This is a genomic window from Enterobacter cloacae complex sp. HYC074_NIDB, from assembly GCF_056673345.1.
In genome coordinates, this window is sequence record NZ_CP114214.1 from 3,663,433 (window position 1) to 3,776,265 (window position 112,833).

111 protein-coding genes, 6 tRNA genes and 1 pseudogene (2 of these 118 cut by a window edge) are annotated in these 112,833 nt (G+C 57.3%); 49 read left to right on the forward strand and 69 right to left on the reverse strand.

Annotated elements, in window-relative coordinates; all coding sequences use genetic code 11:
- The 4 genes from O1724_RS17805 to O1724_RS17820 all read right to left on the reverse strand — a co-directional run.
- Positions 1–242: the start of a xanthine permease gene (locus tag O1724_RS17805; RefSeq protein ID WP_126296918.1), read on the reverse strand. 1,339 nt of this gene lie to the left of the window's left edge; 242 of the gene's 1,581 nt are visible here — the first part of the coding sequence; the start codon lies at positions 240–242; its stop codon lies beyond the left edge, outside the window.
- 11 nt (positions 243–253) lie between these two features.
- Positions 254–1,669, reverse strand: a complete 1,416-nt coding sequence (locus tag O1724_RS17810; protein WP_059370869.1) for a YlbE family protein — start codon at positions 1,667–1,669, stop codon at positions 254–256.
- Positions 1,669–3,210: an acyl-CoA synthetase FdrA gene (gene fdrA, locus O1724_RS17815; protein WP_126296919.1), complete on the reverse strand. Its 1,542-nt coding sequence runs from the start codon at positions 3,208–3,210 to the stop codon at positions 1,669–1,671. The genes O1724_RS17810 and fdrA overlap by 1 nt, the downstream gene beginning before the upstream one ends.
- Before the next feature lie 108 nt (positions 3,211–3,318).
- Positions 3,319–3,924 (reverse strand): ankyrin repeat domain-containing protein, encoded by a 606-nt coding sequence (locus tag O1724_RS17820; protein ID WP_022651715.1) that lies wholly within the window; start codon positions 3,922–3,924, stop codon positions 3,319–3,321.
- Positions 3,925–4,244: 320 nt separating this feature from the next.
- On the opposite strand from O1724_RS17820, the gene O1724_RS17825 reads away from it, so the two are divergent.
- Complete coding sequence (locus O1724_RS17825) at positions 4,245–5,174, forward strand: LysR substrate-binding domain-containing protein (RefSeq protein WP_015571650.1); 930 nt, start codon at positions 4,245–4,247, stop codon at positions 5,172–5,174.
- Here the strand turns inward: O1724_RS17825 and O1724_RS17830 are convergent.
- Positions 5,171–5,329, reverse strand: a complete 159-nt coding sequence (locus O1724_RS17830) for a YqaE/Pmp3 family membrane protein (protein WP_003862203.1) — start codon at positions 5,327–5,329, stop codon at positions 5,171–5,173. The two genes, O1724_RS17825 and O1724_RS17830, sit on opposite strands and share 4 nt — an antisense overlap.
- Before the next feature lie 179 nt (positions 5,330–5,508).
- Between O1724_RS17830 and O1724_RS17835 the strand changes: the two genes are divergently transcribed.
- Together O1724_RS17835 and O1724_RS17840 are read left to right on the forward strand one after the other, a co-directional pair.
- The gene (locus O1724_RS17835; RefSeq protein WP_126296920.1) at positions 5,509–6,027 is read left to right on the forward strand and encodes a rhodanese family protein; all 519 of its coding nucleotides are present in this window, start codon (positions 5,509–5,511) and stop codon (positions 6,025–6,027) included.
- Between the two features lie 82 nt (positions 6,028–6,109).
- Positions 6,110–6,289, forward strand: a complete 180-nt coding sequence (locus O1724_RS17840) for a hypothetical protein (RefSeq protein WP_003862199.1) — start codon at positions 6,110–6,112, stop codon at positions 6,287–6,289.
- A gap of 37 nt (positions 6,290–6,326) precedes the next feature.
- Here the strand turns inward: O1724_RS17840 and stpA are convergent, their stop codons facing one another.
- On the reverse strand, positions 6,327–6,731 hold the full coding sequence (gene stpA, locus O1724_RS17845; RefSeq protein WP_022651717.1) for a DNA-binding protein StpA: 405 nt from the start codon (positions 6,729–6,731) through the stop codon (positions 6,327–6,329).
- Positions 6,732–7,227: 496 nt separating this feature from the next.
- Between stpA and alaE the strand changes: the two genes are divergently transcribed.
- Positions 7,228–7,677 (forward strand): L-alanine exporter AlaE, encoded by a 450-nt coding sequence (gene alaE, locus O1724_RS17850; RefSeq protein WP_022651718.1) that lies wholly within the window; start codon positions 7,228–7,230, stop codon positions 7,675–7,677.
- A 32-nt stretch (positions 7,678–7,709) separates the two neighbouring features.
- Here alaE and O1724_RS17855 read toward each other — a convergent pair whose 3' ends face one another.
- Entirely contained in the window at positions 7,710–8,054 is a 345-nt protein-coding gene (locus O1724_RS17855) for a DUF2002 family protein (protein ID WP_006811693.1), read from the reverse strand.
- A gap of 158 nt (positions 8,055–8,212) precedes the next feature.
- On the opposite strand from O1724_RS17855, the gene O1724_RS17860 reads away from it, so the two are divergent.
- The 13 genes from O1724_RS17860 (at position 8,213) to leuA (ending at position 23,020) form a co-directional block, all read left to right on the forward strand.
- The gene (locus O1724_RS17860; protein WP_017382769.1) at positions 8,213–8,539 is read left to right on the forward strand and encodes an ElaB/YgaM/YqjD family protein; all 327 of its coding nucleotides are present in this window, start codon (positions 8,213–8,215) and stop codon (positions 8,537–8,539) included.
- Between the two features lie 243 nt (positions 8,540–8,782).
- The gene (nrdH, locus tag O1724_RS17865) at positions 8,783–9,022 is read left to right on the forward strand and encodes a glutaredoxin-like protein NrdH (protein WP_017382770.1); all 240 of its coding nucleotides are present in this window, start codon (positions 8,783–8,785) and stop codon (positions 9,020–9,022) included.
- Positions 9,019–9,429 (forward strand): class Ib ribonucleoside-diphosphate reductase assembly flavoprotein NrdI, encoded by a 411-nt coding sequence (gene nrdI, locus O1724_RS17870; RefSeq protein WP_003862188.1) that lies wholly within the window; start codon positions 9,019–9,021, stop codon positions 9,427–9,429. Before nrdH ends, nrdI begins: the two co-directional genes overlap by 4 nt.
- The gene (nrdE, locus tag O1724_RS17875; protein WP_126296921.1) at positions 9,402–11,546 is read left to right on the forward strand and encodes a class 1b ribonucleoside-diphosphate reductase subunit alpha; all 2,145 of its coding nucleotides are present in this window, start codon (positions 9,402–9,404) and stop codon (positions 11,544–11,546) included. The genes nrdI and nrdE overlap by 28 nt, the downstream gene beginning before the upstream one ends.
- 9 nt (positions 11,547–11,555) lie before the next feature.
- Positions 11,556–12,515 (forward strand): class 1b ribonucleoside-diphosphate reductase subunit beta, encoded by a 960-nt coding sequence (nrdF, locus tag O1724_RS17880; protein ID WP_032660089.1) that lies wholly within the window; start codon positions 11,556–11,558, stop codon positions 12,513–12,515.
- Positions 12,516–12,848: 333 nt separating this feature from the next.
- Positions 12,849–14,051, forward strand: coding sequence for a glycine betaine/L-proline ABC transporter ATP-binding protein ProV (gene proV / locus O1724_RS17885; RefSeq protein WP_022651720.1), 1,203 nt, complete (start codon positions 12,849–12,851; stop codon positions 14,049–14,051).
- On the forward strand, positions 14,044–15,108 hold the full coding sequence (proW, locus tag O1724_RS17890; RefSeq protein WP_015571659.1) for a glycine betaine/L-proline ABC transporter permease ProW: 1,065 nt from the start codon (positions 14,044–14,046) through the stop codon (positions 15,106–15,108). The genes proV and proW overlap by 8 nt, the downstream gene beginning before the upstream one ends.
- A gap of 9 nt (positions 15,109–15,117) precedes the next feature.
- Entirely contained in the window at positions 15,118–16,113 is a 996-nt protein-coding gene (gene proX / locus O1724_RS17895; RefSeq protein WP_017382774.1) for a glycine betaine/L-proline ABC transporter substrate-binding protein ProX, read from the forward strand.
- 188 nt (positions 16,114–16,301) lie between these two features.
- Entirely contained in the window at positions 16,302–17,486 is a 1,185-nt protein-coding gene (locus tag O1724_RS17900; protein WP_126296922.1) for an MFS transporter, read from the forward strand.
- Positions 17,487–17,800: 314 nt separating this feature from the next.
- On the forward strand, positions 17,801–18,331 hold the full coding sequence (emrR, locus tag O1724_RS17905) for a multidrug efflux transporter EmrAB transcriptional repressor EmrR (protein ID WP_017694792.1): 531 nt from the start codon (positions 17,801–17,803) through the stop codon (positions 18,329–18,331).
- Positions 18,332–18,461: 130 nt separating this feature from the next.
- Positions 18,462–19,634 (forward strand): multidrug efflux MFS transporter periplasmic adaptor subunit EmrA, encoded by a 1,173-nt coding sequence (gene emrA / locus O1724_RS17910; protein ID WP_022651722.1) that lies wholly within the window; start codon positions 18,462–18,464, stop codon positions 19,632–19,634.
- Between the two features lie 16 nt (positions 19,635–19,650).
- Positions 19,651–21,198 (forward strand): multidrug efflux MFS transporter permease subunit EmrB, encoded by a 1,548-nt coding sequence (gene emrB, locus O1724_RS17915; protein ID WP_006811709.1) that lies wholly within the window; start codon positions 19,651–19,653, stop codon positions 21,196–21,198.
- Between the two features lie 166 nt (positions 21,199–21,364).
- Positions 21,365–23,020, forward strand: a complete 1,656-nt coding sequence (leuA, locus tag O1724_RS17920; protein ID WP_126296923.1) for a 2-isopropylmalate synthase — start codon at positions 21,365–21,367, stop codon at positions 23,018–23,020.
- On the opposite strand, the gene O1724_RS17925 is transcribed toward leuA, so the two are convergent.
- The 20 genes from O1724_RS17925 to mltB form a co-directional block, all read right to left on the reverse strand.
- Positions 23,007–23,771 (reverse strand): AraC family transcriptional regulator, encoded by a 765-nt coding sequence (locus O1724_RS17925; RefSeq protein ID WP_003862181.1) that lies wholly within the window; start codon positions 23,769–23,771, stop codon positions 23,007–23,009. The genes leuA and O1724_RS17925 overlap by 14 nt on opposite strands.
- 53 nt (positions 23,772–23,824) lie before the next feature.
- Positions 23,825–24,340, reverse strand: a complete 516-nt coding sequence (luxS, locus tag O1724_RS17930) for an S-ribosylhomocysteine lyase (protein WP_003862180.1) — start codon at positions 24,338–24,340, stop codon at positions 23,825–23,827.
- 152 nt (positions 24,341–24,492) lie between these two features.
- On the reverse strand, positions 24,493–26,037 hold the full coding sequence (gene gshA / locus O1724_RS17935) for a glutamate--cysteine ligase (RefSeq protein WP_126296924.1): 1,545 nt from the start codon (positions 26,035–26,037) through the stop codon (positions 24,493–24,495).
- 83 nt (positions 26,038–26,120) lie between these two features.
- On the reverse strand, positions 26,121–26,549 hold the full coding sequence (locus O1724_RS17940) for a YqaA family protein (protein ID WP_017692791.1): 429 nt from the start codon (positions 26,547–26,549) through the stop codon (positions 26,121–26,123).
- The gene (yqaB, locus tag O1724_RS17945) at positions 26,546–27,112 is read right to left on the reverse strand and encodes a fructose-1-phosphate/6-phosphogluconate phosphatase (protein WP_015571665.1); all 567 of its coding nucleotides are present in this window, start codon (positions 27,110–27,112) and stop codon (positions 26,546–26,548) included. Before yqaB ends, O1724_RS17940 begins: the two co-directional genes overlap by 4 nt.
- A gap of 126 nt (positions 27,113–27,238) precedes the next feature.
- A tRNA-Arg gene (locus O1724_RS17950) sits at positions 27,239–27,315 on the reverse strand.
- A gap of 29 nt (positions 27,316–27,344) precedes the next feature.
- Positions 27,345–27,421 (reverse strand) — tRNA-Arg (locus tag O1724_RS17955).
- A 29-nt stretch (positions 27,422–27,450) separates the two neighbouring features.
- Positions 27,451–27,527, reverse strand: a tRNA-Arg gene (locus O1724_RS17960).
- Positions 27,528–27,556: 29 nt separating this feature from the next.
- Positions 27,557–27,633 (reverse strand) — tRNA-Arg (locus O1724_RS17965).
- Positions 27,634–27,697: 64 nt separating this feature from the next.
- A tRNA-Arg gene (locus tag O1724_RS17970) sits at positions 27,698–27,774 on the reverse strand.
- A gap of 4 nt (positions 27,775–27,778) precedes the next feature.
- Positions 27,779–27,871 (reverse strand) — tRNA-Ser (locus O1724_RS17975).
- A gap of 342 nt (positions 27,872–28,213) precedes the next feature.
- Entirely contained in the window at positions 28,214–28,399 is a 186-nt protein-coding gene (gene csrA / locus O1724_RS17980) for a carbon storage regulator CsrA (RefSeq protein ID WP_000906486.1), read from the reverse strand.
- Positions 28,400–28,640: 241 nt separating this feature from the next.
- Entirely contained in the window at positions 28,641–31,268 is a 2,628-nt protein-coding gene (alaS, locus tag O1724_RS17985) for an alanine--tRNA ligase (protein WP_022651724.1), read from the reverse strand.
- 131 nt (positions 31,269–31,399) lie between these two features.
- Positions 31,400–31,900: a recombination regulator RecX gene (recX, locus tag O1724_RS17990; protein WP_017382782.1), complete on the reverse strand. Its 501-nt coding sequence runs from the start codon at positions 31,898–31,900 to the stop codon at positions 31,400–31,402.
- A gap of 68 nt (positions 31,901–31,968) precedes the next feature.
- Entirely contained in the window at positions 31,969–33,027 is a 1,059-nt protein-coding gene (gene recA, locus O1724_RS17995) for a recombinase RecA (RefSeq protein WP_015571667.1), read from the reverse strand.
- Positions 33,028–33,116: 89 nt separating this feature from the next.
- The gene (pncC, locus tag O1724_RS18000; RefSeq protein ID WP_003862172.1) at positions 33,117–33,614 is read right to left on the reverse strand and encodes a nicotinamide-nucleotide amidase; all 498 of its coding nucleotides are present in this window, start codon (positions 33,612–33,614) and stop codon (positions 33,117–33,119) included.
- A 130-nt stretch (positions 33,615–33,744) separates the two neighbouring features.
- On the reverse strand, positions 33,745–34,623 hold the full coding sequence (locus O1724_RS18005) for a metal ABC transporter substrate-binding protein (RefSeq protein ID WP_022649141.1): 879 nt from the start codon (positions 34,621–34,623) through the stop codon (positions 33,745–33,747).
- A gap of 14 nt (positions 34,624–34,637) precedes the next feature.
- Entirely contained in the window at positions 34,638–35,498 is an 861-nt protein-coding gene (locus O1724_RS18010; protein WP_058652605.1) for a metal ABC transporter permease, read from the reverse strand.
- Complete coding sequence (locus O1724_RS18015) at positions 35,495–36,148, reverse strand: metal ABC transporter ATP-binding protein (protein ID WP_023323655.1); 654 nt, start codon at positions 36,146–36,148, stop codon at positions 35,495–35,497. The genes O1724_RS18010 and O1724_RS18015 overlap by 4 nt, the downstream gene beginning before the upstream one ends.
- 266 nt (positions 36,149–36,414) lie before the next feature.
- Positions 36,415–37,515 (reverse strand): lytic murein transglycosylase B, encoded by a 1,101-nt coding sequence (gene mltB, locus O1724_RS18020; protein ID WP_176691008.1) that lies wholly within the window; start codon positions 37,513–37,515, stop codon positions 36,415–36,417.
- 251 nt (positions 37,516–37,766) lie between these two features.
- Between mltB and srlA the strand changes: the two genes are divergently transcribed.
- The 7 genes from srlA to gutQ all read left to right on the forward strand — a co-directional run bounded on the left by srlA (position 37,767) and on the right by gutQ (position 42,677).
- Positions 37,767–38,330 (forward strand): PTS glucitol/sorbitol transporter subunit IIC, encoded by a 564-nt coding sequence (gene srlA, locus O1724_RS18025; protein WP_003862164.1) that lies wholly within the window; start codon positions 37,767–37,769, stop codon positions 38,328–38,330.
- Positions 38,327–39,286, forward strand: a complete 960-nt coding sequence (srlE, locus tag O1724_RS18030) for a PTS glucitol/sorbitol transporter subunit IIB (protein WP_045331261.1) — start codon at positions 38,327–38,329, stop codon at positions 39,284–39,286. Before srlA ends, srlE begins: the two co-directional genes overlap by 4 nt.
- 12 nt (positions 39,287–39,298) lie before the next feature.
- Positions 39,299–39,661 carry a PTS glucitol/sorbitol transporter subunit IIA gene (gene srlB, locus O1724_RS18035; protein WP_126296926.1) on the forward strand — a complete coding sequence of 121 codons (363 nt, stop codon included), beginning with the start codon at positions 39,299–39,301 and terminating at the stop codon, positions 39,659–39,661.
- 14 nt (positions 39,662–39,675) lie between these two features.
- Positions 39,676–40,455: a sorbitol-6-phosphate dehydrogenase gene (gene srlD / locus O1724_RS18040; RefSeq protein WP_003862162.1), complete on the forward strand. Its 780-nt coding sequence runs from the start codon at positions 39,676–39,678 to the stop codon at positions 40,453–40,455.
- Positions 40,456–40,522: 67 nt separating this feature from the next.
- A complete protein-coding gene (gene gutM / locus O1724_RS18045; protein WP_023323656.1) occupies positions 40,523–40,882 on the forward strand; it encodes a transcriptional regulator GutM in 360 nt (119 codons plus the stop codon).
- A 63-nt stretch (positions 40,883–40,945) separates the two neighbouring features.
- Complete coding sequence (gene srlR, locus O1724_RS18050; RefSeq protein ID WP_022651731.1) at positions 40,946–41,719, forward strand: glucitol operon DNA-binding transcriptional repressor SrlR; 774 nt, start codon at positions 40,946–40,948, stop codon at positions 41,717–41,719.
- Entirely contained in the window at positions 41,712–42,677 is a 966-nt protein-coding gene (gene gutQ, locus O1724_RS18055) for an arabinose-5-phosphate isomerase GutQ (protein WP_015571677.1), read from the forward strand. The genes srlR and gutQ overlap by 8 nt, the downstream gene beginning before the upstream one ends.
- Here the strand turns inward: gutQ and norR are convergent.
- On the reverse strand, positions 42,674–44,188 hold the full coding sequence (gene norR, locus O1724_RS18060) for a nitric oxide reductase transcriptional regulator NorR (RefSeq protein ID WP_048209517.1): 1,515 nt from the start codon (positions 44,186–44,188) through the stop codon (positions 42,674–42,676). The genes gutQ and norR overlap by 4 nt on opposite strands.
- A gap of 187 nt (positions 44,189–44,375) precedes the next feature.
- Here norR and norV point away from each other — a divergent pair, with 187 nt between their 5' ends.
- The gene (gene norV, locus O1724_RS18065; RefSeq protein ID WP_022651734.1) at positions 44,376–45,824 is read left to right on the forward strand and encodes an anaerobic nitric oxide reductase flavorubredoxin; all 1,449 of its coding nucleotides are present in this window, start codon (positions 44,376–44,378) and stop codon (positions 45,822–45,824) included.
- On the forward strand, positions 45,821–46,954 hold the full coding sequence (norW, locus tag O1724_RS18070; RefSeq protein WP_126296927.1) for an NADH:flavorubredoxin reductase NorW: 1,134 nt from the start codon (positions 45,821–45,823) through the stop codon (positions 46,952–46,954). The genes norV and norW overlap by 4 nt, the downstream gene beginning before the upstream one ends.
- Positions 46,955–47,080: 126 nt before the next feature.
- Here the strand turns inward: norW and O1724_RS18075 are convergent, their stop codons facing one another.
- The 4 genes from O1724_RS18075 to O1724_RS18090 form a co-directional block, all read right to left on the reverse strand.
- The gene (locus tag O1724_RS18075; RefSeq protein ID WP_126296928.1) at positions 47,081–48,103 is read right to left on the reverse strand and encodes a HoxN/HupN/NixA family nickel/cobalt transporter; all 1,023 of its coding nucleotides are present in this window, start codon (positions 48,101–48,103) and stop codon (positions 47,081–47,083) included.
- Between the two features lies 1 nt (position 48,104).
- A complete protein-coding gene (gene hypF, locus O1724_RS18080; protein WP_126296929.1) occupies positions 48,105–50,321 on the reverse strand; it encodes a carbamoyltransferase HypF in 2,217 nt (738 codons plus the stop codon).
- 5 nt (positions 50,322–50,326) lie between these two features.
- The gene (gene hydN / locus O1724_RS18085) at positions 50,327–50,872 is read right to left on the reverse strand and encodes an electron transport protein HydN (RefSeq protein ID WP_017382793.1); all 546 of its coding nucleotides are present in this window, start codon (positions 50,870–50,872) and stop codon (positions 50,327–50,329) included.
- A gap of 132 nt (positions 50,873–51,004) precedes the next feature.
- A complete protein-coding gene (locus tag O1724_RS18090; protein ID WP_061856246.1) occupies positions 51,005–52,018 on the reverse strand; it encodes a LacI family DNA-binding transcriptional regulator in 1,014 nt (337 codons plus the stop codon).
- A gap of 214 nt (positions 52,019–52,232) precedes the next feature.
- On the opposite strand from O1724_RS18090, the gene ascF reads away from it, so the two are divergent.
- Both ascF and O1724_RS18100 read left to right on the forward strand, forming a co-directional pair.
- A complete protein-coding gene (gene ascF / locus O1724_RS18095; RefSeq protein ID WP_126296930.1) occupies positions 52,233–53,684 on the forward strand; it encodes a PTS cellobiose/arbutin/salicin transporter subunit IIBC in 1,452 nt (483 codons plus the stop codon).
- 18 nt (positions 53,685–53,702) lie between these two features.
- Positions 53,703–55,127: a 6-phospho-beta-glucosidase gene (locus O1724_RS18100; protein ID WP_126296931.1), complete on the forward strand. Its 1,425-nt coding sequence runs from the start codon at positions 53,703–53,705 to the stop codon at positions 55,125–55,127.
- An 81-nt stretch (positions 55,128–55,208) separates the two neighbouring features.
- On the opposite strand, the gene hycI is transcribed toward O1724_RS18100, so the two are convergent.
- From hycI to hycA, 9 genes are all read right to left on the reverse strand, one after another.
- The gene (gene hycI, locus O1724_RS18105) at positions 55,209–55,664 is read right to left on the reverse strand and encodes a hydrogenase maturation peptidase HycI (RefSeq protein ID WP_047748606.1); all 456 of its coding nucleotides are present in this window, start codon (positions 55,662–55,664) and stop codon (positions 55,209–55,211) included.
- Positions 55,657–56,067: a formate hydrogenlyase maturation HycH family protein gene (locus O1724_RS18110; RefSeq protein WP_023294422.1), complete on the reverse strand. Its 411-nt coding sequence runs from the start codon at positions 56,065–56,067 to the stop codon at positions 55,657–55,659. Before O1724_RS18110 ends, hycI begins: the two co-directional genes overlap by 8 nt.
- The gene (locus O1724_RS18115; RefSeq protein WP_126296932.1) at positions 56,064–56,831 is read right to left on the reverse strand and encodes an NADH-quinone oxidoreductase subunit B family protein; all 768 of its coding nucleotides are present in this window, start codon (positions 56,829–56,831) and stop codon (positions 56,064–56,066) included. Before O1724_RS18115 ends, O1724_RS18110 begins: the two co-directional genes overlap by 4 nt.
- Positions 56,831–57,373, reverse strand: a complete 543-nt coding sequence (locus O1724_RS18120; protein WP_003862138.1) for a formate hydrogenlyase complex iron-sulfur subunit — start codon at positions 57,371–57,373, stop codon at positions 56,831–56,833. Before O1724_RS18120 ends, O1724_RS18115 begins: the two co-directional genes overlap by 1 nt.
- A gap of 9 nt (positions 57,374–57,382) precedes the next feature.
- Positions 57,383–59,092: a formate hydrogenlyase subunit HycE gene (hycE, locus tag O1724_RS18125; RefSeq protein WP_414538910.1), complete on the reverse strand. Its 1,710-nt coding sequence runs from the start codon at positions 59,090–59,092 to the stop codon at positions 57,383–57,385.
- A 15-nt stretch (positions 59,093–59,107) separates the two neighbouring features.
- Positions 59,108–60,031 carry a respiratory chain complex I subunit 1 family protein gene (locus tag O1724_RS18130; protein ID WP_022651742.1) on the reverse strand — a complete coding sequence of 308 codons (924 nt, stop codon included), beginning with the start codon at positions 60,029–60,031 and terminating at the stop codon, positions 59,108–59,110.
- Position 60,032: 1 nt separating this feature from the next.
- Complete coding sequence (hycC, locus tag O1724_RS18135; RefSeq protein ID WP_126296933.1) at positions 60,033–61,847, reverse strand: formate hydrogenlyase subunit 3; 1,815 nt, start codon at positions 61,845–61,847, stop codon at positions 60,033–60,035.
- Positions 61,844–62,452, reverse strand: coding sequence for a 4Fe-4S dicluster domain-containing protein (locus O1724_RS18140; RefSeq protein ID WP_017692772.1), 609 nt, complete (start codon positions 62,450–62,452; stop codon positions 61,844–61,846). Before O1724_RS18140 ends, hycC begins: the two co-directional genes overlap by 4 nt.
- 73 nt (positions 62,453–62,525) lie before the next feature.
- Positions 62,526–62,990, reverse strand: coding sequence for a formate hydrogenlyase regulator HycA (gene hycA / locus O1724_RS18145; RefSeq protein ID WP_022651744.1), 465 nt, complete (start codon positions 62,988–62,990; stop codon positions 62,526–62,528).
- Between the two features lie 210 nt (positions 62,991–63,200).
- Between hycA and hypA the strand changes: the two genes are divergently transcribed.
- The 10 genes from hypA to O1724_RS18195 all read left to right on the forward strand — a co-directional run bounded on the left by hypA (position 63,201) and on the right by O1724_RS18195 (position 73,130).
- Positions 63,201–63,551 (forward strand): hydrogenase maturation nickel metallochaperone HypA, encoded by a 351-nt coding sequence (gene hypA, locus O1724_RS18150; protein ID WP_022651745.1) that lies wholly within the window; start codon positions 63,201–63,203, stop codon positions 63,549–63,551.
- Positions 63,552–63,554: 3 nt separating this feature from the next.
- The gene (gene hypB / locus O1724_RS18155; protein WP_023323665.1) at positions 63,555–64,418 is read left to right on the forward strand and encodes a hydrogenase nickel incorporation protein HypB; all 864 of its coding nucleotides are present in this window, start codon (positions 63,555–63,557) and stop codon (positions 64,416–64,418) included.
- Positions 64,409–64,681, forward strand: coding sequence for a HypC/HybG/HupF family hydrogenase formation chaperone (locus O1724_RS18160; RefSeq protein WP_003862132.1), 273 nt, complete (start codon positions 64,409–64,411; stop codon positions 64,679–64,681). The genes hypB and O1724_RS18160 overlap by 10 nt, the downstream gene beginning before the upstream one ends.
- A gap of 3 nt (positions 64,682–64,684) precedes the next feature.
- Entirely contained in the window at positions 64,685–65,806 is a 1,122-nt protein-coding gene (gene hypD, locus O1724_RS18165) for a hydrogenase formation protein HypD (RefSeq protein ID WP_126296934.1), read from the forward strand.
- Positions 65,803–66,813 carry a hydrogenase expression/formation protein HypE gene (hypE, locus tag O1724_RS18170; RefSeq protein ID WP_003862131.1) on the forward strand — a complete coding sequence of 337 codons (1,011 nt, stop codon included), beginning with the start codon at positions 65,803–65,805 and terminating at the stop codon, positions 66,811–66,813. Before hypD ends, hypE begins: the two co-directional genes overlap by 4 nt.
- Before the next feature lie 62 nt (positions 66,814–66,875).
- Positions 66,876–68,948 (forward strand): formate hydrogenlyase transcriptional activator FlhA, encoded by a 2,073-nt coding sequence (gene flhA, locus O1724_RS18175; RefSeq protein ID WP_023323668.1) that lies wholly within the window; start codon positions 66,876–66,878, stop codon positions 68,946–68,948.
- A gap of 149 nt (positions 68,949–69,097) precedes the next feature.
- A complete protein-coding gene (eitA, locus tag O1724_RS18180; protein ID WP_022651749.1) occupies positions 69,098–70,096 on the forward strand; it encodes a siderophore ABC transporter substrate-binding protein EitA in 999 nt (332 codons plus the stop codon).
- Positions 70,096–71,133, forward strand: a complete 1,038-nt coding sequence (locus O1724_RS18185; protein ID WP_022651750.1) for a FecCD family ABC transporter permease — start codon at positions 70,096–70,098, stop codon at positions 71,131–71,133. Before eitA ends, O1724_RS18185 begins: the two co-directional genes overlap by 1 nt.
- Positions 71,133–71,894, forward strand: a complete 762-nt coding sequence (eitC, locus tag O1724_RS18190; RefSeq protein ID WP_022651751.1) for a siderophore ABC transporter ATP-binding protein EitC — start codon at positions 71,133–71,135, stop codon at positions 71,892–71,894. The genes O1724_RS18185 and eitC overlap by 1 nt, the downstream gene beginning before the upstream one ends.
- A gap of 15 nt (positions 71,895–71,909) precedes the next feature.
- The gene (locus O1724_RS18195) at positions 71,910–73,130 is read left to right on the forward strand and encodes an MDR family MFS transporter (protein ID WP_061856254.1); all 1,221 of its coding nucleotides are present in this window, start codon (positions 71,910–71,912) and stop codon (positions 73,128–73,130) included.
- A gap of 5 nt (positions 73,131–73,135) precedes the next feature.
- Here O1724_RS18195 and O1724_RS18200 read toward each other — a convergent pair whose 3' ends face one another.
- Positions 73,136–73,480 carry a nitrous oxide-stimulated promoter family protein gene (locus O1724_RS18200; protein WP_022649174.1) on the reverse strand — a complete coding sequence of 115 codons (345 nt, stop codon included), beginning with the start codon at positions 73,478–73,480 and terminating at the stop codon, positions 73,136–73,138.
- Positions 73,481–73,655: 175 nt separating this feature from the next.
- On the opposite strand from O1724_RS18200, the gene O1724_RS18205 reads away from it, so the two are divergent.
- Positions 73,656–73,886 carry a SymE family type I addiction module toxin gene (locus O1724_RS18205; RefSeq protein WP_045335710.1) on the forward strand — a complete coding sequence of 77 codons (231 nt, stop codon included), beginning with the start codon at positions 73,656–73,658 and terminating at the stop codon, positions 73,884–73,886.
- Between the two features lie 113 nt (positions 73,887–73,999).
- Positions 74,000–76,561, forward strand: a complete 2,562-nt coding sequence (gene mutS / locus O1724_RS18210) for a DNA mismatch repair protein MutS (protein ID WP_126296935.1) — start codon at positions 74,000–74,002, stop codon at positions 76,559–76,561.
- 90 nt (positions 76,562–76,651) lie between these two features.
- On the opposite strand, the gene O1724_RS18215 is transcribed toward mutS, so the two are convergent.
- Genes O1724_RS18215 through O1724_RS18225 form a run of 3 tightly spaced genes read right to left on the reverse strand, consistent with a single transcriptional unit; the run spans position 76,652 to position 78,903 of the window.
- Complete coding sequence (locus O1724_RS18215; protein ID WP_003862116.1) at positions 76,652–76,873, reverse strand: non-oxidative hydroxyarylic acid decarboxylases subunit D; 222 nt, start codon at positions 76,871–76,873, stop codon at positions 76,652–76,654.
- Positions 76,874–76,883: 10 nt separating this feature from the next.
- Positions 76,884–78,311 (reverse strand): non-oxidative hydroxyarylic acid decarboxylases subunit C, encoded by a 1,428-nt coding sequence (locus O1724_RS18220; protein ID WP_023314736.1) that lies wholly within the window; start codon positions 78,309–78,311, stop codon positions 76,884–76,886.
- Complete coding sequence (locus tag O1724_RS18225) at positions 78,301–78,903, reverse strand: non-oxidative hydroxyarylic acid decarboxylases subunit B (protein ID WP_003862111.1); 603 nt, start codon at positions 78,901–78,903, stop codon at positions 78,301–78,303. Before O1724_RS18225 ends, O1724_RS18220 begins: the two co-directional genes overlap by 11 nt.
- 173 nt (positions 78,904–79,076) lie before the next feature.
- On the opposite strand from O1724_RS18225, the gene O1724_RS18230 reads away from it, so the two are divergent.
- Entirely contained in the window at positions 79,077–79,484 is a 408-nt protein-coding gene (locus O1724_RS18230) for a MarR family winged helix-turn-helix transcriptional regulator (protein ID WP_022651767.1), read from the forward strand.
- Here O1724_RS18230 and O1724_RS18235 read toward each other — a convergent pair.
- Positions 79,481–80,368 (reverse strand): LysR family transcriptional regulator, encoded by an 888-nt coding sequence (locus O1724_RS18235; RefSeq protein WP_023323674.1) that lies wholly within the window; start codon positions 80,366–80,368, stop codon positions 79,481–79,483. The genes O1724_RS18230 and O1724_RS18235 overlap by 4 nt on opposite strands.
- A 109-nt stretch (positions 80,369–80,477) precedes the next feature.
- On the opposite strand from O1724_RS18235, the gene O1724_RS18240 reads away from it, so the two are divergent.
- Positions 80,478–81,680 carry an MFS transporter gene (locus tag O1724_RS18240; RefSeq protein ID WP_126296936.1) on the forward strand — a complete coding sequence of 401 codons (1,203 nt, stop codon included), beginning with the start codon at positions 80,478–80,480 and terminating at the stop codon, positions 81,678–81,680.
- On the forward strand, positions 81,677–82,054 hold the full coding sequence (locus tag O1724_RS18245; protein ID WP_414538900.1) for a DUF4440 domain-containing protein: 378 nt from the start codon (positions 81,677–81,679) through the stop codon (positions 82,052–82,054). The genes O1724_RS18240 and O1724_RS18245 overlap by 4 nt, the downstream gene beginning before the upstream one ends.
- Before the next feature lie 50 nt (positions 82,055–82,104).
- Here the strand turns inward: O1724_RS18245 and rpoS are convergent, their stop codons facing one another.
- Positions 82,105–83,097: an RNA polymerase sigma factor RpoS gene (rpoS, locus tag O1724_RS18250; protein ID WP_013098493.1), complete on the reverse strand. Its 993-nt coding sequence runs from the start codon at positions 83,095–83,097 to the stop codon at positions 82,105–82,107.
- A gap of 59 nt (positions 83,098–83,156) precedes the next feature.
- On the reverse strand, positions 83,157–84,230 hold the full coding sequence (gene nlpD / locus O1724_RS18255) for a murein hydrolase activator NlpD (protein WP_306173475.1): 1,074 nt from the start codon (positions 84,228–84,230) through the stop codon (positions 83,157–83,159).
- On the opposite strand from nlpD, the gene O1724_RS18260 reads away from it, so the two are divergent.
- A complete protein-coding gene (locus tag O1724_RS18260; protein ID WP_306173474.1) occupies positions 84,172–84,303 on the forward strand; it encodes a peptidase in 132 nt (43 codons plus the stop codon). The genes nlpD and O1724_RS18260 overlap by 59 nt on opposite strands.
- Positions 84,304–84,397: 94 nt before the next feature.
- Here O1724_RS18260 and O1724_RS18265 read toward each other — a convergent pair whose 3' ends face one another.
- The 11 genes from O1724_RS18265 to cysG form a co-directional block, all read right to left on the reverse strand.
- Positions 84,398–85,024 (reverse strand): protein-L-isoaspartate(D-aspartate) O-methyltransferase, encoded by a 627-nt coding sequence (locus O1724_RS18265; RefSeq protein WP_015571709.1) that lies wholly within the window; start codon positions 85,022–85,024, stop codon positions 84,398–84,400.
- Complete coding sequence (gene surE / locus O1724_RS18270; protein WP_126296938.1) at positions 85,018–85,779, reverse strand: 5'/3'-nucleotidase SurE; 762 nt, start codon at positions 85,777–85,779, stop codon at positions 85,018–85,020. The genes O1724_RS18265 and surE overlap by 7 nt, the downstream gene beginning before the upstream one ends.
- A complete protein-coding gene (truD, locus tag O1724_RS18275; RefSeq protein ID WP_023323677.1) occupies positions 85,760–86,809 on the reverse strand; it encodes a tRNA pseudouridine(13) synthase TruD in 1,050 nt (349 codons plus the stop codon). Before truD ends, surE begins: the two co-directional genes overlap by 20 nt.
- On the reverse strand, positions 86,806–87,285 hold the full coding sequence (gene ispF / locus O1724_RS18280) for a 2-C-methyl-D-erythritol 2,4-cyclodiphosphate synthase (RefSeq protein ID WP_003862097.1): 480 nt from the start codon (positions 87,283–87,285) through the stop codon (positions 86,806–86,808). The genes truD and ispF overlap by 4 nt, the downstream gene beginning before the upstream one ends.
- Entirely contained in the window at positions 87,285–87,995 is a 711-nt protein-coding gene (gene ispD / locus O1724_RS18285) for a 2-C-methyl-D-erythritol 4-phosphate cytidylyltransferase (protein ID WP_032610044.1), read from the reverse strand. The genes ispF and ispD overlap by 1 nt, the downstream gene beginning before the upstream one ends.
- A 19-nt stretch (positions 87,996–88,014) precedes the next feature.
- A complete protein-coding gene (gene ftsB, locus O1724_RS18290; RefSeq protein WP_003862095.1) occupies positions 88,015–88,326 on the reverse strand; it encodes a cell division protein FtsB in 312 nt (103 codons plus the stop codon).
- A gap of 79 nt (positions 88,327–88,405) precedes the next feature.
- On the reverse strand, positions 88,406–88,732 hold the full coding sequence (locus O1724_RS18295) for a DUF3561 family protein (protein ID WP_006811767.1): 327 nt from the start codon (positions 88,730–88,732) through the stop codon (positions 88,406–88,408).
- Positions 88,733–88,790: 58 nt separating this feature from the next.
- Entirely contained in the window at positions 88,791–89,396 is a 606-nt protein-coding gene (gene cysC / locus O1724_RS18300; protein ID WP_023314740.1) for an adenylyl-sulfate kinase, read from the reverse strand.
- The gene (gene cysN / locus O1724_RS18305) at positions 89,396–90,820 is read right to left on the reverse strand and encodes a sulfate adenylyltransferase subunit CysN (protein WP_045346842.1); all 1,425 of its coding nucleotides are present in this window, start codon (positions 90,818–90,820) and stop codon (positions 89,396–89,398) included. Before cysN ends, cysC begins: the two co-directional genes overlap by 1 nt.
- Before the next feature lie 9 nt (positions 90,821–90,829).
- Positions 90,830–91,738, reverse strand: a complete 909-nt coding sequence (gene cysD, locus O1724_RS18310) for a sulfate adenylyltransferase subunit CysD (RefSeq protein WP_006811770.1) — start codon at positions 91,736–91,738, stop codon at positions 90,830–90,832.
- Between the two features lie 9 nt (positions 91,739–91,747).
- Positions 91,748–93,106, reverse strand: coding sequence for a siroheme synthase CysG (gene cysG, locus O1724_RS18315; protein WP_479983903.1), 1,359 nt, complete (start codon positions 93,104–93,106; stop codon positions 91,748–91,750).
- 237 nt (positions 93,107–93,343) lie between these two features.
- Here cysG and O1724_RS18320 point away from each other — a divergent pair, with 237 nt between their 5' ends.
- The gene (locus O1724_RS18320) at positions 93,344–94,387 is read left to right on the forward strand and encodes an aminopeptidase (protein ID WP_023314743.1); all 1,044 of its coding nucleotides are present in this window, start codon (positions 93,344–93,346) and stop codon (positions 94,385–94,387) included.
- Positions 94,388–94,936: 549 nt separating this feature from the next.
- Here the strand turns inward: O1724_RS18320 and cysH are convergent.
- Genes cysH through cysJ form a run of 3 tightly spaced genes read right to left on the reverse strand, consistent with a single transcriptional unit; the run spans position 94,937 to position 99,204 of the window.
- The gene (gene cysH, locus O1724_RS18325) at positions 94,937–95,671 is read right to left on the reverse strand and encodes a phosphoadenosine phosphosulfate reductase (protein WP_003862694.1); all 735 of its coding nucleotides are present in this window, start codon (positions 95,669–95,671) and stop codon (positions 94,937–94,939) included.
- Between the two features lie 15 nt (positions 95,672–95,686).
- On the reverse strand, positions 95,687–97,399 hold the full coding sequence (cysI, locus tag O1724_RS18330; RefSeq protein ID WP_003862696.1) for an assimilatory sulfite reductase (NADPH) hemoprotein subunit: 1,713 nt from the start codon (positions 97,397–97,399) through the stop codon (positions 95,687–95,689).
- Positions 97,399–99,204: an NADPH-dependent assimilatory sulfite reductase flavoprotein subunit gene (gene cysJ / locus O1724_RS18335; RefSeq protein ID WP_003862698.1), complete on the reverse strand. Its 1,806-nt coding sequence runs from the start codon at positions 99,202–99,204 to the stop codon at positions 97,399–97,401. The genes cysI and cysJ overlap by 1 nt, the downstream gene beginning before the upstream one ends.
- 303 nt (positions 99,205–99,507) lie before the next feature.
- On the opposite strand from cysJ, the gene queD reads away from it, so the two are divergent.
- Entirely contained in the window at positions 99,508–99,873 is a 366-nt protein-coding gene (gene queD / locus O1724_RS18340; protein ID WP_006811776.1) for a 6-carboxytetrahydropterin synthase QueD, read from the forward strand.
- Here the strand turns inward: queD and O1724_RS18345 are convergent.
- Positions 99,858–102,212, reverse strand: coding sequence for a helix-turn-helix domain-containing protein (locus O1724_RS18345; RefSeq protein ID WP_126296837.1), 2,355 nt, complete (start codon positions 102,210–102,212; stop codon positions 99,858–99,860). The genes queD and O1724_RS18345 overlap by 16 nt on opposite strands.
- A gap of 171 nt (positions 102,213–102,383) precedes the next feature.
- On the opposite strand from O1724_RS18345, the pseudogene O1724_RS18350 reads away from it, so the two are divergent.
- Together O1724_RS18350 and O1724_RS18355 are read left to right on the forward strand one after the other, a co-directional pair.
- A pseudogene (locus O1724_RS18350) lies at positions 102,384–103,552 on the forward strand (M20 aminoacylase family protein).
- 27 nt (positions 103,553–103,579) lie between these two features.
- Positions 103,580–104,977 carry an MFS transporter gene (locus O1724_RS18355; RefSeq protein WP_045332260.1) on the forward strand — a complete coding sequence of 466 codons (1,398 nt, stop codon included), beginning with the start codon at positions 103,580–103,582 and terminating at the stop codon, positions 104,975–104,977.
- 17 nt (positions 104,978–104,994) lie between these two features.
- On the opposite strand, the gene queE is transcribed toward O1724_RS18355, so the two are convergent.
- The 3 genes from queE to O1724_RS18370 are packed head-to-tail and all read right to left on the reverse strand — an operon-like array spanning position 104,995 to position 107,987.
- The gene (queE, locus tag O1724_RS18360; protein ID WP_006811780.1) at positions 104,995–105,666 is read right to left on the reverse strand and encodes a 7-carboxy-7-deazaguanine synthase QueE; all 672 of its coding nucleotides are present in this window, start codon (positions 105,664–105,666) and stop codon (positions 104,995–104,997) included.
- Between the two features lie 54 nt (positions 105,667–105,720).
- Entirely contained in the window at positions 105,721–106,428 is a 708-nt protein-coding gene (locus O1724_RS18365) for an N-acetylmannosamine-6-phosphate 2-epimerase (RefSeq protein ID WP_126296838.1), read from the reverse strand.
- Positions 106,428–107,987 carry a maltose/glucose-specific PTS transporter subunit IIC gene (locus O1724_RS18370; RefSeq protein ID WP_061856291.1) on the reverse strand — a complete coding sequence of 520 codons (1,560 nt, stop codon included), beginning with the start codon at positions 107,985–107,987 and terminating at the stop codon, positions 106,428–106,430. Before O1724_RS18370 ends, O1724_RS18365 begins: the two co-directional genes overlap by 1 nt.
- A 166-nt stretch (positions 107,988–108,153) precedes the next feature.
- On the opposite strand from O1724_RS18370, the gene O1724_RS18375 reads away from it, so the two are divergent.
- Entirely contained in the window at positions 108,154–108,978 is an 825-nt protein-coding gene (locus O1724_RS18375) for a MurR/RpiR family transcriptional regulator (RefSeq protein WP_032610051.1), read from the forward strand.
- A gap of 52 nt (positions 108,979–109,030) precedes the next feature.
- Here the strand turns inward: O1724_RS18375 and eno are convergent, their stop codons facing one another.
- The 3 genes from eno to mazG form a co-directional block, all read right to left on the reverse strand.
- Positions 109,031–110,329, reverse strand: a complete 1,299-nt coding sequence (eno, locus tag O1724_RS18380) for a phosphopyruvate hydratase (protein ID WP_006811784.1) — start codon at positions 110,327–110,329, stop codon at positions 109,031–109,033.
- A gap of 82 nt (positions 110,330–110,411) precedes the next feature.
- Positions 110,412–112,049, reverse strand: a complete 1,638-nt coding sequence (gene pyrG, locus O1724_RS18385; RefSeq protein WP_003862718.1) for a glutamine hydrolyzing CTP synthase — start codon at positions 112,047–112,049, stop codon at positions 110,412–110,414.
- Between the two features lie 223 nt (positions 112,050–112,272).
- Positions 112,273–112,833, reverse strand: the 3' portion of a protein-coding gene (gene mazG, locus O1724_RS18390) for a nucleoside triphosphate pyrophosphohydrolase (RefSeq protein ID WP_032610052.1). The gene runs 231 nt beyond the window's last position; the window shows 561 of its 792 coding nt (coding positions 232–792); its start codon lies beyond the right edge, outside the window; its stop codon occupies positions 112,273–112,275.

A 112,833-nucleotide genomic window follows, 5' to 3' on the forward strand; every position in this document is an offset into this window, starting at 1 on the left:
GTGACGTCCGTTCGTCCGGTAGCGCGCGCCATTTGCAGGCCAAACCACGTATAGCAAAGACTCGCCACCAGCACCGCCAGCCCGAAGGCTGGCGCGATGCGTCCATAAACAATCTCCTTCGGGATGCCGACGACAAAAATGAGCAACCCCATCATGGTCAGCAAATTGGTCAGGTTGTTGGTCATCAACCCGAAATAAGCTGCCCAGTCACCTCTTTTCCACTCCAGTTTCATGTTTTTCATGGATGCATGCCTTATAAAAAGTAGCGATCGCGGAAGGTCAACAGCGCCTTTTCAAAACAGCTAAACGGCGGGTGAACGATGCCCGCCCCTATCATGCCGATGCCCGCGTCCTTATGGGCAATGGCGGTATTGATGACCGGCAGAATGCCGCTGCCCGCGACCTTCGTGATGTCGATGGCGGTCGGGATCCCCATAAAGGAGAGCAGCGGAATGGTGACGTTCGGGTTTTCGCCGAGGGTGATTTCGCGCATCTGGCGAGAAAAATCGATGGCTTCCTCCACCGTGCCGCCCACCAGTGCCACGATTGCCGGGGCCGTCGCCATCGCAAAGCCGCCGATGCCGTAGGTTTCGGTGATGGCGCTGTCGCCGATATCCAGCCCGGAGTCTTCCGGCTTATAGCCCGCGAACATCGGGCCGATCACCTGCTGCGCCGGGCCGGTGAACCACTGCCCCGGCAGGCCGGAAACGCGCAGGCCGAACTCGTAGCCGTTGCGCGCCATGGTGGTGACGACGGTGCTGTACTCAATGCCGTGGGCGGCATCCAGCGCGGCCTTACACATTGCCATCCACGTCGGACCGGAGAAATAGTCGCTGCTGGCGACAAACTCGAACACTTCACGCTGCTGCGTCACCGAATAGCCCGCCTGGATCAGCCCCGGCGTCAGCGCCTGAATAAGCAGCGTGGTGCCCGCGTTGTTGCGGTTGTGGCACTCGTCGCCCATATGCAGCGCCTGGGCCAGCATCAGGCGCAGGTCGATTTCGCCGATAATGTTCATGGCGTCGCGCAGCATCGGGCCGAGCACGTCGCGCATCCAGTTCAGACGATCGATCACGCTCTGGTCATTAGCCCCCATACGCAGGATCTTCGCCATCTGCTCGCTGAGGTTGGTGAAGGCGCGGTTGCCGTAAGTTTTGTTCTCAACGATGTGCATAAACATCGACGCGGAGGTGACGCCCGCCATAGAGCCCACACAGTCGTGCTCGTGGCACGGCGAGAAGGTGATGTCACCTGACGCCGCCAGCCTTGCGGCGTCCTCCAGATCCGTCGCCAGCCCTTCAAACACCAGCGCGCCGGTAACCGCACCTTTCATCGCACCGCACATGTTTTCCCAGGTAACTGGCGGACCGGCGTGCAGAATGGTCGTGCGGGTCATGCCCGGCACCACGTTGATGGCCTGGTCATAGCCCACCAGCACCGGATGGGACTGAATAATCCGCTCCAGGGCAATTTTGTTTGCGGCGGCAATTTTCTCCGCCAGCGGTTTTTCCGCCAGCTGGTCGAGCGCTTCAACAACCTGCATATTGCCCTGCCCCGGCGGCGTCCAGTCGAGCTGGGTCACGGGAACGTGCTGCTTTTTGAGGTCGTCGCTGAACATCGCAATGCCGACGTTAATGACGTTTAGCGGCTGGTTGAATAAAGTGGTCATTATGCTTTCTCCCCTTTGCAGACAAATTCGCGTGCCAGTAATCCGGTGTTGGTGCTGCTGCTGGCCCAGATGACGCCTGCGTCGGTCAGCAGCTGGCACTGCTGCGCCAGCGACTGCGGATCCTGATCGGTGCCGAGCACGTAGCCGAGAATTTCCAACGGACGGTTGTCGGCGTTCGCGATCGCCTGTGCCTCTTTGATCGCCTCGATCATCACCCCCACCGGATCGTCGTGCGCGCCAAAGCCCAGCACGAAGTCCATCACGATGACGCCCACCTGCGGATCGCGCGCCTCCTGTAGCAGGCGGCTGATGCGGTTGGTCGGGTCGATCATTGGGTGTGGCTTGCCGTTGGTGAAATCATCGTCACCGAAATCAAGGAAGGTGTGGGCCTGGCTAACGCTGATATCTTTCAGACGCCTGGCCGGGTCCGGCTGGATGTTGCTGTAAACATCGTCAAACTTCTCCAGCGCGGCAAACATCGCTTCGTCGCACAGGGTGCCGCCGCAGAACAGGCCGCGAATGTACTTCTGCTGCGACGTCAGGCGGGTGCGTACCTCTTCGATCAGCGGCCAGTTGAGCGGATGTAAATCCAGGTCGTCTTTTTTAATGCCGGTAAGCAGCACCGCTTTCAGGGCCGCCTCTTTGGTGCCACGAGCAAACTGCAAACCGTCTTCATCGGCAGGCGGTTCGTTGCGGCCCAGGAAGCACACAACTACAGGCTTGCGGCAGGCGCGTGCCCGGGCCAGCACCTTCTCAGCCACCGCGGGTGCTGGCGGTTTGGAGATGAGCGCTATCACCCGAATAGCGTCGTCCGCCTCCAGCATGTCGATGGCGTCGAGCATCATCAGGCCGCCGATCTTCTCGCTAAGATCGCGTCCGCCGGTGCCGATCAACTGCGACACGCCGCCGCCGAACTCATGAATGCGCACGCTCAGCTCCTGGCTGCCGGTACCGGAGGCGCCAACGATGCCAATCGGCCCGCGACGCACCGCGTTGGCGAAGCACAGCCCCGCGCCGTTGATAATGGCGGTGCCGCAGTCTGGCCCCATCATCAGCAGACCCTTTTCATGCGCCAGCTGCTTCAGCGCCAGCTCGTCGTCGAGCGATACGTTATCGGAGAACAGCATCACGTTAAGATCGTTTTCCAGCGCCTGACGCGCTTCCCGGGCGGCGAAGGTGCCGTTGACGGAAATCACCGCCAGGTTGCTGTCCGGACGATGGGTTTTGGCGCTGGCAATCGACGCGTAGCGTGCTTCATGGGAGCCCGTGCGCTCTTTACGCGTGAACAGCGCTTCAATGGCGGCCAGGGTTTCATCATTTGCCGCGTCGCCTTTAATCACGATCATCAGGTCGCCATTTTTCGCGTCCGCTAATTCCGGCGTTAATAGCCCGAGGTTTTTTAATACGCCTTTGTTCATTTCCGTCGCCATCGCCACAAACGCCTGCTCGACGCCCGGCAATTTATTGGCTTTGGTGGAAACCGACATTAAGGAAACCGAATCGAAATACGTATTCTTTTTTATGACGATTTTGGTTGGCATTATTTTCACCTGTTTAAGATAAAAGGGGGCCGCCGTCGTGCTAAATGCACGTCGGTAACAATGCGTTTTTTCAGTAACGGCCAGCCAGGGGAAGGCTGACCGAATGCGCTACGCGCCTGCCGCCAGCAGCAGGTCTGCGATCGCGTTGAAGCCTTTTTCCCGCGCCAGTTCGAGCGGGGTTTTGCCGTATTTATCGGTCATGTGCGGGTTCGCGCCGTGATCCAGCAGCAGCTTCACAATTTCCTGCTGCTTTGCGCCGCCGTCGTTTAATACGATGGCCTCCAGCAACGGCGTCCAGCCGACAAAATTGGTGTGGTTGACGTTGATGTCGGTTTTTTCCAGCAGCTCACGCACGATTTCAACGTGCCCTTTTTCACTGGCAGGGGTAATGCCCACGCCGCCAAAGCGCGTCAGACGGTCGAGATCCGGATCCGCCGGAAGGACAATGCGCAGCAGGGTTAAATCATTGGTCAGGCAGCTGATCAGGAAGGGGTTAAAACAGGTCTGGTCCTGTTTATCAATATCCGCCCCGGCGGCAATTAAAAATTCCACACAGGCGTAATGCTTTTTCAGGCTGGCAATAATAATGGCGGTTCTTTTCTGGCGGTTGGTTACGTTAATATCCACGCCTTTTTCCAGGCAGGCTTTTAGCGCGTCGATATTGCCCTCTTCTGCCGCCAGCAGAAATTCTGTAACCAGTGCAGTTGCAGACATATTCAGACTCCCTATGTTTCACTTCTGATGACCTGAGAATAGCAACAGCCTGGTCATAAAAGAATCCGCTTAAAAATGATTCATCGACACGCAATTCATTGTTGAGTTAAATTCAACGGTCCGGCAGAAACGTGCGTCTGTGCAACCTTTTTCTTATGTTTTACCGCTTTTACACGCTTCAGGCTGCATTATCCTTATGGCTGAAAAAGCCTTACAAAGCGCGGCCCTACGTAAAAATACAGAACTGTGACCAACATCAACTATGATGTAACGCCAGTGTTAAAATATGTTCAAAACTGATGGTCACCAGGAGCCATAATATGAATTCCATCTTTACCGAAGAGAATTTGCTGGCCTTCACCACCGCGGCACGTTTTGGCAGTTTTAGCAAAGCGGCTGCCGAGCTGGGCGTAACCACCTCGGCAATCAGTTACACCATCAAACGCATGGAGACCGGCCTGGACGTGGTGCTGTTTGTACGCAACACGCGCAGCATTGAGCTGACCGAATCCGGTTTTTATTTTTATCGTAAAGCGACCGACCTGCTGAATGACTTTCATGCCATCAAGCGCGGGATTGATACCATTTCTCAGGGCATTGAGACGCGAGTGCGCATCTGCATAAATCAGCTTTTGTATACGCCACGCCATACCGCGCGTTTGCTCCAGGTGCTGAAAAAACAGTTTCCCACCTGCCAGATCACGGTGACGACCGAGGTGTATAACGGCGTCTGGGATTCCATCATTAATAATCAGGCCAATATCGCCATTGGCGCGCCGGATACGCTGCTGGACGGCGGCGGCATTGATTATACCGAGATAGGCGCGATCCGCTGGGTATTTGCCATCGCGCCCACGCATCCGCTGGCGTTCGCCCCGGAGCCCATCTCCGAAAGTCAGCTGCGTCTGTATCCCAATATCATGGTCGAGGATACCGCGCATACCATCAATAAGAAGGTGGGCTGGCTGCTTCACGGTCAGGAGGCGATTCTGGTGCCGGACTTCAACACGAAATGCCAGTGTCAGATCCTGGGGGAAGGTATTGGATTTTTACCGGAATACATGACGCGTGAGGCGGTGGAGGATGGGCTGCTGGTAACGCGGCGAATCAATAATCCGCGCCAGGATTCGCGCATGCTGCTCGCCACGCAGCATGCGGCGACCGGTCAGGTCACGCGCTGGATAAAACAGCAATTTGGCCCCGAAGGCGTGCTGACCCGGATCTACAGTGACTTACTGTGGCGTACCTAGCTCTTCGTCTGAACCCAAAATGCGTGGATAAGACCGGGGAAGTAGCCCAGGATGGTCAGAAGGATATTCAGAATAAACGCCCAGCCCAGCCCCTTGCCAAGCAGCACGCCCAGCGGCGGGAGAATAATCGTAAAAACAACGCGCCAAAAACCCATAAATAACTCCGTGCAAGCTAACCAATTGAAAATTATAAAAGACACTTCTCTAAGCGTAGCCAGTTTAAGGGTAACTGCCATTCATCTCTCGCGCTTTTACCTGCCTTTACCCTCTTTACACTGGCTTAAACCCGGCCTTAAATGCTCTACTGTTCTGAAATTGACCGTAAGGAAACATAATGTCTCTTCCTCTTATTTCGCCGCAGCAGGCAAACGCGCTTATTGCTGAAGGCGCCAAACTTATCGATATTCGCGACCCCGACGAGTATGCCCGCGAGCATATTCCGGCGGCGCACTCCATTCCGCTGGATTCGTTACCCGGCGGGCTTAACGCGGCGCCGGGAGAAACGGTGATTTTCCACTGTCAGTCCGGCGCACGAACCTCAAACAATGCTGCTCGTCTGGCGCAGGCAGCATCCCCTGCGAACGCCTGTGTGGTTGAGGGAGGCATTCAGGGCTGGAAACAGGCCGGGCTGCTGACCTTTGAAGATCGATCGCAGCCGCTTCCGCTGATGCGTCAGGTGCAGATCGCTGCCGGGCTGCTGATCCTCTGCGGCGTGGTGTTGGGTTACAGCGTCTCCAGCGGTTTTTTCCTGCTGAGCGGTTTTGTGGGCGCCGGGCTGCTGTTCGCCGGAGTGACAGGTTTTTGCGGTATGGCGCGACTTCTGAAAGTGATGCCGTGGAACCGACGTACCTGATAAGGAGTATCTGAAAGATTAGGCTGTACCCCGTCCCAGACGTGGGCTATGGTGAAGATCATGACAATGATGAGGAGGTGCTATGTTTTCTGTCGGTGATTATGTCCAACCGCGTCAGGGCGGTCCGAAACTGAAAGTGCTCGAAGTGAATGGTGAAAACATTGTGGCCGTGCAGGCCAGCGATGAGCAGGGCGAGAAATATCACCTGAAAGCGGCGGACGTAGTTCTGTACTCCGAAGAAGGTGACTTTGGCGTCTGCTAAGTCAATAATCGGGCGGAATACACCGCCCGAATAATCATCAGATCAGGAAATCGTCCAGCGATTTACCGTTTGCCAGTGCGGTCGCAATTGGCTTTGGCGTACGTCCCTGACCGGTCCAGGTTTTTTCTTCACCGTTCGCGTCAATAAAACGATATTTCGCCGCACGCGCTTTACGTTTTTTCGTCGGCTGACCCGCCTGCGCCAGGTCACTGCCTAACAGATCGCTCGGAGAAATACCGTCAGCTTTCATCAGTTCCAGCAGAGCATTAATTTTATCCTGCTGTTCAGCGCGTTGACGCTCTAATTCAGCCTGCTCGCTGCGTTTTTCTTCAGTGACAATCCGGAATTTTTCCAGCACTTCTTCCAGAACATCCATGGATAATTCACGTGCCAGCGCCCGGAGGGTACGAATATTATTAAGATTCTGTAACGTTAAAGCCATAATAATGAAAAACCTTTCTTCGTGTGTATAACATAAATCAGGCAACAGAATAATTGATTTTGGTTCTGATATCTACCCACCGTGACGTTTTGACATTATTGTAAATGTTTTAGAATATCCCGTTAATATAACCCTGAAATATATGTCTGTTTTAAAGCGTAATATACCGCCCTTCCCCAGGCCAAAAAACCCTGTTTTAAACCGTTCAAAAAACCGCCTCCAAAATCCCACACAACAAAGGTTTCACAGGCGCATAGATAATCTAATTCATTGATATATTTCACTAAAATAGGCGCGAGGAGAGAAAATAACGAAGCGCGCAAAAAACGCACATTTTTAGAGAATTTTATGGCTAAAGCGCCAGTAAATAAAAATTAATCACTACTTGTTAGTTAAAAGCCAGAGAGATACGCTATACACTCAAAACAAACCAACCTAAAGCACTAAAGGCCGCAGGTAAAACGCCACTTTTTTGTCCTGTTCGAGGAGTTCAGACATGTTCTCACCGCAGTCTCGCCTGCGCCATGCGGTAGCGGATACGTTCGCGATGGTCGTTTACTGTTCCGTCGTGAATATGCTGATTGAAATTTTCCTGTCGGGAATGTCCTTTGAGCAATCTCTCTCGTCGCGCCTGGTGGCCATTCCGGTGAATATCATGATCGCCTGGCCGTACGGCCTGTACCGCGATGCAGTGATGCGTTTAGCCCGGCGTATTAGCCCGGCGGGTTGGGTAAAAAACCTGGCGGACGTGCTGGCTTACGTGACGTTCCAGTCCCCGGTGTATGTGTTTATTTTGCTGACGGTGGGCGCAGACTGGCATCAAATCGCCGCTGCGGTAAGTTCAAATATCGTGGTATCCATGCTGATGGGTGCGGTGTACGGTTACTTTCTTGACTACTGCCGCCGCCTGTTCAAAGTCAGCCCTTATAGCCAGGCAAAAGCGTAAGGTAAGGCGACTGGCTCATGCCAGTCGCAGAGTTATTGTACGTCGCCAAACAGCCCTTTCAGGAATCGCTCCAGCGCCATACGCGAGCTGAAACCGTGCGGAATACCATAATGTTCATGCGTCTCGCCGCCTAAATAGAGCGGAAATTGCTGATAATGATCGCAGGTTTTAATATCCGAGGCGGGCTCAGCAAATGACAGGCTTCTGTCTTTGAGTGTCGGGTGAATAATGAGAGCAGTACGCCCCATTCTTGCTTCACGGTTGACGTAAACATAATTCTCACCACGGCGATATCCGTATGCTTTTGATGTTACCTCATCCATGGTGAACCCTTCTTTTTCAAGAACGCGCGCCACCTCATCGGGTCGTAAATACATATCTTTTCCTCATTATCATTCCTGCCCGGCAACCTTACAGTATTCAGCATTAGCAGGGCTTTCAGAATATTCCATAAACTGCCCGATAAGCCGTGACTCGCTTCAGATATTACATTTCTGGACTAAACTAAACGGGAACACAAATTATGGAGGATCGTATGTTTAACAGACCGAACCGAAACGATATTAATGACGACACACAGGATATTCGTAACGATGTCAGCCAATTAGCGGACACGCTGGAAGCCGTATTGAAATCCTGGGGCTCTGACGCGAAGGACGAAGCAGATGCCGCGAAACGTAAGGCTCAGTCTCTGCTGCGTGAAACGCGGGCAAGGATGAACGGCCGCTCACGTACCACTCAGGCGGCCTGCGACATGGCCAGCTGCGCCACCACCTTCGTACGTGAAAAACCGCTTTGTACGCTGGGAACGGTCGCGGCGGTCGGGATTTTTGTCGGCGCCCTGCTTAGCCTGCGTAAGTAAGCGCGCGTTCTTAGCCCCGGTAGCCTCAGGCGCCGGGGCTTTTCTTTGCCTGACAACCTGAAAAAACCGTACAGCCCGCTCTGCCCCGCCAGGCTCATCATTGGGGCCTTATCAATCTGAATTTCCCATATCTTGTGTGGTTGAAACTTATATAAACTACATCTAGTATTCCCTTTAGTAAGACACACACAATATGACGCGTTTACTCGCGCCGTCCTCTCATTCTAAATGGAAATGCGAATCATGAGCATTATTATTTACACTCGTAACGATTGTGTTCAGTGCCACGCCACGAAACGGGCGATGGAGAGCCGCGGCGTGGCATTTGAGATGGTCAATATTGATCAGGTGCCCGACGCGGCAGACACCCTGCGGGCGCAGGGTTTCCGTCAGCTTCCGGTTGTGGTTGCCGGCGACACCAGCTGGTCTGGCTTCCGTCCGGACATGATCAACCGCCTTGCCGCTCAGGGCGTCAGTGCATGAGCACGCTGGTCTACTTTTCCAGCAGCTCGGAAAACACGCTTCGGTTTATGGAGCGTCTCGGGCTGCCCGCGATACGCATTCCGCTGAACGAGCGGGAGCGTATTCAGGTAGACGAACCCTACATTCTGGTGGTGCCCAGCTATGGCGGTGGCGGCACCGCAGGGGCTGTGCCTCGTCAGGTGATCCGCTTTCTGAACGATCCCCATAACCGGCAGCTTATTCGCGGCGTGATCGCCGCAGGCAATCGCAACTTCGGCGAGGCCTTTGCCCGCGCCGGGGATGTCATCTCTCAAAAATGCGGCGTGCCGTATCTCTATCGTTTTGAACTGATGGGGACACAGCAGGACGTAGAGAACGTGCGTAAAGGAGTGAACGAATTTTGGCAACGACAACCGCAGAGCGCGTGATTCAGGCAACGCCGGATTACCACGCATTAAACGCCATGCTAAACCTCTATGACCGGGAGGGGCGCATTCAGTTTGGTAAAGATCGTGAGGCGGTGGACGCCTTTTTTGCCGCTCATGTGCGCCCGAACAGCATCGTTTTTGGCAGCCAGCAGGAACGTCTCGACTGGCTGGTAAAAGAGGGTTATTACGAAGAGCGTGTCCTGACCCGCTACGACCGCGCCTTCGTGGTGGCATTGTTTGAACGGGCGCACGCCAGCGGTTTTCGCTTCCAGACGTTTCTCGGCGCGTGGAAGTATTACACCAGCTACACCCTGAAAACCTTTGACGGCAAACGCTATTTAGAAAGCTTTGAAGATCGGGTGGTGATGGTGGCGCTGACGCTGGCGCAGGGCGATGAAGTGCTGGCCGAAAGACTCACGGAGGAGATCCTCTCCGGCCGCTTCCAGCCCGCCACGCCAACGTTCCTTAACTGCGGGAAAGCCCAGCGCGGCGAGCTGGTCTCCTGCTTCCTGCTGCGTATTGAAGACAATATGGAGTCGATTGGCCGTGCGGTAAATTCGGCGCTACAGCTTTCGAAACGCGGCGGCGGTGTGGCATTTCTGCTTTCGAACCTGCGGGAAGCGGGCGCGCCGATTAAGCGCATCGAAAATCAGTCCTCCGGCGTCATCCCGGTGATGAAGATGCTGGAAGATGCCTTTTCGTACGCCAACCAGCTTGGCGCGCGTCAGGGCGCGGGTGCGGTTTATCTGCACGCGCACCACCCGGACATTCTGCGTTTTCTGGATACCAAACGTGAAAACGCCGATGAAAAGATCCGCATTAAAACCCTGTCGCTCGGCGTGGTGATCCCGGATATCACGTTTAAGCTGGCTAAAGAGAATGCCGACATGGCGCTCTTCTCGCCGTATGATGTTGAGCGGATTTACGGCAAAGCCTTTGGCGACGTGGCGATAAGCGAGCTGTACGACGAGCTGGTGGCCGACGATCGCATTCGTAAAAAAACCATCAACGCCCGGGATTTCTTCCAGACGCTGGCTGAAATTCAGTTTGAATCCGGTTATCCGTACATCATGTACGAGGATACGGTGAACCGCGCCAACCCGATTGGCGGGCGCATCAACATGAGCAATCTGTGCTCGGAGATTTTGCAGGTCAACAGCGCGTCCAGCTACGACGAGAACCTCGACTACGCGGACGTGGGCAAGGATATCTCCTGTAACCTCGGGTCGCTGAATATTGCCCACACCATGGACTCTCCCGATTTTGGCCGCACGGTAGAGACCGCCATTCGCGGACTGACGGCGGTATCAGACATGAGCCACATCCGCAGCGTACCGTCTATTGAAGCGGGCAACGCCGCGTCGCATGCCATCGGCCTTGGGCAGATGAACCTGCACGGCTATCTGGCGCGGGAGGGCATCGCCTACGGCAGCCCCGAAGGGCTGGATTTCACCAACCTTTATTTCTACACCGTCACCTGGCATGCGGTGCATACCTCGATGATGCTGGCGCGCGAACGCCACCAGCGGTTCGCAGGCTTTGAGCAGTCCCGCTACGCCAGCGGAGAGTATTTCAGCCAGTATCTGGAAGGCGACTGGCAGCCGAAAACCGAAAAAGTACGCGCGCTGTTTGCCCGCGCTGGCATCACCCTGCCGACGCGTGAGATGTGGCAACAGCTGCGTGAAGAGGTGATGCGCTACGGCATTTATAACCAGAACCTTCAGGCGGTGCCGCCAACCGGCTCCATTTCCTATATCAATCACGCCACGTCGAGCATCCACCCCATCGTGTCGAAGATTGAAATCCGTAAGGAAGGCAAAACCGGGCGCGTCTACTACCCTGCCCCGTTTATGACCAATGAGAATCTGGCTCTGTACCAGGACGCCTATGAAATTGGCCCGGAAAAGATCATTGATACCTACGCCGAGGCGACTAAACATGTGGATCAGGGGCTGTCGCTGACGCTCTTCTTCCCGGACACCGCCACCACGCGGGATATCAACAAAGCGCAGATCTACGCCTGGAAGAAAGGCATCAAAACGCTGTACTACATTCGCCTGCGCCAGCTCGCGCTGGAAGGCACCGAAATTGAAGGCTGCGTGTCCTGCGCGCTGTAAGGAGAAAGGATGAAACTGTCACGCGTAAGCGCCGTTAACTGGAACAAAATTCAGGATGATAAAGACCTGGAGGTATGGAACCGCCTGACCAGCAACTTCTGGCTGCCGGAAAAGGTGCCGCTCTCCAACGATATTCCGGCCTGGCAAACTCTGAGCCATGCCGAGCAGCAGCTGACAATCCGCGTCTTCACCGGCCTGACGCTGCTGGACACCATTCAGAATACCGTGGGTGCGCCCGCGCTGATGAGTGATGCGCTGACCCCGCACGAGGAGGCGGTAATGTCGAATATCAGCTTTATGGAGGCGGTGCATGCCCGCTCTTACAGCTCGATTTTCTCCACTCTGTGCCAGACCAGAGACGTGGACGCCGCCTACGCCTGGAGTGAAGAGAGCGCGTCATTGCAGCGCAAGGCAGATCTGGTGCTGGAATATTACCGGGCCGACGAGCCGCTGAAGAAGAAGATCGCCAGCGTATTCCTGGAATCTTTCCTCTTCTATTCCGGCTTCTGGCTGCCTATGTACTGGTCGAGCCGGGGCAAGCTCACCAACACCGCCGATTTGATTCGCCTCATCATCCGCGATGAAGCGGTACACGGGTATTACATCGGCTATAAGTACCAGAAAGGACTGGAGAAAGTCATCCCGGAAAAACGCGAGGAACTCAAAGGTTTTGCCCTCGATTTACTGATGGATCTGTATGACAACGAGCTGAGTTATACCGAGGAGCTGTACGCCGGAACGGGCTGGGAAGAGGACGTAAAAGCCTTCCTCTGCTACAACGCCAACAAGGCGCTGATGAACCTGGGCTACGAAGCGTTATTCCCACCGGAAATGGCGGAAGTGAACCCGGCGATCCTCGCGGCGCTGTCGCCCAACGCCGATGAAAACCACGACTTCTTTTCCGGGTCCGGCTCGTCGTACGTGATGGGTAAAGCGGTGGAGACGCAAGACGAGGACTGGGATTTTTAATGAATGAATTAACGTTCATTAATTAACTCTGCATTTCATTATTTTCAGCCGAATATTCCACTACGTACTACACTGTAATTTCCCCGTCATATTCGCCTGAAACACACCGATTCAGGCGAAATTTCCCCATGCAGCAGCAAAAAATTGAGAAAAATTCAAACCGCCCTCAGCCCTTTATTCATGGGAAATTCAGCCGTTTCGCTTGCGGCAAAATTCCGGCCTCCGGCCGGCTCAGGGTTGTCTCAGATTCTGAGTATGTTAGGGTAATGCCAGTTAACTATTTACCATGGTAATCATATCGACATAAACAAATAACAGGACACTCTCTATTGCATGGCAATTAAATTAGAAGTGAAAAATCTTTATAAAGTATTTGGCGAGCACCCGCAGCGTGCTTTCAAATATATTGAGAAAGGCCTTTCGAAAGAGCAAATTCTGGAAAAAACCGGGCTATCGCTTGGCGTTAAAGACGCCAGTCTGGCCATTGAAGAAGGCGAGATTTTTGTCATCATGGGATTATCCGGTTCGGGTAAATCCACTATGGTTCGCCTTCTCAATCGCCTGATTGAACCCACCCGCGGACAGGTGCTGATTGACGGCGTTGATATCGCCAGAATATCAGACGCGGAACTCCGCGAGGTGCGCAGAAAGAAAATTGCGATGGTGTTTCAGTCATTTGCACTGATGCCGCACATGACGGTACTCGATAATACCGCCTTTGGCATGGAGTTAGCCGGTATCCCCGCTCAGGAACGTCAGGAAAAAGCCCTTGATGCACTGCGTCAGGTCGGGCTGGAAAATTATGCTCATGCGTATCCGGATGAACTCTCCGGCGGTATGCGTCAGCGTGTGGGATTAGCGCGCGCATTAGCGATTAATCCGGATATTTTATTAATGGACGAAGCCTTCTCGGCGCTCGATCCCTTAATTCGCACCGAGATGCAGGATGAGCTGGTAAAATTACAGGCCAAACATCAGCGCACCATTGTTTTTATTTCTCACGATTTGGATGAAGCCATGCGTATTGGTGACCGTATCGCCATTATGCAAAATGGTGAAGTGGTGCAGGTCGGCACACCGGATGAAATTCTCAATAATCCGGCGAATGATTATGTGCGCACCTTCTTCCGCGGCGTGGATATTAGCCACGTATTCAGTGCGAAAGATATTGCCCGTCGAACACCAAACGGCATTATTCGTAAAACGCCAGGTTTTGGTCCGCGCTCCGCGCTGAAGCTGTTGCAGGACGAAGACCGTGAATACGGTTATCTGGTTGAACGCGGCAATAAATTTGTCGGCGTTGTCTCCATCGACTCCCTGAAAACCGCCCTGAGCGAAAACCAGGGAATCGATGCGGCGTTGATTGACGCTCCGCTTGCCGTGGACGCCGAAACGCCGCTCAGCGAGTTGCTCTCTCACGTGGGTCAGGCGCCGTGCGCCGTGCCGGTTGTCGGTGAAGAACAACAGTACGTTGGCATCATCTCAAAACGGATGCTGCTACAGGCTTTAGATCGCGAGGGGACAAACAATGGCTGATCAATCAAACCCATGGGGCACCACTGAAGCAGCGGACAGCGCGGCGCAATCTGCCGATGCGTGGGGTTCGACGCCTGCGCCTGCCGATGGCGGCGGCGCGGCAGACTGGCTCAACAGCGCACCAGCGCCTGCCCCAGAGCATTTCAATATTATGGATCCGTTCCACAAGACGCTGATCCCGCTGGATAGCTGGGTAACGGAGGGGATCGACTGGGTCGTTACCCACTTCCGTCCGGTGTTCCAGGGGATCCGCATCCCGGTGGATTACATCCTGAACGGCTTCCAGCAGCTGATGCTGGGCATGCCCGCGCCGGTGGCGATTATCCTGTTCTCGCTGATCGCATGGCAGTTCGGCAGCGCGGGTATGGGGATCGCCACGCTGATCTCCCTGATTGCCATCGGCGCGATTGGCGCGTGGTCTCAGGCGATGATCACCCTGGCGCTGGTGCTGACCGCCCTGCTGTTCTGCGTGGTGATCGGCCTGCCGATGGGGATCTGGCTGGCGCGCAGCCCCCGGGCCGCGAAAATTATCCGCCCGCTGCTGGATGCGATGCAGACCACGCCAGCGTTCGTTTACCTGGTGCCTATCGTGATGCTGTTCGGCATCGGTAACGTACCGGGGGTGGTCGTGACCATTATCTTCGCCCTTCCGCCAATTATTCGTCTGACCATTCTGGGCATTAACCAGGTGCCTGCGGATCTGATAGAGGCATCGCGCTCGTTCGGCGCCAGCCCGCGTCAGATGCTGTTTAAGGTTCAGCTTCCGCTGGCGATGCCGACCATTATGGCAGGTGTTAACCAGACGCTGATGCTGGCGCTGTCGATGGTGGTGATCGCCTCAATGATTGCCGTTGGCGGGTTAGGTCAGATGGTACTGCGCGGCATTGGCCGTCTCGATATGGGGCTGGCGACCGTCGGCGGCGTCGGGATTGTGATCCTCGCCATCATTCTTGACCGCCTGACCCAGGCTGTCGGTCGTGATTCACGCAGTCGCGGCAACCGTCGCTGGTACACCACCGGCCCTGTCGGGTTACTCACCCGCCCATTCACAAAATAAGGAACAACGATGCGACATAACGTACTTTTTGCCACAGCGTTTGCGACCCTTGTCTCCACCAGCGCAGTTGCCGCTGACCTGCCGGGCAAAGGCATTACCGTGCAGCCGGTGCAGAGCACCATTTCGGAAGAGTCCTTCCAGACCCAGATTGTCAGCCGTGCGCTGGAGAAACTGGGCTATACGGTGAATACCGCCAGCGAAGTGGATTACAACGTGGGCTATACCTCCATTGCCTCCGGCGATGCCACCTTTACCGCCGTGAACTGGCAGCCGCTGCACGACGATATGTATGCCGCCGCAGGCGGTGACAAGAAATTCTACCGTGAAGGCACCTTTGTGACCGGCGCTGCGCAGGGATATTTGATCGACAAGAAAACCGCCGATAAGTATCACATCACCAATATTGAACAGCTGAAAGATCCGAAGATCGCCAAACTCTTTGATACCAACGGTGACGGTAAAGCCGACATGATGGGCTGCTCGCCGGGCTGGGGCTGTGAAGCGGTGATTAACCACCAGAACAAAGCCTTCGATCTGGCTAAGACCGTCGACGTGAGCCACGGCAATTACTCTGCGATGATGGCCGACACCATCGCCCGCTTTAAAGAAGGCAAGCCAGTGATCTACTACACCTGGACGCCGTACTGGGTGAGCGACGTGCTGAAGCCGGGCAAAGACGTGGTGTGGTTGCAGGTGCCCTTCTCTTCCCTGCCGGGCGAGCAGAAAGATATCGACACCAAACTGCCAAATGGCATGAACTATGGCTTCCCGGTGAATACCATGCATATCGTGGCGAACAAAGCCTGGGCCGAGAAAAACCCTGCGGCGGCGAAGCTGTTCTCGGTGATGAAACTGCCGCTGGCTGACATTAACGCCCAGAACGCGATGATGCACGCGGGTAAATCATCCGAAGCAGATATCAAAGGCCACGTGGATGGCTGGATCAAAGCCCACCAGCAGCAGTTCGATGGCTGGGTGAAAGAGGCGCTTGAGGCGCAGAAGTAAAGTACTTTCCCCTCACCCCAGCACTCTCCCGAAGGGAGGGGGTGTTAGCGTTCCCTCTCCCTTCAGGAGAGGGTTAGGGTGAGGGGCTTAACCGCACAAACACACACATAACAATTCCCCAACATTCACCATCATTGGTTATTATGTTTCCGGAAAAATAATCACTTAACTCACGATTCCTGAAACTAATGACAAAAACAACTCAAGGGCTTAGCCCCGCACTCATCCTTTTAATGTCCGTGGCAACGGGTCTGGCCGTCGCCAGCAACGATTACGCACAACCACTGCTCGACACCATCGCACGCGCCTTCGATCTTTCAGCCAGCTCCGCCGGCTTTATTGTCACCGCAGCACAGCTCGGCTATGCGGCCGGGCTGCTGTTCCTGGTGCCATTAGGCGATATGTTTGAGCGCCGGATGCTTATCGTCTCCATGACGCTGCTGGCGGCGGGCGGAATGTTGATCACCGCCAGCAGCCAGTCGTTAACGATGATGATTATCGGCACCGCGCTGACGGGGCTGTTCTCGGTGGTGGCGCAAATTCTGGTTCCCCTCGCCGCGACGCTGGCTTCCCCGGAAAAACGCGGCAAAGTGGTCGGTACTATCATGAGCGGCCTGCTGCTGGGCATCCTGCTGGCGCGAACCGTTGCCGGGCTGCTGGCGAGCCTCGGCGGCTGGCGCACCGTTTACTGGGTGGCGAGCGTGCTGATGCTTATCATGGCGCTGGCCCTGTGGCGCGGCCTGCCAAAGGTGAAGCAGGAAAATCACCTGAACTATCCGCAGCTCCTCGCCTCCGTTTTCAGCCTTTTCACCCGGGATAAACTCCTGCGCACGCGCGCCATTCTGGGGTGTCTCACCTTCGCCAACTTCAGCATCTTATGGACGTCGATGGCGTTTCTGCTCGCCGCGCCACCGTTTAACTACTCAGAAGGCGTGATTGGCCTGTTCGGGCTGGCAGGCGCGGCTGGCGCACTGGGCGCGCGCCCGGCGGGTGGGCTGGCCGATAAAGGTAAATCTCATATGACCACCTCCGCAGGGCTGGTTTTACTCCTCCTCTCCTGGGCGGCCATCTGGTACGGACACGTCTCCGTGCTGGCGCTGATTGTCGGTATTCTGGTGCTAGACCTCACCGTGCAGGGCGTACACATCACCAACCAGACCGTGATTTACCGCGTGAAGCCGGACGCCCGTAACCGTCTGACGGCCGGGTACATGACCAGCTACTTTATCGGCGGCGCGGCGGGCTCGCTCATCTCAGCCTCCGCCTGGCAGCATGCGGGCTGGACGGGAGTGTGCGCCATCGGCGCCATCGTCGCGGCGATAAATTTGCTGGTATGGTGGCGCGGCTATCACCGTCAGGAAGCAATTCACTAAGTTTTACATTGCTTTGGGTCCCCTGGGGTGTAAAGGGGGCCTGCATCTGTTAAGGTAACAGCAATCATTTATCCCAGAAATTTTACTGTGGGTGACATATTTACTACCGGCATGAATAGTTCAGACCCCTGTCCTCACATCCCCTCTTTCGCGGGTACACACCCCACACTCTCTGTGCTCACCGGGTCACGGATTTACCCGGCGCTTTCTGATGGTGACATACGTTTGGCGGATATAACCGCACAAATAATTCATTTACATTATTTGTCACTGTCGTTACTATATCGGCTGTAATTAATGAGGTTATGCCCAAAATGGATAGTTCGTTTACGCCCATTGAACAAATGCTTAAGTTCCGCGCCAGTCGTCATGAGGACTTCCCGTATCAGGAAATTCTGCTGACCCGCCTGTGCATGCACATGCAGGGTAAGCTGCTGGAAAATCGTAACAAGATGCTGAAAGCGCAAGGGATTAACGAGACGTTGTTTATGGCGTTGATTACGCTGGAGTCTCAGGAAAATCACAGCATTCAGCCATCGGAACTGAGCTGTGCGCTGGGGTCATCCCGTACCAATGCAACCCGTATCGCGGATGAACTGGAAAAGCGCGGCTGGATTGAACGCCGTGAAAGCGATAACGATCGCCGCTGCCTGCATCTGCAACTGACCGAGAAAGGTCACGAATTCTTGCGCGAAGTGCTGCCACCGCAGCACAACTGCCTGCACCAGCTCTGGTCTGCCCTCAGCACCGCCGAGCGCGACCAGCTTGAGCATATTACTCGCAAGCTGCTCACCCGTCTGGACCAGATGGATGAAGATGGCGTCATCCTTGAGGCGCTGCGCTAACGCGACGATCCGCTCAACATTCCAGATTGCTAAAAAGAAAAACTGACAGGCCAGCACGTGAAACTGCTGGCCTTTCTGACAACAGGTCGGCTCAGCCGATGTGAAAATAAAAAGATCGTGGAGAACAACAATGAGCGCAAATGCGGAGAACACCCCCCCGCAGCAACCGGTCAACAAAAAGGGCAAACGTAAGAGCGCCCTTATTCTGCTGACCTTGCTCTTTATTATTATTGCCGTGGCATATGGGATCTATTGGTTTTTAGTCTTGCGTCATGTTGAAGAGACAGACGATGCATACGTGGCAGGGAATCAGGTTCAAATCATGGCCCAGGTGTCAGGCAGCGTGACGAAAGTCTGGGCTGATAACACCGACTTTGTGAAAAAAGGCGATGTGCTGGTCACGCTCGATCCTACCGACGCCCAACAGGCTTTTGAAAAAGCACAGACGGCGCTGGCCTCCAGCGTTCGCCAGACCCGCCAGCTGATGATCAACAGCAAGCAGCTTCAGGCCAATATCGACGTGCAGAAAACGGCGCTGGCTCAGGCGCAGAGCGACCTCAATCGTCGTGTTCCTCTCGGCACCGCCAACCTGATTGGCCGTGAAGAGTTGCAGCACGCCCGCGATGCGGTGGCCAGCGCACAGGCGCAGCTGGACGTGGCGATCCAACAGTACAACGCTAATCAGGCGATGGTGTTGGGTACTTCTCTGGAAAACCAGCCGGCGGTGAAACAGGCGGCGACCGAAGTGCGTAACGCATGGCTTGCCCTGCAACGTACCAAAATCGTCAGCCCGATGACCGGCTACGTTTCCCGTCGTTCTGTACAGCCAGGGGCGCAGATTAGCACCACCACGCCGCTGATGGCGGTCGTTCCGGCGAACAATCTGTGGGTCGATGCAAACTTCAAAGAGACCCAGCTGGCGCATATGCGTATCGGCCAAACCGCAACTGTGGTCAGCGATATTTACGGCGATGACATCAAGTACACCGGGAAAGTGGTCGGTCTGGACATGGGGACCGGCAGCGCGTTTAGCCTGCTGCCTGCACAGAACGCCACCGGCAACTGGATCAAAGTGGTACAGCGCTTGCCTGTGCGTATCGAACTGGATCCTAAGCAGCTGGCAGACCATCCGCTGCGAATTGGCCTTTCCACGCTGGTGACGGTCGATACCGCCAACCGAGACGGTCAGATCCTCGCAAGCCAGGTGCGCAGTACGCCAGCTTATGAAAGTAACGCCCGTGAAATTAGCCTCGATCCGGTCAATAAGCTGATCGATGACATCGTGAAGGCAAACGCCGGTTAAGCCGAAGGTGAGCGTTATGCAACAGCAAAAGCCGCAAAAACCGCTGGAGGGGGCGCAACTGGTCATTATGACCATTGCGCTGTCGCTGGCGACATTCATGCAGGTGCTGGACTCCACCATCGCAAACGTGGCGATCCCTACGATCGCCGGGAACCTTGGCTCATCGCTGAGCCAGGGGACCTGGGTCATTACCTCGTTCGGGGTGGCGAACGCCATCTCCATTCCCATCACCGGCTGGCTGGCGAAGCGCGTCGGTGAAGTGAAGCTGTTCCTTTGGTCGACGATCCTGTTCGTGCTGGCCTCCTGGGCCTGCGGCATGTCCAGTAGCCTGACGATGCTGATTTTCTTCCGCGTCATCCAGGGGATTGTCGCCGGGCCGTTGATTCCGCTGTCGCAGAGTTTGCTGCTGAACAACTATCCGCCCGCCAAACGCTCCATCGCGCTCGCGCTGTGGTCGATGACGGTGATTGTCGCCCCAATTTGCGGGCCAATCCTCGGCGGCTATATCAGCGATAACTATCACTGGGGCTGGATCTTCTTCATCAACGTACCCATCGGTGCGCTGGTGGTACTGATGACGCTACAGTCTTTGCGTGGTCGCGAAACGCGGACTGAACAGCGGCGGATCGACGGCATCGGGCTGGCACTGCTGGTTGTCGGCATCGGCAGCCTGCAAATCATGCTCGACCGCGGCAAAGAGCTGGACTGGTTCGCCTCTACGGAAATCATCGTGCTGACGGTGGTCGCTGTGGTGGCCATCAGCTTCCTGATTGTCTGGGAGCTGACGGACGATAACCCGATAGTCGACCTCTCGTTGTTTAAATCGCGAAACTTCACCATCGGCTGCCTGTGTATCAGCCTCGCCTATATGCTCTACTTCGGCGCGATTGTTCTGCTGCCGCAGCTGTTGCAGGAGGTGTACGGCTATACCGCAACCTGGGCGGGGCTGGCCTCCGCGCCGGTGGGGTTAATTCCGGTTCTGCTGTCGCCGATTATTGGCCGTTTCGCCCATAAGCTCGACATGCGCAGGCTGGTGACGTTCAGCTTCATCATGTACGCCGTGTGCTTCTACTGGCGCGCGTATACGTTTGAACCGGGAATGGACTTTGGCGCCTCCGCGTGGCCACAGTTTATTCAGGGCTTCGCCGTAGCGTGCTTCTTCATGCCGCTGACCACCATTACGCTTTCCGGCTTGCCGCCTGAGCGGATGGCGGCGGCATCGAGCCTGTCGAACTTCACCCGTACGCTGGCGGGCTCCATCGGGACATCGATCACCACCACGCTGTGGACCAACCGGGAATCGATGCACCATGCTCAACTCACCGAAGCGGTGAACCCGTTCAACCCTAACGCTCAGCAGATGTATAGCCAGCTTGAGGGGATGGGGATGACGGAGCAGCAGGCGTCCGGCTGGCTTGCCCAGCAGATCACCAACCAGGGGCTGATTATCTCGGCAAACGAGATTTTCTGGATATCGGCGGGGATCTTTATCGTCCTGCTGGGGCTGGTGTGGTTTGCCAAACCACCGTTTGGGGCCGGTAGCGGGGGCGGTGGGGCGCATTAGCCCTCATTACAGGACGCCTTACCCGGCCTACGATCGTAGGCCGGGTAAGCGCAGCGCCACCGGGCAACTTCTACGGTTGTCCAAAACGCGACAGCGATTGTCAGTTCCGATAAAGCAGCGCGCCTGAAATCGATTCACGATAGTGAAAAGACAACAGGAGCGCACCATGCTGAACACACCCGCCGACAAATACCAGCCTTACCCCACCCTTTCGTTGCCCGACCGCCGCTGGCCGGAGCAGATTATCACCTGCGCCCCGCGTTGGCTCTCGACCGACTTACGCGACGGTAACCAGGCGCTGGCCGAGCCGATGGACAGCGCGCGCAAGCTGCAATTCTGGGATCTGCTGCTGACCTGCGGGTTTAAAGAAATAGAAGTCGCCTTCCCGTCCGCCTCGCAGACGGACTTTAATTTTGTACGTCAGCTGATTGAGGAGAACCGCATCCCGGATGACGTCACCATTCAGGTGTTAACGCAGGCGCGGGACGATCTTATCCATCGCACTTTCGACTCCCTGCGCGGCGCGAAGCAGGCCACCGTTCACCTGTATAACGCTACCGCCCCACTGTTCCGCCGTCTGGTATTCGGCATGGAGAAAGCGCAAATCGTCGAGCTGGCGACGCGCGCGACGCGCCTGATTCGTCAGCTGTGTGAAGAGAACCCTGACACCCGCTGGCAGTACGAATACTCCCCGGAAACCTTCTGCTTTACCGAACCGGAGTTTGCGCTGGAGATTTGTGAAGCCGTGGCGGAGATCTGGCAGCCGTGCGCGGCGCGTCCGATGATCGTCAACCTGCCCGCTACCGTCGAAGTGAGCACGCCGAACGTCTATGCTGACCAGATCGAGTATTTCTGCCGCCACTTCAGCCGCCGCAGTGACGTCTGTATCAGCGTACATCCGCATAACGATCGCGGAACGGGCGTCGCCAGCGCGGAGCTGGCCGTCATGGCCGGGGCTGACCGCGTGGAGGGCTGCCTGTTTGGCAACGGTGAGCGCACGGGCAACGTCTGCCTGGTGACGCTGGCGATGAACCTCTACAGCCAGGGCATTAGCCCGAATCTGGATTTCAGCGATATGAATCGGGTGGTTGAAACGGTAGAAACCTGCAACCAGCTGCCCGTCCATCCGCGCCATCCGTGGGCGGGTCGTCTGGCTTACACCGCCTTCTCCGGCTCGCACCAGGATGCCATCAAGAAAGGTTTCGATGCCCGTAAGCCTGGCGAACGTTGGGAGATGCCCTATCTGCCCGTCGACCCGCAGGATATTGGCTGTACCTATGAAGCGGTGATCCGCGTGAACAGCCAGTCAGGAAAAAGCGGAAGCGCCTGGCTTATTGAGCAAAACCACGGCCTGAAATTGCCTCGCGCCCTGCAACAGGATTTTAGCCAGCACGTGCAGCAGGAAACGGATAACCATGGAAAAGAGATGACGCAGAATACGCTCTGGCAGCTGTTCCGCGCCCGTTACGGCCTGGTGGCGAGCCCGCCATTAGCGCTGCAATCGTACCGCAGCGACAGCCAGCAGGACGGCCAGCTGCGGCTGACGGCAAGCGTCGCCACGCATGGGGGCACCCGCCAGCTGGAAGGCCAGGGAAACGGTTTGCTCTCCGCCGCCGCTCATGGCTTAAGCCGCTGGATCAACGCGTCGTTTGTGATCAAGGATTATCACGAACATACGTTAGGCGAACGCAGCGACAGCCGCTCGGTGGCCTATATCCGCTGCCTGTTCCAGGATGGGACCAGCCGCTGGGGCGTGGGCATCGACAGCGACGTGGCACGCGCGTCGATTCAGGCGCTTTTTAACGCGGTCAGTCGTTCCTGAAGTAATCGCTGGGTGAGAGACCCATTACCCGGCGAAACATTGCCGTAAAGGCGCTGTGGCTGCCATACCCCAGATCCAGCGCCACGCGTAATACCGGCTGGCCCTGCGCCAGCCGCACTAAGGCTTCCAGCAGTCGCGCCCTTCTCACCCATTCGCCGTAGCTCAGGCCTGTCTGCTGCTGAAAATGACGGTTCAGCGTGCGTTCGCTCATCCCCACAATACCTGCGGCCTGGGCGCTGCTCCAGCTTTCTCCCGGGGCCATTCGAATCTGCTGGCAGAGATGGCGCAGCGCTTCGCTTTCCGGCTCGGGCAGGTGAAACGGCAGCACCGGCATGAGACGAATTTCATCGAGGATCAGCTCATAAACACGTTCATCGCGGCTTCCGGGTGCGTAAGATTCAGGAAGCGTGAGGGAGGTCAGGATCAGCTCGCGCAGCAGGGGCGAGATCTGCACGATCTGGCAGGTCGCCGGGAGATCGGCGCGCGCCAGCGGGTCGATAAACAGCGTGCGGGCGGCAACGTTGCCGGTGATGCGCAGGGCGTGCTGCGTACCCGCAGGTAGCCAGACGCCGCGACCGGGCGGCACCACCCAGCAGCCGGATGCGGTATCCACCCGCACGACGCCGGTGAGGCTGTGCAGGAGCTGCGCGCAGTCGTGCTGATGCCACGGCTCGCTGTCGCCATGAGCATAATCATGCGAAAACGGCACAAGCGGGCGATGGGTAAAGGAGAAGGTGGTGGTTGTCGTCATCAGGATTGTAGGCCCGGTCAGCGAAGCGCCACCGGGCATCCACAGGCACGATACTAAATGTGCAGTTCCTGAAGTTTTTCTTTTGGCAGGGCCAGCTCGTCGTTGCTGTTTACACGAACATCACGTTCGATGATATGACGGGCAATCTCCTGAGCTTCTTCCAGAGAGTGCATCTGGTAAGTGCCGCACTGGTAAACGTTCAGCTCAGGGATCTGGTTCTGCTCTTTCACCTTCAGCACGTCTTCCATCGCCGCTTTCCACGCATCCGCGACGCGTTTCTCTTCAGGCTGACCAATCAGGCTCATGTAGAAACCGGTTCGGCAGCCCATCGGAGAGATATCGATGATCTCCACGCCGTTGCCGTTCAGGTGGTCGCGCATGAATCCGGCGAACAGGTGTTCCAGCGTGTGAATGCCTTTCTCTGGCATCACTTCTTTATTCGGCACGCAGAAGCGCAGGTCGAAAACGGTGATCGTGTCGCCGTGCGGCGTGTTCATGGTCTTCGCCACGCGGACTGCTGGTGCTTCCATACGGGTATGGTCGACAGTAAAGCTATCTAATAACGGCATACGTCACCTCCGATAGTGATTTTTTTTAAAATAAACTGAACTCTTCTACAGAATGCGCGTCTGAGTATATGAAAGACGCGCATTTGTTATCATCATCCCTGAATTCAGAGATGTATATTTTGGCCACAGCGATGTGGCCTTTTTCTTTTGGTTCAGGCCTGCTTCGCCAGAAACGCCTCAAACGACTCCGTATCCGCCGCTTCGACCTCTTTCTGACGCACAACGGACGTATCGCGCTCTGCCACAAAATCCGCTTCGCTCAGGATCTCTAACGGCTCCTGCATCAGCATCTCACGGTACTCCGCTGAGAGTGAACGCCCTGTGCCACCAATTCCCTGCTCAATCATAGAACGCAGAATACGTGCTGAGAATGTCAGTTCCGGGTTATCAAAGCTTTCAACCAGTTCGTCGCAGACCTTCTGGTAAGCTTCGCCGCCGTACACGCTATCCAGCGTCTGGGCTACGCGCTTCAGGTCATGGAACAGATCCTTCCCTACCTTAGACAGTGGGAACTGAGCCGTTTCACAGCCAATACCTAACGTCAGGCCCGGCTTGCGCCCTTCCAGAATCACGCGATTCCAGTTGGCACGGGTACACAGCAGTTCGTCGGAACTCATTTCCGGCGCATCCGCCAGTACGCACCAGACCATAAACAGGTCAAGGAAACGAACCTGCTGCTCGTCAACGCCAATCGGTGAGAACGGGTTGATATCCAGCGAGCGCACTTCAATGTATTCGATCCCGCCGCGCTGTAGCGCATCCGACGGCGTTTCACCGCTGCGCGTCACGCGCTTCGGACGAATCGGCGCATACAGTTCATTTTCAATCTGCAACACGTTGGTGTTAATTTGCAGGCGTTTGCCGTCTTTTTCGAGGCCGATTTTTTCGTACTCTTCCGACGGGGTTTTTATCGCCCGCTTCAAGCCTGCCACATATTCGTGCAGATCGTTAAACGTAATTCCGAGATTGCTTTGCGATTTATTGGTATAGCCAAGGTCGCTCAGGCGCAGGGAGGTCGCGTATGGCAGGTAATACATGCCACATTCGGTCTTCTCGAACGGTAGCGTGGTCGGTTTCCCTTGCAGGAACGATGAACAGATAGCCGGGGACGCGCCGAACAGATACGGAATAACCCAGCCAAAACGGTAGTAGTTGCGGATCAGGCGGAAGTAGCCCGCGGAGATCGCTTCTTTATCCGTTTCACCGCACTTCGCCTGCCAGAACGCCATCGGCAGAGAAAAGTTGTAGTGCACGCCAGAGATCGTCTGCATCAATGCGCCGTAGCGGTTTTTCAGTCCTTCGCGATACAGCGTTTTCAGCCGACCAATATTCGAGGTGCCGTACTGCGCCAGCTCGATATCCTGCCCCTGCTCGATATAGCACGGCATGCTGAGCGGCCACATACGCTGGTCGCCGAGGTTGCGGGCGGTGAAGCGATGCACGTCGCGCATGATCGTCAGCATATGATCAATATCACCGTCTACTGGCGTGATGAACTCCAGCAGCGCTTCGGCGAAATCGGTTGTGATCCATTTATGTGTCAGCGCCGAGCCTAACGCCTTCGGGTGTCCCGTAGTCGCTAAGCTACCATCCGCATTTACGCGCAGCGTTTCGCGCTCAAGCCCACGCTGAATCCCCTTCAGTGCCTGAGGGTGATTTTCCAGCCAGGCCAGCGCCTGTGATACGTCCGGGATCAATTTGACCTCCCGCCTGTCAAAAAATTGTCACTCAGCATAATTGTAATGGTTGACGATTGAAGGTCGCGAATTCATTCCACCAATTAGTGCCACCACGTCATACCCTGTAGTGTTACCCATGCCAGTAAAACATAGCGTAACGCCTTGCCAAGGCACAAAAAAAAGAGCACCGGTCCCCAGGAGATGCGCATCCATCCCGCCAGCAGACACAGTAAATCGCCTATTACAGGCATCCAGCTTAATAACAGCGTGGCAGCGCCATAGCGTTTTAGCCAGCCCACTGCCTTTTCCTGCCAGCGAGATTTTTCGCGTAGCGGAAAGAAACGTCCAAGAATAACGTTAGTCAGCCCTCCAAGGCTATTACCCATTGTTGCTATTAAGACCAGCAACCAGGGCTGACTTACGCCGGACAACAGCATCGCCACCAGCACCACTTCCGAATTCCCCGGTAAGAGGGTGGAGCTTAAAAAACTGCTGGCGAATAATGAAGCGAGTGACAGCGCGTCACTCACAGTAAGCGAACGTCCACCGCCGCCATTCCGGCATCACGTGCGGCCTGAATACCAAAATCAGCATCTTCAAACACCACGCATTTTGCAGGTGGAACACCCATTAATTCTGCACAGAGCAGGAAGGTATCCGGTGCGGGTTTGTGATGCTTAACATGATCGGCGGCAACGACGGCAGAAAAATAGTGGCGCAGGCCAAGGTGATTGAGTAGCGCTTCAGCAATCGCGCTCTCGCTGCCCGTACCGACAGACATAGGACGACGGCCGTGCCACTCCTTGACGACGTCAATGAGTGGTAAAGGCTGCACGGTGTCTAACAGTATGGCTTTTACCGCGTCGGTTTTTTCACGCGCGAGCTGATGAGGGTCGAGATCGGCCTGATTCAGCTCAATCACGGCCTGTGCGATACGCCAGGTGGGCGATCCGTTGAGGGCAATCATCGCCTGTAAATCGAAACGCATACCGTAACGGCCCAGGACTTCGGTCCAGGCCTGACGATGCGTGGGTTCGGTATCCAGGAGGGTGCCGTCCATGTCGAAGATCAAACCGTCATACTGTGCGTACATCGTGCTCTCGCTAAACGATTAACAAAGCATTACTTTATCGTAAAAGGGGATTTTTGTCGCTGATTGCGAAGTGATAACAATGAGAGTGATGAAGAACTAAACATCGAAGGGGATCACAAGAAGAGATGGTGCATCCGGGAGGATTCGAACCTCCGACCGCTCGGTTCGTAGCCGAGTACTCTATCCAGCTGAGCTACGGATGCATCGGGGAAATGCTTTTAGAAACAGTAAATGGTGCATCCGGGAGGATTCGAACCTCCGACCGCTCGGTTCGTAGCCGAGTACTCTATCCAGCTGAGCTACGGATGCATCAGGGAACTGCTTTCAGAAATAGTAAATGGTGCATCCGGGAGGATTCGAACCTCCGACCGCTCGGTTCGTAGCCGAGTACTCTATCCAGCTGAGCTACGGATGCATCAGGGAACTGCTTTCAGAAATAGTAAATGGTGCATCCGGGAGGATTCGAACCTCCGACCGCTCGGTTCGTAGCCGAGTACTCTATCCAGCTGAGCTACGGATGCATCGGGATTTACTACTGTACTGCTCGATATTCATATCACTTCGAAAGCAATATGAAGTAATAGATGGTGCATCCGGGAGGATTCGAACCTCCGACCGCTCGGTTCGTAGCCGAGTACTCTATCCAGCTGAGCTACGGATGCAAAATGGCGGTGAGGCGGGGATTCGAACCCCGGATGCAGCTTTTGACCGCATACTCCCTTAGCAGGGGAGCGCCTTCAGCCTCTCGGCCACCTCACCACACAACGCCTCTTTCGAGTGCTTCGAGCAACTCGTTAAGAGCTTCTCGTCGCTGCGTGGCGCATATATTACTTTCTGGGACTTATAAGTCAAACAATTTTCCACATGCTTTTTTCGTTTGCACAATTCGCACGCAATTCGCATGTAAAAGCCGCAAAGAGAGTGTTTTATAAGCGGATTTTGCAGGCATCTTCACAGAATTCTGTTGAGAGAAGCGCGTCATTTGGATGAGATAAGGTTATGAGAGTGGTCAAAAACGAAGCGTTTGAAATAGAACGGTAACTTTATGCAGGAAAAATAACAGGAGGGTTGCGTCTCGCCCGACAGCGAGACGCGACAATATCAGTAACTGGACTGCTGGGATTTTTCAGCCTGGATACGCTGGTAGATCTCTTCACGGTGGACAGATACTTCTTTAGGAGCGTTAACACCAATACGTACCTGGTTACCCTTTACCCCTAAAACTGTCACGGTGACCTCATCCCCAATCATGAGGGTCTCACCAACTCGACGAGTCAGAATCAGCATTCTTTGCTCCTTGAAAGATTAAAAGAGTCGGGTCTCTTGTATCCCGGCATTATCCATCATATAACGCCAAAAAGTAAGCGATGACAAACACGTAAAGTGTAAGCAGTCACGGCATCACATTCTGTTAAACGTAAGTTTAGCCGATATACACAAACTCAACCTGACTTTATCGTTATCGATAGCGCAGTGAGCAAGACGCCATAACGTTACCGCTATGGCGTCTGCTTGTGCTTTGTAGTTATTACAGTTTCGCGCTTACCCAGCTTTCAACGCTGGCTAATGCCGCGGGAAGTGCCGCCGCATCCGTACCACCGGCTTGCGCCATGTCCGGACGACCGCCACCTTTGCCACCCACCTGCTGGGCGACCATGCCAATCAGTTCCCCTGCTTTGACACGATCCGTCACATCCTTAGAGACGCCCGCAATCAGAGAAACCTTACCCTCTGCGACCGTTGCCAGCACGATAACCGTCGAACCAAGCTGGTTCTTCAGATCGTCGACCATGGTACGCAGCATCTTAGGCTCAACGCCCGCCAGATCGCTGACCAGCAGTTTGACGCCCTTAATGTCTACCGCTTTGCTGGAGAGGTTTGCGCTCTCCTGCGCCGCAGCCTGTTCTTTCAGCTGCTGGAGTTCTTTTTCCAGCTGACGGGTACGATCCAGCGCGACACGCACTTTTTCGCCCAGGTTCTGGCTATCGCCTTTCAGCAGCTGCGCGATCTCGTGTAGCTGGTCGCTCTGCGCATGCAGGCTGGCAATTGCGCCTTCCCCGGTCACCGCCTCAATACGACGCACGCCTGCCGCCGTCCCCGACTCGGAAACGATGCGGAACAAGCCGATGTCACCGGTGCGGGATGCGTGAGTACCGCCACACAGTTCGGTAGAGAAGTCGCCCATGCTCAGCACGCGAACGCGGTCGTCATATTTCTCGCCAAACAGCGCCATCGCACCTTTCTTCTTCGCTGCCTCGAGATCCATGATGTGGGTTTCGATTGGCAGGTTACGGCGGATCTGGGCATTCACCAGGTCTTCCACCGCACGAATTTCAGATGGCTTCATCGCTTCAAAATGTGAGAAGTCGAAACGCAGCACTTTGTCATTAACCAGAGAACCTTTCTGTGCAACGTGCGTACCCAGCACTTCGCGCAGGGCTGCGTGCATCAGGTGGGTTGCCGAGTGGTTCAGACGAATGCGCGCGCGGCGAGCTTCGTCAACGTTGGCCTGAACGCCCTCGCCCACTTTCAGAGAACCGGAAACCAGTTTGCCCTGGTGACCAATCGCCTGACCGTATTTCTGGGTATCGCTTACGCTGAAGCTGAAGCCATTGCCTTTCAGTTCGCCTTTATCGCCAACCTGACCGCCCGATTCCGCATAGAACGGCGTTTTATCCAGGATAACAACCGCGTCCTGACCCGCGCTAATGCTGTCTACGGCTTTACCGTCAACAAACAGCGCGGTTACGTTGCTGGTCAGGGCCAGCTCTTCGTAGCCTTTAAATTCAGACGCGCTATCAACGCGGATCATCGCGTTGTAGTCTGCGCCAAAACCGCTGGATTCACGCGCACGACGACGCTGCTCTTCCATTGCGGCTTCAAAGCCTGCTTCGTCAACTTTGATGTTGCGCTCGCGGCAAACGTCCGCCGTCAGGTCAACCGGGAAGCCGTAGGTGTCGTACAGGCGGAAAGCGGTTTCGCCATCCAGCGTGTCGCCCTTGAGTTTCGCCAGCTCGTCGTCCAGCAGCGCCAGACCGCGCTCCAGCGTACGGGCAAACTGCTCTTCTTCGGTTTTCAGAACCTGTTCAACCTGCGCCTGCTGGCGTTTCAGCTCGTCGCCGGCAGAGCCCATCACGCCAATCAGTGGCCCAACGAGTTTATAGAAGAAGGTGTCCTTCGCGCCCAGCATGTTGCCATGGCGGATCGCACGACGAATGATACGACGCAGCACATAGCCACGGTTTTCATTTGACGGGATAACGCCGTCAGCAATCAGGAACGCACAGGAACGAATATGGTCTGCGATAACGCGCAGTGATTTGTTGCTCAGATCGGTTGCGCCCGTTACCTCAGCAACGGCTTTGATCAGGGTGCTGAACAGGTCAATCTCATAGTTGGAGTTAACGTGTTGCAGAACGGCCGCGATACGCTCAAGGCCCATACCGGTATCTACGGACGGTTTTGGCAGCGGCTCCATGGTGCCGTCGGCCTGACGGTTGAACTGCATGAAGACGATGTTCCAGATCTCAATATAGCGATCGCCATCTTCTTCCGCGCTTCCCGGAGGGCCGCCCCAGATGTGGTCGCCATGATCGTAGAAGATCTCGGTGCACGGACCGCAAGGGCCGGTGTCGCCCATCTGCCAGAAGTTATCAGACGCGTAAGGCGCGCCTTTGTTGTCACCGATACGGATGATACGTTCGCGAGGGATACCCACTTCTTTTTCCCAGATGTCGAACGCTTCGTCATCGGTCTCATACACGGTCACCCACAGACGCTCTTTCGGCAGATTGAACCAGTTTTCACCGGTCAGCAGTTCCCACGCGTATTGAATGGCGTCGTGTTTGAAGTAGTCGCCGAAGCTGAAGTTACCCAGCATTTCGAAGAAGGTGTGGTGGCGCGCGGTGTAACCGACGTTTTCCAGATCGTTGTGTTTACCGCCCGCACGCACGCAACGCTGTGAGGTTGTGGCGCGGGAATAATTACGCTTGTCGAGACCAAGGAACACATCCTTGAACTGGTTCATCCCGGCGTTGGTAAACAGCAGAGTCGGGTCATTGTTCGGTACCAGGGAGCTGCTGGCAACAACCTGGTGTCCCTTACTATGGAAAAAATCGAGAAACGCCTGACGGATCTCAGCGGTGCTCTTGCTCATAATTATCCTGAAATCAAGCTAACGAAATGTCGCAGCAGATCTGTATCTGTAAACAGTTGGACGGACCAGCTACTGGAAAAAGTGGGAATAAGATAAGTTTTCTTTAGTGGGAAGTAAAATCCCGCATGCGTTCAATCGGTAAAATTACGCCAGATATCCTGAATATCTTCCATCAGGAAGCCGCGGTAGAGCAAAAAGCGCTGGATTTTAACTTTTTCTGAAAATTCACGCGGCAGCGGCTCACCGTACTTTCGTACCGCCTGCTCACGCGCCAGTTCGCACCAGTCAATTTCACTTTCGCGCATGGCTTTTTCAATCGATTCACGGGCAACGCCTTTCTGGTTCAGCTCCTGGCGGATACGCGCTGGCCCATAGCCTTTACGACCACGGCTGGCAAGAAAGCGAGCGGCAAAACGGCCGTCATCCAGATAGTGATGCTCGTAGCACCAGGCAACCACGCGGTCATAATCTTCCGCGGTGGCATCAATGTCTTCCGGACCGTTTTTGCTCATGACGGGCGCTGACAGTTTCCGCCGCAGCTCCTGTTCGCTATGGTCACGCACGGCAAGAATACGCACGGCCCGATCCAGCAAGCGTGAGTAGGCTGGTCGGCGTGATGTCGGTTCACTCATAAAAAACCTGTCGATTCAGAAATGCAAAAAGGGCCGCATCAGCAGCCCTTCATTTTTATCCGAGAGGATTAAAAGTCTTCGTTGGTTTCTTCAGCATCCGCGCCGTCGACCACGAAATCAGGTTTAGAGTCCTGGTTGTTCAGCAGGAGTTCACGCACCTTCTTCTCAATCTCTTTCGCCGCCGCCGGGTTCTCTTTCAGCCAGGAGATAGCATTCGCTTTACCCTGACCAATCTTGTCACCGTTGTAGCTGTACCATGCGCCCGCTTTTTCAATCAGCTTCTCTTTCACGCCCAGGTCAACCAGCTCGCCGAGGAAGTTGATACCTTCGCCGTAGAGGATCTGGAACTCAGCCTGTTTGAACGGTGCTGCGATTTTGTTCTTCACAACCTTCACGCGAGTTTCGCTACCGACTACGTTATCCCCCTCTTTCACCGCGCCGATACGGCGGATATCCAGACGGACAGAAGCGTAGAATTTCAGAGCGTTACCGCCGGTGGTAGTTTCCGGGTTACCGAACATTACACCAATTTTCATACGGATCTGGTTGATGAAGATCAGCAGCGTATTGGACTGCTTCAGGTTACCCGCCAGCTTACGCATCGCCTGGCTCATCATACGTGCCGCGAGGCCCATGTGAGAGTCACCGATTTCACCTTCAATTTCCGCTTTTGGCGTCAGCGCCGCAACGGAGTCGACGATGATCACATCAACCGCACCTGAGCGCGCCAGCGCGTCACAAATTTCCAGTGCCTGCTCGCCGGTGTCCGGCTGGGAGCACAGCAGGTTGTCGATATCAACGCCCAGTTTACGGGCATAGACCGGGTCCAGCGCGTGCTCGGCATCGATAAACGCACAGGTTTTACCTTCGCGCTGTGCCGCCGCAACAACCTGCAACGTCAGGGTGGTTTTACCCGAGGATTCCGGACCGTAGATTTCTACGATACGGCCCATCGGCAAACCGCCAGCGCCCAGTGCGATATCAAGAGAAAGCGAACCAGTGGAGATAGTTTCCACATCCATGGAACGGTCTTCACCCAGGCGCATGATGGAGCCTTTACCGAATTGCTTTTCGATCTGGCCCAGTGCTGCCGCCAACGCTTTCTGTTTGTTTTCGTCGATAGCCATTATTACTCCTGTCATGCCGGGAGAAGCAACTGCGCTTCACCATGGACTTCTGTTCTGTTGAGGCAATTATACTGTATAGTCATACAGTATCAAGTATTTTGTAGAAATTGTTGCCAGAGCGTTTTTAACGCGTATTCCGTTGCCTGACGACGCACGCTTTCGCGATCGCCGCTGAAGCATTCCCGGCGGGTGATCCCTTCACCTTTTGAGGTGGCAAAGCCAAACCAGACGGTGCCGACAGGCTTCACGTCGCTGCCGCCGTCCGGCCCCGCGATACCGCTGATGGAGATAGCGTAATCTGCGCGCGCCTCTTTCAGCGCGCCAATCGCCATCTCGATCACCACCGGTTCGCTGACCGCGCCATGCTGCTCAAGCGTAGCTTCACGCACGCCAATCATCTGCGCTTTAGCCTCGTTACTGTAGGTCACAAAGCCGCGTTCAAACCAGGCGGAACTGCCAGCAATATCGGTAATTGCTTTCGCCACCCAGCCGCCGGTGCAGGATTCTGCGGTCGTGAGAGTCGCGCCGCGCTGTTTCAGCGCCAGCCCCACCACTTCGCTTAACTGCATCAATTCATGGTCAGTCATTCACGCTCCAGGCCTTAGAAAAACATGCAGCACAAGATAGCACTTTCTCATCAAATATGGGGATGCGCGTCGGGTTTTACGAGGGGGCTTCAGAAAAAAGCCGATGCGGGCGCACCGGCCAGAGAGACGCTTATTTCATGCTGTTAGCGAGGGTGTCCACATTGTGGCGAAACGCCTTGACGTAGGTGTCCGCCACGCCGCCCTTCGCGGACAGCGCTTCCGGGTAAAGTTCACCGCCCGGCTGGGCGCCCGTGGCGGTCGCAATCTGCTTCACCAGGCGCGGGTCAAGCTGGTTTTCCATGAACCAGGTTTTCACGCCGTCAGCTTTAATCTGGTTGATGATCTCCGCTACCTGCGCCGCGCTGGCTTCACTCTCAGACGACAACCCCTGCGGCGCCATAAACGTCACGCCGTAGGCGCGGCTGAAATAGCCGAAGGCGTCGTGGCTGGTCAGCACTTTGCGCTTCGCCTGTGGGATGTCGCTGAAACGCTTTTTAGCCCAACCGTCCAGCTGAGAGAGCTGCGCAATATAGGGTTTACCGGTAGCTTCAAGCGCCGCTGTATCTTCAGGATCGGCCTTCACCAGCCCTGAGAGAATATTTTGCGCATACAGCGCGCCGTTCGCCGCGCTGTTCCACGCGTGCGGATCGGTCACGGTTTTACCGTCCTCTTCCAGCGTGTGCGTTTTCACGCCGTCCGAAGCAACCACCAGCTGGCCTTTGAATCCAGAAGCTTTTACCAGACGGTCGAGCCAACCCTCCAGCCCCAGCCCATTGACCACCACCACGTCAGCTTTACTCAGCGCCGCGCTGTCTTTGGGCGAGGGTTCGAAAGTATGGGGATCACCGTCCGGCCCCACCAGCGTCGTCACCTTCACACGATCGCCGCCAACCTGCTGCGTGATGTCTCCCAGGATGGAAAAGCTGGTCACCACATTAAGCGTTTTCGCCATTACGCCGTGCGTCATCATGCCGAGCGCGAGCGCCACGGCTAACCCTGTACGTTTCATCGTTTCCCCTTGCGTTAAAAAAGCGCCCGCAGGCTATCCGCCAGCCTGCTGCGCGTGCCAAATAAAACTGAAATAAAGAACAATGCGCTGGCGGTCAGCACAATGGAGGGCCCTGCGGGCAGACTCACTGCCCAGGAAAGACTTAAGCCCAGCCACGCGCAAAAAATACCGCTGATACCCGCCATCAAAAGTAATTCTGGCAGTGTGCGCACCCAGCAGCGTGCCGCCACGGCGGGTAACATCATCAGCCCGACGGCCATCAACGTGCCGAGTACCTGAAAACCGGCCACCAGGTTGAGCACCAGCAGCGCCAGAAACAGACCGTGTAACATCCCGGGCAGCCAGCGCGCGTTCACCTGCAACCACGCAGTATCGAACGCTTCACTGACCAGCCCACGATAAAAAATCGCCAGCGTGAGGAGCGTGAACATGCAGACCCCCGTCACGAACAGGGCTGACGCGCTATCCACGGCGAGAATGGAGCCAAACAGAAGATGAAGCAGATCGACATTTGAACCGCGCAGCGACACCAGCGTGACGCCCAGCGCCAGGGAACCCAGGTAAAACCCCGCGAAGCTGGCATCCTCTTTAAGAGGTGTACGGCGGCTGACCAGCCCGGCCACCAGCGCAACGGCGATACCGGCAATAAACCCGCCGACAGTCATTGCCAGCAGCGACATTCCGCTGAGCAGATAGCCCACCGCGACACCCGGCAAAATGGCGTGAGAAAGGGCGTCCCCCATCAGGCTCATCCGACGCAGCTGAAGGAATACACCCAGCGCAGTGGTGCTGACGGAGAGCGCCAGGCAAACCACCAGCGCGCGCCGCATAAAGCCGTACTCAATAAACGGCTGGAAGAAGAGATGCCAGATCATGCCACCCTCACCCGCTCGGTTTTCCAGTGCGGCGTATCAGCGTCCAGCCGCAACGTTTGTGGGAAGTGGCGCGAGACGCGTTCGCTGTCGTGCAGTACCGCCAGCAGAGTCTGCCCCTGCATATACATCTCCAGCATCAGATCCATCAGCACGTTGCAGGTCGCTTCATCGACGCCAGTGAAGGGTTCGTCCAGCATCACCAGCGGTGCCTGCTGCACTAAAACGCGGGCAAACAGCATGCGCTGGAATTGCCCGCCGGAAAGTTCATCAATAGTGGAGAACGCCATGGACTCCAGCCCCACGCGCTCCAGCGCGCCGGCAATGCGCATGCGGGCATCCCGACGAAAACCGGCAAACAGAGAGATTGCTGGCCAGCAGCCCATGCTCACCACGTCCTGCACGGTCAGAGGAAATTGCGCCTCCAGCGCGTGACGCTGCGCCAGCCAGCCCACCACCGGACGTCTCCCCTGCCAGCGAAACGTACCGCTGACGGGCGGAATAAAGCCAGCGAGCGTTTTCAGCAGCGTGGATTTGCCGCAGCCGTTGGCCCCGACGATGGCGGTCATGCTCCCGCGTTCAATCACGCCGGACAGCGCGCGCGTAACGGGCTGGCGATCGTAACCCGCCACCAGGTCGTTCATCACGATCATGGCAACGCCACCGCCCAGCGCACGGCCAGGCCGAGAAACAGAATGAGCACCAGCGCCAGCAGCAGCCGAAGCGAGGATGAGAGAGAAAACAGGGACATGGATATCTCAATTCAATAATGTTATAACATAACAATAATGAAAGGCGATTGAGATGTAAACGGCGGGAGTAAAATGGGAGTGTGGCGAAATGTTTCTGCGGGAAACAGGTGCGGGCGGGTGCCCTCACCCCAGCCCTCTCCCACAGGGAGAGGGAGGCATAAGGGGACTTACTGGCTAAACGGTGACGCTGCTGGCACACGCGCCTGAGACACCGCCAGCCCCAGCTGCCACACCGCCATCGCATAGTGCGTGCTGTGGTTGTAGCGGGTAATGGTGTAGAAGTTCGGCAGCCCGAACCAGTACTGATAACCGGTTCCGACATCCAGGCGCAGCAGGCTCACCTGGTCAACATTGCCCAGCGGCTGAGACGGCGTTAAGCCTGCCGCTGCCAGCTGCACCACGCTGTATTTGGTTTTAAATCCGTTTTCCAGACCAAACGCTTCGCCGTTCGCCTGTACCGCCACCTGGCCGCCCGGCGTCCAGCCATGCGCTTTGAAGTAGTTGGCCACGCTGCCAATAGCGTCTTCGGGATCCCACAGGTTGATGTGACCATCCCCGTTAAAATCTACCGCGTACTGCTTATAGGAGGACGGCATAAACTGGCCGTAGCCCATCGCACCGGCGAACGACCCTTTCAGATCTAACGGATCGTCCTGTTCGTCTCGCGCCATCAGCAGGAAGGTTTCCAGCTCGGAAGAGAAATACTCCGCGCGACGCGGGTAGTTGAAGGAGAGCGTCGCCAGCGCATCGAGGATGCGGGTTTTACCCATAATGCGTCCCCAGCGGGTCTCAACCCCAATAATACCGACGATGATCTCCGGCGGCACGCCATAGACCTGCCACGCGCGGTTCAGGGCGTCTTCATACTGATTCCAGAACACCACGCCATTTTGCACGTTGTCCGGGGTAATAAACTGTTTGCGATAACGCAGCCACGCCCCGTTTGGCCCGGTCGGCACCTGGGCCGTCGGCGCCTGCCTGTCCATCAGGCGCAGCACGTAGTCCAGACGCTTCGCCTGAGACAAAATGGCATGCAGCTGCTGGCGATCAAAACCGTGCTTGCTCACCATTTTATCGATGAACTGTTCGGCCGCAGGGTTATTCGCGAAGTCGCCTCCCATCTGCATCATATTGTGCTGCGGCTCCAGCAGGAATCCTCCGGAAGGCGCGCCCGCCGTTGGCTGAACGGCTTCGGTCTTGGGTTTGCTACTACAGGCGGACAGGAGAATAAGCGCAGGCAACAGCGCTGCATAACGACGCTTGAACATGTGGCATCCATTTAACGAGTTCGGTAAGAACCCAGTATGGTAAAGCATCCCCAACTCCTCAAGGAAGCGGTACGCACCTCCCCAACGCAAATCCGTGCCTTTTTCCACCAAAAATTATTCACCTCACCAATAAACTTTCAAAATAATACATTTTTCTTTCATTGTGAGATCTAACTAACACTTTAAAACCTTTCAAAGTGATTATTATTAGCCGCAGATAGACAAAAACAAACGCCCTACAGGAGAGAAGAATGATAGAAACCATCACCCATGGCGCCGAGTGGTTCATCGGGCTGTTTCAGAAAGGCGGAGAAGTGTTCACTGGCATGGTGACCGGGATCCTGCCCCTGCTGATCAGCCTGCTGGTGATCATGAACGCGCTGATTAACTTTATCGGCCAGCAGCGCATCGAGCGCTTCGCCCAGCGCTGCGCCGGAAACCCGCTGTCCCGCTACCTGATACTGCCCTTTATCGGCACCTTCGTGTTCTGCAACCCGATGACCTTAAGCCTCGGCCGCTTTATGCCAGAGAAGTACAAGCCGAGCTATTACGCCGCCGCCTCCTACAGCTGCCATTCCATGAACGGCCTGTTCCCGCACATCAACCCCGGCGAACTGTTTGTCTATCTCGGGATCGCCAGCGGCCTGACCACGCTTGGCCTGCCGCTCGGCCCGCTGGCGGTGAGCTACCTGCTGGTCGGTCTGGTGACCAACTTCTTCCGCGGCTGGGTGACTGACCTCACCACCGCCATTTTCGAGAAAAAAATGGGCATCCAGCTTGAACAGAAAGTCCATCTTTCAGGAGCCACAGCATGAACCGGATCCGCATTGAGAAAGGCACGGGCGGCTGGGGCGGCCCGCTGGAGTTCGACGCCACCGAAGGCAAAAAGATTGTGTACATCACCGCGGGCACGCGCCCGGCGATCGTCGACAAGTTGCGCGATCTGACCGGCTGGGAAGCGGTCGACGGCTTCAAGGAAGGCGAACCGCCGGAAGCGGAAATCGGCGTGGCGGTGATCGACTGCGGCGGCACGCTGCGCTGCGGCATCTATCCGAAGCGCCGCATTCCGACGGTAAATATTCACTCCACCGGGAAATCCGGCCCGCTGGCGCAGTACATCGTTGAAGATATTTATGTGTCAGGCGTGAAGGAAGACAACATCACGCTGGTGAATGGCACATCTGCGCCGCAAAAAGCGGCCCCGCGCGAGTACGACACCAGCAAAAAAATCACCGAGCAGAGCGATGGCCTGCTGGCGAAGGTCGGGATGGGGATGGGGTCCGCCGTGGCGGTGCTGTTCCAGTCCGGGCGCGACACCATCGACACGGTGCTGAAGACCATTCTGCCGTTTATGGCATTCGTCTCGGCGCTGATCGGCATCATCATGGCCTCAGGCCTGGGCGACTGGATTGCCCACGGCCTCGCCCCGCTTGCCAGCCACCCGCTCGGCCTGGTGACGCTGGCGCTGATCTGCTCCTTCCCGCTGCTGTCGCCGTTCCTCGGCCCGGGCGCGGTGATTGCTCAGGTTATCGGCGTGCTGATTGGCGTGCAGATTGGTCTGGGGAATATTCCTCCGCACCTCGCCCTGCCCGCCCTGTTTGCCATTAACGCCCAGGCAGCGTGCGACTTTATCCCCGTGGGGCTGTCGCTGGCGGAAGCACGCCAGGAGACCGTGCGCGTGGGCGTGCCGTCCGTGCTGGTCAGCCGCTTCCTGACGGGCGCGCCGACGGTGCTGATTGCCTGGTTTGTTTCCGGCTTTATTTATCAATAAGAGGTGCCTGCCATGACTGTGATTTACCAGACCACCATTACCCGCATCCGCCAGAGCGCGGCGGATGCGCTGAGCGACCAGATGCTGATCACCTTCCGCGAAGGGGCGCCTGCGGATATCGAAGAGTTTTGCTTTATCCACTGCCACGGCGAGCTGAACGGCGAGCTAAAGGCAGGGAGCCAGCTACAGCTGGGCGAGGCGCGCTATGCCGTGACCGCCGTCGGCGACGTCGCCGAGCAAAACCTGCGCGAGCTGGGGCATATCACCCTACGTTTCGACGGCCAGCCGCAGGCGGAGTATCCCGGTACGGTTCACGTAGTGGGCCCGGTTCCGCAGGCTGTCACCCCAGGCTGCACGTTAAAATTTATTTCGTAATAAAGGAGAGACACATGAGTCAGGTTGCCGTTGTCATTGGTGGGGGACAAACCTTAGGCGAGTTCCTCTGCCATGGGCTTGCCGCAGAGGGCTACCGCGTGGCGGTCGTGGATATTCAGAGTGAGAAAGCCGCCCGCGTAGCGGACGCCATCAACACCGAGTTTGGCGAAGGGATGGCGTACGGATTTGGTGCCGACGCCACCAGCGAGCAGAGCGTGATGGCGCTGGCCCGCGGCGTGGACGAGATATTTGGGCGTATCGACCTGCTGGTCTACAGCGCGGGGATCGCGAAAGCGGCGTTTATCAGCGATTTCGAGCTGGGGGATTTTGACCGCTCGTTGCAGGTGAATCTGGTGGGCTATTTCCTCTGCGCCCGCGAATTTTCCCGTCTGATGATCCGCGACGGTATTCAGGGTCGCATCATTCAGATCAACTCAAAATCGGGGAAAGTGGGCAGCAAGCACAACTCCGGCTACAGCGCGGCGAAGTTTGGCGGCGTCGGGCTGACACAGTCTCTGGCGCTGGATCTGGCCGAATACGGCATTACCGTTCACGCGCTGATGCTGGGTAACCTGCTGAAATCCCCGATGTTCCAGTCCCTGCTGCCACAGTACGCCGCCAAACTTGGCATCAAAGCTGAAGAAGTGGAGCAGTACTACATCGACAAAGTGCCGCTCAAGCGCGGGTGCGACTATCAGGACGTGCTGAACATGCTGCTGTTTTACGCCAGCCCGAAAGCCTCGTACTGCACCGGACAGTCGATTAACGTCACCGGTGGGCAGGTGATGTTCTGATCGAGCAGGGTGATGCCCTCACCCTCCCCCTCTCCCACCGGGAGAGGGAATATAACAAGGAGCCGATATGGTAACCGCACTCATCACCGTCGCCGCCCTCGCCTGGATCTGCCAGATGGCGTTTGGCGGCTGGCAGATCTACCAGTTTAACCGCGCCTTTGATGCGTTGTGTCAGAAGGGACGCGTCGGCGTCGGGCGTTCCGGGGGGCGCTTTAAGCCGCGCGTGGTGGTTGCCGTTGCGCTGGATGAACACAACCGGGTGAGCGATTCCCTCATCATGCGCGGCGTAACGGTGTTTGCCCGTCCGACCAAAATTCAGGCGATCAACGGCATTTCGCTGCATGAATTACAACCTGATGTGATCTTCCCCCATGATTCACTCTGTCAGAATGCACTATCATTAGCGCTTAATCTGAAACATGGATAATTTCGTTGTGAAAGTTATAAACTTGCGGAATTATCATTTCGCAACGTAAGGAACGAAGCGCCTATGAAACCACGTCAGCGGCAGGCGGCCATACTTGAGCATCTGCAAAAGCAGGGAAAGTGCTCGGTAGAGGATCTGGCCCACTACTTTGACACCACCGGCACGACAATACGCAAGGACCTGGTGTTGCTCGAAAACTCCGGCGCCGTCATTCGTACCTACGGCGGCGTGGTGCTCAATAAAGACGAAGCCGACCCGCCTATCGACCACAAAACGCTGATCAATACTCACCAGAAAGCGCTGATTGCCGAAGCCGCCGTCAAATTTATCCATGACGGCGATTCCATTATCCTCGACGCAGGCAGTACTGTCCTACAGATGATCCCGCTGCTCAGCCGCTTTAATAACATCACCGTGATGACCAACAGCCTGCACATCGTCAATGCCCTGTCAGAGTTCGACAGCGAGCAGACCATCCTGATGCCCGGTGGCACCTTCCGTAAAAAATCGGCGTCGTTTCACGGGCAGCTGGCGGAGAATGCCTTCGACCACTTCAGCTTCGATAAGCTGTTTATGGGCACCGACGGCATCGACCTCAACGCGGGCGTGACTACCTTCAACGAGGTGTTCAGCGTCAGCAAAGCGATGTGCAACGCCGCACGGGAAGTGATTTTGATGGCGGACTCGTCGAAGTTTGGCCGTAAAAGCCCCAACATTGTCTGTAGCCTTGAAAGCGTCGATAAGCTGATTACCGACGCAGGTATCGATCCGGCATTTAAAAAAGCGCTGGAAGCGAAGGGCATCGACGTGATCGTAACCGGAGAGAAAAATGAGTGATTTTCTGTTAAACGCAGGCCGTCAGACCCTGCTGCTGGAGCTACAGGAAGCCAGCCGCCTGCCGGAGCGTCTGGGTGAGGATTTTGTTCGTGCAGCCAACACCATTATCCACTGCGAGGGTAAAGTGATCGTGGCGGGTATCGGTAAATCCGGTCATATCGGCAAGAAGATTGCCGCGACGCTTGCCAGCACCGGCACCCCGGCGTTCTTTGTGCATCCTGCCGAAGCGCTGCACGGCGATCTGGGGATGATCGAAAGCCGCGACGTGATGCTGTTTATCTCCTACTCCGGTTCAGCCAAAGAGCTGGATCTCATCATCCCTCGCCTGCAAGAAAAATCGGTGGCCCTGTTAGCGATGACCGGCAAATCCCGATCGCCGCTGGCGCTGGCCGCGAAAGCAACGCTGGATATTTCCGTTGAGCGCGAAGCCTGTCCGATGCACCTGGCACCGACCTCCAGCACCGTCAACACCCTGATGATGGGCGACGCGCTGGCAATGGCGGTGATGCAGGCGCGCGGTTTTAATGAGGAAGATTTCGCCCGCTCCCATCCTGCGGGCGCGCTTGGGGCACGTCTGCTCAACAAGGTTCACCACCTGATGCGCACCGACGATGCCATTCCTCAGGTCAAACTCGACACCAGCGTGATGGACGCCATGCTGGAGCTGAGCCGCACCGGGCTGGGGCTGGTTGCGGTATGCGACAATGACCGCCAGGTGAAGGGCGTCTTCACCGACGGCGACCTGCGCCGCTGGCTGGTGGGCGGCGGCAAGCTGGAGGCGCGGGTATCCGAAGCAATGACCCAGGGCGGACTGACGCTGAATGCCGACAGCCGCGCCATTGAAGCCAAAGAGGTGCTGATGAAGCGCAAAATCACCGCCGCGCCGGTGGTGGACGAGCACGGCAGGCTGTGCGGCGCGATCAACCTGCAAGACTTCTACCAGGCGGGGATTATTTAACCCTTCAGTCCCAGACGTTTCGCCAGCCTGTGGAGGTTGGCGACGTCCATCTCCAGCGCCCGCGCGCACGCCGCCCAGCTGCGGTTATTCTGCTCCAGCGCGCGGGCGATCATCTGACGCTGGAACGCATCCGTCGCCTCGCGCAGGTTTTCGTTCACGCTCTCAGGTATCACCGGCTTCACGGACGGCGTCGTTTCCTCCTGCAGCGCGAAATGGCGCGCATGAATAACCACTTCATCCCCCGAACGCGTAGCCCGCGCCAGCACCACCGCGCGGTGAATCGCATGTTCCAGTTCACGCACGTTACCCGGCCAGCCGTAGCTCAGCAGGTGCGTCCTCGCACCGGGGCTTAGCACCACGCGGGAAAGCCCCATTTTGAGCCGACACTGTTCGCAGAAAAAGCCCGCCAGCAGCACCACGTCGTCGCCCCGCTCGCGCAGCGGCGGCACCGTGAGCGGGAACACGCTCAGACGGTGGAACAGATCGGCGCGGAAATTCCCCGCCAGCACCTCTTCGCGCAGATCGCGGTTCGTCGCCGCCAGCACGCGCACATCCACGCGTAAGCTGCGATCGTCTCCCACGCGTTGAATATCGCCATACTGCAACACCCGCAGCAGTTTGGCCTGGAGCGAAAGGGAGAGTTCGCCAATTTCATCGAGGAACAGCGTGCCGTTATCGGCCATTTCGAACTTGCCGCTGCGGTTGCTGATCGCCCCGGTAAAGGCCCCTTTGACGTGTCCGAACAGCTCACTTTCCGCCACGCTTTCCGGCAGCGCCGCGCAGTTGAGATAGACCAGCGGATTCACCGCACGGGGCGAGGCTTCGTGGATCGCTTTCGCCACCAGCTCTTTACCGGTGCCGGTCTCCCCGAAGATCAGCACGTTCAAATCAGACGCGGCGACAATCTCAATCTCTTTTTTGAGCTGCGCCATGCCTGGCGAAAGGCCGATCATTTCGGTGTGCGCCACCTGCTCAAACGCCGTCGGGCTACCCGGAAGAATATTCTGGCTCTCCAGCTGTTCTATCAGCAGGGCGTTGTTCAGCGCCCCGGCCGCCAGCGCAGCAATCAGCCGTAGCTCTTCGTCGCTGAAGGTATCGAACTGATCCGGCGACATACCGTCGAGGGTTAACGCACCAATCAGGTTCTGCCCGGCAAACAGCGGCAGGCCGATACAGGCGTGCACCTTCAGGCTCTCCTGCCCGGGGATCAGGCCGTCGTAAGGGTCGGGCAGATCGCTGTCCGCCGGGAAACGCACCACGTCACCCGCACGGGCGATGGTTTCCAGACGCGGGTGGCCCTCCAGGGTAAAGCGCCGCCCGAGTACGTCCTTCGCCAGACCGTCGATAGCCAGCGGAATAAACTGCCGCCCTTCGTAACGCAGCAGCGCCGAGGCATCGCAATCCAGCACGTGACGCAACGTGGAGATCAGCCGCTGAAAGCGGTCCTGATGACCAATACCGGTTTGCAGTTCTATGGCGATCTTCGCCAGCACATCTACGGAAAAGCTCATCTCTGCCTCACTGTCATTTTGACAATACATAGTGTCATATTGACAATTTTTAAGATAGTCAAAATGACTACCTATTTGGGAGCATCAAAATATAAATCCATTATTTTCAATAATTTAAAAAGTTGGCACGCAACTTGATATATGACAGTCATCTTATTTGAAAACGCCGTATTAAGTTGAGGTTGCTATGTCTATTCTGGTTAAAAATAACATTCATTGGGTGGGTCAACGTGACTGGGAAGTACGTGATTTTCACGGGACGGAATACAAAACGCTGCGCGGCAGCAGCTACAACAGCTATCTCATTCGTGAAGGTAAAAACGTCCTGATCGATACCGTCGATCACAAATTCAGCCGCGAGTTCGTGCAGAACCTGCGCAGCGAAATCGATCTGAATGAGATCGACTACATTATCATCAACCACGCGGAAGAGGATCATGCCGGGGCGCTGACCGAGCTGATGTCCCACATTCCGGATACCCCGATCTACTGCACCACTAACGCCATTGACTCCATCAACGGCCACCACCACCATCCGGAGTGGAACTTCCACACTGTGAAAACCGGCGACACGCTGGATATCGGCAACGGCAAACAGCTGATCTTCGTGGAAACCCCAATGCTACACTGGCCGGACAGCATGATGACCTACATGACCGGTGACGCGGTGCTGTTTAGTAACGACGCCTTCGGCCAGCACTACTGCGACGAACGTCTGTTCAACGACGAAGTGGATCAGACCGAGCTGTTCGAACAGTGCCAACGCTACTACGCCAACATCCTGACCCCGTTCAGCCGTCTGGTCACGCCAAAAATCACCGAGATCCTCGGCTTCAACCTGCCGGTGGATATGATTGCCACCTCCCACGGCGTGGTATGGCGTGAAAATCCAACCCAGATTGTCGAACTGTACCTGAAGTGGGCGGCGGACTATCAGGAAGACCGCATTACGATCTTCTACGACACCATGTCCAACAACACCCGCATGATGGCGGACGCCATTGCCCAGGGCATCAACGAAGTTGACCCGAACGTGGCGGTGAAAATCTTCAACGTGGCGCGCAGCGATAAGAATGAGGTATTGACCAACGTCTTCCGCTCCAAAGGCGTGCTGGTGGGTACCTCCACCATGAATAACGTGATGATGCCGAAAATTGCCGGACTGGTGGAAGAGATGACCGGCCTGCGCTTCCGTAACAAACGCGCCAGCGCCTTTGGTTCACACGGCTGGAGCGGCGGCGCGGTAGACCGTCTCTCCACCCGTTTACAGGATGCCGGTTTTGAGATGTCCCTGAGCCTGAAGGCGAAATGGCGTCCGGATCTCGACGCGCTGGAAATCTGTCGCCAGCACGGTCGCGACATTGCCCGCCAGTGGGCGCTTGCGCCACTGCCGGAAACCGCACCCGCCGCGGCTGTTGCGCCGGAAGCCGTAGCAGAAGCCGCTCCTGCCGCTGCCGACCTCGGCCCTTGCATGCAGTGCAGCGTCTGCCAGTGGATTTACGATCCTGAGCTGGGCGAGCCGTTGCAGGATGTCGCGCCGGGTACGCCATGGAGCGAGGTGCCGGACAACTTCCTCTGCCCGGAATGTTCCCTCGGGAAAGACGTCTTTGATGAACTGGCAACGGAGGCAAAATGAGCCACGGCATCGTCATTATCGGCTCGGGCTTTGCCGCCCGCCAGCTGGTGAAAAATATCCGCAAACAGGATGCTAACGTGCCGTTGACGGTAATCGCCGCCGACAGCATGGATGAGTACAACAAGCCTGATTTAAGCCACGTCATTAGCCAGAATCAGCGCGCCGACGATCTCACCCGCCAGACGGCGGGGGAGTTTGCAGAACAGTTTAACCTGCGTCTGTTTCCGTACACCTGGGTGACCGATATCGACGCCGACGCCCACGTGGTGAACGCGAAAGATAAAACCTGGCACTACGACAAGCTGGTGCTGGCGACGGGGGCATCGGCGTTTGTGCCGCCGGTTGAGGGCCGCGAACTAATGGTCACGCTCAACAGCCAGCAGGAGTATCAGGCCAGCGAGCCCCTGTTACGCGACGCCACGCGGGTGATGATTGTCGGCGGCGGGCTGATTGGCACCGAGCTGGCGATGGACTTCTGCCGGGCGGGAAAATCCGTCACCCTGGTTGACCACGCGGCCAGCATTCTGTCAGCGCTGATGCCAGCAGAAGTAAGCAGTCGCTTACAGCATCGTCTGACCGACATGGGCGTGCATCTGCTGCTGAAATCGCAGTTGCAGAGCCTGAGCAAAACCGAAACCGGCATTTGTGCGACGCTCGACTGCAACCGCAGCGTGGAAGTGGATGTGGTAATTGCGGCGACGGGGTTGCGCCCGGAAACCGCGCTGGCGCACCGCGCGGGCGCAGAGATCAATCGCGGCGTGAAGGTGGACAGCTACCTGCAAACCACCCAGCCGGATATTTATGCCCTGGGCGACTGCGCGGAAATTAACGGCCAGGTGCTGCCGTTCCTGCAACCGATTCAGTTAAGCGCCATGTTCCTGGCGAAAAACCTGCTCGGCGGCAACGCCCCGGTGAAATTACCCGCCATGCTGGTGAAGGTAAAAACGCCGGAACTACCGCTGCATCTCGCAGGTGAAACGCAGCGTCAGGATCTGGACTGGCAGATTGCCCTTTCGCCTCAGGGCATGGTGGCGCGCGGCACCGATACTGCCGGTCAGATGCGCGCCTTTGTGGTCAGCGAAGACAGAATGAAGGAGGCCTTCGCGCTGCTGAAATCGTTACCTGCTTAACCCTCGTCATGCCGGGCGGCGCTCCGCTTACCCGGCCTACAGTACTGCCACGCTTACTTAACCTTTGGATTTTATTGTCCACCGCCCCGATGTCCCGGGGCTTTTTTTATGGCTACCCTTTCAGCGTCAGGAGCGCACCACCAGCGCGTCATAACCGCGCCAGCGGTAGTTCGCCATCGAGATCAGCCAGCAGGCGACAAACAGCCCGACCACCACAAATCCGGCATCGCCCAGGTTATCGTTCACCGCGCCAATTAGATCCCACACGTCGCCGCTGAGGGAGAACTTGTCCATCAGCAGACCCAGCGCTTCCAGGCCGCCGATAAACAGCGCCACTACCACCGAAGTGCCGGTGATGGTCATGTTGTAGTACAGCTTGCGCTGCGGCTTGTTAAACGCCCAGCCGTAGGCACCCACCATCAGCAGGTTATCGAGCGTATCCACCAGCGCCATGCCGCTGGCGAAGAGCGCCGGGAAGATCATGATCGACCACACCGACATCCCGCTGGAGGCGCTGGCGGCGGAGATCCCCAGCACGCCGATTTCGGTGGCCGTGTCAAAGCCGAGGCCAAACAGGAAACCGACCAGGTACATCTGCCAGCTTTTATTGACGAGGCGGAAGGTTTTGCCGAACAGCCAGTTCATGACGCCACCCTGTGCAGGCAGCGTGATGTCGCCCTGCGCCGGCCTGCCGTGTTTCAGTGCCTGAAAACTGCGCCAGACGCCGCGCAGGATCACCATATTCACCAGCGCCATCGCCAGCAGGAAGGTGGCGGAGACGGCGGTGCCAATCAGGCTGCCGGTTTCGTGGAACCATGCCATGTTTTTCTGAAACGCCGTGGCGGTAGCGGCGATAGCAATGGAGGCCAGCACCACGATGGTGGAGTGTCCGAGGGAAAACCATGCGCCCACGCCGGACGGGCGCTTGCCCTGCTGCATCATCTTACGCGTCACGGTATCAATCGCGGCGATATGGTCGGCATCCACCGCATGACGCAGTCCGTAACACCAGGCCAGCAGGCTGGCCGCCATCAGCGCCGTACTGTCGCTAAAGGTGTGCCACGCCAGCCCCCAGGCCAGCAGGTTAGCCATCCCGAGAGCCAGCAGCAGGCACGCTGCACGAGGTTCATTGTGTAACAGTCGTAACATTTTAAGTCCTTTGTAAACATGATCGGGCGGCAGCAACCACCGCCTGCCCGAAGGAGATCGCTCCGTCACCTGCGGGCAGGCGCGAAGGAAAAAGAAGCGTGAAATCAGAAAGGTAATGACGAAGGCGCGCGCGCAGCAGGCGGTTGTGAAGGACGCCGCCGCTGAAGCACACCGTAGAGAGCGACCGTCGGCGGGCATGCGTTGCCGCCAGTTCGCTCAGCCCTTTTGCCAGCGCATCGTGAAAGGCCCAGGCGCGCTCGCCGGGCTCCGCCCGCCAGGCCAGCCACTGCTGCCAGAACAGCGCAAGGTTATCCGTCTGGAGCGTCACCGGATGATCAACCCCTGCACAGCGTTCGGCCAGCGCCTCCAGCCGGCACGCGGCTTCGCCCTCATAGCGTTGCGTTTCAATGCCCAGCGCACAGGCCACGGCGTCGAACAGACGACCACAGGAGGAGGCCCGCGGCGCATTGATACCGCGCGACACCGCCGTTGCCAGCAGCGGCCAGTTTTGACGCTGTACCACCTCAGTTTCCGGGTACTGCTGCCAGTCAGGTACGAACGCCAGACAGTGGGCGAGCAAATTGCGCCACGGCTGTTTTGCCGCCAGATCGCCCCCCGGCAGCGCAACGGCTGGCAGACCGCCCAGCCGTTCGCAGTCGCGATAGTTCACCCGCAGGCACTCGCCGCCCCACAGCGCGCCGTTCTCGCCCATGCCGATCCCGTCCAGCGTCAGGGCAATAACATCCCCGCCGTCGAGCGGCCAGCCGTTCTCCGCCAGACACGCTGCCGCATGCGCATGATGATGCAGCACGGTCTCAACGGGCAGCGCCTGCGTCCGGGCCCACTGTCGGGCGTGATATCCCGGATGGGCATCGCACACCACACGCTCTGGCTGGAAAGCGTAGATCTCCTGCATCGTCGAGAGCGCACTGCGCCACTGCGCCTCTACGCCCTCGTCGCTCAGATCGCCAAAATGCTGGCTCAGCACCGCCTGGTTGCCACGTACCAGGCAGAAGGTATTTTTCATCTCCGCGCCGGTGCATAACATGGGCGGGATGTCGCGGAATCCGGCGGGCAATGTGATGGCATCCGGCACAAAACCGCGTGCGCGACGCAACATCGTGCCCTCCTGGTCCATCACTGAATCATCCATCCGTTGCAGGATGTCGCGGTTGTGCAGCAGGAAGCCGTCAGCGATGTCACTGAGTTCTTCCAGCGCCTGCTGGTTGTTTATGACGGGTGGATGGCCACTTAGGTTGCCGGAGGTCATCACCAGCGGACGCTGACAGTCCAACATCAGCAAATGCTGGAGCGGGTTCGCAGGCAACATCACGCCGACCGTATTCAGCCCCGGCGCAATCTCCTCAGGAAACGCTGGAAGGCAGGCTTTTGGCGTCAGCATAATCGGCGCAGCGGGTGAACGTAACAGCGTCTGGATGGTCTTCGGCAGATCGTTCGCATGCGGGATCATCACCGCCAGCGGCCTGGTCGGGCGCTGCTTGCGTGCCCGCAATTTCCGAATCGCCTGCGGGTTAAGCGCGTCGCAGACCAGGTGAAAACCGCCCAGCCCTTTGACCGCCACAATCCCGCCGCCTTCCAGCATCGCCACCGCCGCGCTTAACGCCGATTCGCGGGCAGCAGCAGCCTCCCCGGCTCGCCACTCCAGCTGCGGCCCGCAGTCAGGGCAGGCAACCGGCTGGGCGTGAAAACGCCGGTCAGCCGGGTTGCGGTACTCCGTTTCACAAGGCACACAGAGCGGGAATGGCGCCATTGACGTGGCCGGGCGATCATAGGGCATGGCGCGGATAATGGTAAACCGCGGCCCGCAGTGGGTGCAGTTGATAAACGGGTAACGATAGCGGCGCTCGCGGGGATCGCGCATCTCCGCCAGGCACGCGGGACAGGTGGCGGCATCCGGGACGATTTGCGTGTCCATCGCCCCACTCTCGCTGTGGCGGATGACAAACTCGTCCGGCAGCGTATTCCAGCTGTACGGCTGCGTTTCAACGCGATCGATGCGCGCCAGCGGTGGGCAGTCCTGATGCAGCCTCGCGGTAAAGTCCCCCCCATTACCCGCGAGACGCACCAGGACACCCTCTCCGTCGTTGCAGACATCGCCCACAAGCTTCAGCCGGTGCGCCAGCTGCCAGACGAAGGGCCGAAACCCCACGCCCTGCACCTTGCCGCGCACCCGCAGCTGAACGCCGTTGCTGCTCATACGGTTCAGAACAGCAGTGATGACGAGGTGTCGAACGCCGCGCGGCGACGTTTTTCGGCACTCATCTGTTCGAGCTTGTCTCGATCGACGCAGACCAGCGCATGCGTCGGACAGGCTTCCATACACGCCGGACCGGCGTCGCGGTGGTAGCAGAGGTCACATTTATTGGCTTCGGCTTTCTCCGCGCGCACGCTCAGCCCGATACCGCTGTTGCGAACCACCGGGCGAACCACCACCTCCATCGCGCCATACGGACACGCCACCACACAGGTTTTGCACCCGATGCAGCGCTCCTGCATCACATGCACGAAGCCTTTCTCGCGCTTAATCGCCCCGTTCGGACAGACGTTGGCGCACGGCGCGTCTTCACACTGGCGACAGATAGCGGCGGTAGAAATATTCACGCCTTTAATGACGTGGATGCGCGGCAGAAAGGTATCAGGGGTGAGAGAGGCGCAATCCTGCTCTGCCTGATGGGACACCACGCACGCCACTTCACAGGTACGGCAACCAATGCATTTGCTGGCATCGGCCATAATAAAACGGTTCATCTGCTTCTCCGGCATAACTGTTATGCGCGAAGCTATTCATAAACCGTGCCAATATTTAATGCGTTGATTTTAAAGCGAAATAAAAAGAAGTAGTTCTGTCATCGTCATTAGTGACGATGACAGATGTCGACGTCAGCGATGCGGGCCGTCAATAACGGAGTCGCGCAGGATAAGCTCGCCGGAGAAGGTTTGCTGAAGCTTAAACTCACCGCCGTCGAGCATGAAAATCAGGCGGCTGATGGTCTCCTGGATCATCTCCGTTACCGGAATACGCACGCTGGAGAGGGACGGCACGATATAGGGCGCGATTGCCACGTCGTCAAAGCCGATGACGGACACCGCGCCCGGCGTGGCGACGCCGCTCTCGTGCAACTGCCTGATGGCGCCAATCGCCATATCGTCGTTACTCGCCACCAGCGCGGTAAACGCTTCGCCGCGGGTGAGCAGCTGAGAGACCGCCGCCGCGCCGCTGGCCGGGCTCCACTTCCCTTCGGCGATCAGCGCGTCACGAACTGCAATCCCGTGCTGCGCCAGCGCGTCCTTGTAGCCGGAAAGACGCTCCACCCCGGTGGGGGAATCCAGCGAACCGGTGATAAACGCAATCTCCCGGTGGCCTTTCGCGATCAGCTGCGATACCGCGTCCTGACACGACGCTTTATGATCGGACCAGACGCTGTGGCTGCTGTTTTTCCGCAAACGGCGGTTGAGCACCATAATCGGCTGCTCGCATTTCTCAATGATCTCGTCCAGCGCTTCCACGCTCAGAAAACGCGGGTAGATGATCACCGCGTCGCAGCGCATGTCGAGCAGATACTGGATCGCCTCGCGCTCCTCTTCGGCGCTGTGCTTGCCGTCCGCCAGGATCAGCTGACGCCCCTTCTCTTCCGTCATCCGCGCGGCGTTAAACAGCAGCTCGCTAAAGTAGACCCCATGGTACAGGGTGTTTGTCACCACCAGCCCCAGGGTCTGGGTGCGTTTGGTCGCCAGGTTTCGCGCCAGCAGATTGGGGCGATACCCGCTTTCTTCGATGGCCTGAAACACGCGGTCTTTCGTCTCCTGGCTGACGTAACCGTTCCCCGACAGCACCCGGGAGACCGTCGCTTTCGACACGCCTGCCCGCTTCGCCACTTCCAGCATGGTGGTCATAGTGTTATTCCATTCAAAACCGATGAGCCGCAGTGTACTTCACCGCAGAAAAATTGTCGCAGCGACGTTATCACGCTTTTTACGGCCACGAGTGATCGTCATCACGAAACGAAAAAATGAATAAAAAGTGATCTTGTTTCATTAAAAGAAACTCATGATGATTATGTGAAACCGGTTTCCTACACTTCTCACAACGATAACAGGATCACATCCGATGGCAAAAAATTACGCTGCGCTGGCAAACGACGTTGTTAGCGCGCTGGGCGCTAAAGAGAACATCGTCGCCGTCACCCACTGCATGACGCGCCTGCGCTTCGTTCTGAAAGACGAAAGCCTTACCGACACCGCGCGCCTGAAAAGCATCAGCGGCGTGCTCGGCGTGGTGCGCAACGACAACCAGTGCCAGGTGATCATCGGCAACACCGTGTCCCAGGCATACCGTGAAGTGGTGAGCCTGCTGCCCGCTAACCTGCAACCTGCCGTAGCGGAAGGTCCACAGAAGCTCACGCTGCGCCGGATTGGCGCCGGGATCCTCGACGCGCTGATCGGCACCATGTCTCCGCTGATCCCGGCGATCATCGGCGGGTCGATGGTCAAGCTGCTGGCGATGATCCTTGAGATGACCGGCGTGCTGGGCAAAGGTGACCCGACGCTGACGATCCTGACCGTTATCGGCGACGGCGCGTTCTTCTTCCTGCCGCTGATGGTGGCGGCTTCCGCAGCGGTGAAGTTCAAAACCAACATGTCCCTGGCAATCGCCATCGCGGGCGTGCTGGTTCACCCGAGCTTTATCGAGCTGATGGCCAAGGCCGCGCAGGGCGAGCACGTTGAGTTCGCGTTCATTCCGGTGACGGCGGTGAAATACACCTATACCGTTATCCCGGCCCTGGTGATGACCTGGTGCCTGTCGTACATCGAACGCTGGGTGGATCGCATCACCCCGGCGGTGACGAAAAACTTCCTCAAGCCGATGCTGATCGTGCTGATTGCCGCCCCGCTCGCCATCGTACTGATTGGCCCGCTGGGGATCTGGATCGGCAGCGCCATCTCCGCGCTGGTCTACACCATTCACGGCTATCTGGGCTGGCTCTCCGTTGCCATTATGGGCGCGCTGTGGCCGCTGCTGGTGATGACCGGGATGCACCGCGTGTTTACGCCGACCATCATCCAGACCATTGCCGAAACGGGCAAAGAAGGGATGGTGATGCCGTCGGAAATCGGCGCCAACCTGTCGCTCGGCGGTTCATCGCTGGCGGTAGCGTGGAAAACCAAAAACCCGGAGCTGCGCCAGACGGCGCTGGCCGCGGCGGCCTCCGCCATCATGGCGGGGATCTCTGAACCGGCCCTGTACGGCGTGGCGGTACGCCTGAAGCGTCCGCTGATTGCGAGTCTGATCAGCGGCTTTATCTGCGGCGCGGTGGCAGGAATGGCCGGTCTTGCCAGCCATTCGATGGCGGCGCCGGGGCTGTTTACCAGCGTGCAGTTCTTCGACCCGGCCAACCCGATGACCATCCTCTGGGTGTTTGGCGTGATGGGTTTGGCAGTGGTGCTGTCGTTTGTGTTGACCCTGCTGTTAGGGTTTGAGGATATCCCGGTAGAAGACGAAGCCGAAAAAGCACGCGCCCTGCAAACCGCACCGGTACAGAACAAAGCAGCAGAAGCATAAACTGAAAGCGAGGTAAGAATGTCTGTTTTTCCACAAGGATTTTTATGGGGCGGCGCGCTTGCCGCCAACCAGAGTGAAGGGGCTTACCGTGAAGGCGGCAAAGGACTGACGACGGTCGATATGATCCCCCACGGCGCAAACCGCCTGGCGGTAAAAGTCGGCAAGGAAAAACGGTTTTCGTTGCGGGACGACGAATTCTACCCGAGCCACGAGGCGATTGATTTTTACCATCGCTACAAAGAAGACATCGCCCTGATGGCGGAGATGGGCTTTACGGTGTTCCGCACCTCGATCGCCTGGAGCCGCCTCTATCCGAACGGCGACGAGCCGCTGCCGAACAAAGAAGGCATTGCCTTTTACCGCGCGGTGTTCGAGGAGTGCAAAAAGTACAACATCGAGCCGCTGGTGACCCTCTGCCACTTTGACGTGCCGATGCACCTGGTGACGGAGTACGGCTCCTGGCGCAACCGCAAGATGGTCGATTTCTTCGCCCGCTACGCCCGCACCTGCTTCGAAGAGTTTAACGGGTTGGTGAAATACTGGCTGACCTTCAACGAAATCAACATCATGCTGCACAGCCCGTTTTCCGGCGCGGGATTGGTGTTTGAGGAAGGCGAAAACGAAGACCAGGTGAAATACCAGGCAGCGCACCACGAGCTGGTGGCGAGCGCGCTGGCGACCAAAATTGCCCACGAGGTAAACCCGGAAAACCAGGTGGGCTGCATGCTGGCGGGCGGTAACTTCTACCCCTACTCCTGCAAGCCGGAAGACGTGTGGATGGCGCTGGAGAAAGACCGCGAGAACCTGTTCTTTATCGACGTGCAGGCGCGCGGAAGCTACCCGGCCTACTCTGCCCGCGTGTTCCGCGAGAAAGGCGTGGTGATTGTTAAAGATCCGGGCGATGACGAACTGCTGAAAAATACCGTCGACTTTGTGTCGTTTAGCTACTACGCCTCGCGCTGCGCCTCGGCGGACATGAACGCGGGCAACACCAGCGCGGCGAACATCGTGAAGTCCCTGCGCAACCCGCACATTCAGGTGAGCGAATGGGGCTGGGGCATCGACCCGCTCGGGCTGCGCATCACCATGAACATGATGTACGACCGCTACCAGAAGCCGCTGTTCCTGGTGGAAAACGGCCTGGGAGCGAAAGATGTCGTTGATGAAAACGGCGAGATCAACGACGACTACCGCATTAGCTACCTGCGCGAGCACATCCGCGCAATGGGCGATGCGATTGAGGACGGCGTACCGCTGATGGGCTACACCACCTGGGGCTGCATTGACCTTGTCTCGGCCTCAACCGGGGAGATGAGCAAGCGTTACGGGTTTGTGTACGTCGACCGCGACGACGCCGGGAACGGCACGCTGGAGCGGAAACGCAAGAAATCGTTCGGATGGTATAAGAAGGTGATTGCGAGTAACGGGGCGGATCTCGAGTAGCCTGTTTTGCCGGGTGGCGGCTTCGCCTTACCCGGCCTACAAAACCGTAGGCCCGGTAAGCGTAGCGCCACCGGGCGCTGCTCAGAGCTGAGAAAACCCTCCGTTCCCAACCCATCCCGCTAGCCGTGAATACACCACGTCCACCGCCTCTTTCACCGGCGGCGTCATCGGGTAATAAAACCCGACAATATCCGGCTGAATGCCCAAAAACAGCACCTCGCCCACGTCACCTTTGATCTGATCCACGAGGTAGTTCAGCGGCATATTGTGGGTGGTCATCATAAACATCTCGGCGATGTCGTCCGGGTCAATCAGGCGGATCTCGCCGGGGTTGAGCCCCATATCGGTGGCATCGACGATTAACAGCCTGTCCGGGCATAGCTCGCGGATGGCCACCACGTCGTTTTCCGGCGCGCTGCCGCCGTCAATCACCACCCAGTCGCCCTGCGGGTTCGCGGCACACATCTCTGCGAGCAGCGGACCCGCGCCGTCGTCGCCCATCATGCTATTGCCGACACACAGTAAAACGTCAGTCACGTAATCTCCTCACCATCAGGTAGATGGCGCTCTCCTGATGAATATCATGCAGCATGCCGAGCAGCGTTTTGCTCCACGCCTGCTGCTCCGGGGTTTGTCTGCCCAGCGCCGCGTCAAAGGCGTTTGCGAGCATGGCAATGTGGTTCGCATCGATCACGATCTCACCGTACTTCGGCACGCCTTCCATTTTGCGCCGCGCCGTACTGCCCTCCTCCAGCGTGGCAATCCACGCCAGGTATTCCGGCCACGGACAGCTCAGCGCGGCCTCCAGGCAGTCAATCACCCCGAGGTGATGCCCAATCGCCAGGCTGTAATAGACCACCTGCTGCGCCGCATCCGGCGTGGCATCGTTCTCATCAATAAACTTACGGCTCAGCTGGCTGAACACCACCGTTTCACTCATCGGATACGCGCCTCGTCGACGATGCTGTTCAGGTTCGCCACAATCTCATTGAGGCGCGGATCGTTTTCCGCCTCCAGCCAGCGTGCGACCTGGTGGTCACCCTGGCTCAGCAGGCGCAGATAGTCGTCGGCAATCTGGCGCCCGTAGCGGTACCCCGCCAGCCTGCGCGCCGTGCGGTCAACCTTCACCCGCAGCGGCTGCACCATGTCCGGGTGCAGAATGGCCGCCGGCTGGTTGTCGAGCTCGCCCGGCTCGCGCGCGTGGATTTTCTGCTCCAGCAGGCCGAGCGCCATCGCAAAGCCGTACAGCGTGGCGGCGGGCGTCGGCGGGCAGCCCGGAATGTAGACGTCCACCGGCACGATTTTGTCGGTACCGCCCCAGACGCAGTAAAGATCGTGGAAGATGCCGCCGCTGTTGCCGCAGGCACCGTAGGAGATGCAGATTTTCGGATCCGGTGCAGACTGCCAGGCGCGTAGCGCAGGCGAGCGCATCGCGCGGGTGACCGCGCCGGTGAACAGCAGGATATCCGCGTGGCGCGGGGACGGCACCACCTTGATGCCGAAGCGCTCGGCGTCAAACAGCGGCGACAGCGTAGCGAAGATCTCAATCTCGCAGCCGTTGCAGCCACCGCAGTCCACGCGATAGACGTAGGCCGAGCGTTTGATTTTTTTCAGCAGCGACGCCTTCATGCTGGCGATGGACTCCTCCACCGTCAGCGGCACCGGAATGCCGTTAGCGTCGCGCGGGCCGAGTAAGTTTTCCATCAGCTGGCCTCTCTCATATGGCGGGTTAAATCGATGCGGTCAGACGGCAGCAGGCATTTCTGACGCTTGCACTCCGGGCAGGTTTCGAAGCTTTCACGGTGATGCTCCGCGCGGACGTCGCCGTTGTGCTTCAGCAGCGCGATGGCGTAGTCGATCTCTTTTTGCACGGCGAACGGACGCTTGCAGACGCGGCAGTTGCACAGCGCAAAGCGCGATTGCTGGAGGAAGTCCTCTTTTTTCCACACCGCCAGCTCGTACTCCTGAGACAGGCGAATGGCGACCGTCGGGCAGACCTCCTCGCAGCGGCCGCAGAAGATGCAGCGCCCGAGGTTAAACTGCCAGGCCAGCTCGCCGGTTTTCAGGTCCGTTTCCACCGTTAAGGCATTCGACGGGCAGGCGTTGACGCAGGCCGCGCAGCCGATGCACTGCTGCGGGTTGTGCTCCGGCTTGCCGCGAAAGTTTTTATCAACCGGGATCGGCTCCAGCGGATAACTGCTGGTCTGCGCGCCGGTTTTGATCACTTTTTTGATAAAGGTAAACATGGCGAATCCTTATTTCAGCGGCGAGTTCTTACGTTCGATGCTGTAGCGCTCAAGCTCTTTGTACGGCACCACCTGGCTTTTCTTCTTGCGCACGTCCACGACGGTCATGCGGTCGGTGCAGGAGTAACACGGGTCGAGGCTGCCGATGATCAGCGGCGCGTCGGAGACCGTGTTGCCGCGAAGCATGTAGCGCAGGGTTGACCAGTTGGCGTAGGTCGCCGCACGGCAGCGCCAGCGGTAGAGCTTCTGGTTGTCGCCGGTCATGCTCCAGTGGATGTCGTCCCCGCGCGGCGCTTCGGCAAAGCCGAGGGCAAAGCGGTTTGGAATGTAGGTGAAGCCTTCCACCATCAGCGGGCCGCCCGGCAGGTTATCGAGGCCGTAGTCGATCATGTTCAGCGCGGTGAATACCTCGTTGATGCGCACCTTCAGACGGGAGATGACGTCGCAGCCCTGCTCGCTGTGCACGGTCATCGGCAGCAGGCCGTAGCCGACGAACGGGTGATCGGCGCGGGTATCGCGGGCGTGGCCGCTGGCGCGCACCATCGGACCAACGTTACTGAAGTCGCGGGCGATTTCCGGGTCAAGACGACCAATCCCGACGGTGCGCTGCTCAATGTTGGGCGTGCTGAGCAGCATATCCACCAGCTCCTGCACGTCCCGGCGCATCTGCTGCGCCAGCTGGCGGGTCTGGATCATGTCGTCTTTCAGCAGGTCGCGGCGGATCCCGCCGATCAGGTTCAGGCCGTAGGTTTTACGCGCCCCGGTAAGGATCTCCGCCATCTTCATCGACGCCTCGCGCACGCGGAAGAACTGCATAAACCCGGAGTCAAATCCGACGAAATGGCAGGCCAGGCCGAGGTTCAGCAGGTGCGAGTGCAGGCGCTCCACCTCCAGCAGAATGGCGCGGATCATCTGCGCGCGTTCCGGCACCACGATCCCCATGCCGTTTTCCACCGAGGTGGTGTAGGCGGTGCTGTGGGCAAAGCCGCAGATGCCGCACACGCGGTCAGAAAGAAACGTGACTTCGTTGTAGCCCATGCGGGTCTCCGCCAGCTTCTCCATGCCGCGGTGGACGTAGAACAGGCGGTAGTCGGCGTCGATAATGTTCTCGCCGTCGACGAACAGGCGGAAGTGGCCCGGTTCGTCAGAGGTAACGTGCAGCGGGCCAATCGGCACCACGTTATTCTTCTTGCTGCCCAGCTCGTTGATGAACTCGTAGGTTTCGCTGTCGGTGGTTGGGGCCGGGCGCTGGCGGTAGTCCATGCTGTCCTTGCGCAGCGGATAGAGTTCATCCGGCCAGTCGTCCGGCAGCACCAGGCGACGCTCGTCAGGCAGGCCAACCGGCACCAGGCCGTACATGTCGCGCACTTCGCGCTCGCCCCAGACGGCGGCAGGCACGCGCGGCGTGACGGACGGGTATTCCGGTTTATTCGGGTCGACCTCGACGCGCACGGTGATCCAGCACTTCTCGCCCTGCTCCATCGACATCACGTAGTACACCGCGTAACTGCCGCACAGCTGGCGCTCGTCGTTACCGAACAACACCGACAGCCAGCCGCCCTGCTGGTAGTAGAGAAACTCCACCACTTCCGGCAGATAGTTCACCTTAATGGTGACGGTGATCTGGTCTTTGGTTTGCCAGGACTCCTCCAGCACCACGCCCGGGAAAGCCTGATGCAACGCGGCGAGATACTGCTGACCTTTCTTTTCTTCAGACATAAACACTCTCTTTAATCACGCCACCAGCAAGGAGACGAACGCTAAAAATGCAAAACCAAAACCAGCCCAGGTAATGCGTGACGTTTCGACAAAACGCAGGCGCGCCATGCTGTTTTCAAACAGGGCAATGACCAGCACGCCGATAAGCAGCTTGAGCACAGCCACCACCACGGCCAGCAGCAGGCCGCCCGCAGAGAAGTGCGTCATCTGCCCCCACGGGAAGAAAACGCCGACGAACATCTGCAACACCACCAGCTGCTTGAGACTGATGCCCCACTTCAGCACCGCAAAGCCGTAGCCGCTGTACTCGGTGAGCGGCCCCTCCTGTAATTCCTGCTCCGCTTCCGCGAGATCGAACGGCAGCTTGCCCATCTCGATAAACGTGGCGAACGCGCAGGCGCAGAGCGCCAGCACCAGCGGGAGCGAACGTGAAACCGGCCAGTGGTAAACGGTGTCGGTGATGAAACTGATGTGGGTCGAGCCTGCAACCTGCGCGGCGACCCACAGCCCCAGCAGCAGAATTGGCTCAACCAGCACGCCGAGCATCGCCTCGCGGCTGGCACCGATACCCGTAAACGGGCTGCCGGTGTCCAGGCCCGCAATCGCAAAGAAGAAACGCGCGATGGCGAAGAGGTAGATCAGCGTAATCAGATCGCCCAGCACCGGCAGCGGCGACGCCACCGTCACCACCGGCAGCGCGGTGGCGATGGTCAGCATCACGCCCACCATCACAAACGGCGTCAGGCGGAACACCCAGCCCGCGGCATCCGGCGCGACGCTCTGACGGGAGAGCAGTTTGAAGAGATCGCGGTACTCCTGGAGCACGCCAGGTCCGCGACGGTTGTGCAGCCGGGCGCGCGCCACGCGCGTGATGCCCGACAGCAGCGGCGCGGCGGCGAACAGCACCAGCGCCTGAAGAATTGCCAGTAACAGACTCATGTCAGGCTCCTCGTGAAATGACAATCACCACCAGCACCGCCAGCTCGATCAGCGCCAGGCGGCGGAACAGTACGGGCACGGCGGCCCCCTGCCAGCCCGGCACCCAGCCCACCGGGTTCAGCCAGTGGCGCAGCTTCAGCACGGCGGCAAAGTTCTCTTTCACCGGCATGGCGAAACCGTGGGCGGTGATAACCATCGACTGCTCGTGTTCGTAGCCGCAGGCCCACGCCGCGCCGCGCGAGCGGGAGGCGAGACGGTCGCGTCTGAAGAACAGCATCAGCACGAACGGCAGGAGCGGCGCGGCAATCAGCAGCAGCGCCATCATCGGCTGGGAAACGACGCTATGCGCCGTGCCCAGCGGCAGCGGAATGGCGTGGCCCAGCTGCGGCAGCAGCCACGGCGCGGCAACCCCGCCCGCGATGCAGCACAGCGCCAGCGCGACCACGCTGGTGGTCATCAGTACCGGGGCGCAGCAGGCGTTTTCCGCTTCTCGGGTGCGCGGCGCGCCCAGGAAGGTGACACCGTAAACTTTAGCCATACACATCACCGCCAGCGCGCCGGTGATCGCCAGGCCCACCGCCAGCAGCGGGCCGAGTAAACGCCCGATAAACGCCTCGCTCTGGCCGAGGGCGAAGAAGGATTGATAAATCACCCACTCGCCGGCAAAGCCGTTCAGCGGCGGCAGCGCAGCCATCGCCATCAGCCCGACCAGCATCGCCAGCGAAATGACGGGCATTTTTTTGCCAATCCCGCCGAGCTTCTCAATATCGCGGTGCCCGGTGCGGAACCAGACGCTGCCCGCGCCGAGGAACAGGGTGCTTTTAAACAAGCTGTGGTTGATAAGGTGATACAGACCGCCAATAAACCCGGCGGCAATCAGCGCCGGCTGGTTGAGCGCCAGCCCGGTGACGCCTGCGCCCATGCCGAGCAGGATAATCCCGATGTTCTCCAGGGTGTGGTACGCCAGCAGACGCTGGATGTTGTGCTCCATCAGCGCGTAGAGGCCACCGACGAACGCGGTGATCATCCCCGCAATCAGCAACGCCACGCCCCACCACAGCGGCGGCTGATCGCCCGTCAGGGTTATCGTCAGGATGCCGAACAGACCGACCTTCATCACCACGGTGGAGAACAGCGCAGCGGCCGGGGCTGAGGCATTGGCATGCGCCTGCGGCACCCAGCCGTGCAGCGGGATTATCCCGGCCAGCAGGCCAAAACCGACTACGCTCAACAGCCAGACGTCGTTGCCCAGCGGCTGGCCGTTAAGCGCGGCGAAATCCAGCGTGCCGAAACGCTGCCACACCAGCCAGCAGGCCAGCGCCAGCAGCAGCGTGCCGAGACGTCCGAGCGCAAACCACAGCTTGCCGGAGGCGCTGCATCCGGTCAGGAACACGCCGCACAGGGCCATGATTTCAGCCATCACCACCAGCGCGCCGAGGTTGCTGGCGACAACGGTACAGACCGCGGCGGCCATCAACAGGTTAACCAGCAGGCCGTTGGCTTTGGTGTGCTGATGGCGGTGCCAATCGATATTAAACAGGCTGATAAACAGCCCGCACAGGCCAAAGGTTATCAGCCAGATGGCGTTCAGCGGCGTAAGCTCAACGGCGTGGTGAATCAGCGGGATGAGGGTGTCGACGGATTGCCCGTCGATCAGGACAACCCCGCCCGCCGCCAGCGTCATCAGGCTGCCAACCGCCCCGCCGATACCGGCGATCACGCCGCTCAGCGTTTTATGGAAGGCGAGGAGCAGCGCCAGGACAGCGGCGGCGGCAAACCAGGCCACGCCGCTGGTCATCATAACTATCGCGTTCATTTCGCCCCCTCGTTAAGCGCCCGCAGCAGCGAAAGATCGCCGACGTCGGTATTGATGGTCAGCTCACGCTTGCGTTTGCTGGTGCGAGCGATGTCGCGGATGTTGACCAGGACCAGCGCCCGGGTCGGGCAGGTCCGCACGCAGGCCGGACCCTGCTCATCGAAGCTGCACAGGTCGCACTTCACCGCAACGGCGCGAATGCCCGGCACCCAGTCCAGCAGCGTGCTCACACGTGCCGGAGCCGGTGGCGCAGGCGGCGCTTTCGGGGTATTGGCATTCGCCGGAATATGCAGCGGACGGCTGCCGGAAAACTCAATGGCGCCGAACGGACAGGCGATGCCGCACAGCTTGCAGCTCACGCACAGGCTTTCGTTCAGCTGTACCGCGCCGTCAACGCGGGTGATGGCATTGACAGGACAAACGCCCGCGCACGGGGCGTCTTCACAGTGGTGACAGAGCTGCGGGGCAGACTCTTTCTCATTACGCATGACGCGCAGGCGCGGCATGGACTGTAGCCCGTGCAGGCGGTGCGTTTCCGAGCACGCCGCCTCACAGGTCCGACAGCCAATACAGACCGTCGAGTCAGCAATTACAAAACGGTTCACCGGGTCATCCTCTGGTGATGGTCATTTTTGACGAAAAAAAACTGTCTTATCGACACTTCTCGACACTCGCTTTTCAGGCCACGTTCGCGGAGGATTTTCCGTCGATCAGCTGTTTCAGGTTGATCGGCTGATCGTGCTCAACGGCGGCGTAGAGGCCGTTATAAACCGGCGCTATTTTCTCCAGATAGTGCTCCAGCACCTGCTGGCGATCGCGGTTGCTGACGTGACCGTCCACCATGCCGTCGGCCATCAGTTGAGCTTTCGCAATACACTGTTTTTCACCCTCTTTTGTCTCAACGTAATACTCAATGGTGTGGCTGTTGAAGCTCTCCGCCAGGGTGACAAAAATCGTGAAGTGACCAAACAACACAAAGCGCATGTCCCCCTGCGCCGCGCAGCTCATGGCATGGTGCAGACGGGCTTTTGACAGGGTGATCCCCTGAATCAGAGAGTTGCAGTAGAGGTGCCACTGATCCTGAAGCTGCTGATGACGTTGCGCGATGTAATCCGCTTTTTCGCTAATTTCCCAAATAGTCATAAAAGGTATCCGGTTAATGGAGTTAGCGGCTGTTAAGCAGTTTTCGTGCCAGCTTTTAATTTGTTGATTTAAATAGCTTTTAACAAGATACGTACTGTCACCGCCGCGGTGTCGACGTGTCATTTCGACAGCGTTGACATCGTCACGCCGTAACGCAAATCAAGCTGGCACTGTTATTGCATTGAAGGGGCAATTCATTAAGGAGGCGTCATGCACGAAATCACCCTCTGCCAGCGGGCACTGGAACTTATCGAACAGCAGGCTGTGCAGAACCATGCGAAGCGCGTGACCGGCGTCTGGCTGAAGGTCGGGGCGTTTTCCTGCGTCGAGACCAGCGCCCTCACCTTCTGTTTTGAGCTGGTGTGCCGCGGCACGCTGGCGGAAGGTTGCGCACTGCATATCGAGGAGCAGCAGGCAGAGTGCTGGTGCGAACAGTGTCAGGAGTACGTCACGCTGTTGTCATCGAAGGTACAGCGCTGTCCGCAGTGCCAGAGCAGCGGGCTGCGCATCGTGGCGGATGACGGTATGCAGATCCAACGCCTCGAAATCGAGAAGGAGTAAAGTATGTGTAGTACCTGCGGTTGCGCTGAAGGCAACCTGTATATCGAAGGGGATGAACACCGCCCCCACTCCGCGTTTCGCTCCGCGCCCTTTTCCCCTGCCCCGCGTCCCGCGGCGGCACTGACCGGCATCACCTTCGCGCCGCAGCGTTCCGACGCGGGTGACCTGCATTACGGCCGCGGCGAAGCGGGCACCCACGCGCCGGGCATCAGCCAGCGCCAGATGCTGGAGGTGGAGATTAACGTGCTGGATAAAAACAACCAGCTCGCCGTCCGCAATCGCGCCCGCTTTGCCGCGCGCGAACAGCTGGTGCTGAACCTGGTCTCCAGCCCCGGCTCCGGTAAAACCACGCTGCTGACCGAAACCCTCAAACGGCTGAATAAACGTGTCTCCTGCGCCGTTATCGAAGGTGACCAGCAAACGGTAAACGACGCCGCGCGCATCCGCGAAACCGGTACGCCTGCGATTCAGGTCAACACCGGGAAAGGGTGCCATCTGGACGCGCAGATGATTGCCGACGCCGCCCCGCGCCTGCCGCTGGCGAACAACGGCATCCTGTTCATTGAAAACGTCGGCAACCTGGTCTGCCCGGCAAGCTTCGACCTCGGCGAGCGGCATAAAGTGGCGGTACTCTCCGTGACCGAAGGGGAAGACAAGCCGCTGAAGTATCCGCATATGTTTGCCGCCGCCTCCCTCATGCTGCTGAACAAAGTCGACCTGCTGCCGTACCTGAATTTCGACGTGGATAAGTGCCTGGCTTACGCCCGCGAAGTGAATCCGGACATTGAGATCCTGCTGGTTTCCGCCACGCGCGGCGACGGGATGGACGCCTGGCTGAACTGGCTGGAGAACGAACGATGTGCATAGGCGTCCCCGGACAAATTCATTCCATCGACGGCAATCAGGCCAAAGTGGAGGTCTGCGGCATCCTGCGCGATGTCGACCTGACGCTGGTAGGCAGCCACGATGAGACCGGCGCATCGCGTCTCGGCCAGTGGGTGCTGGTCCACGTAGGTTTTGCCATGAGCGTGATTAATGAGGAAGAAGCCCGCGACACGCTGGACGCGCTACAGAATATGTTTGACGTCGAGCCGGACGTGGGCGCCCTGCTGTATGGGGAGGAACGATAACACATGCGTTACGTTGATGAATATCGCGCGCCTGAGCAGGTGTTGCAGCTTATCGATCGCCTGAAGTCCCGCGCGTCGCTGCTGGACTACACGAAAGAAAAACCGCTGCGGATCATGGAGGTGTGCGGCGGACACACCCACGCCATCTTTAAATTTGGCCTCGACCAGCTGCTGCCGGAGAACATCGAATTTATCCACGGCCCCGGCTGCCCGGTGTGCGTGCTGCCGATGGGGCGCATCGACAGCTGTCTCGACATCGCCAGCCGCCCCGGTGTGATTTTTTGTACCTTTGGCGACGCCATGCGTGTACCGGGAAAAAATGGCTCGCTGCTCCAGGCGAAGGCGCGCGGCGCGGACGTGCGGATCGTCTACTCACCGATGGATGCCCTGACGCTGGCGATGGCTAATCCTGAGCGTAAGGTCGTCTTTTTCGGGCTGGGTTTTGAAACCACCATGCCCGCCACCGCCATTACCCTCCAGCAGGCGAAAGCCCGCAACGTCACAAACTTTTACTTTTTCTGCCAGCACATCACGCTTATTCCCACGCTGCGCAGCCTGCTGGAAGCGCCGGATAACGGTATCGACGCGTTTCTGGCGCCGGGCCACGTCAGCATGGTGATCGGCACAGAAGCCTACGGTTTTATCGCTGAACAGTACAATCGTCCGTTAGTGGTGGCTGGTTTCGAGCCACTTGATCTACTGCAAGGCGTGACCATGCTGGTTGAGCAGAAAATAGCGGCCCTGAGTGCGGTGGAAAATCAGTATCGCCGCGTGGTGCCCGATGCAGGTAACAGACGGGCACAGCAGGCCATAGCCGACGTGTTTAGCGTCGAAGGCGACAGCGAATGGCGCGGACTGGGGCTGATTGCCGAATCCTGCGTACACCTGACGCCCGCGTATCGCGCCTTCGACGCCGAAGCGCATTTCCGACCGCAGCCGCAGCAGGTGTGCGACGATCCCCGCGCCCGCTGTGGCGACGTACTCACCGGAAAATGCAAACCTTATCACTGCCCGTTATTTGGCAACGCCTGTAACCCGCAAACCGCGTTTGGCGCGCTGATGGTCTCTTCAGAAGGGGCATGCGCCGCGTGGTATCACTATCGCAACCAGGAGTGTGAAGCATGAACACGGTGGAAATGGCGCACGGAAGCGGTGGACAGGCGATGCAGCAGCTGATTAACCGGCTGTTTATGGACGCCTTTAACAATCCCTGGCTCGCCGAGCAGGAAGATCAGGCGCGCATTGCGCTCTCAACCCTCACCGCACACGGTGACAGGCTGGCGTTCTCTACCGACAGCTACGTGATTGACCCGCTGTTCTTCCCGGGCGGCGATATCGGCAAGCTCGCCGTCTGCGGCACGGCAAACGACGTCGCCGTCAGCGGCGCGATCCCCCGCTACCTCTCCTGCGGGTTTATCCTCGAAGAAGGGTTACCGATGGAAACGCTCACGGCGGTGGTCAACAGCATGGCGCACACCGCCCGCGAGGCGGGGATCGCCATCGTCACCGGGGATACCAAGGTGGTGCAGCGCGGTGCGGCGGATAAGCTTTTTATCAACACCGCCGGGATGGGGGCGATCCCCGCCGATATTCACTGGGGCGCTCAACAGCTTTGCGCAGGCGACGTGCTGATTGTCAGCGGCACGCTGGGCTGCCACGGGGCAACCATCCTGAACCTGCGCGAAGGCCTGGGGCTGGACGGGGAACTGCGCAGTGACTGCGCGGTACTCACGCCGCTGATCCAGACGCTGCGCGACATGCCGGGCGTAAAAGCCCTGCGCGACGCCACGCGAGGCGGCGTGAATGCCGTGGTGCACGAATTTGCCGCAAGCAGCGGCTGCGGAATTGAGCTGACCGAGCGCGGCCTGCCTGTCAAAGGCGCCGTGCGCGGGCTATGCGAGCTATTAGGGCTAGACCCGCTTAACTTTGCCAACGAAGGCAAGCTGGTGATCGGCGTGGAACGCACGGCGGCGGAAGCCGTACTTGCACAGCTGCGCGCGCATCCATTAGGGAAAGACGCGGCCATCATCGGCGACGTGGTTGAGCGCAAAGGGGTGCGCCTGACCGGGCTTTACGGCGTGAAGCGCACGCTGGATCTGCCGCACGCTGAACCGTTACCCCGTATTTGCTAGACCGCATCAATAGCGGTCAGCGCCGAACGTCTCTTTTTGCCAGTTTCTATTGGAAAGCAACAATGCCGTATACACCGATGAGCGATCTTGGACAGCAGGGCCTGTTTGACATCACGCGCACACTTTTACAACAGCCCGACCTCGGCGCACTGAGCGATGCCCTGACGCGGCTGGTCAGGCAATCTGCGCTGGCGGACAGCGCCGCCATTGTGCTCTGGCATAGCGCAACCCACCGCGCGAGCTATTTCTCAACGCGTGATAACGGCAAAATCTTCGAATATGAAGATGAAACGTTTCTTGCCCACGGCCCGGTGCGGCGTATTCTCTCCCGCCCGGAAGCGCTGCACTGCAATTTTGACCAGTTTCGCCAGGCCTGGCCGAAGCTGGCAGAGAGCAACCTTTACCACCCTTTCGGCCACTACAGCATGCTGCCGCTGGCGGTGGAAGGGCAAATTTTTGGCGGCTGCGAGTTTATCCGCGATACCGACCAGCCCTGGAGCGAGGCGGAGTACGAACGCCTGCACACCTTTACCCAGATTGTGGCCGTTGTCGCGGAGCAGATCCAAAGCCGCGTCACCAATAACGTGGACTACGACCTGCTGAGCCGCGAGCGCGATAACTTCCGCATTCTGGTTGCCATCACCAACGCCGTGCTCTCCCGCCTGGACATGGATGAGCTGGTCAGCGAAGTATCAAAAGAGATCCATCACTATTTTAAAATCGATGCCATCAGCATTGCGCTACGCGGCAACCGGAAAGGCAAGCTGAACATCTACTCCACCCACTACCTTGATGAAGCTAACCCGGCGCACGAGCAGAGCGAAGTGGACGAAGCGGGAACGCTGTCCGAGCGGGTATTTAAAAGCAAAGAGATCCTGCTGCTCAATCTCAATGAACAGGATCCGGTAGCCCCCTACGAGCGGATGCTCTTCAACACCTGGGGCAACAAGATCCAGACCCTGTGCCTGCTGCCGCTGATGTCCGGCAACACCATGCTCGGCGTGCTCAAACTGGCGCAGTGCGATGAAGCCGTATTTACCACCGCCAACCTGAAGCTGCTGCGCCAGATCGCCGAGCGCATCTCCATCGCGCTGGATAACGCCCTCGCCTATCAGGAGATCCACCGCCTGAAGGAGCGGCTGGTGGACGAAAACCTGGCGCTGACCGAGCAGCTCAACAACGTGGACAGCGAGTTTGGCGAAATCATCGGGCGCAGCGATGCCATGTACAGCGTGCTCAAGCAGGTGGAGATGGTGGCGCAAAGCGACAGCACGGTGCTGATCCTCGGTGAAACCGGTACCGGGAAAGAGCTGATTGCCCGGGCGATCCACAACCTGAGCAACCGCAACAGCCGCCGGATGGTGAAGATGAACTGCGCGGCGATGCCTGCTGGCTTACTGGAAAGCGACCTGTTCGGCCACGAGCGCGGTGCCTTTACCGGCGCCAGCAGCCAGCGGCTGGGCCGTTTTGAGCTGGCGGATAAAAGCTCTTTGTTCCTCGACGAAGTGGGCGATATGCCGCTGGAGCTCCAGCCCAAGCTGCTGCGCGTGCTGCAGGAGCAGGAGTTTGAGCGCCTCGGCAGCAACAAGCTGATCCAGACCGACGTGCGTCTGATTGCCGCCACCAACCGCGATCTGAAAAAAATGGTCGCAGACCGTGAGTTCAGAAGCGATCTCTACTATCGCCTGAACGTGTTCCCGATCTGCCTGCCGCCGCTGCGCGAGCGCCCGGAAGATATTCCGCTGCTGGTGAAAGCCTTTACCGCGAAGATTGCCCGCCGGATGGGGCGAAATATCGACAGTATTCCTGCCGAAACGCTACGCACACTCTCGGCGATGGAGTGGCCGGGGAACGTGCGCGAGCTGGAAAACGTCATCGAGCGCGCGGTGCTGCTGACGCGCGGGAACGTGCTTCAGCTGTCCCTGCCGGAGGTTTCTCTTGCGGAAACGACCGTGGCCGCAACCGAGGTTGCGAAGGATGGAGAGGATGAATATCAGCTCATTTTGCGCGTGCTCAGGGAGACCAACGGCGTGGTGGCCGGGCCGAAAGGCGCGGCGCAACGGCTGGGGCTGAAGCGTACCACCCTGCTCTCGCGCATGAAGCGTCTGGGAATCGATAAAGAGAGCCTGAATTAACCCGTCATTCCGGCGCCGTATATGGCGCCGCCTTTCATCACTCTGCGTAATTGTCTCACATTGACACAATATATTTTCCTCTGTATAAAATTCCGCCTTAATAATGCGTTTCATTTGCATCAAAATAATTTTAATGAAGGTAGCGTTTAATGAAAAAGGTTCTCTGCGCGTTAGGCCTGGCGGTTGCATCAATGAGTACAGCTCTGGCTACCACGTACCCGCTCACGATAGAAAACTGCGGGTATAAAGAAACCTTCACCAAAGCGCCGGAACGCGTTGTGGCCCTGGGGCAGAATACCGTCGAGATCCTGCTTCTGCTGGGTCTGGAAGATAAGGTGAAAGCCAGCGCGTTCTGGCCGACCAAAGTATTGCCGCAGCTGGCTGAGCAGAATGCAAAAATCAAAACCCTGACCGTCGAAATTCCGACACTTGAATCCATTCTTGCGCAAAACCCTGATTTTGTTCCTGCACAGCTGCCGCTGCTGCTCGGGCCTGAAAGTAAGGTCGCAAAGCGTGAAGATCTGGCCACCGTTGGGGTAAACAGCTACTTGTCCCCGGGCATGTGCGCCACTAAAAAAGCCGCAGGCGACATGTACGGCAGCCGCCAGACGCTGTGGGACATGACCTACCTTTATCAAGAGATTGAGGATTTCGCCAAGATTTTCAACGTGGAAGCGCGCGGTCAGGCCGTTATCGCCGACTTCAAAAAACGTGAAGCCGACCTGCGCCAGGAGTTTGGCAAAAACAACAAAGACCTCTCCTTTGTTTTCTGGTTCTCAAGCTCCTCACCTTCGGCTGATGCCTATGTCGGCGGCAAAAACAGCGCCTCTGGCTTTATTGCTAACGTGCTGGGCGGCCATAACGCCATTACCTCTGAGACCGAATGGCCGACCGTGGGCTGGGAAAGTATTATTGCCGCTAATCCGGACGTGATTGTGGTCTCCAGCCTGGATCGTAACCGCTGGGCGCTGGACAACGCCGAAGAAAAAATCAAATTCCTGAAAAGCGATCCAGCCGTCAGCCAGATGGAGGCGGTGAAGAAGGGTCATATTGTGGTGATGGACGGCCAGGCCATGAACCCGACGATTCGCACGCTTTACGGTGCTGAGCAGGTCGGCGAACAGCTCAGAAAACTGGGACTGAACTGATGACCACTGCCGTACTTCAGATGCGGCAGGGGGTGCTCCTGACCACGTCATGCCTGCTCGCCTTCGTGCTGTTGTTTCTGGTGATCGCCCTTGGCGTCAGCATCGGTGAGTTGTCTATCCCGCTCAATAACGTGTTCTACGCCATCAGCAATAAGCTGGGGCTGACTGACGTTCCGCTCAACCGCATCTACGAGAGCGTCATCTGGGACTTTCGCCTCAGCCGCGCGCTGGTGGCGGCCTGTTGCGGAGCCGGGTTGGCCATCTGCGGGGCCGTATTGCAGAGCCTTTTGAAGAATGCGCTGGCGGAACCTTACGTGCTCGGCGTGTCGGCGGGAGCGTCAACCGGGGCGGTGTCAGTCGTCGTATTGGGTCTCGGCACCGGCGCAGTATCGCTTTCTGCGGGCGCGTTTGCCGGAGCCTTCGCCGCCTTTGCCTTCGTCGCCTTCCTGACCAACGGCGCGCGCGGCGGCAATGAACGCACGATCCTGGCGGGCGTAGCGGCCTCTCAGCTGTTTAACGCCATTACCGCCTATACCATCAGCACCTCTGCCAGCGCGCAACAGGCGCGCGACGTGATGTTCTGGCTGCTGGGCAGCTTTAGCGGCGTACGCTGGCCGGAATTCCAGCTGGCGCTGGTAGTGGTACTGGCGGGGCTGGCCGTCTGTCTTTATTATTCCCGTGCGCTGGACGCCTTTACGTTCGGTGATGATGCCGCCGCCTCGTTGGGCATTGCCGTGCCCTGGGTGCGCCTGGCCTTGTTTACCACCACCGCCCTGATCACCGCGACCATCGTCAGCATGGCGGGCTCTATTGGTTTTGTCGGGCTGGTCGTGCCGCACGTTATGCGTTTCCTGTTCGGGCCGCTGCACCGCACGCTGCTGATAGCCAGCGCGCTGGCGGGGGCGATCCTGATGGTGCTGGCCGACATCGCCTCGCGGATGCTGATTGCTCCGCAAAGCCTGCCGGTTGGCGTCGTTACCGCACTGGTGGGCGTACCGTTCTTCGCCGTGATTATCTACCGCTCAAGGAATAAGTAATGAGCATCTGCGCCGAGAAAATCACCTGGAAGGTAGGTAAAAAGATCATTGTGAATCATGTTTCGCTGAAGGTTTCCCGGGGCGAAACGGTGGGCCTGCTTGGCCCTAACGGCTGCGGTAAATCCTCGCTGTTGCGCATACTGGCAGGTCTGCGCCGCCCGGATGCCGGGTGCGTGACGCTGGACGGACAGGACATTGCCCGCATTGCCAAAAAGCAGCTGGCGCGGCGCGTGGCGTTTGTTGAACAGCACGGAATGACCGACGCCAATATGCGCGTGCGTGACGTCGTCAAACTGGGGCGAATTCCGCACCATTCTCCCTTCTCAAACTGGAGCGCGCAGGATGACGAAACCGTCACTGCCGCCCTGCAACGCGTGGATATGCTGGATCGCAGCGAACAGGGCTGGCTGAGCTTATCCGGCGGCGAGCGTCAGCGGGTACATATCGCCCGCGCGCTGGCGCAAACGCCCACCGAGATCCTGCTGGATGAACCGACCAACCATCTGGACATTCATCATCAGATGCAGCTCATGCAGCTTATCAGTGAGCTGCCGGTAACCAGCATCGTCGCCATTCACGATCTTAACCACGCATCCATGTTCTGCGATTCGCTGATTGTGATGCAGCAAGGGCAGATTGTGGCGACCGGAACGCCGCAGGAAATCTTATCCGAGGAACTACTCTGGGACGTCTTCAGGGTGAAAACCAGAATCGAGATCTCGCCGTACCACGGCAAAAAACACATCCATTTTATCGTGTAGGGGTGAGTTAAAACGATGCCTCTTCGCACTGCCACCACGCTCTGGCCGCCCGTTCTGCTGGGCAGCCAGTTCGTGTTTAACATTGGCTTTTACGCGGTCGTTCCCTTCCTCGCGATCTTCTTGCGTGACGATATGCTGCTCTCCGGCGGGCTGATTGGGCTGGTGCTTGGGCTGCGCACCTTTTCCCAGCAGGGGATGTTTATTGTTGGCGGCGCGCTTTCAGACCGGTTTGGCGCGAAGAGCGTGATCCTCAGCGGCTGCATCGTCCGCGTGGTGGGTTATTTACTGCTGGCCTTTGGGCAATCCCTGTGGCCCGTCATTCTGGGGGCCTGTCTGACGGGCGTTGGCGGCGCGCTGTTCTCACCGTCGATAGAGGCCCTGCTGGCAAAAGCGGGAACGCAAAGTGAGGCAAAGGGTAAACGGAGCCGCGCGGAGTGGTTTGCGCTGTTTGCGGTGTGCGGTGAACTTGGCGCCGTTCTTGGCCCGGTGATGGGGGCCCTGCTGACGGGGCTGGGCTTTCGTCAGGTTGCGCTCGCAGGCGCAGGGATATTTATCGTTGCGCTGGTGGTGCTATTTTTCTGCCTGCCTGCGGCACATCACAGCACGAAGCCGCTGAAAATTCTGCCCTGGTGGACGACGTTCCGTCAGCCGCGTTTCGTCGCCTTTATCATTGCCTACAGTTCATGGCTGTTAAGCTATAACCAGCTCTATCTGGCGCTGCCGGTGGAGATCCAGCGCGCCGGGGGGAACGAAAAAGACCTGGGACCGCTGTTTATGCTGGCATCGGTGCTGATCATTGTTCTGCAATTGCCCCTCGCCCGCTTCGCCCGAAAGGTTGGCGCGGTAAGGATTTTACCGGTGGGCTTTTTGCTGCTCTCCGCCGCGTTTGCCAGCGTGGCGCTTTTTGCCGCGACGGAGCCGCCGGAGGGCTGGCTGCGCCTGCTGCCCTCTGCAAGCCTTGTCACGCTGCTGACGCTCGGACAAATGCTGCTGGTGCCGTCGGCTAAAGATTTGATCCCGCGCTTTGCCGAGGAGTCAACGCTTGGAGCGCACTATGGCGCACTCTCAACCGCCGGCGGCATCGCGGTGCTGGTGGGGAATTTAGGTTTAGGCAGCCTGCTGGATAAGGCGCTGGTGCCCTCGACGGAGGCCATTTACCCGTGGCTGCTGCTGGCGGTGTTTCCACTGTGCAGCGCGGTCGCGCTGAGCGTGATTTGTCGTCCGCTGCGGCGCTGAGACGATTATTTTTTGGGCCGATACTTTTCCGGTAATTCCGGAACCGGACGACGATCGTCGATCAGATGTCGGATGGTCAGAATCGGATGACGCCATAACATACGTGGCCCTGCCCAGCGCATCACCTGCTTCATCTCTTCCCGTCGGGCGGGCTGATAACAGTGCACCGGGCACTGTTTGCAGGCAGGTTTTTCCTCACCAAACACGCATTTATCCAGCCGCTTATCAGCATAAGCCTTGAGCGCCGAATAGTGCCCCTCTTCTTTTATGGCGTGCGGACACCTGTTTTCGTACAGGGCGATCATTCTGGCGATCGTCTTTTTTTCTCGTGAAATACGTTTACCGGACATAACGCCGTCCCCAACAATAAAGTGCATTTATAATACCCTTTTATCTGCACATTTTCAGTCATTGCATTCCATTTTCTGAAGCGTCCTTCCAGAATTTCCCCGCCCCCCGCCGCGTTTTACTGGTATTTTATACAGGCGTAAATAATCACCTTTGACCGCATTCACCGGAGCGCTTATGCAACAGATCGCGATCGCCAAACCCTATCGTCACTTGAAAGTGGGTTACTTCAGAAAACGTCATGAAGACCGTAAAACGAAAATTCCAAAACGGTACAGCGTACACGCAGCTCTAAGCCTGAAAGGCGACTGGCTTGAACAAGCGGGATTTACCACCAACTCGCAGGTGCGGGTGGGCGTCGAGCACGGAAAAATCATCATTGAATTAATGGCGGAAGATGCCTCGTAAAGTCGTGACTTTTTTCTGCGCCGCACCTTTTTTTCATGCGACAATAGAAGGAACAATCGGCCATTGAGCCGCTCAAAGCGTAATATTTTCAAAGAAATGGATATCATAACTCCATGAGCACAATCGACAATTTCGACGCGCATACGCCAATGATGCAGCAGTACCTGAAGCTGAAGGCACAGCACCCGGAAATTTTGCTGTTTTACCGTATGGGCGATTTTTACGAGCTTTTTTATGATGATGCGAAACGTGCGTCTCAGCTGCTCGACATTTCCCTGACGAAACGTGGCGCGTCGGCAGGCGAGCCCATCCCGATGGCGGGTATCCCGCATCACGCGGTTGAAAACTATCTGGCGAAGCTGGTGAACCAGGGCGAGTCTGTCGCTATCTGCGAACAAATTGGTGACCCGGCCACATCGAAAGGCCCTGTTGAGCGCAAGGTCGTACGCATCGTCACGCCGGGAACCATCAGCGATGAGGCCCTGCTTCAGGAGCGCCAGGATAACCTGCTGGCGGCGATCTGGCAGGATGGTAAAGGGTTTGGCTACGCCACGCTGGATATCAGCTCCGGTCGTTTTCGCCTGAGTGAACCGGCTGACCGTGAAACCATGGCGGCTGAACTACAGCGCACTAATCCGGCAGAACTGCTTTATGCAGAGGATTTCGCCGAGATGGCGCTGATTGAAGGTCGCCGCGGCCTGCGTCGTCGTCCACTGTGGGAGTTCGAAATTGATACCGCGCGCCAGCAGTTGAACCTGCAATTTGGCACGCGCGATTTGATTGGCTTTGGCGTGGAAAACGCCCCGCGCGGGCTGTGTGCCGCAGGCTGCCTGTTGCAGTACGTTAAGGATACGCAACGTACCGCCCTGCCCCATATTCGTTCCATCACCATGGAGCGTCAGCAGGACAGCATCATCATGGATGCCGCCACGCGCCGCAACCTGGAGATCACGCAGAACCTCGCTGGCGGCATGGAAAATACGCTGGCGTCGGTTCTTGACAGTACGGTTACCCCCATGGGCAGCCGTATGCTCAAACGCTGGCTGCATATGCCGATCCGCAATACCGAAACGCTGATTGGCCGCCAGCAAACCATTGCCGCATTGCAGGATCGTTATACCGAATTGCAGCCGGTGCTGCGTCAGGTGGGTGATCTTGAGCGTATCCTGGCGCGCCTGGCCTTGCGCACCGCGCGTCCACGCGATCTCGCCCGTATGCGGCATGCGTTCCAGCAGTTGCCGGAACTGCGCGCTCAGCTGGGAGAGATCGACAGCGCGCCAGTGCAAAAGCTGCGCGAAACCATGGGCGAATTTACCGAGCTTCGCGAACTGCTGGAACGCGCCATCATTGATGCGCCGCCTGTTCTGGTGCGGGATGGCGGGGTTATTGCTCCGGGTTACAACGAAGAGCTGGACGAATGGCGTGCGCTGGCCGATGGCGCGACGGATTATCTGGATAAGCTGGAAATCCGCGAGCGTGAACGTCTGGGGCTCGACACCCTGAAAGTCGGCTACAACGCGGTACACGGTTACTATATCCAGATCAGCCGTGGGCAGAGCCACCTGGCCCCGATTCACTACGTTCGCCGCCAGACGCTGAAAAATGCCGAGCGCTACATTATACCCGAGCTGAAAGAGTACGAAGACAAAGTGCTCACGTCGAAAGGTAAAGCGCTGGCGCTGGAGAAACAGCTGTATGACGAGCTGTTCGACATCCTGATGCCGCACCTGGCTGACCTGCAACTGAGCGCCGCTGCGCTGGCCGAGCTGGATGTCCTGGTAAACCTGGCTGAGCGCGCCGACACGCTGAATTACACCTGTCCGACCTTTACTGACAAACCCGGCATTCGCATTACCGAAGGCCGCCACCCGGTGGTTGAGCAGGTGCTGAACGAGCCGTTTATTGCCAACCCGTTGAACCTGTCACCGCAGCGAAGAATGCTGATCATTACCGGCCCCAACATGGGCGGTAAAAGTACCTATATGCGCCAGACAGCCCTTATCGCGCTGCTCGCCTACATCGGCAGCTACGTTCCAGCGCAGAAGGTTGAGATTGGCCCTATCGACCGTATCTTCACCCGTGTGGGTGCGGCGGACGATCTGGCGAGCGGTCGCTCTACCTTTATGGTCGAGATGACCGAAACCGCCAACATTCTGCATAACGCGACAGAGAACAGTCTGGTGTTGATGGACGAAGTAGGACGCGGTACCTCCACCTATGACGGCCTGTCTCTGGCCTGGGCGTGCGCGGAAAGTCTGGCAAATAAAATCAAGGCGCTGACGCTGTTCGCAACGCACTATTTCGAACTGACACAGCTGCCAGAGAAAATGGAAGGCGTGGCTAACGTCCACCTTGATGCGCTTGAGCACGGCGACACCATCGCCTTTATGCACACGGTGCAGGACGGCGCGGCAAGCAAGAGCTATGGCCTGGCCGTCGCCGCGCTGGCGGGCGTGCCAAAAGAGGTGATTAAGCGCGCGCGTCAGAAATTGCGTGAGCTGGAAAGTTTGTCACCGAATGCGGCAGCTACGCAGATAGATGGTACGCAGATGTCACTGCTGGCGGTGCCGGAAGAGACCTCTCCGGCGGTAGAAGCGCTGGAGAACCTCGACCCGGATTCACTGACGCCGCGTCAGGCGCTGGAGTGGATTTATCGGTTGAAGAGTCTGGTTTAGTTTTCTGCGGTCTTTTGCCGGGTGGCGGCTTCGCCTTACCCGGCCTACAAAACCCGTAGGACCGGTAAGCGTAGCGCCACCGGGCTTTTTTTACAGCAGCGGCGGGATCGTCGGCACCTGCGGTGCTTCATCAATATCCTTCTGCGTCATGCGGAACGCTTCCGGGTAATGCTCGCGGCTGGTACGGCGCAGCGGTTCGGTATCGCGCCAGGTATACAGACAGTGCTGACACTGATATACCGTCCAGACACCTTTCACCGGTGATGTTGCCATCACTTCAATATGTTCATCGGCACAACGTGGACAAATCATTTTTTCCTCCTTATTGACGTGCCGCCAGCATCGCGGTCAGTTTTTCGGCCCAGGCTTTGGTTTCAGGGAGATCCTGTACCGGCTGGCTGTAGTGACCACGGTTGTCCGGGGCAACCGGGGTGGTGGCATCAATGATCAGCTTGTCAGTGATCCCCGCCGGGCTGGAGCCGGGGTCAAGCTCGAGCACAGACATATTCGGTAGCTGCACCAGATCGCCTGCCGGATTGACCTTTGATGACAGCGCCCACATCACCTGCGGCAGGTTAAACGGATCGACGTCTTCATCCACCATAATCACCATTTTCACGTAACCCAGACCGTGTGGCGTGGTCATGGCGCGGAGGCCGACCGCACGGGCAAAACCGCCGTAACGCTTTTTAGTGGAGATAATCGCCAGCAGACCGTGGGTGTACATGGCGTTTACCGCCTGCACTTCCGGGAATTCCGACTTTAGTTGCTGATAGAGCGGTACGCAGGTGGCGGGCCCCATCAGATAATCAATCTCGGTCCACGGCATGCCGAGGTAAAGGGATTCGAAAATGGGTTTGGTGCGGTAAGAGACTTTATCAATGCGTACGACCGTCATGTTGCGCCCGCCGGAGTAGTGTCCAGTAAACTCACCGAATGGCCCTTCAATTTCACGTTTCCGGCCTTCAATCACCCCTTCGAGGATCACTTCCGACCCCCACGGCACATCGAAACCGGTCAGCGGAGCCGTCGCAATCGGATACGGGCTTTCGCGTAGCGCACCGGCCATCTCATACTCGGATTGATCGTATTTCAGCGGCGTGGCGCCCATCAGGGTGATGATCGGATCGTTACCCAGCGTAATGGCAATAGGCAGGTCTTCGCCGCGCTCTTCTGCCTTATGCAGATGCAGCGCGATATCATGCATCGGCACCGGTTGCAGGCCGAGCTTACGCTTGCCCTTCACTTCCATACGGTAGATCCCGACGTTCTGTTTGCCGAAGTGATCGGGGTCGAGCGGATCGCGGGAGACAACGCACGCTTTATCGAGATAAAAGCCTCCGTCACCGTCGTTCAGGCGGAACAGCGGCAGAATGTCGAACAGGTTGATGTCTTCCCCGTCCACCGTGTTCTGCGCCCAGGCCGGATTTGCACGACGCTCTGGCGAGACGGGGAATTTGTCCCAGCGACGAATAAACTCGTCGATCTGTTTTTTCACCGGGGTATTCGCTGGCAGCCCCATCGAAATAGCATGGTTTTGCCACGAGCCGATAGTGTTCATCACCACACGGGCATCGGTGAAGCCGCGAATATTATCGAACCACAGCGCAGGCGCACCGTCACCGATGCGTCCGGTCGCGTTGGCGGCCGCCGCCAGATCCGGCTCGGCGTTAACCTCTTCCTCAATTTTCAGCAGTTGCCCTTGCTCATCGAGCGCCTGCAAGAAGCTTCTCAAATCATCAAATGCCATCTTTATTCTCCTGTGAAAAATGTTTCGCTGCCTGCAAACCTTCCCAGCGTCGGGCTTTTTTATGCTCCAGACCAAACTGGTCGAGAACACGGGTCACGATATGCTGGGTAATGTCATCGGCGGTTTGCGGGTGGTTGTAGTACGCAGGCATAGGCGGCACCATCGCCACGCCCATACGGGAAAGAGCAAGCATGTTCTCGAGATGGATGGTGCTGAGCGGCGTCTCACGGGGAACCAGCACCAGCTTGCGCCCCTCTTTCAACACTACGTCTGCCGCACGCCCTACCAGCCCTTCGGCGTAGCCCGCGCGGATACCCGCCAGCGTTTTCATGCTGCACGGGATGACGATCATGCCGTCGGTGCGAAACGAGCCGGAGGAGATGGTGGCAGCCTGATCGGCCGGGCTATGGACGACATCCGCCAGTGCAGCAACGTCATGCGCAGTGAAGGGCGTTTCCAGCTCAATGGTGGTTTTTGCCCACTTCGACATCACCAGGTGCGTTTCCACCTCCGGCATTTCCCGCAGCGCCTGTAACAACGCCACGCCTAATGGCGCACCCGTCGCGCCCGTCATTCCCACAATCAATCTCATTCAGCACCTCAATTAATTTGTTCGTATACGAACATATTAATTAAACTACGCCTTGATCCTGCTGCTGACAAGATCGTTCGCATACGATCACACTAATCGCTAAAAAACTCTCGCGTTAAAATTCAGCCCAAGAGCGGCTATCATAGAGGGAGTATTTTTCCGTCGGAGTGTCCATGGAGTTAAGACAAGAAGCTTTCCACCTGCTACGTCAGCTTTTTCAACAGCATACCGCCCAGTGGCAGCACGCATTGCCTGAACTGACCAAGCCACAATATGCGGTGATGCGGTCAATTGCTGAAAATCCTGGTATTGAGCAGGTTGCCCTGACTGAAGTCGCGGTGAGCACCAAAGCGACGCTGGCAGAAATGCTGAGCCGCATGGAAGCACGCGGCCTGGTCAGGCGCGAGCACGATCCGGCAGACAAACGCCGTCGGTTTGTCTTTCTGACTGCCGAAGGTGAGGCCCTGCTTGAGAGCAGTAAACCGATTGGAAATGAGGTGGATGAGGCATTTCTGGGGCGCCTTAACGGCGCGGAACGAGAGCAATTTTCAGCGCTCATTAAAAAAATGATGCAGGGTTAAGTCACCCTGACGCGCATAAAATCAATAAATGTTCGCACTTTCGCGGGCACATGCCGGGCATCGGGATAAACGGCATAGATGCCCTGCTGAGCAAACGTGTACGCCGGTAACAGCGAGACCAGTTCCCCCGCATCCAGTGCGTTACGCACCAGCCACTCCGGCAGCAGCGCCACTCCACATCCCGCGAGGGCAAAAGCCATCAGCGCCTGGGCGCTGTCTGCATACAGGCGCGGCGCTTTCTTGATCTCAAAGGAAACCGGATGCCCATCAACACCTCTTACCTGCCAGCGCAGCGGCGACGTTAAACGCTCGTGAATGATCCAGTCCGCTTCCGCCAGTTGTTCCAGCGAGTCAACCGGATGGTTTGCCAGCCAGCCTGGCGTTGCCACGGGCAGGATGGTGAAGGAGGTCATCAACGCGGCGTGGTAGCGCGAATCTGCAAGCGTGCCGAGCCGGATAGCGACATCGAAGCGCTCGGCGATAAGATCGGCATGCAAAGAGGACGAGACATGCCGCACGCGAAGGTCCGGGTGCAACTGGCTAAATTCAGCCAGCAAAGGCACCACCACCTGCGAGCCATATTCGGGCGTGGTGGTGATCCGCAGTTCTCCCGTCAGCCCGGCGTGGTTGGCGCGAACGTCATCCTGCAATCGCTCTGCATCCCGTAACAGCATCACGCTTCGTTGATGAAAGAGCTTCCCCGCCTCGGTCAGCGTCAGGCGTCGGGTGGTTCGCAGCAACAGGGTGACGCCCAGCTCCTCTTCAAGCTGACGAATATGAAAGCTGACCACCGCTTTTGTCAGCCCCATCGCCTCCGCCGCGGCGGTGAAACTGCCGGTTTCCGCTACGGCGATAAACATTGCCGTACGCTGTAAATTAAGCATCGCTTGCCTGGTTAACTGTCAAAATAATGTTGACAGTATATCGTGCTTTGTCGCGTTTATCCGTAACGTGCGGGCCGATACGATACGCCACCTCACCGGAGGAACTTCCATGACGTATCGCAGCAAAATCGCCGTCGTCTTTCTGCTCGGCTTTTTCCTTGATTTGATAAACATGTTTATTGCCAGCGTCGCCTTTCCGGCGATGGCTCGCGCTTTCAATACCACACCTTCCGCGCTTGCCTGGGTAAGTAACGGATACATTGCCGGGCTGACGCTAGTCATCCCTTTCAGCAGTATCCTGACGCGCCGCGTCGGGCCGAAGCGCGTTATCCTGCTCTCACTGCTTCTCTTTAGCGCGGCCTCCGTTGCGGCGGGTCTCTCATCTTCGCTGGAAAGTCTGATTGCCTGGCGAGTCGTACAGGGCGCCGGAGGGGGTTTACTGATCCCGGTTGGTCAGGCGCTGACCTGGCAACAGTTTAAGCCTCATGAGCGGGCCAGACTCTCCTCGGCGGTGATGCTGGTCGCACTGCTTGCCCCCGCGTGCTCACCGGCTGTGGGCGGTATGCTGGTTCAGACATTCAGCTGGCGCTGGATATTTTTTGCCACCCTGCCCGTCGTCATTGTCACCTTTGCTTTGGCCTGCGCGTGGCTTAAAACAGAACCGTCGCCGATAACCCCCACCAGGACAGTAAACCTGTCTTTGCTGACGGATCCGCTGTTGCGCTTATCCATGCTTATCTATGTGTGCGTACCCGGCATTTTTATCGGCGTGAACGTAACGGGCATGTATTACCTCCAGAGCGAGGCCAATATGACACCCGCCGCAACGGGCATGCTTATGCTGCCATGGTCTGTGGCTTCGTTTTTGGCTATCACCGCGACAGGACGCTATTTCAACCGTATCGGCCCCCGGCCGCTGGTGGTCATCGGTTGCCTTTTGCAGGCGACGGGCATTCTGCTTTTAGTTAACGTCGGCCCGGCAATGCTGCTACCTGCCGTTGCGTTTGCGCTGATGGGCGCGGGGGGAAGCCTTTGCAGCAGTACGGCTCAGAGCAGCGCGTTTTTGACGATGCGACCGGAAAATATGCCTGATGCCAGCGCGCTATGGAATCTGAATCGTCAGTTGAGCTTTTTTGCGGGTGCCCTGCTGCTGGCGCAGGCGCTGAGCTTCATGCAGGCTTATCTCCCGCCGCTGGCCGCCTGGCACGGGATGTTTGTTTTTGCCGCAGTCATCACTCTACTGCCCGTACTGTACGTCTACCGTCTTAACAACACGCAGTTACTTGCGCAACTGCAACAGGAGCAACCATGACCCATTTCGAACAAGAGATCCTCGACATTCACGTCGCCCTTGAAAACTGGTTAGGTGCAGGCGAAGGCGATCGGGACGCCCTGCTCGCCCGTTTCCGTCCGGATTTTCTGATGGTTCCACCGAGTGGCAACCCGTTAGATCATCACGCGCTTGCCCAATTTTTAAATACGCAGCGGGGAACCCGACCCGGGCTCAGGATCGGTATTGATGCGTTAACAACGCTTCAGACATGGGACAACGGCGCGGTGCTCCATTACCGGGAGACGCAAACCCGGCCAGGCCAGCCCGTCAACGTGCGCTGGTCAACCGCGGTGCTTAATCAGGAAGGGGATAACATCACCTGGCGTTTGCTGCACGAAACGGCGCAGCCGTAAGGCATAAAAAAGGCCCGTCTCACGACGGGCCTTTTCTGACGAATGGTTGCTTACTCGCGGAACAGCGCTTCGATATTCAGACCTTGCCCTTGCAGGATTTCACGCAGGCGGCGTAGGCCTTCAACCTGAATCTGACGAACACGTTCACGGGTCAGGCCAATCTCACGGCCGACATCTTCCAGTGTCGCAGCTTCATACCCCAGTAAACCGAAACGACGTGCCAGCACCTCACGCTGTTTGGCGTTCAGTTCGAACAGCCATTTGACGATGCTCTGTTTCATGTCATCGTCCTGCGTGGTGTCTTCCGGGCCGTTGTCTTTTTCATCGGCCAGGATGTCCAGCAGCGCTTTTTCGGAGTCGCCACCCAGCGGGGTGTCAACCGAGGTAATGCGCTCGTTGAGACGCAGCATACGGCTTACGTCATCAACCGGTTTGTCGAGTTGCTCTGCGATCTCTTCCGCACTTGGCTCGTGGTCCAGTTTATGGGACAACTCGCGCGCGGTACGCAGATAAACATTCAACTCTTTGACGATGTGGATCGGCAGTCGAATCGTACGGGTCTGGTTCATAATAGCCCGTTCGATGGTCTGACGAATCCACCAGGTCGCGTAGGTTGAGAAACGGAACCCGCGTTCCGGGTCAAACTTCTCAACTGCGCGGATGAGACCTAAGTTGCCCTCTTCAATCAGATCCAGCAGAGCCAGACCACGATTGCCGTAACGGCGGGCAATTTTCACGACCAGTCGCAGGTTACTTTCGATCATGCGACGACGCGAGGCAACATCACCACGCAAAGCACGACGTGCGAAATAGACTTCTTCTTCGGCCGTTAGCAGTGGGGAGTAACCAATCTCCCCAAGGTAAAGCTGAGTCGCGTCCAGCACACGCTGTGTGGCACCCTGCGATAACAGCTCTTCTTCAGCCAAATCGTTATCACTGGGTTCCTCTTCTACTAAGGCTTTTTCGTCAAAAGCCTCTGCTCCGTTCTCATCAAATTCCGCATCTTCATTTAAATCATGAACTTTCAGCGTATTCTGACTCATAAGGTGGCTCCTACCCGTGATCCCTGGACGAGACACCCTGGCTGGCATGCCCCGTCAATTTATCGCTGCGGTAAATATTGCAGCGGGTTTACGGATTTCCCCTTGTAACGAATTTCAAAATGCAAGCGTGTAGAACTGGTTCCGGTGCTACCCATGGTAGCGATTTTTTGCCCCGCCTTAACTTCTTGTTGTTCCCGGACCAGCATTGTGTCGTTATGGGCGTAGGCACTCAGGTAATCATCATTATGTTTGATGATAATAAGATTACCGTAACCGCGCAGTGCGTTACCGGCATAGACAACGCGTCCGTCTGCGGTCGCGATGATTGCCTGTCCTTTACTGCCTGCGATATCGATCCCTTTGTTGCCCCCCTCAGAGGTAGCGAAGTTCTCGATGATCTTGCCGTCAGTTGGCCAACGCCAGGTGGTAATTGACGAGCTGGCATTCTGACTGCTTGCAGTCGGTACAGTAGAGCTAACCACAGGTGCCGTAGTCGGTGCTGTGACAACAGTCGCAGTACCTTTATTATTCGGCAACATTTTGTTAGCACTCTGATCACCTGAATCCTCAGAATACGTAATTACAGGTTGTGAAGCAACCACCGTGGTGGTTTTTTGTGCAGGGGTGACGCTGTTATTTTGCGCAGTTACGTCGGCTGCTGAAACGGTGTTGCCTGGCGTAAGCGGTGTCCCCGTCGCGTTGCCAACCTGAAGCGTTTGCCCGACTTCCAGAGCATACGGGGCCTGGACGTTGTTTCGCTGTGCCAGATCGCGGAAATCGTTCCCGGTGATCCAGGCAATATAGAACAGCGTATCGCCGCGCTTCACGGTATAGGTGCTGCCGCCGGTATAACTACCTTTCGGAATGTTCCCATACTTACGGTTATACACTATGCGGCCATTTTCAGTCTGAACAGGCTGTTCCACTGGCTGTATCTGCGTAGGCTGCGTAACTGGACGCTGAACCGGCTGGATCTGCGGCGTTTGCTGCGCCGTTGAGGTGCCCATTTTAGGCGGAGGGGTGATCAACATTCCGCTGGACGTGTTACCCGAGCCGCTGGTTCCATTAACGGAACTGACGGGCGCAGGCGCGTTATTTGAACTTGTACAGCCTGCCAGCCAGAGCGAAACCAGTGATAATGCCGCAACACGGCTGATGGTGAATTTTGGGCTTCCCGCGCTCATTTATCCCCCAGGAATGTGTTAACTACCAGTGACTTAAAAATAACCGTGATGGCACGAACCTATCGCGCCCCACCATACGCTGAATTTGCCTTAATAACCCTGGAAAAATCCGAGTCTCAGGCCAGCTCGCCCTTAACCAGGGGCACAAAGCGTACGGCTTCCACGGTATCGATAATAAACTCGCCGCCGCGTCGACGAACGCGCTTTAAAAGCTGCTGCTCATCGCCGACGGGCAAAACAAGAATGCCGCCCTCGTCCAGCTGCGAGAGAAGTGCAGCGGGGATTTCAGGTGGCGCTGCCGTGACAATGATGGCGTCAAACGGGGCGCGAGCCTGCCAACCCTGCCATCCATCGCCGTGGCGTGTCGATACATTATGTAAATCAAGCTGTTTCAGGCGACGGCGCGCCTGCCACTGCAACCCTTTAATCCGTTCCACGGAACAGACATGGTGCACAAGGTGGGCCAGGATCGCGGTCTGATACCCTGAACCGGTGCCAATTTCCAGCACCCGGGAGTCTGGCGTTAACTCCAGAAGCTCCGTCATACGCGCCACCATGTAGGGCTGCGAAATCGTCTGGCCTTGCCCGATGGGCAGCGCCACGTTTTCCCACGCTTTGTGTTCAAACGCCTCATCTACAAACTTCTCACGGGGAACCTGGGCAAGCGCATCCAGCACCTGCTCGTTGGCAATCCCCTGTGCGCGTAATTGTTCCAGAAGAGTTTGTACACGTTTACTTACCATTGCGCGTTCACTCCGACCCGCTCTAACCAGTCCGACACCACATCATGCGCGCTATAAGCGGTTAAATCTACGTGCAACGGCGTAACGGAAACGTAACCCTCATCCACCGCAGCAAAGTCGGTGTCTGGCCCGGCATCGCATTTATCTCCCGGCGGGCCGATCCAGTACAGGGTATTGCCGCGGGGATCCTGCTGGGGAATAACCTGATCGGCCGGGTGGCGACTGCCGCAGCGCGTCACGCGGATCCCTTTAATCTCGTCCAGTGGGAGATCCGGCACGTTAATATTAAGGATACGTCCGGTACGCAGTGGCTCGCGGCCAAGCGCACGGAGAATGGAGCAGGTCACCGCGGCGGCAGTGTCATAGTGGGTGTGGCCGTTTAACGAGACCGCCAGCGCCGGGAAACCCAGGTGACGCCCTTCCATCGCCGCGGCCACGGTGCCGGAGTAAATCACATCATCGCCAAGATTTGGCCCGGCATTGATGCCGGAGACCACAACATCCGGCCGAGGGCGCATCAGCGCATTTACGCCCAGAAACACGCAGTCGGTCGGCGTCCCCATCTGGACGGCAATATCGCCATTCTCAAAGGTAAAGGTGCGAAGTGAAGACTCCAGCGTCAATGAGTTAGACGCGCCACTGCAGTTACGATCGGGAGCCACGACCTGCACATCCGCAAATTCGCGGAGGTGTTTCGCCAGCGTCTGAATACCTGGCGCATGGATCCCGTCATCGTTACTCAGCAATATTCGCATAATCACCCGACGTGTTGATAAGTTCCCTGACAACACTGGTGGCAAAGCTACCTGCCGGCAGCCAGAAGCGTAACTCGACGGTTACGTCATCCCACCAGTTCCAGCTCAGCTGTTGCGGGTAGAGGAGCATCGCACGGCGCGCCGCCTCGACCTTTTCCCGCACCAGCAACGATTGTAATTCTGGCGCATCCGCCACCGCTGACTGCTCAGCGGCCAGCGCCTCGCCCTGGGTTCCCCAGTCGCCTGAACCCGGCAAGGCGGCGGTAATCATCAGCGTTTTAGCGTCCACGCGCGACTGGACATCGGCCATCTCATCGGCCGTTGCCACAAACCAGCTTCCGCGTCCCGCTAATTGTAGCGCATCGCCGACAACAACTTGATTCGCGTCCGGTTTTTTCAGCCGTTCGCTCACAATCTGATTAAACAACGCACTGCGGGCCGCCGACAACCAAAAACTGCGTTTATTACGATCGCGCACCGGTGCACCGCTTTGCGCCCAGCGCAGCGCACCCAGCAGGTTGCTGCCACCAATGCCAAAGCGCTGTGCGCCGAAATAGTTTGGCACGCCGCGTTCGTTAATGGCCTTCAGGCGTTTTTCAACGTCTTCGCGTTCGGTCACTTCGCGCAACACCAGAGTAAAGGCATTGCCTTTTAACGCTCCCAGACGCAATTTGCGTTTATGGCGGGCGTACTCCAGTACCTTACAGCCCTCAAGCTCAAATTTGCTTAAATCGGGCATGCCGTTGCCGGGCACGCGGGCGCAAAGCCACTGTTCGGTCACGGCATGTTTATCTTTTTGACCGGCAAAGCTCACTTCGCGGGCGTGAATATTGAGGAATTTTGCCAGCGCGTCCGCCACGAAGCGGGTGTTGCAGCCGTTTTTCAGAATGCGCACCAGGATGTGCTCGCCTTCGCCGTCCGGCTCAAAACCGAGATCTTCCACTACCACGAAATCTTCAGGGTTGGCTTTCAGCAGCCCCTTGCCCTGCGGTTCACCGTGCAGATACGTCAGGTTGTCGAAATCCGTCATTTGGCCGCCTTCACCAGCAGCGCCACGGCTTCACAGGCAATGCCTTCGCCACGACCGGTAAAGCCCAGCTTCTCCGTGGTGGTCGCTTTGACGTTGACGTCGTCCATATGGCAACCCAGATCTTCAGCGATAAACACGCGCATCTGAGGGATGTGCGGCAGCATCTTCGGTGCCTGAGCAATGATCGTCACATCAACGTTGCCAAGGGTGTAGCCTTTGGCCTGAATACGACGCCAGGCTTCGCGCAGCAGTTCGCGGCTGTCTGCGCCTTTAAAAGCAGGATCGGTGTCCGGGAACAGTTTGCCAATGTCGCCCAGCGCGGCGGCACCCAGCAGCGCGTCGGTCAGCGCATGCAGCGCCACGTCGCCATCAGAATGCGCCAGCAGACCTTTTTCGTATGGAATGCGCACGCCGCCAATGATAATTGGGCCAACGCCGCCAAAGGCGTGTACATCAAAACCGTGTCCAATACGCATTATGCCTTCTCCTGAGGGGTCGTACGGGTAAGATAAAATTCCGCGAGCTGTAAGTCTTCCGGGCGCGTCACTTTTATATTATCAGCGCGCCCTTCAACAAGCGTGGGGTGGAAACCGCAATACTCCAGCGCCGAGGCTTCGTCCGTAATGGTCGCACCTTCTTTAAGCGCACGCGTTAAGCAGTCGTGGAGTAATTCGCGGGGAAAAAATTGTGGCGTCAGCGCGTGCCATAGATCGACGCGCTCGACGGTGTGGGCAATCGCCGGTTTACCCGGTTCGGCACGCTTCATGGTGTCACGCACCGGGGCGGCCAGAATGCCGCCCACGTTACTGGTTTCGCTCAGGGCCAGCAGACGTGACAGATCGTCGTGATGCAGACAGGGACGCGCGGCATCGTGCACCAGCACCCACTGCGCGTTCCCGGCAGCCTGAATGCCCGCCAGAACGGAGTCAGCCCGCTCTGCGCCGCCGTCAACGACGGTAATCTGAGGGTGATTCGCCAGCGCGAGCTGAGCAAAACGTGCATCGCCGGGGCTGATGGCAATAACAACGCGTTTCACCCGAGAATGCGCCAGCAGCGCCGCCACGGCGTGCTCGAGGATCGTTTTATCGCCAATTGAGAGGTACTGCTTAGGACATTCTGTCTGCATGCGCCGGCCAAAACCTGCGGCCGGCACCACGGCACAGACGTCCGAAAAAGTTGCTGCCATGTCGTAATCCTGGGCCTGATTATCGATTGTTTTGTGCGGAGCCCTGATTGCGTTTAGACGCATCCGGAACCAGGCGATAAAACGTTTCGCCCGGCTTAGTCATACTGAGTTCATTGCGCGCGCGCTCCTCAATCGCCTCCTGGCCGCCATTGAGGTCATCAATTTCAGCAAAAAGTTGATCGTTACGCGCTTTAAGTTTGGCGTTTGTCGCCTGCTGTGCCGCGACGTCATCGCTCACCCGGCTGTAGTCGTGCAGTCCGTTTTTGCCGAACCACAGCGAATATTGCAGCCAGACCAGCAAAGCCAGCAACAGCAGCGTTAGTTTACCCATCCTGCCCCCTGAAAAAACGGCATCATCATCCCATAACTTTCCGCTGGACTCTACTGCGGGGTTCTAATTATGCCGTAAGTTAGCCCATCAGCCATAAAAACAGCAGGCCAAAGATGACCACAACGGTGGCGATAGTGATGAGCGTACTATACAGAAGCTTGCCGTTGAAAAGGGAGTGCAGCGCCACGCCCACAACCACCGCAACGGGCATCAGCGCCAAAAAGAAAGGCCAGGTATAGAGGAAGAAAAAGAGGGTGTTACCACCGTAGATCAAAAACGGGATACCCAGCGCCAGTAGCCACGATACGAAGCCGACTATCGCCCCAGGGAAGGACCAGGTCGTCTCGTCGTCGGTCGTTAACGGTTCCGACCCGGTGGTAATCATGTAGTTTTCACTGTTGCGCATAGCTAATCCTGTGACCGTGACTCATCGCTCGGGAAGACAGCTCCCGAACGATACCGTCTCAGGATCTGATAATATCGTCCCGTCTGAGCAGGTCTAATAATTGGCTTACTAAATTTGTTACCAATTGTTGACCTTCCAGATGAATCTCAGGGGATTCAGGCGCTTCGTAAACGGAGTCAATGCCGGTGAAGTTTCGCAGCTCTCCCGCGCGGGCTTTTTTGTACAGCCCTTTAGGATCGCGCGCTTCGCAGATTGCCAGCGGGGTATCCACAAACACTTCAATAAAGCGATTCTGCCCCACGCGCTCACGCACCATCTGACGTTCGGCGCGGTGCGGTGAGATAAACGCCGTCAGCACCACCAGCCCGGCATCCGCCATCAGGCTGGCGACTTCCCCCACCCGACGAATGTTCTCTTTACGATCTTCATCGCTGAACCCTAAATCGCTGCACAGGCCGTGACGCACGTTGTCGCCGTCCAGCAGGTAGGTGCTCACCCCCTGCTGATGCAGCGCCTCTTCCAGTGCGCCTGCCACCGTGGATTTACCGGAGCCAGACAGCCCGGTAAACCACAGCACAACCCCACGGTGACCATGGAGCTGTTCGCGCTGGGCGACGGTGACCGGATGAGGATGCCAGACGACGTTCTCATCATGGGTGGCCATCACTTGCCTCCCAGCAGATCGCGTGCGCCCCAGTGCGGGAAGTGCTTACGCACCAGCGCGTTAAGCTCCAGCTCAAACGCGCTGAACTCAGAGGCCACGGCAGCCTGCGCGTCAGGCTCGCGCACCATGCCGGCACCGACGGTAACGTTCGTCAGGCGGTCAATGAAGATGAGCCCGCCCGTAACAGGATTCTGCTGATACGGATCCAGCACCAGCGGCTCGTCGAAGGTCATATCCACCAGACCGATGCCGTTCAGCGGCAGCTCGCTCACGTCACGGTGGGTCAGGTTGTTGATGTCCACCTGGAACTGAATGCCGTCCACGCGGGCGCGGGTTTTCTTGCCGGCGATTTTAATGTCATAGCTCTGGCCTGCGGTCAGCGGCTGTTCCGCCATCCACACCACGTCCACGGATGCGCCCTGCACCGCCGCCAGCGTTTCCTGCGCGTCGACCAGAAGGTCGCCGCGGCTGATATCAATTTCGTCTTTCAGTACCAGGGTTACCGCTTCACCTGCTCCGGCTTCGTCTAGATCGCCATCAAAGGTGACGATTCGGGCAATGGCCGATTCCACACCGGACGGCAGCACCTTCACGCGCTGGCCCACCTTCACCGCGCCGGACGCAATGGTGCCCGAGAAGCCGCGGAAATCGAGGTTCGGACGGTTCACGTACTGCACCGGGAAGCGCATCGGCTGGGTATCAACCACGCGCTGAATTTCAACGGTTTCCAGCACTTCCAGCAGCGTCGGGCCGCTGTACCACGGCATGTTCCCGCTCTGAGAGGCGACATTATCCCCTTCCAGCGCCGACAGCGGCACAAAGCGAATATCGAGGTTGCCCGGCAGCTGTTCAGCAAAGGTCAGGTAGCTCTGACGGATCTCGTCGAATCGCGCTTCGCTGTAGTCCACCAGATCCATTTTGTTCACCGCCACCACCAGGTGTTTGATCCCCAGCAGCGTAGAGATAAAGCTGTGACGACGAGTCTGATCCAGCACACCTTTACGGGCGTCAATCAGCAGGATCGCCAGATCACAGGTGGACGCGCCGGTCGCCATGTTACGAGTGTACTGCTCGTGCCCCGGGGTGTCGGCGATAATAAATTTGCGCTTTTCGGTAGAGAAGTAGCGATAGGCGACATCAATGGTAATGCCCTGCTCGCGCTCCGCCTGCAAGCCGTCTACCAGCAGCGCCAGGTCGAGTTTTTCGCCCTGGGTGCCGTGGCGTTTACTGTCGTTGTGCAAAGAAGAGAGTTGATCTTCGTAGATCTGGCGCGTGTCGTGCAGCAGACGACCTATCAGGGTGCTTTTCCCGTCATCCACGCTGCCGCAGGTCAGGAAACGCAGCAGACTTTTGTACTGTTGGGCGTGCAGATAAGCTTCTACGCCGCCTTCATCGGCAATTTGTTGGGCAATAGTCGTATTCATGGCGGCTCCTTAGAAATAACCCTGACGTTTCTTCAGCTCCATGGAGCCTGCCTGGTCGCGGTCAATCACGCGGCCCTGTCGCTCACTGGTAGTCGACACCAGCATCTCCTCGATGATCTCCGGCAGCGTCTGCGCACTGGATTCCACCGCGCCGGTCAACGGCCAGCAGCCGAGAGTACGGAAACGGACCATCTGTTTTTTGATCACTTCGCCCGGCTGTAAATCAATGCGATCGTCGTCGATCATCATCAGCATGCCGTCGCGCTCCAGCACCGGGCGCTCGGCCGCCAGATACAGCGGAACGATCTCAATATTTTCCAGATAGATGTACTGCCAGATATCCAGCTCGGTCCAGTTGGAGAGCGGGAAGACGCGAATGCTTTCGCCCTTGTTGATCTGGCCGTTGTAGTTGTGCCACAGCTCCGGACGCTGGTTTTTCGGGTCCCAGCGGTGGAAGCGGTCGCGGAAAGAGTAGATACGCTCTTTGGCGCGGGATTTCTCTTCGTCACGGCGCGCGCCGCCGAAGGCCGCATCAAAACCGTATTTATTCAGCGCCTGCTTCAGCCCTTCGGTTTTCATGATGTCGGTATGCTTGGCGCTGCCGTGCACGAACGGGTTGATGCCCATCGCCACCCCTTCCGGGTTTTTGTGCACCAGCAGCTCGCAGCCGTAGGCTTTGGCGGTACGGTCACGAAACTCGTACATCTCGCGGAATTTCCAGCCGGTATCCACGTGCAGCAGCGGGAACGGCAGCGTACCCGGATAAAACGCTTTACGCGCCAGGTGCAGCATGACGCTGGAATCTTTACCGATGGAGTACATCATCACCGGGTTAGAAAACTCGGCGGCCACTTCGCGGATAATGTGGATACTTTCCGCTTCGAGCTGCCGCAGGTGAGTAAGTCGTTTTTGGTCCATAACCGTTCCTTAAGCCAAATTTATAACAGAAGCGCCAAAGCCTTCTGTGTCGGTTGTGTGTTGGAACCAGGCGAGCGTGCTGTGCAGCTGCACCACTTCTCCCACCACAATCAGGGCGGGCATTGGGGCGTCTTTCGCCAGGGTTGCAAGGTCTTGTAAAGTGCCGATGGCGACATGCTGATCGACGCGTGTCCCGCGGGAGATCACCGCTACCGGCGTTGCCGCATCGCGACCGTGCTGAATAAGCTGTTCGCTGATGTCTGCCGCTTTCATCGTGCCCATATAAATCGCCAGCGTTTGTCGGCTCTGGGCGAGATGCGACCAGTCAAACGGCGTGCTGTCGGCTTTATAGTGCCCGGTCACAAAGGTCACGCTCTGGGCGTAATCGCGATGGGTCAGCGGAATACCGGCGTAGGCCGTGACGGCAGACGCCGCCGTAATGCCGGGAACCACCTGGAACGGGACGCCCGCTTCGGCTGCCGCCTGCAACTCCTCGCCACCACGACCGAAGATAAACGGATCGCCCCCTTTCAGGCGCACCACGGTTTTGCCCGCTTTCGCAGCGGCAATCAGCATTTGATTGGTGTCGTGCTGCGGCACGGAGTGCTCGCCGGCACGTTTGCCGACGCAGATTTGCTCCGCGTCACGGCGGATCAGCTCGCGAATACCGTCGGTGACCAGGTGGTCGTAGAACACGACATCCGCATCCTGAAGAACCTGGAGGCCACGCAGCGTGAGCAGCCCGGCATCGCCCGGCCCGGCGCCCACCAGAATGATCTCCCCGCCCGTACTGCCGGGGTTATCCAGTTCGTCTTCGAGGATTTGTTGCGCCGCCGTCTCGTTACCGGCCTGCATCAGGCTGGCAAAGCGGCCGCGAAACACACGCTCCCAGAAGCGACGGCGTTCCGTCACGCTGGTCAGACGCGTTTTCAGATGGTTGCGCCAGTAGCTGGCCTTCTCCGCCATGCGTCCGAGGCTGGTCGGCAGCAGCGCTTCGATTTTTTCTCTCAGCAAGCGCGCCAGCACCGGGGCGGTGCCGCCGGAGGAGATCGCCACCAGCAGCGGCGAGCGGTCGACAATCGACGGGAAGATAAATGAACATAACGGCTGGTCGTCTACCACGTTCACCAGGCGGTGACGGGCCTGGGCTGCGTCGGAGATTCGGCTGTTGAGCGCCCGATCTTCGGTTGCCGCAATCACCAGTACCACGCTGTCGATCTGAGACTCTGCAAAATCCGCCTCTGCAACGATCTGCACCTGCGCCCCGGCGCGTTGCAGGAAGGCGATTTTGCGATCGGCAATTTCACCCGTCCCGACAACCAATACCGGTCGGTCTTTTAAGGCAGCAAAAAGGGGGAGATAGTCCACAGGCAACAACTCACTAACAACCACGAATAAAGGGACTATAGGGGGCGGCTTAGATCGAATGAAATTACGAATTGGAATGAGTAGTTACTCAATGGAATAACGCCGTGGAAAAGCAAATATCAAAAAGTGCTTAACACGCGAAATTTCGGGCATTTAAGAGCAATTCAAATTGTGTCTACCCGATCACAGTTTCATACTATGCGGGTTAAAATTTTGCTCTGTTTTTAAGGACTCACTATGTTTTCCGCAATGCGCCACCGATTCGTTGCCCTGGCGCTCGGCGTTTGCTTTATCCTTCCGGCTCAGGCAAAAAATCCATCTTACGGTGAAATAGCCAGTATGCAGGCGCGGCATATTGCGACGGTCTTTCCGGGCCGTATGACCGGAACCCCAGCCGAGATGCTCTCGGCAGACTATATTCGTCAGCAGTTTGCGGATATGGGCTATGAAAGCGACATTCGCGCTTTCCACAGCCGCTACATCTATACCACTCGCAATAAAACGCAAAACTGGCATAACGTAACTGGCAGCACGGTTATTGCGGCGCACGAAGGAAAGGCGGCTGAGCAGATTATTATTATGGCGCACCTTGATACCTACACGCCGTTGAGCGATGCCGATGTCGATAATAATCTCGGCGGGCTGACGCTTCAGGGACTGGATGATAATGCGGCGGGTCTGGGCGTGATGCTTGAGCTGGCCGAACGCCTGAAGAATATTCCGACGAAATACAGCATTCGCTTTGTTGCGACCAGCGGCGAAGAAGAAGGAAAACTCGGCGCTGAGAATCTCCTTAAGCGCATGAGCGCTGAGGAGAAGAAAAATACGTTGCTGGTGATTAACCTCGATAATCTGATCGTGGGGGATAAGCTCTATTTTAATAGCGGACAGAGCACGCCGAGCAGCGTACGTAAACTCACCCGCGACCGCGCGCTGGCGCTTGCCCGCACGCATGGTGTCTATGCCGCGACAAATCCGGGCGGTAACCCGGAGTATCCTAAAGGCACAGGCTGCTGTAATGACGGTGAAGTGTTTGATAAGGCGGGCATTCCGGTGCTGTACGTCGAGGCGACGAACTGGGCGCTGGGCAAAAAAGATGGCTATCAGCAGCGCAGCAAATCGAAAGCGTTCCCGGACGGGACCAGCTGGCATGATGTGCGGCTGGATAATCAGCAGCACATTGATAAAGCGCTGCCGCAGCGGATTGAGCACCGCAGCCGGGATGTCGTGAAAGTGATGCTGCCGCTGGTGAAGGAGCTGGCGAAAGCGGGGAAAGCCTGAGGCCGTTAAGCATAGTGCGGCCTTATGCCCTCACCCCACCCCTCTCCCACGGGGCTGAGGGTTCCCCACAAAATAATGCCTGCACAGACGGCCCCCTCTCCCTTGAGGGAGAGGGCTGGGGTGAGGGGGAACATACGGCTCTGGTGGTCATTCCGTTCACTTTATGTTCCTTGCTACTCTGTCACGACATGACCGGTGAACGTGCCAGGGTGGCTCAGTCGCCACCACCCTGGCGACCCGGGCTTCCGGCGGAAAATCGCCGCTTCGCGGTGCCTTCGGCTCATTCCTTCCGGCTTATCGGGGACGGGCGGAGGTAACATCCCTGTAAAGCCCGCCCTCTCGGCGCATCCCTGCGCCTCGCCCCGGCCTACAGGAAACGCCTCAGCGATTTACAGCCGGACCGAGGCATCGCTGAAAGCCCTCAGTTATTCTGAGGCAACGTTATCGCTTTTGCTTTCAAATTACTGGGGAACCCTCTACCCACGGAGAGAGGGAGAATTAAGCCTTTGTAGGCCCGGTAAGCGCAGCGCCACCGGGCAAAAAAGGTTATCACCCTTCGTGCAAGCCACACTCGCGCTTCAGCCCGAAGAATCGCGTCTCTTCTTCCGCCATTCCCGGTTCCCACTTCCGCGTGGTGTGGGTGTCGCCTACCGACAGGTAGCCTTGATCCCACAGCGGATGGTACTTCAGCCCGTGCTTTTGCAGATACTGATACACCGTGCGGTTATCCCAGTCGATGATCGGCAGCACTTTGAACACGCCGCGCTGCACCGCCAGCACCGGCAGCGTGGCCCGGCTCCCGGACTGCTCGCGGCGCAGGCCCGCAAACCAGGTCTGAGCGTTCAGTTCTTTTAGCGCCCGGTTCATCGGCTCGACCTTGTTGATCTCATTGTATTTCTCAATGCCCTCAACGCCCTGCTCCCACAGCTTGCCGTAACGCGCCTCCTGCCAGGCCGCGCTTTCCGTCGCACGGTAGACTTTCAGGTTCAGCCTGAGCTTATCCGTCAGCTCGTCGATAAACTGATAGGTCTCCGGGAACAGATAGCCGGTATCGGTGAGGATCACCGGAATGTCCGGACGGATCTGATTCACCAGATGCAGACTGACCGCCGCCTGAATGCCAAAGCTCGACGAAAGCACATAGTCTCCCGGCAGGTTTTCCAGCGCCCACGCCACGCGCCCTTCGGCGTCCAGCTTTTCCAGTTGGGCGTTAGTTTCCGCGAGTGCCAGAATGCGTTCGACTTTTGGCAATGCGTTAAGCGCGTTTAGATCGAGTACGGACATAATTACCTCTCGTGGTTACTCCCAGAAATCCCTTGCGGGATCGAGCACCGGGCGAATGATGCCCGCACGTACCGTAAAGTCGCCGAAGCCTTCACCCGCTTCGCGCTCTTTCGCCCAGCGTCCGATAAGCACGTCGAGGGAATCGAGAATTTCCGGCTCGGTGATGTTCTCGCGGAACATACGCGGAATACGCGTCCCGATACGGTTACCGCCCAGGTGCAGGTTATAGCGACCCGGCGCTTTCCCTACCAGACCGAGTTCGGCCAGCATCGCGCGACCGCAGCCGTTCGGGCAGCCCGTCACGCGCATAACAATATGCTCGTCCGGAATACCATGTTTTTCCAGAATCGCTTCCACTTTATCAGTGAAGGACGGCAGGAAACGCTCGGCTTCGGCCATCGCCAGCGGACAGGTCGGGAACGACACGCAGGCCATCGAGTTTTCACGCTGCGCGCTCACCGCATTCATCAACCCGTGCTCGCGGGCCAGCTCTTCAATTCTCGCCTTTTCGCTTTCCGGCACGCTGGCGACGATCAGGTTCTGGTTAGCGGTGATACGGAACTCGCCTTTGTGGATCTTCGCGATTTCCAGCAGGCCGGTTTTCAGCGGACGGCCCGGATAATCAAGAATACGGCCGTTTTCGATAAACAGCGTCAGGTGCCATTTATTATCGATACCTTTAACCCAGCCGATGCGATCGCCGCGACCGGTAAATTCGTAAGGGCGGATCGGCTCAAACTTGATGCCCGCGCGACGCTCCACTTCTTCTTTGAACGTCTCGACGCCTACGCGCTCCAGAGTGTATTTGGTTTTCGCGTTTTTACGATCGGTACGGTTACCCCAGTCGCGCTGGGTAGTAACCACCGCCTCAGCCACTGCCAGCGTGTGCTCCAGCGGCAGGAAGCCGAACTCGCTCGCGGTGCGGGCGTAGGTTTTCTTGTTCCCATGCTCAATGGACAAACCGCCGCCCACCAGCAGGTTAAAGCCGACCAGCTTGCCGTTTTCGGCAATCGCCACGAAGTTCATGTCGTTGGCGTGCAGGTCGATATCGTTCTGCGGCGGGATCACCACCGTGGTTTTGAACTTACGCGGCAGGTAGGTCTGACCGAGGATCGGCTCTTCATCGGTGGTGGCGACTTTCTCCTGATCGAGCCAGATCTCCGCATAGGCACGCGTGCGTGGCAGCAGATGTTCGGAGATTTTTTTCGCCCACTCGTACGCTTCGGCGTGCAGTTCGGACTCGTACGGATTCGAGGTGCAGAGCACGTTACGGTTCATGTCGTTGGCGGTCGCCAGCGCGTCCAGACCCACGGAGTGCAGCATCTGGTGAACCGGCTTGACGTTCTTCTTCAGAATGCCGTGGAACTGGAAGGTCTGACGGTTGGTCAGACGAATGCTGCCGTAAATCGTGTTGTCATGGGCAAACTTGTCGATCGCCTGCCACTGTTTGGTGGTGATGATGCCACCCGGCAGACGACAGCGCAGCAGCATCGCGTGACGCGGCTCCAGCTTCTGCTCGGCACGTTCGGCGCGGATATCGCGGTCGTCCTGCTGGTACATACCGTGGAAACGGATCAGCAGGAAGTTGTCGCCTTTGAAACCGCCGGTCAGGCCGTCATTTAAATCTTCGGCAATGGTACCGCGCAGGTAGTTGCTCTCTACCTTCATGCGCTCGGCATCAGACAGTTTGCCTTCGACCACCAGTGGGCCAGGATGTTTTTCGCTCATTAGTAGACATCTCGCTGATAACGGCGCTCTACGCGCAGCTCACTTAAAAATTCATCCGCCGTTTCGGCATCCATACCGCCGAATTCGGCAATCACTTCCAGCAGTGCCTGCTCAACGTCTTTCGCCATGCGATTGGCGTCGCCGCAGACATAAATGTGGGCACCGTCATTGATCCAGCGCCACAGCTCTGCGCCCTGTTCGCGCAGTTTGTCTTGTACGTATACTTTTTCTTTCTGGTCACGAGACCAGGCCAGATCGATGCGGGTCAGCACGCCCTCTTTGACGTAGCGCTGCCATTCAACCTGGTAGAGGAAATCTTCGGTAAAATGCGGGTTGCCGAAGAACAGCCAGTTTTTACCCGGTGCCTCGTCCGCTGCACGCTGCTGCATAAAGGCGCGGAACGGTGCGATGCCGGTGCCCGGGCCAATCATGATCACCGGCGTTTCCGGGTTCGCCGGCAGACGGAAGTTGTCGTTGTGCTCGATAAAGACGCGCACCTCGCCCTCTTCTTCCACGCGGTCGGCCAGGAAACCCGAGGCCCCGCCCGCCCGCGCGCGGCCTTCGATGTCGTAACGCACCACGCCAACGGTGATGTGGACTTCGTTTTCCACTTCCGCCTGTGAGGAGGCGATGGAGTAAAGACGCGGCGTCAGTGGACGCAGCAGGCCGATCAGCGCGTCGGCATCCAGCTGTGCCGGTGAGAAACGCACCATATCGACAATCGGCGTTGTCGCCGCGTATTGCTGTAACTTCGCCTTATCCCCGACCAGCGGAAGGAGCGATTCGCTGCGGGTTAAGGTGGCGTAGTTTTCAACGATGTTGGCGGTGTTCACCGTCAGCTCGAAATGCCACTGAAGCGCCTCAGAGAGCGGTAAGGTTTTACCCTCCACCTGGACCGGCTCCGTGCCTTTCAGCCACAGCAGTTCGACCAGCTCTTTCACCAGCGCCGGATCGTTCTGATACCAGACGCCCAGCGCATCGCCAGGCTGATAACGCAGGCCGGAGTCACCGAGATCGATTTCGATATGGCGCACGTCTTTTTCCGAATCACGGCCCGTGATTTTCTGGTTTACCGACAGGGTCGCCGTCAGCGGCGCCTCTTTCGTGTAAGGGCTGGTGTGGATTTCGTTGACGGTGCCCGCTGCGGTAACGGCGGCCTGCGCTGGCGTCTCTTTCGGGACGCGGGCCTTCAGCACCTCAACGATGCGCGCCCGCCATTCGGCGGCGGCGGCCTGGTATTCGACATCAGCGTCTACGCGATCCAGCAGGCGCTCTGCACCCAGCTCCGCCAGCTTGCTGTCGAAATCTTTACCGGACTGGCAGAAAAATTCATAGGACGTGTCACCGAGGCCGAAGACGGCAAAGGCGGTGCCCTCGAGCTTTGGCGCTTTTTTCGAGAACAGGAACTTATGCAGCGCGACGGCTTCTTCCGCAGGCTCGCCTTCGCCCTGCGTTGACGCCACCACCACCAGCAGTTTTTCTGACGCGATCTGTTTGAATTTATAATCCCCGGCGTTGACCAGGTTAACGTTCAGCTTCGCGGCGAGCAGGTCATCACGCAGCGCTTCGGCCACACGACGGGCATTACCCGTTTGCGAAGCGGAGATAAGCGTGATGGCAGGAATTTCAACGGCCGTTGGCGGGACGCCAGCCACAGCACCCGGCTGCTGGTTCAGCATTCCCCAGAAATAGCCGGAGACCCAGGCGAGCTGGGTGGGTGAAAAATCGGAAGTCGCGGCCTGGAGGCGCGCCAGTTGCTCCGGGTTAAGGGGAAGCAAATTTGAAGGTGGGGCCTGTGTTGTCATGCGTCGTTATGTTCCAGTAGCAAAGCGGACTTTAAGCGAATAAATCCAAACTGAAGATAAGGTTAACGGCGGGGATAATAACAATTAAAGAAGGGATGGAAATAATAAATAACCAAATGGACTAACCTGTTTTAGTTATCGTTCTTAACGATAAAAGCGATTAAACAACTATCTGAAATAAAACAACAAAAGTCGATAAACACCATGAATACGAGGCGTTGACCGTTCAGAGCCGTTTTAGTTAATGATAAAAATTGTGCTTTCCGGTACTATGCGGCGGTTTTTTCCGCATTCCTGAGAGCTATGATGTCCACCACACTGTTTAAAGATTTCACCTTCGAAGCCGCACACCACCTTCCACACGTTCCTGCCGGGCACAAATGTGGCCGCCTGCATGGACACTCGTTTATGGTGCGTCTTGAAATCACCGGTGAAGTCGATCCCCATACGGGCTGGATCATGGACTTTGCCGAACTGAAGGCCGCGTTTAAGCCGACCTACGATCGTCTCGATCACTACTATCTGAATGATATTCCGGGCCTTGAAAACCCGACCAGCGAGGTGCTGGCGAAATGGATTTGGGATCAGATGAAACCGCTGGTGCCGCTGCTGAGCGCGGTGATGATCAAAGAGACCTGCACGGCAGGCTGCGTCTACCGCGGGGAGTGAATCTCCTCCGTTTCGGCCTCACGAGGCACGAGCGGCGTAAACTCGTAGAGCACCAGCGCATTACTCTCCAGTGATTCACTCAGTTGCCAGCCGTCATAAAGGCGTTCATCGCGTACGGAAAGCGTTGGACGCGCTTTATGCGCTATCCAGCGCCACATCTCTTCATCAGGGCCGCTTTCGCTGCCAACCCCTTCAAGCAACGGATAGAGCGCGCCGTTGTGCTGATCAAACAGATGGCATTTAATTCGCCATTTACCGCGCATTCCCTTCAGGTGTAAATGATACTGCTGGCGAAAACGCTGGATGAAGGCTTCTTCACTGGATAGGAGCGGATTAAAAACCACCACATTACGCAGCAACAGCTGATAACCATTGCGATGGCGCGTAGGCAGGACACGCTTATCATTGACCAGCACCTCGCCCCGCAGACGTTGCCAGAGCCAGAGTACCCAATAAACCGGACGCGGCAGACCATGGTTATACTGTAGCGCAAGGCTTGAGGTATCGATGGTGTTGTTCGCACGGGCTTCTCCCTGAAGGCCCGAATTGAGCCAGAATCCCGCCAGCCAGACCTGCTCCGAAAGCCCGAGCAGGTTCTGCATCAGCAGCGCCCCACGAAAAAACCAACCGTTTGTCGCCCGCGTGTTGCCGGTGAGGGTATTCCAGGAGAGAAGCCAGACGGGAAGCGAACATTTTCGCAGGCGAAGGGCAGCGAGGATCTGGCGGACCTTCAGTATCGGATAATTTTCCGTTGAGGAGAGAGGGGTTACCTCCAGCTGCGCGGGATCGAGAAGTTCATTGGCATCGGCAGAACAGGCAAGAAAATCGGCCTGCATCAGGATGGCTGAACTGAACAGGGTATCGTCGCTTACGCCCGCGCTGACGGGGGCAAATCGGTGCCATAAACCAAACTTTGCCTGCGGAAGATAAGTTCGTATTGCCTTTTGCTGGGCCAGCCAGACCTGCTCCCGGGTCTCCTCACTCGCCTGTGTTGACCAGTGCATGACGAAGTGCCAGCCCGCGGTGATCTCTGGCGCAAAATGATTAACCGACTGTTGTAAAAAGCGGGTGAGAAGATCGCGACGGGTCGTTACGCCGGTGTGCAGTAGCACCGTCCACTGCTTTTTTGCCAGCCAGGTGAAGAGCTGATGCAGATTGTACCAGCAGGCGTAGCCCGCCATCTGGGGGTCATCCCACCCGGTAGCAAACAGACGACTGCTGAGAAAAGGTTCGGCGATATCAATTCCCTCAATGGGAATAGCCTCATTTATCGCCTCCAGATTTTGTCGAACGTCCTCACGGAGCAAATCGTCGAGCTCACGCAGGGTAATGACCACCCGCATACGGCGCAGCGAGGCAGAAAGAGGATTGAGCTGCTCAAGATCCAGTCTCTGCTCCTGCTGCGGGTGAACGACGAGCGGCGAGGCTCCCCAACCGCGCGCCACCGGTTCATTGAGCAGGCTAAACAGCTTGTCCACGGCGACCGGATAGCGCTGCTCACGCCTGTCCGTCCGAATACGTGCCGCCTCCGGGTGCTGGCGTCGGGCCTTACGAAACTCACCCGGAGACATATTGTGAACACGCCTGAACCGATCGCTCATCATACGCGTGCTGGCGAAACCCTGCTCAAGCGCAATCTGGTGCAGCGGTCGGTTCGTCAGCCGGAGAGCGTCGGCCGCCTTTTCCAGCCGCAGGTGGGTGATGTACTGCATGAAACTGATCCCCACCTCCTTGCGAAAGAGACGAGAGAGCCAGGCTTCAGAAACATATTCACTCGCGGCGATTTCCGCAAGCGTAATACGGCGGGAATAACTGGCATTGATCCGCTCTATCACCCGGGCGATGCGTTTGCTGTGCGCTGAGGAAAGTTCCCGGGACAGCATACGGGCGGGCTGTTGAAAGCGGCTGGTCAGCAACAGCAAAATCTCGCTCAGCCAGCGGTACGCCTCCAGCCGGTAGCGGTGCGGGTCGTTGATGAGGGTGACCACAAGAAGCTGGCGCAGCAGATCGCGAAGCGCATCGCACTGGGGCCAGACGCCTCCGGCTTCTGCCGGTACAGCATAATCATGGGCAAAAAAATCATTGCAGAGCTGGACGACCCAGCGCCCGGAAAGGGTTACGCGCAGGGTGACATTTGCCGTTTCGCTCGTGAACTGCCAGCGCCGATGACGGTTTATGATGGCAAGGGTATTGGCCTCCAGGATGTCACGTCCCGCATCGGTGTTCAGCTCTGCCCGCCCTTCCAGCACCCAGAGCAACGTTAGCGTATCGCCTTCATCCTCCACGCAGTGGCGAATGTCCTGAATCTCTATCCAAAATTCATCTCCCCGTTGCGCCATCTTACCCCTCATCAAAGACAAATAATGACCTGCTCTTTTTTGTCATAACTGAATTGTATGAAAAACAATCAAAATAAAGCCGTCGCTTTACAACAAAAAAATGCATTTTCAGGCGGGACGATCGTCATAGACTCGAAATTATCATCGTTTGGCAGAAAAAGGATAACAAAAATGACACATCCAATTATCGAAGCTCTGCGTGGCAACGAAGCTCGGTTCACTGAATTACGGCGCTATTTTCATCAGCATCCTGAAATTGGTTTTGAGGAGCACAACACGAGCGATCGCGTTGCTGCGCTGCTTCAGGAATGGGGATATGAGGTTCATCGCGGGCTGGCGAAAACCGGTGTGGTCGGCACACTGAAGGTGGGTAACGGGCATAAACGCCTGGGCCTGCGCGCCGATATGGATGCGCTGCCAATGCAGGAAAACAACGGCAAGGCGTGGAGCAGTACCGTTGAGGGTAAATTCCACGGCTGCGGTCATGACGGCCACACCACAACGCTCCTGTATGCAGCGGAGTACCTGGCACGCACCCGTAATTTTAACGGCACGCTGCACCTTATTTTTCAGCCCGCGGAAGAACTTCTGTATGGCGGACGCGTTATGGTAGAGGACGGTTTGTTTGACCTGTTCCCCTGCGACCACATCTTTGGTCTGCACAATATGCCGTCACAGCCCCTCGGAAAAATTGGTCTGCGCGATGGCGCCATGATGGCCTCTTCCGACACCCTTCATATTGAGGTTAACGGCGTGGGGGTCACGGTGCGGTGCCAGAACATACCGTTGACGCCACCCTGGTTGCCTGTCATATCACTATCGCGTTGCAGTCGATTGTTTCGCGCAACATTACCCCCTTCCAGCCAGCCGTCGTTACCGTAGGCAGCATTCAGGCCGGGCACGCCCCTAACATTATCAACGACAAAGTGTTGATGAAACTTACCGTGCGCACGCTGGATGAACGCGTGCGGCAAACCGTGCTACAGCGTATCCATGATATCGCCGTTGCACAGGCGGAAAGTTTCAATGCGACGGCCACCATTCGACACATTAACGGCAGCCCGGTACTGAAAAACAATCCGCAAGCCAACGAGATGGTGCGCAGCGTCGCCACCGATCTGTTCGGTCAGGATGCCGTCGCGGAGGTCAATGCGTTTATGGGCAGCGAGGACTTTGCTTTCATGCTCGAGAAAAATCCCAATGGATGCTATTTCACGCTTGGCGCCGGGGATGAGCCTGACCGCTGCATGGTACATAACCCGGGCTACGACTTTAACGACAACATTCTCCTCACCGGCGCGGCGCTGTGGGCCGCACTGACCGAACACTATCTGCGCTGATTCGCACCTTCCCGGGAGGGCTGCACTATGAGTACCGTTTCCCTGACAGGCGCATCCGCCTACGCCGGTAACGATCGGCTGCTGGCGGGTATCGTCATGAGCGTTCTGACATTCTGGCTGTTTGCCCAGTCGGTTATCAACGTGGTTCCGGCCATGCAGAATAGCCTCGATATTGCCCTCGAAACCCTTACGCTGGCCGTCAGCCTTAGCGCGTTGTTCAGCGGCTGTTTTGTCGTCGCCTGCGGTGGGTTTGCCGATAAGTATGGGCGCATGCGCCTGACCATGATTGGCCTGATACTGAGCATGATCGGGAGTGGTCTGCTGTTCATTTCATGGGAGCCCGTCCTGTTTCTGTTGGGAAGAGCGATACAGGGGCTATCAGCGGCCTGCATCATGCCCGCCACGCTGGCGCTGATTAAGACCTGGTATGACGGTAAAGCACGCCAGCGCGCCATCAGCTTTTGGGTTATCGGCTCCTGGGGCGGCAGTGGCCTGAGCTCGTTTGTGGGAGGCGCCATCGCCACCACGCTGGGCTGGCGCTGGATATTTATTTTCTCCATGGTGGTGGCTCTGGCCGCGCTATTGCTTATCCGCGCCACCCCGGAAAGCCGCAGCCCTGATGCGTGTCGACACAAACTGGATATCAGCGGCCTGGTGAGTTTTGTCCTTATGCTGGTGCTGTTCAATCTGTTTATTAGCAAAGGACACAGCTGGGGCTGGAGCAGCAGTTTATCGCTTCTTGTACTGTGTGGAGCCGTGATTGCACTGATGTGCTTTGTCGTTACCGGGCGGCGAAAAGGCGATGCGGCGCTGATCGATTTCGCCCTGTTTAAAAACCGGGCCTATAGCGCCTCGGTATTCTCAAATTTCCTGCTCAACGGCTGCATTGGCACCATGATGATCGCCAGCATCTGGTTGCAGCAAGGCCATCATCTGTCACCACTACAGACAGGCATGATGACGCTGGGGTATCTGGTTACCGTACTGGCGATGATCCGGGTGGGTGAAAAACTGCTTCAGCGCTATGGCGCCAGGCTGCCGATGATGACCGGCCCGCTGCTGACCGCAACAGGTATTTCGCTGATTTCATGCACCTTCTTAAGCAAAGAGGTCTACATTGTTACCGTTTTTCTGAGCAATATTTTATTTGGGCTGGGGCTCGGATGTTACGCCACGCCCTCAACGGACACGGCGGTAATGAATGCCCCTGAAAACAAAGTGGGGGTGGCTTCAGGGATCTATAAGATGGGCAGTTCCCTGGGCGGCGCAATGGGTATCGCGGTCACCGCATCGCTGTACGCGCTATGGCTGCCGATGGGAACGGCCAGTGCCGCGCAGTATGCCTTGCTTTTCAACAGTGCGATTTGCCTTGGGTCGGCAGTCGTGACCTGGGCTTTACTGCCAACAACAAAAGCCCCGCGTTAAGCGGGGCCACAAAAGTATCAGGCAATGTTCAGATATTTGTGCGTCTGCATCGACAGCCGCCAGTTGCGGGCGATACAGGTTTCAATGCACAGACGGGTCGCATCGTCTTTCTGGCTGATAGGCTGTAGCGCGATCACGCGCTGCTTTTCGTCCGTCAGCGTCGCCAGCAGTTCATCCAGCGCTTCGATGTCACGCACGCGCCCCACCGGATGTTTGATCTCATCAGCACGCTCAAGCGCCTGCGACAGTACGTCATACCCGCCGCGCATATTCACTTTCGGTGAAACCGTTACCCACGTTGAATGGGAGCAGCGCACTTCATGGGTACCGCTGGTTTCAATCTGACAGCTATAGCCGTTCTTTTCGAGCAGTTCGGTGAGCGGCATCAGATCGTGAATGCAGGGTTCCCCGCCGGTGATCACCACGTGCCGCGCCGTCCAGCCCTGACGACCAATAATGGCAAGCAGATCTTCCGCGCTGCCCGCGCCCCATTTATCGCTCTCTTTGGTTTTCGCCAGAATGCTGAACAGCGACACTTCCCGATCTGCGAGCTTATCCCACGTATGTTTGGTATCACACCAGGCGCAGCCAACCGGGCATCCCTGTAAACGAATAAAGATAGCGGGAACGCCGGTAAAGTAACCCTCGCCTTGAAGGGTCTGGAACATCTCGTTAATCGGGTACTGCATAGTCAACTCTGTTAAGGGGATAAACGATAAGTATCGCAGATCCCCGTCAGATGATCATGCTCCATCGGTGCTTTGCGCGTCAATTGCCGCCATAAACCGTTCCGTAATTTGCTGCGGTCGGGTGATCGCCCCGCCGACGACAACCGTGTGCGCCCCCAGCGCCAGACACCTGGCCGCGCGATCGGGGGTATTCACGTTACCTTCGGCAATCACGGGGATCGTGACGGCAGACAGCACCTCTTTCAAAAACGCGCAGTCATTTTCCGGTAGCGAATGGCCCGCGGTCTCCGCCGTATAACCGTAAAGGGTGGTTCCGACACAATCAAACCCCAGCGCCTGCGCGGTCACGGCCTCCTGCACGGTGGCAATATCCGCCATCAGCAGCAGCGAAGGGTAACGGGTGCGGATCTGCGCGATCAGCATGTCCAGCGATACGCCACCGGGCCGTTTCCGGGCGGTCGCATCCAGCGCAACGATCTCCGGGGCGACCGCCATCAGCTCATCCACTTCTTTGAGCGTCGCGGTGATGAACACCTCGCTGTCCGGATAGTCTCGTTTGATGATGCCGATGACCGGCAGTGAGACCAGCCCTTTGATAGCCTCGATATCCACCACGCTATTGGCGCGGATCGCAGCGGCACCGCCCTGGGCCGCCGCCAGCGCCATTCGCGACATAATAAACGGGCTGTGCAGCGGTTCGTTTTCCAGCGCCTGGCAGGAGACGACCAGTTTTCCTTTCAGGTTATCCAGTACAGTTTTCATTACGATAAGATCTCTTCCACTTCGTTTTTGATAATGGTGACGTGCGGGCCATAGATGACCTGAACCCCGTTACCGCGCACGATGACGCCGCGCGCGCCGGTCGCTTTCAGTGCAGATTCATTGACTTTGCTACCGTCTTTCACCGTGACGCGAAGGCGCGTGGCGCAGCAGTCAACGTCATCCAGATTGTCTTTTCCTCCCAGCCCGGCGATCACCGCCGCGGCGCGCTCGCTTTGCGGCAGGGTAGCCTCGTCAGCCAACGCCTCCTTTTCACGGCCCGGCGTGGCAAAATCAAAACGTTTGATCAGATAGCGGAAGGTACAGTAGTAAAGGAAGAACCACGGTACGCCCACCAGCGGGACGAACATCCAGTTAGTTTTCGCTTCCCCCTGCAAAATGCCGAACAGCACGAAATCAATAAACCCGCCGGAGAAAGTTTGTCCGATGGTGATGTGCAGAATGTGCGCGAGCATGAACGCCAGCCCGTCAAACAGCGCATGAATGACGTACAGCACCGGGGCAATAAACAGGAATGAGAACTCGACAGGCTCAGTAATGCCGGTCAGGAAAGAAGTTAACGCCGCAGAAAGCAGCAGCCCGGCGACGCGCTTCTTATTCTCCGGCCTGGCCGTGTGGTACATCGCAAGGCAGGCGCCCAGCAGGCCAAACATCATGGTAATAAAGCGCCCGGACATGAAGCGCGACGTGCCCTCATAGAAATGCTGCGTGTTCGGGTCGGCGAGCTGGGCGAAGAAGATCCGCTGTGTGCCCTCAACCAGGTGACCGTTAACAATTTCACTGCCGCCAAGCGCGGTGGTCCAGAACGGAAGATAGAAGATGTGGTGCAAACCAAACGGGCCAAGCATGCGCAGGATAAAACCGTACAGCAGGGTGCCCAGATAGCCGGTGGCGTCCACCAGACCGCCGAGGCCAAAGATCAGCTTCTGGAAGTGCGGCCAAACAACGGTCATGAGCGCCCCGACGAGTATCGCCGCCAGCGAGCTGATAATCGGAACAAAGCGCGAGCCGCCAAAAAAGCCCAGGAATTGCGGAAGCGCGATTTTATTAAATCGATGATGCAGTGCGCAGGTCACCAGCCCAATAACTACCCCACCAAACACGCCCGTTTCAAGCGTCTGAATACCCAGCGTCATGCCCTGCCCTACGGCGCCCGGGTTCTCATGCGCCAGTTTTCCGGTCAGGATCAGCAGCGCATTGATAGTGGCATTCATCACCAGATAAGCGAGCAACGCCGCCAGCCCTGCCGTGCCTTTATCATTTTTCGCCAGCCCAACGGCGACCCCAACAGCAAACAGTACCGACAGGTTTGCAAACACAATCGAGCCTGCGCTGCTCATGATGGTAAAGATGGCCTGTAGCCAGCCAACGTCTAAAAATGGATACGCGGTAAGCGTATTCGGATTCGATAGCGCCCCGCCGATCCCCAGCAACAGACCTGCTGCGGGCAGTATGGCGATGGGTAACATAAAGGATTTGCCAAAGCGCTGCGCTTTTTCAAACCATCCGCCGGAAGACGCTCCGCTGAACATTTGCATCATTTTTTTATCCCCCTGGTTGTTGATGAAAATTTTTACCACATATATTTTTAATTGTGAAAATTACCACCAAAAACCAGGACGCCGATCATACTTTTTCGAAATGACTGGCATCTCTCCCCCGCTTTCCGCCACACTAGTTGGCAGAGAAACGCATTAAGGATCTAGCATGTCGGACCATGAAAACCTGCTGCTGAAGCTACGCCAGGAGGCTTCCGGGTACAGCCCAACGCAACAAAAACTGGGGGAGTTTGTTCTCAACGATCCTGCCAGGGTGCTCTACCTGACGATCACCGAGCTGGCGCGTGAAAGCGGCACCAGCGAGGCCAGCGTCACACGCCTTTGCCGCACGCTGGGCTGTAAGGGGTATAACGAATTTAAAATGGCGCTTGCGCTGGATATTCAGCAGGGTTTGCCTGAGCGTCAGGCAGGAGATGCAATAGATAACGTGGTGGATGAGTCTGTCCAGGCGCTGCAAGATACCGCAAAACTCCTCGACCGGGCCCAACTTGAACAGGCGACACTGGCCCTGCATCAGGCGCAGTCAGTGCAAATTTACGGGGTGGCCGCCAGCGCGATACTCGGGGAATATCTGCATTACAAGCTCCTGCGGCTGGGCAAACCCGCGCAGCTGTTTAGCGATATGCATCGCGCGGCCATGAATGCGGCAACGCTGTCTGACGAGACGCTGGTGGTCGCTATCTCAAGTTCGGGATCGACCCGCGATTTACTCCACGTCGTGAAGCTAGCCCGCAAGCGGGGCGTTAAGGTACTGGCGCTCAGCAATACGCCCCGCAGCCCGCTGGCCTCCCTGAGCGATTTACAGCTGGTTGCAGCCAAACCCGAGGGACCGCTGAGCGCGGGTGCGCTCAATGCCAAGGTTGGCGTGATGCTGCTGGTTGAACTGCTAACCACTTCCCTTATTGCAGTAGACAGCCATTACGGTGACGTTAGCCAGCAAACGGCAAGCGCCACGTTGCCGCTTCTGCTATAGAAAACAAAAAACCCGCCGAAGCGGGTTTTTTCGTAAGAACGAAGGTTCAGGCTTATGCCTGGCCTTTGATCTCTTTACGACCGTTGTAAGGTGCTTTTTCGCCCAGCGCTTCTTCGATACGAATCAGCTGGTTGTATTTAGCAACACGGTCAGAACGGCTCATAGAACCGGTTTTGATCTGGCCAGCAGCGGTACCAACAGCCAGGTCAGCGATGGTAGCATCTTCAGTTTCGCCAGAACGGTGAGAGATAACCGCGGTGTAGCCAGCGTCTTTCGCCATTTTGATCGCAGCCAGCGTTTCGGTCAGAGAACCGATCTGGTTGAATTTGATCAGGATGGAGTTAACGATACCTTTCTCGATGCCTTCTTTCAGGATCTTGGTGTTGGTTACGAACAGATCGTCACCAACCAGCTGGATTTTGTCGCCCAGTACTTTGGTCTGGTATGCGAAACCATCCCAGTCAGACTCGTCCAGACCGTCTTCGATAGAAACGATTGGGTACTGTTTGGTCAGGTCTTCCAGGAAGTGGGTGAACTCTTCAGAGGTGAACGCTTTGTTGCCTTCGCCAGCCAGAACGTATTTACCGTCTTTGTAGAATTCAGATGCTGCGCAGTCCATCGCCAGGGTGATGTCTTTGCCCAGCTCGTAGCCTGCTGCTTTAACCGCTTCAGCGATAACAGCCAGTGCTTCTGCGTTAGAACCCAGGTTTGGCGCGTAGCCGCCTTCGTCACCAACAGCCGTGTTCATACCTTTAGCTTTCAGAACTTTAGCCAGGTTGTGGAACACTTCAGAACCCATACGTACCGCTTCTTTCAGGGTTTTCGCGCCAACTGGCTGAATCATGAATTCCTGAATATCAACGTTGTTGTCTGCGTGCTCACCACCGTTGATGATGTTCATCATTGGTACAGGCATAGAGTATTTGCCTGGGGTGCCGTTCAGTTCAGCGATGTGCTCGAACAGTGGCATGCCTTTAGCTGCTGCTGCCGCTTTGGCGTTCGCCAGGGAAACCGCCAGGATTGCGTTCGCACCGAAGTTAGATTTGTTTTCAGTACCGTCCAGATCGATCATGATCTTGTCGATGCCAGCCTGATCTTTAGCATCTTTGCCAACGATAGCCTGAGCAATAGGACCGTTAACAGCGCCAACCGCTTTCAGTACGCCTTTGCCCATGAAACGGGATTTGTCGCCATCACGCAGTTCCAGCGCTTCGCGGGAACCTGTAGAAGCACCTGATGGAGCCGCTGCCATACCGACGAAACCACCTTCCAGATGAACTTCAGCTTCAACGGTCGGGTTACCACGGGAGTCGATGATTTCACGACCGATGACTTTAACGATTTTGGACATTAGATTTTCCTCAGTACAAGTTAAACTAAAACTCCAGACAAACAACGCGTACCAAAGGTACGCGTTGCCGTTCTAACTTTTTTTACTTCGCCTGACGCTTCTGGTACTCGCTGGCGGCTTTCACGAAGCCTGCAAACAGCGGATGCCCGTCACGCGGCGTTGAAGTAAATTCCGGGTGGAATTGGCAGGCCACGAACCACGGATGGTTAGGCACTTCGATGATCTCGACTAACTGATCATCCCCGGAACGGCCCGCAACACGCAGACCCGCAGCTTCAATTTGTTTCAACAACATGTTGTTGACTTCATAGCGGTGACGATGGCGCTCGGTGATGACCGGCTCGCCGTACAGCTTGCGTACCACGCTATCGTCGGACAGCTGGCAGGCCTGTGCGCCAAGACGCATGGTGCCACCCAGATCGCTCTTCTCGGTACGGACTTCGACGTTACCGTCTTCGTCGCGCCATTCCGTAATCAGCGCCACAACAGGGTACTTACAGTCTGGCACAAATTCCGTAGAGTTCGCGTTTTCCATTCCCGCTACGTTGCGCGCAAATTCAATCAGCGCAACCTGCATACCCAGGCAGATACCGAGGTATGGAATATTGTTTTCACGCGCATAGCGTGCAGTGGCGATCTTGCCTTCAACACCACGGTAGCCGAAGCCGCCAGGGATGAGAATCGCATCCAGATCTTTGAGAATTTCGACGCCGCGCGTCTCCACATCCTGCGAATCAATCAGCTTGATGTTCACAGAGACGCGATTCTTCAGACCACCGTGTTTCAGCGCTTCGATAACTGACTTATAGGCATCTGGCAGTTCGATGTACTTGCCGACCATACCGATAGTCACTTCGCCGCCCGGATTGGCTTCTTCGTAAATTACCTGCTCCCATTCAGACAGGTTAGCTTCCGGACAGTTCAAGCTGAATCGTTTACAAATATAATCGTCCAGACCCTGTGATTTCAACAGGCCCGGGATTTTATAAATGGAATCGACATCTTTCATTGAAATAACGGCTTTTTCAGGCACGTTACAGAACAATGCAATTTTCGCACGTTCGTTCGCCGGAATCGCGCGATCGGAACGGCAAACCAGGATGTCAGGCTGAATACCGATGGAGAGCAGCTCTTTAACAGAGTGCTGAGTCGGTTTGGTTTTCACTTCACCTGCTGCCGCCATGTAAGGCACCAGCGTCAGGTGCATGAACAGCGCGTGCTCACGACCAATATCTACCGCCAGCTGACGAATCGCTTCGAGGAATGGCAGGGATTCGATATCCCCCACGGTACCGCCGATTTCAACCAGCACAACGTCATGCCCTTCGCCACCGGCAAGGACACGCTCTTTAATGGCGTTAGTGATGTGTGGGATGACCTGCACGGTCGCGCCCAGGTAGTCACCACGGCGCTCTTTACGCAGAACGTCAGAGTAGATACGGCCAGTCGTAAAGTTGTTACGACGGGTCATTTTGGTACGGATGAAACGCTCGTAGTGGCCAAGATCCAGATCGGTTTCAGCGCCGTCTTCAGTAACGAACACTTCCCCGTGTTGGGTTGGGCTCATGGTGCCAGGATCGACGTTGATGTACGGATCCAGTTTCATCATGGTCACATTGAGGCCACGGGCTTCAAGAATGGCTGCGAGGGAGGCTGCGGCAATGCCTTTACCCAGAGAGGATACGACCCCGCCGGTCACAAAAATATAGTTCGTTGTCATGCTGAACCTGAGAAGTTAGGGTGAAACGATGGAATAACCAGGACGGGAAAGTAGTATACCCGAACACGACGAGCGCCACAAACTTTCATTCTCCGTCTCCATTCCAGGCCATGACAAACATAAGGAGTGAGAAAATAGCCCCTTTTGGGTAAATGTTTTTGACGCAAATCAAGCGCTTGTCATTTAAAAAATCACACAAATTGCGCTTGATCGCAAAATCTCGTTAGAGATCATGTTCCTGGCGTTTTACTTCCTGCCAGACTTCTTCCATCGCGTCGAGGTCAATCCCGCTCATTTCCAGGCCGCGCGAGGCCACAATCCGCTCAACTTCGCGAAAGCGTCGTTCGAATTTAATGTTCGCTTTTTGCAGGGCGGTTTCCGCTTTTACACCGAGGTGGCGTGAAAGGTTGACGGTTGCAAACAGCAGATCGCCCATCTCCTCTTCCAGCTTTGCTTCATCCACAACGGCCTGCTGCGCTTCATGCATCACTTCGTCGATCTCTTCGTGTACTTTTTCCAGCACCGGGCCGAGAGAGGTCCAGTCAAACCCTACCGCCGAGCAGCGCTTTTGAATTTTGTGCGCGCGCATCAGCGCGGGAAGGTTCAGGGGAATGTCGTCCAGCGCCGAGTGCTGGGATTTTTCAGCGCGTTCAGCGCTTTTTATCTGCTCCCAGCGCGCCAGCACTTCCACACTGTTACCTGCGGAGGCATCACCAAAGATATGCGGATGACGACGCTCCAGCTTGTCGCTGATAGCGGCGCAGATATCGTCAAAGTTAAAGCG

What these genes read in the sequence shown, in the direction of transcription:
- hycC (WP_126296933.1), bottom strand. Translation starts at nt 61,847, where the DNA reads ATGAACGCGATAGTTATGATGACCAGCGGCGTGGCCTGGTTTGCCGCC.
- srlE (WP_045331261.1), top strand. Translation starts at nt 38,327, where the DNA reads ATGAACCGGATCCGCATTGAGAAAGGCACGGGCGGCTGGGGCGGCCCG.
- queD (WP_006811776.1), top strand. Translation starts at nt 99,508, where the DNA reads ATGATGTCCACCACACTGTTTAAAGATTTCACCTTCGAAGCCGCACAC.
- hypB (WP_023323665.1), top strand. Translation starts at nt 63,555, where the DNA reads ATGTGTAGTACCTGCGGTTGCGCTGAAGGCAACCTGTATATCGAAGGG.
- gutM (WP_023323656.1), top strand. Translation starts at nt 40,523, where the DNA reads ATGGTAACCGCACTCATCACCGTCGCCGCCCTCGCCTGGATCTGCCAG.
- proX (WP_017382774.1), top strand. Translation starts at nt 15,118, where the DNA reads ATGCGACATAACGTACTTTTTGCCACAGCGTTTGCGACCCTTGTCTCC.
- O1724_RS18110 (WP_023294422.1), bottom strand. Translation starts at nt 56,067, where the DNA reads ATGAGTGAAACGGTGGTGTTCAGCCAGCTGAGCCGTAAGTTTATTGAT.
- hycE (WP_414538910.1), bottom strand. Translation starts at nt 59,092, where the DNA reads ATGTCTGAAGAAAAGAAAGGTCAGCAGTATCTCGCCGCGTTGCATCAG.
- norV (WP_022651734.1), top strand. Translation starts at nt 44,376, where the DNA reads ATGTCTATTCTGGTTAAAAATAACATTCATTGGGTGGGTCAACGTGAC.
- eitC (WP_022651751.1), top strand. Translation starts at nt 71,133, where the DNA reads ATGAGCATCTGCGCCGAGAAAATCACCTGGAAGGTAGGTAAAAAGATC.
- O1724_RS18015 (WP_023323655.1), bottom strand. Translation starts at nt 36,148, where the DNA reads ATGATCGTGATGAACGACCTGGTGGCGGGTTACGATCGCCAGCCCGTT.
- O1724_RS18320 (WP_023314743.1), top strand. Translation starts at nt 93,344, where the DNA reads ATGTTTTCCGCAATGCGCCACCGATTCGTTGCCCTGGCGCTCGGCGTT.
- nrdF (WP_032660089.1), top strand. Translation starts at nt 11,556, where the DNA reads ATGAAACTGTCACGCGTAAGCGCCGTTAACTGGAACAAAATTCAGGAT.
- ispF (WP_003862097.1), bottom strand. Translation starts at nt 87,285, where the DNA reads ATGCGTATTGGACACGGTTTTGATGTACACGCCTTTGGCGGCGTTGGC.
- O1724_RS17925 (WP_003862181.1), bottom strand. Translation starts at nt 23,771, where the DNA reads ATGACGACAACCACCACCTTCTCCTTTACCCATCGCCCGCTTGTGCCG.
- O1724_RS18295 (WP_006811767.1), bottom strand. Translation starts at nt 88,732, where the DNA reads ATGCGCAACAGTGAAAACTACATGATTACCACCGGGTCGGAACCGTTA.
- gutQ (WP_015571677.1), top strand. Translation starts at nt 41,712, where the DNA reads ATGAGTGATTTTCTGTTAAACGCAGGCCGTCAGACCCTGCTGCTGGAG.
- recX (WP_017382782.1), bottom strand. Translation starts at nt 31,900, where the DNA reads ATGAGTGAACCGACATCACGCCGACCAGCCTACTCACGCTTGCTGGAT.
- yqaB (WP_015571665.1), bottom strand. Translation starts at nt 27,112, where the DNA reads ATGTACGCACAGTATGACGGTTTGATCTTCGACATGGACGGCACCCTC.
- truD (WP_023323677.1), bottom strand. Translation starts at nt 86,809, where the DNA reads ATGACGGATTTCGACAACCTGACGTATCTGCACGGTGAACCGCAGGGC.
- O1724_RS18130 (WP_022651742.1), bottom strand. Translation starts at nt 60,031, where the DNA reads ATGAGTCTGTTACTGGCAATTCTTCAGGCGCTGGTGCTGTTCGCCGCC.
- proW (WP_015571659.1), top strand. Translation starts at nt 14,044, where the DNA reads ATGGCTGATCAATCAAACCCATGGGGCACCACTGAAGCAGCGGACAGC.
- ascF (WP_126296930.1), top strand. Translation starts at nt 52,233, where the DNA reads ATGGCAAAAAATTACGCTGCGCTGGCAAACGACGTTGTTAGCGCGCTG.
- nrdH (WP_017382770.1), top strand. Translation starts at nt 8,783, where the DNA reads ATGAGCATTATTATTTACACTCGTAACGATTGTGTTCAGTGCCACGCC.
- O1724_RS17810 (WP_059370869.1), bottom strand. Translation starts at nt 1,669, where the DNA reads ATGACCACTTTATTCAACCAGCCGCTAAACGTCATTAACGTCGGCATT.
- O1724_RS18010 (WP_058652605.1), bottom strand. Translation starts at nt 35,498, where the DNA reads ATGATCTGGCATCTCTTCTTCCAGCCGTTTATTGAGTACGGCTTTATG.
- O1724_RS18220 (WP_023314736.1), bottom strand. Translation starts at nt 78,311, where the DNA reads ATGGCATTTGATGATTTGAGAAGCTTCTTGCAGGCGCTCGATGAGCAA.
- O1724_RS18345 (WP_126296837.1), bottom strand. Translation starts at nt 102,212, where the DNA reads ATGGCGCAACGGGGAGATGAATTTTGGATAGAGATTCAGGACATTCGC.
- srlR (WP_022651731.1), top strand. Translation starts at nt 40,946, where the DNA reads ATGAAACCACGTCAGCGGCAGGCGGCCATACTTGAGCATCTGCAAAAG.
- O1724_RS18365 (WP_126296838.1), bottom strand. Translation starts at nt 106,428, where the DNA reads ATGAAAACTGTACTGGATAACCTGAAAGGAAAACTGGTCGTCTCCTGC.
- O1724_RS18245 (WP_414538900.1), top strand. Translation starts at nt 81,677, where the DNA reads ATGACCCATTTCGAACAAGAGATCCTCGACATTCACGTCGCCCTTGAA.
- stpA (WP_022651717.1), bottom strand. Translation starts at nt 6,731, where the DNA reads ATGGCTTTAACGTTACAGAATCTTAATAATATTCGTACCCTCCGGGCG.
- norW (WP_126296927.1), top strand. Translation starts at nt 45,821, where the DNA reads ATGAGCCACGGCATCGTCATTATCGGCTCGGGCTTTGCCGCCCGCCAG.
- proV (WP_022651720.1), top strand. Translation starts at nt 12,849, where the DNA reads ATGGCAATTAAATTAGAAGTGAAAAATCTTTATAAAGTATTTGGCGAG.
- O1724_RS18240 (WP_126296936.1), top strand. Translation starts at nt 80,478, where the DNA reads ATGACGTATCGCAGCAAAATCGCCGTCGTCTTTCTGCTCGGCTTTTTC.
- eitA (WP_022651749.1), top strand. Translation starts at nt 69,098, where the DNA reads ATGAAAAAGGTTCTCTGCGCGTTAGGCCTGGCGGTTGCATCAATGAGT.
- cysI (WP_003862696.1), bottom strand. Translation starts at nt 97,399, where the DNA reads ATGAGCGAAAAACATCCTGGCCCACTGGTGGTCGAAGGCAAACTGTCT.
- surE (WP_126296938.1), bottom strand. Translation starts at nt 85,779, where the DNA reads ATGCGAATATTGCTGAGTAACGATGACGGGATCCATGCGCCAGGTATT.
- flhA (WP_023323668.1), top strand. Translation starts at nt 66,876, where the DNA reads ATGCCGTATACACCGATGAGCGATCTTGGACAGCAGGGCCTGTTTGAC.
- queE (WP_006811780.1), bottom strand. Translation starts at nt 105,666, where the DNA reads ATGCAGTACCCGATTAACGAGATGTTCCAGACCCTTCAAGGCGAGGGT.
- hypA (WP_022651745.1), top strand. Translation starts at nt 63,201, where the DNA reads ATGCACGAAATCACCCTCTGCCAGCGGGCACTGGAACTTATCGAACAG.
- O1724_RS18355 (WP_045332260.1), top strand. Translation starts at nt 103,580, where the DNA reads ATGAGTACCGTTTCCCTGACAGGCGCATCCGCCTACGCCGGTAACGAT.
- hypF (WP_126296929.1), bottom strand. Translation starts at nt 50,321, where the DNA reads ATGAGCAGCAACGGCGTTCAGCTGCGGGTGCGCGGCAAGGTGCAGGGC.
- O1724_RS17900 (WP_126296922.1), top strand. Translation starts at nt 16,302, where the DNA reads ATGACAAAAACAACTCAAGGGCTTAGCCCCGCACTCATCCTTTTAATG.
- O1724_RS17830 (WP_003862203.1), bottom strand. Translation starts at nt 5,329, where the DNA reads ATGGGTTTTTGGCGCGTTGTTTTTACGATTATTCTCCCGCCGCTGGGC.
- alaS (WP_022651724.1), bottom strand. Translation starts at nt 31,268, where the DNA reads ATGAGCAAGAGCACCGCTGAGATCCGTCAGGCGTTTCTCGATTTTTTC.
- csrA (WP_000906486.1), bottom strand. Translation starts at nt 28,399, where the DNA reads ATGCTGATTCTGACTCGTCGAGTTGGTGAGACCCTCATGATTGGGGAT.
- O1724_RS18375 (WP_032610051.1), top strand. Translation starts at nt 108,154, where the DNA reads ATGTCGGACCATGAAAACCTGCTGCTGAAGCTACGCCAGGAGGCTTCC.
- mutS (WP_126296935.1), top strand. Translation starts at nt 74,000, where the DNA reads ATGAGCACAATCGACAATTTCGACGCGCATACGCCAATGATGCAGCAG.
- hydN (WP_017382793.1), bottom strand. Translation starts at nt 50,872, where the DNA reads ATGAACCGTTTTATTATGGCCGATGCCAGCAAATGCATTGGTTGCCGT.
- O1724_RS18115 (WP_126296932.1), bottom strand. Translation starts at nt 56,831, where the DNA reads ATGGAAAACTTACTCGGCCCGCGCGACGCTAACGGCATTCCGGTGCCG.
- O1724_RS17825 (WP_015571650.1), top strand. Translation starts at nt 4,245, where the DNA reads ATGAATTCCATCTTTACCGAAGAGAATTTGCTGGCCTTCACCACCGCG.
- fdrA (WP_126296919.1), bottom strand. Translation starts at nt 3,210, where the DNA reads ATGCCAACCAAAATCGTCATAAAAAAGAATACGTATTTCGATTCGGTT.
- O1724_RS18215 (WP_003862116.1), bottom strand. Translation starts at nt 76,873, where the DNA reads ATGATTTGTCCACGTTGTGCCGATGAACATATTGAAGTGATGGCAACA.
- srlD (WP_003862162.1), top strand. Translation starts at nt 39,676, where the DNA reads ATGAGTCAGGTTGCCGTTGTCATTGGTGGGGGACAAACCTTAGGCGAG.
- O1724_RS18200 (WP_022649174.1), bottom strand. Translation starts at nt 73,480, where the DNA reads ATGTCCGGTAAACGTATTTCACGAGAAAAAAAGACGATCGCCAGAATG.
- O1724_RS17860 (WP_017382769.1), top strand. Translation starts at nt 8,213, where the DNA reads ATGTTTAACAGACCGAACCGAAACGATATTAATGACGACACACAGGAT.
- emrA (WP_022651722.1), top strand. Translation starts at nt 18,462, where the DNA reads ATGAGCGCAAATGCGGAGAACACCCCCCCGCAGCAACCGGTCAACAAA.
- cysN (WP_045346842.1), bottom strand. Translation starts at nt 90,820, where the DNA reads ATGAATACGACTATTGCCCAACAAATTGCCGATGAAGGCGGCGTAGAA.
- O1724_RS18120 (WP_003862138.1), bottom strand. Translation starts at nt 57,373, where the DNA reads ATGTTTACCTTTATCAAAAAAGTGATCAAAACCGGCGCGCAGACCAGC.
- O1724_RS18205 (WP_045335710.1), top strand. Translation starts at nt 73,656, where the DNA reads ATGCAACAGATCGCGATCGCCAAACCCTATCGTCACTTGAAAGTGGGT.
- eno (WP_006811784.1), bottom strand. Translation starts at nt 110,329, where the DNA reads ATGTCCAAAATCGTTAAAGTCATCGGTCGTGAAATCATCGACTCCCGT.
- emrR (WP_017694792.1), top strand. Translation starts at nt 17,801, where the DNA reads ATGGATAGTTCGTTTACGCCCATTGAACAAATGCTTAAGTTCCGCGCC.
- cysD (WP_006811770.1), bottom strand. Translation starts at nt 91,738, where the DNA reads ATGGACCAAAAACGACTTACTCACCTGCGGCAGCTCGAAGCGGAAAGT.
- O1724_RS18090 (WP_061856246.1), bottom strand. Translation starts at nt 52,018, where the DNA reads ATGACCACCATGCTGGAAGTGGCGAAGCGGGCAGGCGTGTCGAAAGCG.
- O1724_RS18005 (WP_022649141.1), bottom strand. Translation starts at nt 34,623, where the DNA reads ATGAAACGTACAGGGTTAGCCGTGGCGCTCGCGCTCGGCATGATGACG.
- O1724_RS18370 (WP_061856291.1), bottom strand. Translation starts at nt 107,987, where the DNA reads ATGATGCAAATGTTCAGCGGAGCGTCTTCCGGCGGATGGTTTGAAAAA.
- alaE (WP_022651718.1), top strand. Translation starts at nt 7,228, where the DNA reads ATGTTCTCACCGCAGTCTCGCCTGCGCCATGCGGTAGCGGATACGTTC.
- norR (WP_048209517.1), bottom strand. Translation starts at nt 44,188, where the DNA reads ATGAGCTTTTCCGTAGATGTGCTGGCGAAGATCGCCATAGAACTGCAA.
- O1724_RS17855 (WP_006811693.1), bottom strand. Translation starts at nt 8,054, where the DNA reads ATGTATTTACGACCCGATGAGGTGGCGCGCGTTCTTGAAAAAGAAGGG.
- O1724_RS18195 (WP_061856254.1), top strand. Translation starts at nt 71,910, where the DNA reads ATGCCTCTTCGCACTGCCACCACGCTCTGGCCGCCCGTTCTGCTGGGC.
- nrdI (WP_003862188.1), top strand. Translation starts at nt 9,019, where the DNA reads ATGAGCACGCTGGTCTACTTTTCCAGCAGCTCGGAAAACACGCTTCGG.
- O1724_RS18235 (WP_023323674.1), bottom strand. Translation starts at nt 80,368, where the DNA reads ATGCTTAATTTACAGCGTACGGCAATGTTTATCGCCGTAGCGGAAACC.
- srlB (WP_126296926.1), top strand. Translation starts at nt 39,299, where the DNA reads ATGACTGTGATTTACCAGACCACCATTACCCGCATCCGCCAGAGCGCG.
- pncC (WP_003862172.1), bottom strand. Translation starts at nt 33,614, where the DNA reads ATGACTGACCATGAATTGATGCAGTTAAGCGAAGTGGTGGGGCTGGCG.
- emrB (WP_006811709.1), top strand. Translation starts at nt 19,651, where the DNA reads ATGCAACAGCAAAAGCCGCAAAAACCGCTGGAGGGGGCGCAACTGGTC.
- cysH (WP_003862694.1), bottom strand. Translation starts at nt 95,671, where the DNA reads ATGTCCGTACTCGATCTAAACGCGCTTAACGCATTGCCAAAAGTCGAA.
- O1724_RS17835 (WP_126296920.1), top strand. Translation starts at nt 5,509, where the DNA reads ATGTCTCTTCCTCTTATTTCGCCGCAGCAGGCAAACGCGCTTATTGCT.
- hypD (WP_126296934.1), top strand. Translation starts at nt 64,685, where the DNA reads ATGCGTTACGTTGATGAATATCGCGCGCCTGAGCAGGTGTTGCAGCTT.
- O1724_RS18225 (WP_003862111.1), bottom strand. Translation starts at nt 78,903, where the DNA reads ATGAGATTGATTGTGGGAATGACGGGCGCGACGGGTGCGCCATTAGGC.
- mltB (WP_176691008.1), bottom strand. Translation starts at nt 37,515, where the DNA reads ATGTTCAAGCGTCGTTATGCAGCGCTGTTGCCTGCGCTTATTCTCCTG.
- luxS (WP_003862180.1), bottom strand. Translation starts at nt 24,340, where the DNA reads ATGCCGTTATTAGATAGCTTTACTGTCGACCATACCCGTATGGAAGCA.
- pyrG (WP_003862718.1), bottom strand. Translation starts at nt 112,049, where the DNA reads ATGACAACGAACTATATTTTTGTGACCGGCGGGGTCGTATCCTCTCTG.
- hycA (WP_022651744.1), bottom strand. Translation starts at nt 62,990, where the DNA reads ATGACTATTTGGGAAATTAGCGAAAAAGCGGATTACATCGCGCAACGT.
- O1724_RS17820 (WP_022651715.1), bottom strand. Translation starts at nt 3,924, where the DNA reads ATGTCTGCAACTGCACTGGTTACAGAATTTCTGCTGGCGGCAGAAGAG.
- ispD (WP_032610044.1), bottom strand. Translation starts at nt 87,995, where the DNA reads ATGGCAGCAACTTTTTCGGACGTCTGTGCCGTGGTGCCGGCCGCAGGT.
- leuA (WP_126296923.1), top strand. Translation starts at nt 21,365, where the DNA reads ATGCTGAACACACCCGCCGACAAATACCAGCCTTACCCCACCCTTTCG.
- O1724_RS18230 (WP_022651767.1), top strand. Translation starts at nt 79,077, where the DNA reads ATGGAGTTAAGACAAGAAGCTTTCCACCTGCTACGTCAGCTTTTTCAA.
- recA (WP_015571667.1), bottom strand. Translation starts at nt 33,027, where the DNA reads ATGGCTATCGACGAAAACAAACAGAAAGCGTTGGCGGCAGCACTGGGC.
- ftsB (WP_003862095.1), bottom strand. Translation starts at nt 88,326, where the DNA reads ATGGGTAAACTAACGCTGCTGTTGCTGGCTTTGCTGGTCTGGCTGCAA.
- hypE (WP_003862131.1), top strand. Translation starts at nt 65,803, where the DNA reads ATGAACACGGTGGAAATGGCGCACGGAAGCGGTGGACAGGCGATGCAG.
- srlA (WP_003862164.1), top strand. Translation starts at nt 37,767, where the DNA reads ATGATAGAAACCATCACCCATGGCGCCGAGTGGTTCATCGGGCTGTTT.
- rpoS (WP_013098493.1), bottom strand. Translation starts at nt 83,097, where the DNA reads ATGAGTCAGAATACGCTGAAAGTTCATGATTTAAATGAAGATGCGGAA.
- O1724_RS18185 (WP_022651750.1), top strand. Translation starts at nt 70,096, where the DNA reads ATGACCACTGCCGTACTTCAGATGCGGCAGGGGGTGCTCCTGACCACG.
- O1724_RS18075 (WP_126296928.1), bottom strand. Translation starts at nt 48,103, where the DNA reads ATGTTACGACTGTTACACAATGAACCTCGTGCAGCGTGCCTGCTGCTG.
- O1724_RS17840 (WP_003862199.1), top strand. Translation starts at nt 6,110, where the DNA reads ATGTTTTCTGTCGGTGATTATGTCCAACCGCGTCAGGGCGGTCCGAAA.
- cysJ (WP_003862698.1), bottom strand. Translation starts at nt 99,204, where the DNA reads ATGACAACACAGGCCCCACCTTCAAATTTGCTTCCCCTTAACCCGGAG.
- O1724_RS18265 (WP_015571709.1), bottom strand. Translation starts at nt 85,024, where the DNA reads ATGGTAAGTAAACGTGTACAAACTCTTCTGGAACAATTACGCGCACAG.
- cysC (WP_023314740.1), bottom strand. Translation starts at nt 89,396, where the DNA reads ATGGCCACCCATGATGAGAACGTCGTCTGGCATCCTCATCCGGTCACC.
- O1724_RS18100 (WP_126296931.1), top strand. Translation starts at nt 53,703, where the DNA reads ATGTCTGTTTTTCCACAAGGATTTTTATGGGGCGGCGCGCTTGCCGCC.
- O1724_RS18160 (WP_003862132.1), top strand. Translation starts at nt 64,409, where the DNA reads ATGTGCATAGGCGTCCCCGGACAAATTCATTCCATCGACGGCAATCAG.